Source organism: Hyalangium sp. (genome assembly GCF_045802625.1).
Taxonomy (GTDB): Bacteria; Myxococcota; Myxococcia; order Myxococcales; family Myxococcaceae; genus Hyalangium.
In genome coordinates this window covers 1-81,345 of sequence record NZ_JBJMQP010000103.1, presented here as the reverse complement: position 1 = coordinate 81,345, position 81,345 = coordinate 1, and the positions used below count along the sequence as shown (strand labels likewise).

Genomic DNA, 81,345 nt, shown 5'->3' with positions numbered 1-81,345 from the left:
TCATCAGCAACATCGCCGACTGTGAGGATGTGCTGAGCGTCTACGACTACTCGGACGTGCAGAACATCCAGAAGGTGCAGACGATCTCGGCGGGGAGCCTGGGGCTCGCGTGCTCGCTGAGCGCGCCGCTCCTGCCGCATGGCTGCGCTACCTCGAAGGTGTCGGGCCATGCCTACTGCAACCTCACGGGTTCGGGCTCCATCGTCTCGGTGGACTTGGACGCGACGCCGCCCACGGCGAAGGTGATTCCCACGGGAGGCCGGGGAGGAGGCTTCACGCAGGCATACTGGGATGGGCGCTACCTCTATTCGGTGCAGGCGTCCCCGCGCGAGGGCAGCGCCACGTCTCCGGGCGCCGCGTGCCAGGTGGGCCAGCTCGCGGTGGTGGACGCGAGCTCGGACTCGCTGGCCCGCGAGGTGCCGCTGCGCTACCGCGGGCCCGACTGTACCGCGACGCTGGCGGGGACGGACGAGGCCAAGGCCGAGGTCGCTCACCTGGTGACGGGGCCGGGCGGGAACACGCTGTACGTCACGCTGGGAGCCTTCAACGACGCGGACGCCCACGTGCGGCAGGAGCTGGTGGTGGATCTCACGCAGCCGGCGGCACCCGCGCAGCGCGCCTCCATCGCCTTGGGGCCGAGCAATGGCAGCCCCGCGGACGCGCTCTCACCGGATGGACGCTTCCTCTTCGTCTCGAACACCACGGAGAACGGCCTGAGCCAGATCGACACCACCACCAACACGGTGGTCCACACGTACAGCTTCTTCACGGCGCCCAAGACGATGAGCCTCTTCAGCACCGCCTCGGGCCCGAGCGAGCACGTGGGACCCATTCACTGAGCCTGAGCGGAGGCCGCTTCCTCGCGCTCGTGGGCAGCGTCAGTGCTGGATGGCGAGGATGCGCCAGGCTTTCACGTCGATGGCGTAGGTGGCCCCCATATCGAGTATGGGCCCGCCCGAATTACAGGTGTCATCTTTGACGGTAAAACGGACAAACAACACCCCCTCGGGTCCCGGCGCGGTTGTGATGTCATAGGAGCCCCGCTGATAGAGGCAGATCTCGTCAGCGGTGGCGCCCTTGTGAGGCTGCACATCCCAGGGCAGAAAGTCCTCCATCGCAAGCTGAACGGCCTTGAAGACGGTGCCCGGGATGATCAGCCGCTCCTCCTTGGGGAGATCGAGCGGGAATTGGACCTGCGAGGCCTCCGCTGGCGGCGCATGCAGGGGCCGGGGAGGACGCTGGAAGAGCGCGCATGCAGTGAGCAACATGCACGGCAACAAGAGAAGGTGGCGCTTCATGGGACCCTTGCAGGCACAGATCTGGAGAGGGCGCGTTCCCGCACGGTTCATTCCAATTTCCAGTCCTTGCCCTGCCGGACATTCACTGACGTTTCAGCGAGTGGGCTCGGCGGGAGGCGGTGCCGCCTGGGGTGCCGCGGGCGGCACCTCCGCGCCCGGGGGCTGAGCAGGAGCCGGTGGCTGTAGGCGGAACGTTGGATTGGGGCGCGTGCGCATCTCGCGCGAGAGGATGCGCATCGTCCGGATATCGATGGCGTAAGTGGTGAAGTCGAGGAGTGGGTCGTCCGGCTGACAGACACCGGTGTTCACGTCGAAGCGCACCAGCATGGCTCCCTCGGGGCCAGGCACAGCGGTCACATCGTAGGATTCACCGTGGGTCAAGCACGGAGATACCTGGACGGGAGACTGCGTGGGCTGTGCTTTCAAGGAGAGAAAATCCTCTATGGCGAGTTGGATTGCGGCAGCGGTGTTCCCTTCGAGTCGCACGCTCCCCTTCTCGGGAATGTCCCCAGGGGGAAACTCCACTCGGGCCGCTTCCTCAGGGGAGGCATGGGGGACGAGCCGCCGTGGAGCCGTGCAAGCGGAGGCTGCAACGCAAAGGAGGCAAAGAGCGAGGTGTCTCATATCGGCCGCCGGTCTCCGTCTCATCGTAGCGAGCGCACGGCCAGGATGCGCCATTGGGCTTTGTCGACGGCATACGTCGCGCCAAGGTCCATCAACGGGCCCGGTCCCCGGGTGCACGCGCCATCGCTTAGCGAGAAGTCGACCCAGATGATGTCCCCAGAACCGGGGGAGGCCTTCACGTCCCAGGATTGTCGCTGCTGAAGGCAGACGTCTTGGGGCGAGGCGTCGCGCTCAGGTTTCGTGTCGCGCGGCAGGAAGTCATCCATCGCGAGCTGAATCGCGACGGCCATGACACCGGGCACGGTTTGCTTTCCGGTATCCGGAAACTCGTCCGGGAACTTGAACCACGCTGCCTCCTCGGGCGGGACATAGGGGGTATAGGCGATGGACGAGTTCGCGTGCGTACAAGCCGCGAGGGCGAAGCCCATGATCATCGGCAGAGTGCTACGCATGGTTCCTCCAACTCGGGTTGCGTGGCATCACGGGTTGTTGATGGGGGTCATATGGCCAGAGAGTTTGTCCTCGGGTTTGACAAGGCCAATCAGCACCCAGGCTTTGCCACGGCGCTCGTAGACTTCACCCGGACGCGAACTGCCCAGATTGGGAATGAATTTCTGGATGGTGCATCGGCCGTCGAACTGGATGCGGATCGGCCAGATTTGGCGGATTTCTTGCCGGTCTTTTTCCGACATGCGTGAAGTCCGCCATGGGTGACCGTGATAATCGAGTTGAGGGACCGCATGCCCTCTCTGATCGATGACGGACCGGGGGGGAATGCAAGTCTTGTCTGAAGCGGGCTCCTTCCCGTCATCCTTGCGCAGCGGTGAGGGCTTGCTGGCGTAATAAGTCCCCTCGCCGAGAGTGTAGATGGCCCCACAGTACTCTTGGCCGTAGTCCCCGAATGTGGCGAGCGGAAGCTCCATGACTGCGGGACACAGCTGGTCGATGACTTCGTCCATGTCGCGGGAAGGCTGGATGGCGGTCCATGGCCCACGCACCCAGACGCGCCTGTTTTGATCGAAGCCATAATCCTGGGCATCGGCTGGGACTGAGGTGGCGTTGGTGAGCTGGGGGCCACTGGCGCAGCCCGCCAGCACCCAGCCCATCAGTAAAAGCCCCACGCAAAGCCGCATTCAGACTATCCTTGAATCCAGGTTTCATCCGTATTTCTACGATTTCCATGATTTCCGGTCAACGACCTTGCCTGCTGGGTGGCTGGGTTCCAACCTATTAGGTAGGGCACCACCAGCACAACGCATGAGTACAGGTCCGCAGCCTGGCCCTGCTCCAACCGGGCGGGCGGGCAGGGGAGCGCAAATGCACTGATCTCCCGGGCTCGACAGGGTGTTATCTTGTCCGACCGCCTCCTTGGACCGAGGCTCCCCCCGATGGCCCTCACGCTCGTTCGCTCGTTCAACGTTGATACCCTGCTGGGCCCCGGAGGCGCGCTCCAGGCCGCGCTGCCCGCGTACGAGCACCGTCCGGAGCAGCTCCAGATGGCGCGCGCCGTGGAGCGGGCCTTCACCGAGCGCAGCTACCTGCTGGCCGAGGCTGGCACCGGCACCGGCAAGACGCTCGCCTACCTGGTGCCCGCGCTGCTGTCCGGGCGCCGGGTGGTGGTCTCCACCGCGACGAAGACCCTGCAGGATCAGATCTTCTACAAGGACCTGCCGCTGCTGAAGGACCGGATGGGCCTGAAGTTCGAGGCCGCCTACCTCAAGGGCCGCGGCAACTACCTCTGCCTCCAGCGCTTCAATGCCTTCTCGAAGGATCCGACGTTCGGCTCGCGCGAGGAGGTGCGCTACTGGCCGCTCATCCAGTCGTGGTCGGGCCGCACGGAGACGGGCGACCGGGCCGAGCTGGAGATTCCGGAGAACTTCAGCGCCTGGTCCCGGCTGTCGGCCACGGCGGACACGTGTGTCGGCACGAAGTGCCCGCTGTATGAGCAGTGCTTCGTGACGCGGATGCGGCGCGAGGCGGAATCCGCGGACCTGCTCGTGGTGAACCACCACCTCTTCTTCGCGGACCTGGCGCTCAAGGGCGCGGGCCGGCGCACCGAGGGCGTGCTGCCGCTCTACGAGGCCGTCATCTTCGACGAGGCGCACGCGCTGGAGGACGCGGCCAGCGGGCAGTTCGGCACCAGCGTCTCCAACCACCGGCTCGAGGAGCTGTCGCGGGACGCGGTGGCGGCGCTGCCGGAGACGGACTCGCGCTTCACCACGCTGCGAGCGCTGGCGGCGCGGGTGCGCACGCACGCGGAGGTGCTCTTCACGCAGGCGCCGCGAGTGCTGGGGCTCGCGAGCGCCGAGGGCGGAGTGTCACTGAAGCCGGACCGGATGGCCATGCTGGCCGGGCCGCTGGAGCAGGTGCGCCAGGGGCTGGCGGCGCTGTCCTCCTTCACCTCGAGCGAGCGCGAGCCGGAGCTGCTGGCCCTGGCGCGCCGGGGCGCGGAGATGGCCGACGAGCTGGCCTTCCTGGAGAAGGCGGACTCCACGGACCACGTGTACTGGGCCGAGGCGCGCGGCCGAGGCGTATTCCTGCGCGCCAGCCCCATCGACGTGGCCAAGGAGCTGCGCGGCCGGCTCTACGGCGGAGTGGACACGGTGGTGTTCACCTCGGCGACGCTGGCGGCCGAGGGGCGCTTCGACTTCTTCGCCCGCCGCATGGGCCTCTATGACGACGAAGGCGTGCCGGTGGCGGAGGTGCGCACGCTCGCGGTGTCCAGCCCGTTCGACTTCGAGCAGCAGGCGGCGCTCTACCTGCCCACGCACCTGCCGGATCCGGCGGCCCCTGGCTTCATCGAGGCGGCGGCCGAGGAGATCCTCCGGCTGTGTGAGGTGTCGGGTGGGCGGGCCTTCGTGCTCTTCACCAGCCTGCGCAACCTGGAGCGGGCCTACGAGCTGACGAAGTCGCGCCTGCCCTACCAGGTGCTCAAGCAGGGCGAGCGGCCCAAGCAGCAGCTCCTGGAGGCGTTCCGGGAGCTGCCCAGCGTGCTCTTCGCCGCGCACAGCTTCTGGGAGGGCGTGGACGTGCCGGGCGACGCGCTGAGCCTGTTGATCATCGATCGGCTCCCGTTCGCCTCGCCGGGGGATCCGCTGGTGGCCGCGCGCATCCGGCAGCTCGAGGCCCGAGGCGAGGAGGCCTTCGAGCAGTACCAGCTCCCGCAGGCGACGCTGGCGCTGCGCCAGGGCTTCGGCCGGCTCATCCGCACGCAGAGCGATCGGGGCGCGGTGGCGCTGCTGGACCGGCGCATCGTGACGAAGCCGTACGGGCGGGCCTTCCTGGAGAGCCTCCCGCGAGCGGCGCGCGTGGAGGACCTGGACGCGCTGCACCGCTGGTTCCACGCGGACTCGAACTGACGCGGCGCTACGCGCGCACGTCCTCGGGCAGCTCGAAGTCCGGCTTGAGGCGCTGGAGCGCCTTGGCGAACCCCTCGCGGTCCTGCGCCTTCTCCAGCGCCTCCGAGGGAGTCACCGTGCCCGCCGTCACCAGCCGCTCCAGGTGCTGATCCAGCGTCTGCATGCCGTGGCCCTGCCCGGCCTGCATCGCGCCGGAGAGCTCGGACACGTGGCCCTCGCGGATCATCCGCGTGACGATGCTCCCGCCCACCAGCACCTCCAGCGCCAGCACGCGCGTCTTGCCATCCACCGAGCGCAGCAGTTGCTGGGAGAGGATGCCCGCCAGGCTGTCCGCCAGCAGCCCGCGGATCTGCGCCTGTTCCTCCTCGGGGAACATGTGGAGGATGCGCTCGATGGTGGCCTGCGCTCCCTGCGCGGACACCGTGCCCAGCACCAGCACGCCCGAGCCCGCAAGCTGCAGCGCCTGCTTCAGCGCGTCGGGGGTGATCAGCTCACCGGCGAGCACCACGTTGGCGTCCTCGCGCGCCGCCGAGCGCAGCGCCGTGGCGAAGCTGGGCGCGTGAGGCCCTATCTCCCGGTGCGTCACCTGGGAGCGCAGCGACTCGTGCACGAACTCCACCGGATCCTCGATGGTGAGGATGCTCGAGGGCCGCAGCTGGTTGATGTGGTGGAGCATCGCCGCCAGCGTGGTGGACTTGCCGCTGCCCGCAAGCCCCGTCACGAGCACCAACCCGCTGCGCCGCTCTGCCAGCCGCCGCACCACCTCCGGCGTGTTCAGCTCCTCGAGCGTCGGCACCTTGGTGGGGATGGAGCGGAACACCGCCGCCAGCCCCGTCATCTTGTAGAAGTAGTTGGCTCGGAACCGGGCCTTGGCTCCGTAGGTGTAGGAGAAGTCCAGGTCCAGCTCTTCGGTGATCTGCAGCTTCTGCTCGGGCGTGACGAGCTCGAAGAGCATCGCCTCCAGCTCGGGCGCGGTGAGCGGCGCCTCGCGCAGGGGGGTGAGCTTGCCGCGGATCCGGCCCAGCGGCGGGTAGCCGATGCTCAGGTGCAGATCGCTGCCCTTCTCGGCCAGGAGCGCGTCGAACAGGGAGGAGATGCGCGTGGCGGTCATCGTCGGCCTCTCAAGCGCTCTTGCGGCCCATCACCGAGCCGACCGGGTTCGCCGCCTTGCGTCCGCCCGAGCCCGGCTCCGGAGGCAGCTCCGGAGCGATGCCCTTCACCAGCGCCTCCAGCGCGTCGGGCTGCTCGGCGAAGCCCTTGGCCAGCTCCAGCGTCGTCTTCCCGGAGCGCACCAGGTCCGCCAGCGACTCGTCGAGGCGGACAGCGCTCAGGCCCTTGCCTCGCTGCTGGAGCGAGGAGAGGCGGGACAGGGCGTTCTCGCGGATGAGGTGGCCCAGCGCCACCGAGCCCGGGAGCACCTCCGCCGCCGCCACCAGCCCCAGGCCATTGGCCATCGGCACCAGCCGCTGGCTGACGATGAGCCGCAGGTGAGAGGCCAGCGTCAGGCGCACCTGCGCCTGCTCCGAGGGCGGGAACAGCTCCGTGAGCCGGGCGAGTGTCTTCGCCGCGGTGGGCGTGTTCATCGTGCCGAGGACCAGCCGGCCCGTCTCGGCCGCGTTCAGCGCCAGCCGCACCGTGTCCGGGTCGCGCAGGTCGCCCACGACGATGACATCCGCGTCCTCGCGCAGCGCACTCCTGAGCGCACTCGCGAAGGAGCGGGTGTGCGTGCCCACCTCGCGCTGGCTCACCAGCGCCCGCTTGCGCAGGTGCACGTGCTCCACCGGATCCTCCACCGTGAGGATGTGGCGCTTGGTCTCGCGGTTGAGGATGTCCACCAGCGCCGCCAGCGTGCTCGTCTTCCCGTGGCCGGCCGGGCCGGTGACGAGGATGAGGCCGTGGGGGTTGCGCGTCGCCAGGGCGATATCCAACGGCAGCCCCAGCGACTCCAGCGAGGGCAGCTCCCGTGCGATGGCTCGGAAGGAGCCCTTGAGCCCGGTGCGCTGGCGGCAGACGTTCACGCGGAAGCGGCCGTGCGCCTCGCTCTGCAGCGCGAAGTCGCAGCTCCCGTCACGATCGAACACGCCCCTCAGGCGGGCCGGCACCTGGGAGAGCACCATCTGCTCCACCTTCTTCGGGGGAAGGGGCTCGCCATCCGGCTTCAGCTCACCGGCGACACGGAAGAGCGCGGGGCGGCCCGACACGATGTGCAGATCGCTCGCGCCGATGCGCCGCGCCTCCTCCAGCAGCGAGGGCAGATCCCTCCAGAAGTCCGGCCGCGTGCGCGGCGGCAGCGAGGGGCGGTACGCCAGCGGAGGCGTGTGCTCCTCCTTCTTCTCCGGCTCCTCCTCCAGGATGCTGATGTCGATCGAGGAGATCTCCGACGGGGGCGGTGGCGGCGGCACCGAGTCCCTGAGGGAGGACGCGGGCACCGGCGGCGCGGCGGGGAGGGGCGGGGTGCTGGCAGGAGGAGCCGCCGAGCCGAACGGCACGCGAGGCGCAGGCGGCGCCGGAGCGTTGAGCGAGAGCGCGGGGAACTGCTGCGTGCGAAGCGGCGGCTCGTCGTCGACGGGCGGCGAGGAGTACGAAGGCGTGAGCGCCGGTGACTGAAGGCTCACCGGAGGCAAGGCGCGCGGAGGCGCGGGCGCCGGGGCCTGAGTGCCCACGGGAGGAGGCGTGGGGATTGGCGGCGCGGCAGCCGGAGCCAGGGTGCTGAAGTCCAGCTCGGCGTCCAGCGCCTCGGCAGGGGGAGGTGGGGCGCTGACCTGAGGCGCCGGAGCAGGGGGAGCGGCTTGAGGCTCGGAAGCCGAGGATGGGGGCGAGCCGGCCTTGATCACCCGCAGGCCCGTGACGGACGGGCGCCGCACGGGAGGAATCAGCGGCGCCACCATGGGCGGAACCATGTCGCTCGGGCTCACGGGAGCGCTGGCCTCGGGAGCCTCTTCCGGGCCCGGAGCCGAGGCCGCGCTGGCGCTCACTCCTGGCACTGGCGTCTCCGCGGGCTTCGGGGGCAGCGTGCCCGCGGCGTCGCCCGTACGCATCACGCGCATGCTGAGGCCCTCGCCCCGCCGCACGGCGACGACGGCGAGCGTGGCCACCCCTTCCGCGCGCACCGACCACTTCATCGGCTTGTCCGACACCGAGGCCGCCCGTGAGGGCCCCACCATCGTCAGCAGCGTCCGGTTCAGCTCCTCGTCGGTCAGCACGGCGCTGTCCACCGGCTCGTAGCCGTTGAGGCTCTTGATCATCGGGCTGCGCCCCGTCGTCAGGGCGATCTCGGTGATCGCCGGGTGCGAGAGGTAGCGCAGCAACTCCGCGATGGGCTTCATACGGGGATCAGCATCCGCTCGAAGTTCAAGGAAAACGAATAAATCGCAGGATATCCCATAGCCCCGCGAAACGAAGTCACGCTTGTGGCCCCGACTGTCGCCTGGCGAGGGTGCGTGCTTCTGCTACCTGCGCGGCGAGGGCCCGCGGCAGGTAGTGCCGGCTGGCCTCGATGCGGCTGGCCACGGAGGCGGCGCGAGCGCCATCGCCGCGGCTGATCAGCAACGAGAGCAGGCGCTCCTGGTTGAGCCAATTGGCGGGGAAGGGGCGGCGCAGCTGGCGGCCCTGCGCGAGCGCCTGGGCCCAGTAGGCCTCGAAGGCCTGCTCGTCGCGAGCGGCGTGGGCCTGCTCCAGCAGGAGCGTGGCGGCCCAGTCCACGTGCACGCTGTCCTGCCACAGCGCGGGCGCCCGCCAGTCGAGCGCGAGCGCCGCCTCCAGCAGCGGACGGGCCTCGGCGGCACGGCCGGCCCGGTGCAGCGCGATGCCCGCATCCGCGCGGTGGATGGGAGCGCGCTCGGGATCATCCCGGCGCGCGGCCAGCAGGAAGAGCTCGGCGGCGCGGGCCGGGTGGGTGGCGCGCAGGCGGCCGGCGGCCTCGAGCACCTCCTCGAGAGGCGCGGCCTCGGCGCGCTCGGGCGTCATGCGCTCGGCGCTCAGCTCGCGCACGGTCTCCTCGGCCAGCACGCGCTCCACCTCTTCGCGCAGCGGGGCCACGGCCTCCAGCGGCAGCCCGGCCTCGGCGGCGCGGTGCAGCAGCGCGAGCGCCTCCCGGCAGGCGGGCATCAGCTCCGTCACCATCACCTCGTTGGCGTCCTGGAAGCGCACGAAGGCCAGCAGCACCAGCAGCCGCGGAGGAGGCTCGGGGGGGAGGGCATCGCGCAGCAGGGCCAGCGCGGTGCCGTAGTCTTCTTGCTCCAGGGCGCGCGCCAGCTCCGCGTCGAGGTTCCCGGGCAGCCCCCAGGGGCCGGCCAGCAGGTGCTCGGCAGAGGTGGTCATGAGAGAGAATCTCGCTGGCGGCTCAGCGGGGCCGCCTGAAGCGGAAAGGCGGGAGCAGCCCGGACAGGCCCTCCCGCCAGCGCGCGAGCCGATTACAGCTCGCGGGACATCAACAGGCGCAGCTTGCCGGACTTCTTGGAAACCACCGTCGCCACGGTGGTGAAGCCCGCCTTGCGGTAGAAGCTCACCGCGGGGCCGTTGGCCGGGTCCACGCGCAGCGCGATCGTCTTGCGGTACATGTCCCGGGCCACCTGAATGGCGTGGTTGAGTAGCACCATGCCCAGGCCGCGCTTGCGCAAGTCAGGGCGGACCACGATGTTGCGCATGTACGCCGCGCCGGGCACCGGGCCGTCGCGCTCCACGGTGATGTAGCCAATCACCTGGTTCTGCAGCCTCGCCACATGAAGGAAGGGGCGGAGCTGGGTGAGCGCCTGGAGGCTCTCCTCCTGCGTCTCGCCGCGGCCCTTCCACGGGTCGGAGCTGGCGCGCAGGGCCGCCACCGTACCCATGTCTTCGTCGGTGGGGTTCGCGACCTTCACCGCCGAGTTCAGATCATTGGGTAGGCTGCTCGGATCCAGCACTGGCATCGTGCTGACCTCCGCGCCTGGGTCCACCTGCTTCATCGTCATCGCCTTGCTCCTCCGTACTCGCTGCGATCCTAACCGTTCGACCGGTAACCGTGCACGCAGTGTTTCCGCGCACATTTCCCCTCAGCTCTGTGAGGTGCCGGACCTTGGCAAACCGCGCACCGGACTGCCTCATTCCAAGCACGAGCGGGCCCGCCACTCGCTACCTCACCAGGCGGCTTTTCATTGGCGGACACCCTCACTATAAGAAACGAGCGTCCCAGGCGAGGAGAGTGACGGACCTTCTCTGCGCCCGCTCGAGCTCCCTCCTTGCAACTCAACCACGCCCAGCGCGAGCTCACGCTCAAGATCGTCTACTACGGCCCTGGGCTCAGTGGGAAGACGACCAACTTGCGGCACCTGTACGCCCGTGCGCGCCCCGAGGTACGAGGCCGCCTGCTGTCCGTGGAGACCCGTGACGACCGGACACTCTTCTTCGACGTTCTGCCCGTCTTCTTCTCCTCGGAGAAGGGTTACAACGTGAAGGTGAAGATCCTCACGGTGCCAGGGCAGGTGATCCACGTCGCGACGCGGCGCATCGTGCTGCGCGCCGCGGACGCGGTGGCCTTCATCGCCGACAGCCGCCGCAGCGCCACCTCGGAGAACAACCGGCACTGGCACAGCCTGCGCGAGGACATGCGCGAGAACGGGTTGGAGCCGGAGCGGGTGCCGGTGGTGATCCAGTTCAACAAGCGGGACTTGCCCGACACCCGGACGGAGGAGGAGCTGGAGGTGGTGCGTCAACGGGGCCGGGAGCCGGTGGTGGGGGCGGTGGCCCTGCGGGGCGAGGGGGTCTGTGAGACCTTCCACGAGCTGATGAGGGCGGCCTGGCAGCGGCTTGACGCCGAGGCCCACCTGACGCGCAACATCGGGTTGAGCGAGGAGGAGTTCCTTGGTCGGATCTTCCGCCACTTGGACCTGGGCGGGACTACGCTGCAGGGCAGGTACGAGGCCGAGCGGGTCTCCGGAGGAGGTGCTGCATGAAGGGGGATCAGCAGTACACGCCGTGGGGGGACGCTGCTCCGTCTCGGCCGGACTCCCTGCTGCTGCGTGAGCCGCCGCTCGCCGAGCTGCTGGATCGCCCCTCCTTCGAGGAGGTGGTGAAGGGCTTCGTGGGGCTGCACGGGATGGGCGCCCAGGTGCTGGATGTGCGGGGCGTCCGGATCACCGGCGCCGAGGGGCGCGGCGGAGCCTTCTGTTCCCACGTCACCTCCGCCGAGGGCGCGGAGCAATGCGCGGTCCGGTTGTCGCTCGGGGCGGGAGCGGCCATGTCCGTGCTCCCCTGCCCGCAGGGCGCTCGCTACCTGGTGCTCCCGGTGCGCTGGGAGGGCTCCGAGCTGGGGCGCGTGCTCTTTGGTCCCCTCTCGGAGGCAGAGCAGGCGGCGCTGCCTCGGGAGCGCATGGAGCTGGAGAAGGCGCGCACCCTGGAGTCTCCGCTGGCGCGCGCCGCGGCGTTCTTCTCCCGGATGCTGGAGGGGTTGATGGTGGCCGGACACCGCTCATGGCTGGCCAGCCGAATCCAGCAGGAGTCCGCGGGAGAGATCGGCCGGGAGCTGCAGGTGCGGGATGAGCGGATGGCGGCGCTCGACAAGCGCCTGCGCGAGGTGGACAGGCTCCAGTCCAGCTTCCTGGGCACGGTGAGCCACGAGCTGCGCACGCCCCTGGCGTCGATCATCGCCTACTCGGAGCTGCTGTCCGAGGGCCTCACCGGTCCGCTCAACCCCGAGCAGCTCCAGTGCGTGCGCTCCATCACGGAGATGGGCCGCACGCTGTTGGATCTGATCACCTCCATTCTGGACATCAGCCAGCTGGAGGCGGGCAAGCTGCGGCTGGCCTTCGCACCCGTGGACGCGGCGGAGGTGGTGGTGGGCGCGGTGTCGAGCGTGGAGCCGCAGGCCAAGCGCAAGGGCTTGAGTCTGGAGCCGAGGTTTCCGGAGTTCCGGCAACCGCGAGTGCTGGCGGACAAGGGACGGCTACAGCAGGTGCTGGTGAACCTGCTGGCCAACGCGGTGAAGTTCACCTCGCGGGGCGGGGTGCGCATCCGGCTGTCCGAGGTGGGGCCGCAGCCGGAGCTGGCCGATGCGATGGGCTACCGCATCGCCGTCGAGGACACCGGCGTGGGCATCCCCCAGGATCATTTCGAGCGCATCTTCCAGAGCTTCTACCAGGTGGATGGCAGCTCCACGCGCGAGTTCGGAGGCGTGGGGCTGGGGCTGTCCATCGTCAAGCGCTTCACCGAGGGCCACGGCGGCAAGGTGACGGTGCAGAGCGTTCCGAATGAGGGTTCGATCTTCACGGTGATCCTGCCCGCGCGTCCGCCCCAGACGGGCGAGGGCGCGGTGCTCGTCGTGCCGCCGCTCCCCGAGCCCGATCGGTTCTGAGCGCGCGGCCTCCTCGAGCACCCGTGCGCGGCGAGTTCTCCTTCATCGAGCGGTTCCTGGCAGCCTTCCCTCGGGCCCGCGTGCCCGTGGGGCCGGGAGATGACTGCGCGGTGCTCGCGCCCTCCCGCGGCGCGCTGTGCGTCACCACGGATGCGGTGGTGGAGGACGTGCACTTCACCCGCGCGCTCTTCTCTCCCGAGGACATTGGCCACAAGGCGCTCGCGGTGAACCTGTCGGATCTGGCCGCCATGGGCGCCACGCCGCGCTGGTTCCTCTGCGCGCTCGCCCTGCCCAAGGCCTTCCCCGAGCGCGAGCTGTGGCGGATGGCCCAGGGCATGAGCGCGCTGGCCCGCGAGCATCGGATCTCCCTCGTGGGCGGCAACTTCACCTCCGCTCGCGAGCTGTCCGTCACCATCACCGCCGCGGGAGAGCTTCAGCGCCCCGCCCTCACGCGCAAGGGCGGCCGGCCCGGAGACCTCCTTTATGTATCGGGGACCCTGGGCGACGCGCGGCTGGGGCTGAGCCACCTCCAGGCCGGAAAGAGGCGCAGCCCCGCCATCCTTCGTCAGCGGCGCCCCGTGCCTCGGGTGGCGCTGGGGCGCCTGGCCTCCCGCTTCGCCTCGGCGGGGATGGACCTCTCGGATGGGCTGGCGCAGGACCTCGGCCATTTGTGCGATGCGTCGCGTGTAGGTGCAGAGGTGGAGCTTGCCTACCTGCCCATGTCACTCGCAGTGCGGGTGGAGCTGGGACTCGAGGGGGCTCTGGCGGGGGGCGAGGACTATGAGTTGCTCCTGGCCGTGCCTCTGGCGAGGGCGCCGGCCTTCGAGCGGGCGTGCGCTCGCGTGGGAGAGCGCGTCACACGGATTGGCCGGCTGATCCGAGGCCACCGCCGGTTGCTGAGGGGGGCGGGCGGGCGGCTGATCCCTCCACCTCCTGGCTTTGATCACTTCCAAGCAGCCGGCCGGTAGATTGACCCTGTCGGACGGCAAGGCTAAACCCGTAGCACGCCTTCGCCGTCACCCCGGATCCGCCTACCCGTGCGCCGCCCCATTCGCGACGAACTCTCCCCAGGTCTCTCCCCCCGCCGTGAGCCCCTGCAGCGGCTGCTCCGCTCCGTGGAGGCCGCCGACGGGAGCGAGCGGATCGTCTCGCTGCACCGGAAGATCCTCACCGGCTACGTGCTGCTCGGCGCCGCGCTGGTCTGCGCCATGGCGGTGCTCCAGCGCTTCGAGCTGGGCCTGCGGTGGCAGGTGCCCATCGGCTTCTTCCTCACCGTGGTGGCCGCGCTCACCCTGCCGCGCCTGCTGGCGCGAGTCACGCGCATCCGCGTGCTGTCGCGCTCCGCGTTCGAGATCTCCCAGGGCGACTTGTCCAAGCCCGTCGAGGCCGACCCCTCCAACCCTCGCGATGAGATCGACGAGCTGACCAGCGCCATCGACAAGATGCAGGAGAACCTGCGCGAGCTGGTGGGCAAGATTCAGGACACCGCCAAGAGCGTGGCGGACACGGCCATCGAGGTGCAGCGCTCGGCCGAGAACGTGAACGGCTCCACCGAGGAGGTGGGCTCGTCCATGGAGAAGATCGCCGCGGGCGCCGAGGCCCAGTCCCTGCTGGTGAGCAAGGCCTCCACCGTCATCACCTCCATGGCCGGCTCCATCCAGCGCACCGCGGCCAGCGCCGACGACGCGGCCCGCACCGCCCTGCAGACCACGCAGGCCGCCGAGGACGGCAGCAAGGCGGCGCGCGAGGCCGGCGACAAGGTGAAGAAGGTGTTCAGCCGCATCGAGGCGGCCAGCCAGCAGGTGTTCGCCTTCGGAGAGAAGACGCAGGAGATCTCCAAGATCGTCGACGCCATCACCCAGGTGGCGCAGCAGACGAACCTCTTGGCCCTCAACGCCACCATCGAGGCGGCGCGCGCCGGCGAGTACGGCCGCGGCTTCGCGGTGGTCGCCGACGAGGTGCGCAAGCTGGCCGAGAGCGCCGGCCGCTCCGCCGAGCAGATCTCCAAGCTGGCCCGGGACATCTCCGGCCAGTCCACCTCCGTGGTGTCCGCCATGAAGGAGGGCATCGAGGAGCTGTCCGAGGGCCGCGAGGACCTGACCAACATCGTCCGCTCCATGGGCGCCATCACCGACACCGTGCGCAAGGGCGCCGAGAAGGTGCACCTCATCTCCGAGAGCGCCCGCGAGCAGTTCGAGGGCAGCAAGGAGATGGTGAAGGCCATCGAGGAGATCTCACTGGTGGCGCGCAACAACTCCAGCTCCACCGAGGCCATTCAGACCGTCATCCAGGAGCAGACCAGCGCCGTGTCACGCATGACGTCGCTGGCCAATGAGCTGACCAACACCTCCGTCGAGCTGCAGAGCGTGGTCCGCAGCTTCCGGCTCGACCGGTGAGCCTCTCTCCCCGAGGAACCCTTGCGGCACGTCATCTTCCGGGTGGAGAAGGAACGCTACGGGCTGCCGCTCTCGGCGGTGCGCGAGGTGGTGGTGCCGCCCGGGCGCTTCACCCGGGTGCCGCGCGCCCCCACCGCCATCTCCGGGGTGATGAACCTGCGCGGCCGGGTCGTCACAGTGGTGGAGATGCGACAGTTGCTGGGGCTGCCCGAGGGGCAGTCTCCCTCTTCGCGGGTGCTCCTGTTGGACCGGGGACGCCGGGATTTGGGGTTTCTGGTCACGGATGTGGATGGAATCGAGGCCCTGGAACGGGTGAGCGCGGCGGCCCCGGGAAAAGCCGTACTCGCCGTACGAGGCGTGGCCCGGCTGAAGGGGTTGGGGGTCACCGTGCTGGATCCCGAAGGTTTGGATGCCGCGGTTGTGGCCTTGTTTGGTCCGCCGAAGTAGAACGATGTGGCCGTTCCGAATGCGCGGGTGGTAGTGTCCGCGCTCCTCTCGAGGCCTTACGCGGAGGCGAAGCTTCACATGGCTGCTGCTAAGCGGGTCCTGGTCGTCGACGACGCCATCTTCATGCGCAACATGATCAAGGACATCTTCGCGTCCGGCGGCTTCGAGGTCGTCGGCGAGGCTGCCAACGGTCTGGAAGCGGTGGAGAAGTACAAGGAGCTCAAGCCGGACCTCACGACGATGGACATCGTCATGCCGTTCAAGAGCGGCATCGAGGCCACGCGCGAGATCCTCAAGCACGACAGCAACGCGGTCGTCATCATGTGCTCGGCGCTGGGGCAGGAGAGCCTGGTGATGGAGGCCATCGAGGCGGGCGCCTCGGACTTCATCGTCAAGCCGTTCCGCGCCGAGGACGTGCTGGCCGTGGTGAAGAAGGTGCTGGGCGACGGCTAGCGCCAGGCGCGCTGGCTCGCCCGGCTTGTCCCTGAGAGGCCCGGCATGGCGATGGACATGTCCCGGTACCTCGGGCTCTTTGTCACCGAGGCCAGCGAGCACCTCGAGGCGCTCGGCAGGGACCTGGTCCAGCTCGAGAAGGAGGGCGGCGCCAGCGCGGTGGACTCCATGTTCCGCCACGCCCACTCCGTCAAGGGCATGGCCTCCTCCATGGGCTTCGAGCCCATCGCCACGCTCGCCCACCGCGTGGAGGACCTGGTGGACGCCGTCCGCCAGGACTCGAGCCGGCTGAACCGCGAGCTGGTGGACCTGCTGCTGTCCGCCACGGACACGCTGCTGGCGCAGGTGCGCTCGGTGGCCGAGAACAAGCCTCCGGACGAGGCGGGCCCCCTGCTGGCCCAGCTCGCCTCGCGCGTGTCCGCCATCACCGGCCAGGCTCCGGCGCCCACCCGGGTGATGAAGGCCACGGCCCTGCGCGCCACTCCAGCGCCGGTGTCTCGCTCTCCCGAGGCCGGGGCCCCTCCGCCCGCTCCGAGCGGCACTCCCGCCGCGCCGCCTCCCGCTCCCAGTGCCGCAGCCGCTCCTGCTCCGAGCTCGGTGGCTCCGTTCGCTCCCAAGGCTCCTGCCGGGGAGGTTCGCGTGGACGCGGGCCCCCAGGCGCGCTGGGCCGTGAAGGTGCGCATCGTCCCGGCGTGCCAGGTGCCGGGCGTGCGGGCGTTCCTGGTGCACAAGCGGCTGTCCGGGCTGGGGGCCATCACCGAGCTGCGGCCCGCGCTGGATGACATGAAGGCCGGGCGCATCCCGGACGGGCTCATCCAGTGCGAGGTGGAGACCGCGGCGGGCGAGCAGGGCATCCAGGGCGCGCTGCGCAACGTGTCCGAGGTGGAGCTGGTCTCCATCAAGCCCGTCATCCAGGCGCCGCCGCCGCCGGTGCAGGCGCCCGCCTCCGTCTCCGCCGAGGCTCCCCGCGCCACGGGCGAGGCCGCGCCGCGCACGGTGCGCGTGCGCACGGAGCTCTTGGACTACTTCCTGGACACGGTGGGGGAGCTGATGCTCGCCACCGCCCGGCTGCGCGAGGTGGGCAAGGAGCTGCCCGAGAACGTGCGCCCCGGCCTGGAGGAGGGCGTCTACCGGCTGCACGCGCTGGTGAAGGATCTGCACGACAAGGTCATGTCCGCGCGCATGACGCCGCTGTCGCTGATCACCGATCGGCTGCCGCGGGCGGCGCGGGACATCGCTCGCAAGCGCGGGCGGGACGTGGACCTGGTCATCACCGGCGCCGAGATTGAGCTGGACCGGGCCATCCTGGATGAGCTGTCGGATCCGATGATGCACATCCTGCGCAACTGCATCGACCACGGGCTGGAGTCACCCGAGGAGCGCGCGGCCGCGGGCAAGAACCCCCAGGGCAAGGTGCAGGTGTCGGTGCGCCGCGCCAGAGATCGCGTCGTCATCGAGGTGGAGGACGACGGCCGGGGCATGAGCGCGGAGAAGCTCAAGGCGGCGGCGCTGGCCCGAGGCTCCATCACCGCCGAGGCCGCCGCCCGCCTGTCCGACCGCGAGGCCTTCATGCTCGCCTGCCTGCCGGGCGTGTCCACGGCGAAGGACGTGTCGGAGATCTCCGGCCGCGGCGTGGGCATGGACGCGGTGAAGCGTGTGGTGGAGAACGTTGGCGGCACGCTGGAGATCGACAGTGAGAAGGGCAAGGGCACGCGCTTCACGCTGCGGCTGCCGCTGACGGTGGCGGTGGTGCACCTGCTGCTGGTGGAGGCGGGGGACGAGGTGTTTGGCCTGCCCATCGCCAAGGTGGTGGGGGCCACGGAGGCCGACAGCGAGGCGCTCAGCCGCAGCCGGGACACGGCGCTACTGCCTCACGGGAATACGCTGCTGCCAGTGCACGAATTGGATGCGCTCGTCGGGCTGCCTGCTCCCACACGGCGGGGAGTGCGGCCTTTTGTGGTGATGGAGGGAGATTCGGGGAAGGTGGCTTTGGCGGTGGATCGCCTGCTAGGGCAGGAAGAAGTAGTCCTCAAGCCACTATCTCGTCCCTTGGACTTGCTACCGGGCCTTTCTGGGGTGACCATTCTGGGCAGTGGCCGCCCGGTCTTCATCCTGGACGTGCCGAGGTTACTGTCCGCGTGAACGCTCCCGTCCCCAGCGAGATTCAGCTCGATGTGCTGCGAGAGGTGGCCAACATTGGCTGCGGGCACGCGGTCAACGCGCTCGCGCGCCTGGTGGGCGGCAAGCGGGTGGACCTGTCCGTGCCGCAGGTCATCGTCACCACGGCGGCGGAGGCGGCCGAGCAGCTCGGCGGGGACGAGGTCGTCACCAGCGTGAAGCTGGGCATCGTCGGGGAGCTGCGAGGGCTGATGCTCTTCGTGATGCCCTCGCGGGACAGCGCGGCGCTGGGCAAGGTGCTGCTGGGCCAGGTGGTGGGCGGGGTGGAGCTGGAGAGCGCGCTGGCGGAGGCGGCCAACATCGTCGCCAGCGCCTGCCTGTCCGCCATTGGCAAGCTGACGCGGTGGAAGCTGTTGCCCACGGTGCCGGAGCTGCGAGGCGGCTCGGCCCGGGAGGTGGTGGGCGGCGCGCTGCGCGACACCGAGGGCCAGGACACGAGCAAGGTGGTGGTGCTGGAGACGCGGTTCTCGGCGTCCAGCGCGCCGCCGGTGTCCGGGCGCATGCTGCTGGTGCTGGAGCGGGACAGCTCCACCGCGCTGCTGCAGCGCCTGGGCGTGTAGCGCTGCGAGTTCTTCGCGTTCTCCTCCCGGCGGCTTTGAGGTAGAGCGGCGCGCATGGACGAGAAGGCGCTCACGCAACTGCTCAATCAAGTCAAAGGTGGCAAGGTCTCCGTGGACGACGCGGTGGGCCAGCTCAAGGACTTGCCGTTCGCCGAGCTGGGCTATGCCACGCTGGACACGCACCGCTCGCTGCGCTTCGGCTTCCCGGAGGTGGTGCTGGGCGAGCCGAAGACGGTGGAGCAGCTGCTGGGCATCGTCGGCGCGCTGCTCGAGCGCAAGCAGACGGTGCTGGTGACGCGGCTGCAGCCGGACAAGGCGGAGGCGCTGCTGTCGCGCTTCCCCAAGGGCGAGTACCACCCGGTGGCGCGCATCTTCCACGTCAAGCAGGGCAAGCGCAGGGCCGGCAAGGTGGCGGTCGTCACCGCGGGCACCAGCGACATCCCCGTGGCGGAGGAGGCGGCGCTGACGGCGGAGGCAATGGGCGCCACGGTGCGGCGCGTGTACGACGTGGGCGTGGCGGGGATCCACCGGCTGCTGCGGCGGCGCGAGGAGATCCAGGAGTGCCACGCGGCGGTGGTGATCGCCGGCATGGAGGGCGCCCTGGCGAGCGCGCTCGGCGGCCTGGTGGGCATCCCCGTGGTGGCGGTGCCGACGTCGGTGGGCTACGGAGCGAACTTCGGCGGAGTGTCGGCGCTGCTGGCGATGGTGAACTCGTGCGCCTCGAACGTCGCCGTGGTGAACATCGACAACGGCTTCGGCGGCGGCTTCTACGCGACGTTGATCTCGCGGACCCGCGGCCGGCGGTAGACGCTGGGTGTGACAAGGGTGATCAATCAATTCCCGGTTACGTGGGTTGACGGGATTGGGTGATTGTTGAGTGTTTGAAACATCGTGACGGGCCATGGTACGGGTGAGGCTCTGGCAGAGCCGAACGCCTCCGTTTCCGAGGATCCGCGCCGCTGATCAGCGAGCCCGGCTCGGCCAGAGCGCAGAACCACTTGTTTGTCGGGGCCACCACGATGATGAAATCCGTAACTCGGCCGCCCATGCGGGGCGTTCTGGCCAGGAGCGCGCATGTGCTCGGGGCCGTATGGCTGGTAGCGACGATGGCCTGCGAGGGCTCGGGGAGCGCGCCCGTGGCGCAGCGTCCCGAGGGCTACCGGGCAGGGCTCGCGACACACAAGGTGCAGCTGAGCGCTGAGCAGGCGGAGCAGCTCGAGCAGCGTGGCGTCCAGGCGCAGGTGATCGCCGACTACGGCGCCTTCAAGGTGGTGCAGGTGGATGAGGCGGCGTTGGCCTCGCTGCCCGAGGGCGCCGAGCCTCGCGATGACTCCAACGACATCCTGCTCAACGCGGGGGTGATCGACACCGCGTCCGCGCACGGGCAGTCCCTGCGTGGGATGAAGCGGCAGGCCTCCGGCAAGGGCTTCCACCTGGTGCAGTTCGCCGGCCCCATCAAGCCCGAGTGGATCAAGGACCTGGAGGCCACCGGCGTCCGGCTGGTCACGTACATCCCGAACAACGCCTATCTGGTGTACGGCGACGTGTCCGCGCTGAGCAGCATGCAGCGCCGTGTCACCCTGAATCGATCCATTCAGTGGGACGGCGCCTACCTGGACGACTACAAGCTCAACCCGGCCCTCAACACCGTGCAGACGGAGACCTACGCCATCCAGCTGATCAAGGATGAGGAGGTCAACGGCCCGACGCTGGAGCTCATCCGCTCCAAGCAGTCGCGCGACGGGACGATCCAGGAGGCCCTGGGCTACGTGAACGTGACGGCCTACCTGACGGTGAAGGATCTCTACGAGATCGCCGCTCGGCCGGACGTGCTGTCCATCATGCCGCGCCCCACGCCGAAGAAGCTCGACGAGCGGCAGGACATGATCCTCGCCGGGCAGCTCACCGGCAGCGGCCCCACGGGCCCCGGCTACCTGGCGTGGCTGGCGTCCAAGGGGTTCACCCAGCAGCAGTTCACCGCGTCCGGCTTTGGCGTGGACGTGAGCGACAGCGGCATGGACAACGGCACGCAGGTGCCCAACCACTTCGGCCTGTATCTGAGCGGCGACGTCACCAGCCCCAGCCGCGTGGTCTACAACCGCCTGGAGGGCACGGCCAACGCCGGCAGCACCATGCAGGGCTGCGACGGCCACGGCAACTTGAACACGCACATCATCGCGGGGTACTCCAGCGTGACGGGCACGCCGTTCACGGACGGCGCGGGCTTCTCCTATGGCCTGGGCGTGGCGCCCTTCGTGAAGGTGGGCTCCTCGGTGGTGTTCGATCCGGGCAACTTCACCAGCCCCAACTACGAGAACCTGCAGTCGCGGGCGTACCGAGACGGCATGCGCATCAGCAGCAACAGCTGGGGCGCCAACACCAACGTCTATGACGCGGACGCGCAGCGCTACGACGCGCTGGTGCGTGACGCGCAGCCGGCCACCGCGGCCGTGCCCGCGGCGGGCAACCAGGAGATGGTCATCGTCTTCGCGGCGGGTAACAGCGGTCCGGCCGCGAATACGGTGGGCTCGCCCGGTACGGCGAAGAACATCATCACCGTGGGCGCCTCCGAGAACGTGCAGGCCTTTGGCGGCTCGGATCAGTGCGCCGTCCCCGACGCGGAGGCGGACAAGCTCAGTGACATGGAGGCCTTCTCCAGCCGCGGCCCCACCTCGGACGGCCGCAAGAAGCCGGACATCGTGGCGCCCGGCACGCATATCTCCGGTGGCGTGGCCCAGGTGGACACCCAGCGCTCCCCCTCGCCGGCCAATCCCACGGGCCAGGCGCTCTCGTGCTTCGATGGCTCCGGCGTGTGCGGTGGCGTTGGCAGCAACTTCTACCCGGCGGGCCAGCAGTGGTACACGGCCTCCTCCGGCACCAGCCATGCGACGCCGGCCGTCTCGGGTGGCGCGGCGCTGGTGCGCCAGTACTTCCTCAACCAGGGCTTCACCCCGCCCAGCGCGGCGATGACCAAGGCGTACCTGATGAACTCGGCCCGCTACATGACGGGCGTGGGCGCCAACGACAACCTCTGGTCCAACGGCCAGGGCATGGGCCTGATGGATCTGGGCCGGGCCTTCGATGGCACCTCGCGCCTGCTGGATGACGAGAACCCGGCCAGCCTCTTCACGGCCACCGGCCAGACGCGCACCTTCACGGGCGTGGTGTCGGACACCACCAAGCCGTTCCGCGTCACCCTGGGATGGACGGACGCTCCGGGCTCGACCACCGGCAATGCCTGGAAGAACAACCTGGACCTGACCGTCACGGTGGGCGGCAACACCTACAAGGGCAATGTCTTCACCGGTGGCGTCTCCGCCCCAGGTGGCGTGGCGGACGGCTCCAACAACGTGGAGAGCGTGTTCCTGCTCGCGGGCGTCGAGGGCGCGTACACCGTCACGGTGACGGCGGCCAACATCAACTCGGACGGCGTGCCGGGCAACGGCTCCACGCTGGATCAGGACTTCGCGCTCGTCGCGTACAACAGCTGCACCACCGCGACCGCGGTGCCCACCGGCGTGAGCGCCACGGCCAGCGGCAACAACCGCGTTGACGTGTCGTGGGCGGCCAACGGCGCCACCTCGTACAACATCTATCGCTCCACCACCGCGGGTGGCCCGTACACCCGCGTGGGTACCGCGGTGAGCTCGCCGTTCACGGACAGCACCGTCTCAGGAGGCGCCACCTACTACTACGTGGTCCGCGCGGTGAATTGCGCCGAGTCCGCGAAGTCCACCGAGGTCTCCGTCACCGCCAGTGGCGTGTGCACGCTGCCGCCGACTTTCGCGGGCCTCACCTCCGCGGCCAACAGCGCGGCCTCCACCTGCGCCAACACGCTGACCTGGCCGGCGGCTACTCCTATTTGCGGCGGCACCTTGAGCTACTCGGTCTACCGCAGCACCACGGCGGGCTTCACCCCGTCGGCGGCCAACCGGGTCGCCACCGGTGTCACCGGCACCAGCTTCAACGATGACCTGAACCTGACCAGCGCTACGACCTACTACTACGTGGTGCGTGCCACCGAGACGAGCACCGGCGTCAACGAGGACTCCAACACCGTCCAGAAGTCCGCCGTGCCGACCGGCACGGTGACTCCGGGCGTGCGCTACTTCGATGATCTCGACGCCAACCGCCCGGTGAACGCTGCCTCGTACTGGATCGCCACGACCCAGAGCGGCACCGCGGGCACGATGAACATCACCACGAGCTGCCATTACCAGTCGGCGACCAAGTCGTACCGCTTTGGCGCGGCCAGCACCGCGTGCGGCGGCGCGTACCCCGTCAGCACTCAGGCCACCCTGTCGCTGGGCGGCAACGGCACCACCGCGGGCATCAACGGCTTCGCCGTCCCGGCCAGCACGATCAACCCGCAGATGACGTTCAACATCTGGTACGCCTTCGAGGATCAGTGGGACGGTGCCTGGCTCGTTTACAGCACCACGGGTGCAACGGGCCCGTGGACTCCGGTGAGCGACACGGCCTCCACGACGGTGCCGTATGTCTCGGCTGGCGGCTATGACAACGTGCTGAAGAGCAGCACGACCACCCGGATCTGGACCAACCTGAACCAGGGCGCTAACGGCTCGCTCAAGGCGGTCACTGTCAACCTCAGCGCGCTGGCGGGCCAGACGGTGTGGTTCGGCTTCAAGTTCTACAGCGACGTCTCCACCACGGCCGAGGGCTTCTACCTGGATGACGTCCGCGTCACCGCGGATGCGTACTCGACCTGCTCCACCCGGACGCCTCCTCCGGGCCCGGCCGTCGCCTACAAGGTGACGGGCCTGCCCGCGTCGATCGCGGCGGGCACGGCGGCCACGGTCACCGTCACGGCGGTGGACTCGGCGGGAGTCAAGGCCACCAGCTACAGCGGCACGGCGGCCGTCACCAGCTCGGATCCGCAGGCCGTGCTGCCGGCCAACCTGACGTTCAGCGCGGGCGTGGCGGCCGGCTCAGTCACCTTCGGCAAGGTGGGCGCGCAGACCCTCACGGCCACGGACACGTCGAACGCGGCGCTGACGAGCAGCGCGAGCACCACCGTCACCGTGGGCCCCGCGTCCCAGCTGCTCATCACCACGCAGCCCTCCAACACCGTGGCGGCGGCCTCCATCAGCCCGGCCGTGAAGGTGGGGCTGGCGGATGCGTTCGGCAATCCGGTCACCACGGGCACCAACAGCGTCACCCTCGTCCTGGGCGCCAACCCGGGCGGCGGCACGCTGTCCGGTACCACCACGGCGACGATGGCCGCGGGGGTGGCGACCTTCAGCAACCTGTCCATCAACAAGGCGGGGGCGGGGTACACGCTGGTGGCCAGCTCCACGGGGCTGACCAGCGCGGCCAGCTCGGCCTTCAACATCACCCCGGGCGCGGCGTCGAAGCTGGCCTTCCTCACCCAGCCCTCCAACACCGGCGCGGGCGCGGCCATCACCCCGGCGGTGCAGGTGGCCATCGTGGACGCGCAAGGCAACGCCACGGCGTCCACGGCCAACGTCACCCTGGCGCTGGGCACCAACCCGAGCAGCGGCACGCTGGGCGGCACCACCACCGTGGCGGCCGTCGGCGGCGTGGCCACCTTCAGCAACCTGACCCTCAACAGGCCCGGCACGGGCTACACGCTGTCCGCCACCTCCACGGGGCTGACCAGCGCGGCCAGCGCGGCCTTCACCATCGTTCCGGGCGCGCCGTACCGGGCGGCCATCACCCGCCAGCCGACCAACACCGTCGCTGGCGCCACCATCACCCCGTCCGTCCAGGTCACGCTGCTTGACTCGGCCGGCAACGTGTCGACGCAGGCCACCAACGCCGTCTCGGTGTCCATCGGCAACAACCCGGCGGGCGGCACGCTGAGCGGCACCACCACCGTCAACGCGGTGAATGGCGTGGCGACCTTCGCCAACCTGTCCGTGGACCGCGTGGGCTTCAACTACACGCTGGTGGCCGGCGGCAGTGGCCTCTACGCGGACTCCAGCGTGGGCTTCGATGTGGCGGTGGGTGCCGCGGCGCAGCTGTCCTTCACGGCGTCGCCTTCGGCGAACGTGGTCTCGGACGCGCCCTTCACGGTGAAGGTCGCGGTGCGGGATGCGGGCGGCAACCTGGTCACCGGCGCGTCGGCTCCCGTGACGCTGGCGCTCTCCAACGCGCCGGGCGCCACCCTGAACGGCACGAAGGTGGCGGCTCCTGTCAACGGTGTGGCCACCTTCATGGGCCTCTCCGTGGACAAGGCGGGCTCGGGCTACCAGCTCCAGGCGACGGCCACGGGCCTGACCTCCGCGGCGTCTCCAGCCTTCGGAGTGGATCCGGGTGCCGCGGCGCAGGTGGCCTTCCTCACCCAGCCGAGCGGCGTCACCTCCGGTGCCGCCATCACTCCGGCGGTTCGCGTGGAGGTGCGGGATGCGGCGGGCAACCGCGTGTCGGGCTCCGGTGACGGCATCACCGTGCAGTTGGGCAGCAACCCGGCGGGGGGCACGCTGAGCGGCACGAAGACGGCGTTCTCCATCAACGGCGTGGCCACCTTCACGGACCTCAGTCTGGACAAGGCCGGCACGGGCTACACCCTGCAGGCTGCCTTCGGCTCGGTCCATGTCGACAGCACCAGCTTCGACGTGGCGCCGGGTTCGGCGGCCCGGCTCGTGTTCCGCACGCCTCCGGCCAACGCGGCGGCGGGGGCGGTGCTCGGCGCCGTCGCGGTGGAGGTCCAGGACTCTCGCGGCAACCTCGTCACCAACTCGACGGCGCAGGTGACGCTCACCCTGGGCGGGGCTTCGGGCGGCACACTCGGTGGCACCACCACGGTGGCGGCCATCAACGGCGTGGCCACCTTCGCGGATCTCTTCATCCAGAAGGCTGCCACCGGCTACACGGTGACGGCCGGCTCCACGGGCCTGCAGGGCAGCACCAGCGGTGCCTTCGATATCGTCCCGGGTATGGCGGCAGCGCTGGCATTCAACGCGCAGCCGAGCAAGGCGGTGGCGGGCGCCTCCATCGCTCCGGCGGTGAAGGTCTCCATCCTGGATGCGTACGGGAACTTCATCCCGAGCGCGACGGACAGCATCACCCTGGCGTTGGAGGCCAATGCTTCGGGCGGCACGCTGGGCGGCATCACCACGGTGGCGGCCGTCAACGGTGTGGCCACCTTCGACAGCCTGACCATCAACCGCGCTGGCATCGGCTACAAGTTGGACGCGATGTCAGGTGCGCTCATGGGCGCCACCAGCACGACGTTTGATGTGCAGGCGGGCAGTCCGGCCCAGCTGGTGTTCGTGCTGGCTCCTACGAGTACGAAGGCGGGCGCCAATCTGGGCACTGCCTCCGTGGAGATCCGTGATGCCCATGGCAACCTGACCACCAGCACCACCAGTGTCACGCTGGCGCTGCAGGGTCCTCAGGGCGTCACGCTGGGCGGCACCACCACCGTGGCGGCCGTCGGAGGCGTGGCGACCTTCAACGACCTGTCTGTCGCCCGCGTGGGCACGGGCTACCAACTGGTGGCCCATGCCAACGGGCTGACGGATGCCACCAGCACGGCGTTCGACATTACTCACGGTCCGGCAGCGGCGCTGGTGTTCACGGTGCAGCCGGGCCCGGCTCAGGCGGGGACAGCGATCAACCCAGCGGTTCAGGTGACCCTCCAGGATGCGTTCGGTAACGTGGCCACCAGCGTGACGGACGCGGTCACGGTGGCCATCGGCAACAACCCGCGCAACGGCACGCTGTCAGGCACGAAGACGGTGAACGCTATCAACGGCGTGGCCACCTTCGCGGATCTCTCCATCCAGAAGGCGACCACGGGCTACACGCTGGTCGCCAGCGCCACGGGCCTGCAGGACGGCACCAGCGGTGGCTTCGACATCACTCCTGCGGCGGCTGCGACGCTGGCCTTCAGCACGCGGCCGGGCAACGCGGTGGCGGGCGCCTCCATCGCTCCGGCGGTGAAAGTCTCCATCCTGGATGCCTATGGGAACTTCATCCCGAGCGCGACCGACAGCGTCACCCTTGCGCTGGAGGCCAATGCTTCGGGCGGCACGCTGGGCGGCATCACCACGGCGGCGGCCATCAACGGTGTGGCCACCTTCGACAGCCTGACCATCAACCGCGCTGGCATCGGCTACAAGTTGGACGCGATGTCAGGTGCGCTCATGGGCGCCACCAGCACGACGTTTGATGTGCAGGCGGGCAGTCCGGCCCAGTTGGTGTTCGTGCTGGCTCCTACGAGCACGAAGGCGGGCGCCAACCTGGGCACCGTGTCTGTGGAGATCCGTGATGCCCATGGCAACCTGACCAACAGCACCACCAGTGTCACGCTGGCGCTGCAAGGGCCTCAGGGCGGCACGCTGGGCGGCACCACCACCGTGGCGGCCGTCGGAGGCGTGGCGACCTTCAACGACCTGTCTGTCGCCCGCGTGGGCACGGGTTACCAACTGGTGGCCCGTGCCAACGGGCTGACGGATGCCACCAGCACGGCGTTCGACATTACTCACGGTCCGGCAGCGGCGTTGGTGTTCACGGTGCAGCCGGGCTCCGCTCAGGCGGGTACGGTGATCAGCCCGGCCATCCAGGTGACCCTCCAGGACGCCTTCGGCAACGTGGCTACCAGCGTGACGGACGCGGTCACGGTGGCCATCGGCAACAACCCGCGCAATGGCACGCTATCGGGCACGAAGACGGTGAACGCCATCAACGGCGTGGCCACCTTCGCGGACCTGTCGATCAACCGCAACGGCAAGGGCTACACGCTCCAGGCCAGCTCGGGTTCGCTCACCGCGGCGACGAGCGCGGTGTTCGACATCACTCCGGGCAAGGCTCCGAAGCTGGTCTTCCGCACCACGGTGGAGCAGGTGACGGCAGGCGACGCGCTGCCCTCGATCGAGGTGGAGCTGCGCGACGAGCTGGACAATGTGATCACCGAGTCCGTGACCACCGTGACGCTGGGCCTGGGCGCGAACTCGGCGGCCGGCCAGTTGCTGGGCGTCATCACCGCTCCGGTGGTCAACGGCGTGGCGAGGTTCGACGGCCTGTCCCTGCGCAAGGCCGGCAATGGCTACACCCTGGTGGCCAGCGCCCCGGGCTTCGCGGGTGTGACGAGCACGGCGTTCACCGTCCAGCCGGGCGCGGCGGCCAGCTACACGCTGGCGCTCGTCTCGAGCGTGACGGCGGGCCAGGAGGCCACGCTCTCCGCCACGGCCTACGACGCCTACGGCAACCTGGCCGCCAGCTATGGTGGCTCGGTGAAGGTGACCAGCTCCGATGCGACGGCCACCTACTCGGCCAACGCGCAGTTCGTCGAGGGCGTGCTCCAGGGCTTCAAGGTGACGTTCAAGTCGCCGGGCCTGCGCAGCCTCACCGTGACGGACTCGGAGGAGGCCACGCTGACGAGCACGGCCCTGCTCAACGTCACTCCGTTCGCTCAGCCGACGGCGGCGGTCACGGATCCGGCGGGTGGGACGACGGTCTCCGGCAAGGTCAACATCTCCGCCACGGGCGCGGTGGCTCCGGGCACCACGCTGGCCAGGCTCTCCATCCTCGTGGATGGCGTGGAGATCGCCAGCGGCTCGGACGCGACGGTGACCGGCAGCTGGGACAGCTCCAAGGCCCAGGCTGGCTCGCACATCATCACCGCCCTGGTGACCGATGGCGCGGGCAACATGGCGGCCTCCGCTCCGGTGGTGGTCTCCGTCGAGGCTGGCTGCGGCTGCGGTGCCACCTCCAACACCGAGGCCGGCGTCTACCTGGGGCTGCTGGTCCTGGCGTGGTACGTGCTGGGTCGGCGCCGGGCAAAGGCGGCCTGAGCCATGACGTAAGGCCCCGGGCACCTGAAGCGGGCGGCCCGGGGCTGAGTGGGAGGTGTTGACGGAACGCGCTGGCGTGGAGCCTTCCCGCCGGCGCGTTTCCTTTCGTGGAGATGCCGCGGCGCCGAGGGGCTCGCTACTTGCCGAGCTCCTGCAGCTCTCCGGACAGAGCCACGCGCACGCCGCGCGTCGTCTCGCGCGCCAGGGCCACCATCGCCCGTGCGACGGTGCGGGCCTCGATGGGACGTCCGATGAAGGGGTGCAGCAGCGGGCCGAGCACCTTCGTCACCGCGACGGCCGCGCGCTCGCCGGGGCGGCTCTCGGTGCGATCCCCGAGCAGCAGCGAGGGTCGGAGGAGGACGAGGGACTCGAAGCCCACGCTCTGGAGGTTGTCCTCGATCTCGCCCTTCACGCGGTTGTAGAAGATGCGCGAGCGCGCGTCGGCCCCGAGCGACGAGACGAGCAGGAAGCGCCGCGCCCCTGCCTTGTGTGCGGCCTTGGCAAAGGCCAGCACGGCGTCATGATCCACCGCGCGGAACGCCTCTTGGCTGCCGGCCTTCTTGATGGTGGTGCCCAGGCAGCAGAAGGCATCGTCCGAGGAGGGGAGCGCCTCGGGCTCAAGCCGGGCGAAGTCCACCGTACGCTGGGTGAGCTTCGGATGCTGCCGAGGCAGAGCGCGCCGTCCGAGTGAGCACACCTCCCGGTACAGGGGGCTCTCCAAGAGACTCTCGAGAAGGAAGCCACCGACGAGTCCGCTCGCTCCGGCCACCAGTGCGCTGCGTGTCTCCATGGATGGATACTCTCATGAACGCCGAGCCCAGGGGCCAGGCTTCCAACCGCGCGTCAGGCCTCATGGGTGAGCATGCGAACGGGCAGGCACCTGGCCGGGCGGCACCCTGGCTCCCGAAGCAACGGCCTTGAGCTTGAGGACAATGTCTATCCCTGGCCCCGGCTTCATCTTGCCTGCTGCATTCACTCACACAGGAGCATGCGATGAAGAACTTCAGAGGGGCACTGCTGATTGGGGCAATGGCATCTGTCATGACGTTCGGGTGGGGCTGCAGCACTACGCGGTCGGCTGGCACCCAAGGGACAGGAGGAGCGGGGACCACGTCGAGCCAGACCGGAGGGACGAGCAGCTCGGGATCCGGAATGAGCGGCGATACGGGTGCAGCCGGGACGAGTAGCTCCTCGGGAAGCGCAGGGAGCGGCAATATCGGTGGATCGGGCTCGACCACGAGTACGCCGAGCAGCTCTGGCGCGGGGGGCTCCACGGGCGGAGTGGGCGGAGCCGGTTCCGGTACCACGGGCCGGAGTGGTACTGACATCAGCGGCGGCAGCATCGGCTCGGACACTGGCGGCGGCTCCGGCAGCGGCAGCAGCGTGGGCTCCGGTACCGGTGGCAGCTCGAGCTCTGGCAGCCTCGGCACCAGCGGCAGCGATAGCTCGAACTCTGGCAGCAGCCTTGGCACCAGCGGCAGCGATAGCTCGAACTCTGGCAGCAGCCTCGGCACTGGCGGCAGTGGTGGCTCGAACTCTGGCAGCAGTCTCGGCACCAGCGGCAGCGATAGCTCGAACTCTGGCAGCAGCCTCGGCACCGGCGGCAGCGGTGGCTCGGATTTGGGCAGCGGGAACAACGTGGGCTCCAGCACCAGCGGCAGCGTGGGCTCCGGCAGCGGCAGCAGCCTCGGTACCGGCACCAGCGGGAGTTCGGGCAGTGATAGCAGCGTGGGCTCCGGCAGTGGTAGCAGCGTGGGCTCCGGCAGCGGCAGCAGCGTGGGCTCCGGCAGCGGCAGCAGCATCGGCTCGGGCACTGGCGGCAGCTCGGGCTCTGGGACCGGGAGCAGCGTGGGCTCCGGAACCAGTGGCAGCTCTGGCTCCAGCAGTAGCGGGAGCAGCATGGGGTCCGGCAGCAGCGGCAGCTCGGGCGGCGGTGACACGGGCAGCACCCTGAGCGGCACTGGCTCCAGCAGTGATACGACGGGCACGGGGATCAGCGGCACCACCTCGCGCCACGGCAAGCACGGGAAGAGCAAGCACGGAACCCATGGCTCCACCTCGCAGTCGGGCTCCGAGCAGAATGGCACCGGCGGCACCGGGACGGATACGAACCGGTAGGCCACCCCGGTAGCTTCCCCTGGGAGGGTGTCTGGCAGATTGGGATGGGGCTCTTTCCAGCGGCCCATCCTGATCTGCCAGTCTCATCTGCACCTGCGTTACCTCGAAGAGGACGAGATCCTATCCGCGGTCGGCGCTGGTTGGGCACCATGCGAGCTCGGTTGGCGCACCGTTGAACATGGGATGAACACATGCTGAGCAGAGGTTGAACAGGTAGCTCTCAGCGTCGAGCAGGCTTGGACGGAGAGTCACTCGGGCCCTGCTTGATGCGCTGTACAGGCTGATATTGGAGGGCCCGCGCGAACGTCCGCCCCACTGGGGAGCTGAGACTTCGCCATGCGCCCTCATCGATGAAGTCATGGGGGACGGTGTTATTGGGGCCTTTGCCCTGCCCGGGAATCAGCCAGCGCGTGATGAGCACGCCGGTCGTGCAGGGCCCCAGCCACTGGCCAGGCCAGCCCGGTGTCATGTCGTCATCGATCTTCACATCCTCTGCTTCTCTTGCTCGCGCGACGCTCCTCAAGATGGGAGCACGCATCGCGATCGTCATCTCGCTGACCACCTTCTTCAGCTACCTCCACATGCTCCAGACGCTGCGCGAGGAAGCCCTCCAGGAGATGGAGCGCCATGTCACCGAGCGCAGCCAGCGCGAGCAGGCGGTCTTCCTGCTGGCCGAGAACAACCACGCGATCCTCAAGAAGGCCCTGGAGCAGCGCATCCAGGCCTGGAGCCAGCAGGATCCGAACCCACGCTTCGACAGCCTGTTCACGAAGCTGCCCGATGGCACCTTCCGCTCCCGCACCGAGTCCTTCGATGGGACCCGGATGGTGGGCGTCTTCGTTCCACCCGGGGTGACCCTCGATATCGGGCTGCGCCGCCGCATCCTGGCCGCGTACGACGCGGCCGCTCAGTACGGCCCGGCCTTCAATGCCAGCTTCATCGACACGTACATCACCCTGGCGGAAGGACCGCTCATCTGCTGGTGGCCCTCGCGCCCCAACTGGGCCCTGGAGGCCGCGCCGGACTACCCGACGATCACGTCCGAGTACTACACCAACAGCCTGCCCAAGAATGATCCCGAGCGGCGCACGGTCTGGAGCGGCATCTTCCTGGAGCTCGCCTCCCGGAAGTGGATGGTCACCGCCTCCACTCCGCTGGACCTGGACGGCCGCCATGTCGCGACGATCCACCACGACATCCTGCTCGATGAGCTGATGGCTCGCTCCATCGAGGACCACCTGCCCAACTCCTACAACCTGCTCGTCCGCGACGATGGGCAGCTCATCGCCCATCCCGACCTGGATGTGTCGGGGGCCACCGTCGGCTACAACATCCAGGGCACCGACAAGCCGGAGCCGGGGGAGATCCCCGCGAAGCTCTCTTCCCAGAAGCAGCAGGCATCCCTGCGCTCCCTCTTCGAGAAGGTGAAGAACCGCCAGCCCGGGGAGAAGATCCTGGAGCTGCCCGAGTCCAGTGAGTACGTCGCGGTGTCCCGGCTGAAGGGCCCGGAGTGGAACTTCGTCACCGTGCTGCCCCAGAGCGTGGTGTCCGAGGCTGCCTTCGGTGCGGCGCGCTACGTGCTGTTCTTCGGCGTGGCCTCGCTGCTGCTGGAGCTGGCCATCATGTACTGGGTGCTCCGGCAGGAGATCTCCCGCCCGCTGCTGGACTTCACCGGGGCCACCCACCGTGTGGCCAGCGGGGACTTCCGCGTCCAGCTGAACACCTCGCGCGGGGACGAGCTGGGGCGGTTGGCCAGCGCCTTCCAGGCGATGTCCGACAAGGTCCAGCAGCGCGAAGAGGAGCTGCGCAAGGCCAACGAGGGCCTGGAGCACCGCGTCGAGGAGCGCACCCGCGAGCTGAAGCAGGTTCACCAGCAGCTGCTGCAGTCGGCCCGGCAGGCGGGCATGGCGGAGATCGCCACCAACGTGCTGCACAACGTGGGCAACGTGCTCAACAGCGTCTACACCTCGGCCCAGGTCGCCAAGGAGCGGCTGGGGCGGATGCGGCTGGAGCACGTGGGCCACGTGAGCACCATGCTCCAGGAGCGGCGGGCCGAGCTCGGGCCCTTCTTCACCCAGGACGAGCGCGGGCGGAAGCTGGTGCCCTTCATCGACAAGCTGGGGCAGAACCTGCTCGACGAGCGCCGGGAGCTCATGGGCCTGCTCGATGACGTGGGGCGGTACACCGAGCACATCGGCGACATCGTCAAGGTGCAGCAGACGCATGCCCGCCCGCCCAAGCTCAACGAGCCCGTGCTCCTGGCGGGGCTGGTGGAGGACGCGCTGCGCATCAACTCGGCGGCGCTGCTCCGGCACCAGGTGAAGGTGGAGCGGCGGTTGTCCGAGCTCCCGCCAGTGCTCACCGACAAGCACAAGGTGTTGATGATCCTGGTCAACCTGATCAGCAACGCCAAGTACGCCATGGATGACCTGCCCGTGGATCAGCGGCGCCTGTGGGTGAGCACCGAGCGGCTGGGCGCCGACCGTGTCCAGATCGAGGTCCGCGACAACGGCACGGGCATTGTGCCCGAGATGCTCACGCGCATCTTCCAGTACGGCTTCACCACCCGGAGGGAGGGCCACGGCTTTGGCCTGCACTCCAGCGCGCTCGCGGCGCAGGAGCTCAACGGCTCGCTGACGGCCCAGAGCGAGGGCCTGGGGAAGGGCGCCTCGTTCACGCTGGAGCTCCCCTATCAACCCATCAATGAGGCGCAGAGCGCATGACTCCCAGCAAGAAGCGGATCCTGATCGTGGATGACTCGGAGGCCATCCACCGGGACTTCCTCCGGATCCTCTGCCCGGAGCCGGAGGCGGGCGACAGTGAGCTGGATCAGCTGGCGGATGAGCTCTTCGGAGCGCCAGCCTCCAGCCCGCGGGACGAGGGGGTGTTCGAGGTGGACTCGGCGCTCCAGGGCCGGGAGGGGCTGGCCAAGGTGGAGCAGGCCCAGGCCGAGGGCCGCCCGTACGCGCTGGTCTTCCTGGACTACCGGATGCCCCCGGGCTGGAGCGGCGTCGAGACGCTGCGGCACCTGCGCAAGGTGGCTCCCACGCTGCCGGTGGTGCTCTGCTCGGCGTACTCCGATTACTCCTGGGAGGAGATCGCCCGCGAGTTCGGCCACGCTCAACCGCCGCTGGAGCTGCGCAAGCCCTTCAACAGCCAGGAGCTGCGCCAGCTGGCGCTCCGCCTCACCGAGGACGCCTGAGCGGGAGCCTCCCTCTCGGCCGGGACTGAAAAGGTCTGGACTCGGTCCCTGCCTCTCTGGGAGAGGGCAGGGGGCCGCGGGTGGCCGAGGCCCTGGAAGGAACCTGAGCGTGCGAAAGATCCTCTACCTGGAGCCCGTGGGCGGCATCGCGGGAGACATGTTCCTGGCGGCGGGCGTCGATCTGGGCGTGTCCCCGGAGGCGCTCTCGCAGGCGCTCAGCGGGCTGAAGGTGCCGGGCTGGAAGCTGGCGGTGAGCCGCGCGGTGCGCCACGCCATCAGCGGCACGCACCTGGACGTCGTGCTGGACGAGCGCGAGGCCCACCCGCACCGGGCCTACTCGGACATCCGGCGGCTCATCGAGGCGGCACAGACGCTCTCGGAGAAGACGAAGGCTCGCGCCCTGGAGGTGTTCCGGGCCATCGGCGAGGCGGAGGCGAAGGTGCACGGGGTGTCCATGGACGAGATCCACTTCCACGAGGTGGGAGCGGTGGACTCGATCGTGGACATCTGCGGAGCCGCGGTGGTGCTGGAGCTGCTGGGAGACCCGGAGGTGTACGCGGCGCCGCCGCCGCTGGGCAGTGGCACCATCCGGGTGGCGCACGGGAACATGCCCATCCCGGTGCCGGCGACGCTGGAGCTGCTCAAGGACGTGCCGGTGCGCTTCGAGGGGGTGGGGGAGCTGACGACGCCCACGGGCGCGGCGCTGCTGAAGGTGCTGACGCGGATTGGCCACCCCCCGGACTTCATCGTGGAGCGAGTGGGCTACGGCGTCGGAACGAAGGACTTCCGGGACAGGCCGAACGTGCTGCGCGCCTCGCTGGGCCGCGCGGAGGACAAGGCCGAGGGCCTCTGGGTGCTGGAGGCGAACCTGGACGACAGCACGCCCCAGCTCCTGGGCTATCTGGTCGAGCGGCTGCTGGCGGTGGGAGCGCTGGACGCGTGGGTGACGCCCGTGGTGATGAAGAAGGGGCGGCCCGGGCACCTGCTCAGCGCGATGGTGGAGGGCAGCAGGCGCGAGGCGGTGATGGACACGCTGGTGCGCGAGTCCACGACGCTCGGGGTGCGCTTCCACCGGGTGGAGCGGCAGGCGCTGGAGCGGGACTGGGTGGAGGTGGAGACGCCGTGGGGCCGGGTGCGGGTGAAGCGCGGCCTGCGCGGCGGTGAGGTGCTCAACGAGCACCCGGAGTTCGAGGACTGCCGCCGGGTGGCCGAGGCCGCGGGCGTTCCAGTCAAGCAGGTGATGGCGGCGGCGATGGCGGCGCTGGCGAAAGCGTGACGCGGTGGATCTACGTCTGCGTCTTCCTGCACGTGCTGGTGCTGACGTACGGCGGCTTCTGCACGTACGCGCTCGCTGCCTGTCCTCGCTGGGGACAGGCAGTGGCCGGCACAGCGTGCGAGTCTCTCAGAAGCTCGTGCCGTCCGCGTGCTTGCCCGGAGAGGCGCTGAGTCCCGAGGGCAGCGAATCGTGGCGGACCCACGCCCCCGTGTTGTTCGCGTCCGGGCTCCGGTTGTACGAGACGCCCTGGTACGTGTCCTTGTAGTAGTAGCTGTCCGCCACGGTGTCGTCGGGCCTCACCAGGTACAGCGTGTCGCCGCTGCTCCCCACGTTGACGCCCCGGTTGAAGCGCAGCCCGTCATTCCCGTTGGCGTAGTCCACGTTGGTGGCCCCCGAGGGCACCGCCGTCGCGCCCGAGTACACGACATACGCCTTGCCGGGCGCGAGCGTCGTCCCCGCGGGGAAGATGTGCCGCGCGGGCTTGGCTCCGGAATAGGACTCGGCGTCGTGGAGCTTCCAGCCGCTCAGGTCCGCGGTGCTGCTCCCCGTGTTGACGAGCTCCACGAACTGCTGATCGTAGTCCGGCTGGCCCGTGTTCGGGTTGTTGTTGGGGTAGGGCAAAAACTCGTTGATGAACACCGGTGAGGGCGGGGCCGGCGGCTGCACCACCTGGCCGAAGTCGAAGCGGCTCACCACGGGGTAGTGATCCGAGGTCGTCGTGGCGTAGTTGGTGATGTTGGGGTGCAGGATCGTGGCGGAGTTGGCCACGTAGCTGGTGGCCAGCTCGTTGCTCACCAGCTGGTGATCGATCACGTTCTTGAAGCTCGTGGTGCTGCCCTGGTTCGCCAGCGACAGCGGCCGGGTGAGGAACGTGTAGTTCGTGCTGTCGTCGATGAAGTTCTGGTAGGGCGAGGGCAGGTAGGTGTTGGTCGTGGTGTCCTTGACGATCGACACGTCCATGTCGTCGTTCCAGTCTCCCAGCACGATGAAGCGCGAGGACGGCAGGTTCGCGTCCAGGTACTGCTTGAGCTCCGTGCCCGCCGCCTTGCGCCGGTCGTAGTCGGCCGTCCCCGAGCTCGTCTCGGCCTTCATGTGCAGCACGATGGCCACCAGGTCCAGGTTCGTCCCATTGTTCGTGATGCGCAGGTCCAGCCGCAGCGGCGGCCTGCTGGCGAAGTCGTAGTCGTCTTCCCCCAGGATCACCTGGGCGTTCAGCACGTTCACCACGCTCGACTTGTAGAGCACGGCCAACTTCTGCTCTCCGGACGTGTAGTAGGAGGAGCCGCCCGCCACCCGCGCGTCATTCGCCACGAAGCCGTCGTAGCCGGGCAGCCCCGCCTTGAGCGTGTTGAACTGGTTGACGTCGACGACCTCCTCCAGCGCGACGAAGTCCGCGCCGATGCTGCTGAGCACCGTGCGCACGTTGTCGAGCTGGAGCTGCTCGTCGGTGGGGCCGTTGCTGGTGCTCCCGAACCACTCGAGGTTCCAGTTGCTCACCTCCAGCGGGAAGGGAACGCCCGCGTCCGGCGTCCCGCCATCCGACGTGCCACCGTCCGACGGGCCGCCATCCGTGGTGGAGTTGCGCAGCTGGAGGCTCAGCGTCCGCATCGCCGTCGCCCCGTTGGCGTCCTGCACGCGCACGGTGAGCGGGTAGGTGCCCAACCCGCGAGGAGTGCCCGAGAGATCTCCCTCCGGCGTGAGGTTCAGCCCCGGGGGCAGCGTGCCATCCGCCAGAGACCAGCGCAGCGGAGGCTGGCCGCCGGTGGCGCTGATCAGAAACTCGTACGCCTCTCCCGAGGTGGCCACGGCCAGGGCGGTGGTGGTGATGGCCGGGGCCGCGTACACGTGCAGCGCGTACGTGCGCGAGTCCTTCCTCCCCGCGGCATCCGTCACCCCCACGCTGATCGAGTAGTCGCCCGCGGCCGTCGCCGGCCCGGTGAGCAGCGCCGTGCCCGAGTAGAACGAGAAGCCGGGCGGCACCTCTGCCACCGTGTAGTGCAGGGGCGGCACTCCGCCGCTCGCCGTGAGGTGGGCCTCATAGGCCAGCCCCACCGTGGTGGATGCCAGCTCGGTGTTCGGCAGAAGCGGCCCGCTGGAATCCTCCCGGCCGCTGCAAGCACACAGCGCGGTCAAGACGAGCACCCTCGTCACCTGGGCGAAAGACATGTCCGTGCTCTCCAAAGGGGGCCCATGGCTCCGGGGGACCCAAACCGGGCGCACTGTAGCAGGAAAGCTTTGCGCTCCCGGCGAGCGTGAAGTGAGATGCGCCCGGTGCTCACCGAGCCGGCCGCTTCCCTGCCCCGGCTCGCGAGCGCTCAGGGATTCCCAGCACCCTCGAGAGGAGGCGTTGACACATGGCCGAGCAGAAGTGGGAGAAGCAGCTCATGCAGTTCATCAAGCGCACGGGCGACGAGATCAAGCGCACCGGCGAGGAGATCAAGGTCGAGGCCCAGCGTCTCCTGGATGAGGTGAGGGATCCCGCTCGCCAGACCAAGGTCAAGGAGAGCCTCAAGGAGCTGCGCGGCAAGGCCTCCGCCATGACCAAGGATGCCGCCGAGAAGATCGAGACGGTGGTCCGCAACATCGAGGACGCCGTCGGCAACGCGCTCGACAAGAACCAGGAGGAGGCCAGCGCCAAGGCCCCGCCCGCCGCTGCCCCGGCCTCCGAGGCGCCCGCCCCCGCGCCCAAGTCCGCTCGCAAGGCCGGCAAGACGATCGGCAAGAAGGCAGGCGCGAAGAAGGCCGCGGGCCCCAAGTCGGCCGCCAAGAAGGCTCCCAAGTCGATCGGCCGCAAGAAGCCCTCCGCGTGAGATCCGTTCTGCCCTGGGCGCAGATCTGCAGTGTCAGCCCATGGGCAGGACGCTCGGCTGAGGTTCTTCCAAGCAGTTCGCGGGGTTGGAACGGCTCTGGACCCATGACATAGTGCGAGCGTGGCTGGCACCGACAAGAAGGGGAACTTCAGCGCGGACATCGCGCAGGAAGTGATCGACGCGGCGCTCAAGAGCGTCGAGCGCCGCAACACGTCCTCCGACTCCGAGGAGGGGCTGACGCTCGAGGTGGAGTCCGCCGAGCCCCCCACCGAGATGAATGAGGTTCCGGCCGCGGAGGCGGAGCTGGCCGGTGCTTCCGAGCCGGCCGGTGCTTCCGAGCCGGCCTCCTCCGCCCAGGTGGCCGAGCTGTCCGCGGCGCTCGAGGCCGCGCGCAAGGAAGTGGAGAGCCTGCGCGCGCAGCTCGAGTTCAGCCAGGGCGAGAGCCGCAAGCTGATGGAGCGCCTCAAGGACGACCACGAGCGCTCCCTGCGCGCCGCGGCCGATCTGGAGAACTACAAGAAGCGCGCCCAGAAGGAGAAGGAGGAGGTCCAGAAGTTCGGCTCCGAGAAGCTGCTCAAGGATCTCCTGCCGGTGATGGACAACCTGGATCGCGCCATGGACGCCGCCACGAAGTCCCCCGACTTCGTCAGCTTCCAGAAGGGCGTGGCCATGACGCGCAAGTCCTTCGAGGACACCCTGAGCCGCCACGGCGTGAAGTCCTTCAGCGCCAAGGGCCAGGTGTTTGATCCGCGCCTGCACGAGGCCATGCAGCAGGTGGAGACCGCCGAGGTCCCCGCCGGCCATGTCGCCTTCGAGGTGCTGCGCGGCTACTACCTCAACGAGCGCCTGGCGCGGCCGGCCCTGGTGGCTGTCGCGCGCGCTCCGTCGCAGCCTTCTGCTGAACCGTCTGGTGCCAGTGCCGCGCCGGAGGCGGGTGCTTCGCCCGCCGTATCCTCTGAGACTGAGAAACCCGCTGGGAGCCAGTAAGACGCCATGGGCAAGGTGATTGGAATCGACCTGGGGACGACGAACTCCTGTGTCGCCGTGATGGAAGGCGGCGAGCCGGTAGTCATCCCCAACAGCGAAGGCAGCCGGACGACGCCGTCCATGGTGGGCTTCACGGATTCGGGTGAGCGGCTGGTGGGGCAGATCGCCAAGCGCCAGGCCATCACCAACCCGGAGAACACCGTCTACGCGGTGAAGCGGCTGATCGGCCGCAAGTTCGAATCGCCCGAGGCCAAGAAGGCCATCGGCGTGAGCTCCTTCAAGGTGGTCAACAGCCCCAACGGCGACGCCTGGGTGGAGATCCGCGGCAAGGGCTACAGCCCCCCGGAGATCAGCGCCATCGTGCTGATGAAGATGAAGCAGACGGCGGAGGACTACCTCGGCGAGCCCGTCACCGAGGCCGTCATCACCGTCCCGGCCTACTTCAACGACGGCCAGCGCCAGGCCACCAAGGACGCCGGCCGCATCGCCGGCCTCAACGTCCTGCGCATCATCAACGAGCCCACGGCCGCCGCGCTCGCCTACGGCCTGGACAAGGTCAAGGACGTCAAGACCGAGCGCATCGCCGTGTACGACTTGGGCGGCGGCACGTTCGATATCTCCATCCTGGAGCTGAACGCCGGCGTGTTCGAGGTGAAGAGCACCAACGGCGACACGTTCCTGGGCGGCGAGGACTTCGACCAGCGGCTGGTGGACTACCTGGCCAAGAAGTTCGCCGAGCAGAACAACGGCATCGACTTGCGCAAGGACCGCATGGCGCTGCAGCGGCTCAAGGAGGCCGCCGAGCGCGCCAAGCACGAGCTGTCCAGCGCCAACGAGACGGAGGTCAACCTCCCGTTCATCACCGCGGACGCCACCGGCCCCAAGCACCTCACCGAGACGGTGGAGCGCGGCGTCTTCGAGGAGCTGGTGGCGGACTTGATCGATCGCTCGATCGAGCCGTGCAAGATCGCCCTCAAGGACGCGGGCGTCACCGCGCAGCAGATCAACCAGGTGCTGCTCGTCGGTGGCATGACGCGCATGCCGAAGGTGCAGCAGAAGGTGAAGGAGTTCTTCGGCAAGGAGCCGCACAAGGGCATCAACCCGGACGAGGTGGTCGCCGTGGGCGCCGCCATCCAGGGCGGCGTGCTCAAGGGCGAGGTCAAGGACGTCCTCCTGCTGGACGTCACCCCGCTGAGCCTGGGCGTGGAGACGGCCGGCGGCGTCTTCACGAAGATCATCGACAAGAACACCACCATCCCCTGCAAGAAGGCGCAGGTGTTCTCCACCGCGGTGGACAACCAGCCGCTGGTGAGCGTGCACGTGCTCCAGGGCGAGCGCGAGATGGCGTCCGACAACAAGACGCTGGCCCGCTTCGAGCTGGTGGGCATTCCCCCGGCTCCCCGAGGCGTGCCGCAGATTGAAGTCTCCTTCGACATCGACGCCAATGGCATCGTCCACGTGGGCGCCAAGGACTTGGGCACCGGCAAGGTGCAGCAGGTGCGCGTGGTGAGCAACTCCGGCCTCTCCGAGGCGGAGATCCAGGCGATGATTACCGACGCCCAGGCGCACGCGGTGGACGACAAGAAGAAGAAGGAGCTGGCCGAGCTGCGCAACAACGCCGAGGGGCTCATCTACACCACGGGCAAGAGCCTCGAGGAGTACGGCAACCTGCTGCAGGAGAAGGACCGCGAGGAGATCAAGGCGGACCTGGAGCGGCTGCAGGGCATCCTGAACTCCGGCGACGTGGCGACGCTGAAGGAGGCGTTCCAGCGGCTGGAGGGCAGCGCCTACCGCATCGCCGACGCCATCTACGCCGGCGAGACGGCGAAGTCCTCCGGCTCCTGAAGCCCTGACGCGGCTGCGCACGTCCCGTGCCCCGCTTCTAAACGTTTAGAAGCGGTCGGTCCGCTCCTGACGGGTCGGTACCACCTGGTATTCCGAGCGACGCTCCTGGTTTGAAGCGGAGCCGCCGGTAGGCTCACGGGAGAGCAGTGGAACGGCAGGCACCGCCCACGTGGGTGAGGGCCCAGAGGACCCGCTGCGTCATCGTTCCCGCCCGGGCGCTTTCGTAGCCTGAGCCCCTGCTCATGCGGGGGTGTGCCATGCGGCTGCGGCAGGTGGGCGCGGTGGTGTTGATGTACCTGACGGCCTGCGCGGGCACTCCCCGCGCGCTGTACCCGGAGACCGACCCGGCCGAGGCAGAGCTGGCGGCGGCGCGCTACGAGCTGCACGTGCTCACCGCGGACAGTGGGCGCTCCGAGCCGGTGGAGGTGAACACGGAGGACTTCCAGCGCGCCATGAGGGTGTTGTCGCGGGAGTTCCGCCCGTCCGCGCAGCCCGCGGAGACGGCGCACTGGTTGCTGGAGGGCTCGCGCCAAGCGGACCTGCTGGCGGAACTGGAGCACGGGCGCGTGGTGCGGCTGATGCCGCTGGAGGATGACAGTCCCCTGGAGGCAGGCTCGGCGGCGGAGCTGAGGCGCAAGTACCTGGGCCTGTGCCAGCAGGAGTACGGCGGCGGAGACTGCCTGGGACTGCTGGCGGATGGCCCCACCCTCACCCGGGAGGACGTGCGCACCCTGGCCCTGGCGCTGGCGTTGAAGGACGTGCTCCGGGAGACGCGCGTGGCGCTCAAAGGCATGGTGTCCCCGCAGGCGCTGGTGCAAATGCTGGTGTGGTCGTGCTGCGTGTACCTCACGCTCTGGCTGCTACCCGAGCCCATCTCCAAGTTGGTGGCGGCCGGGTTGACGCTGGCACTGCTGGCGTGGCTGCCGGTGCGCACGCTCTGGGGGTTAATGGACGACTGGGGCCGGCTGGTGCACGAGGTGGACCGGGCCACCTCCTTCGAGCAGGTGCAGGAGGCCAGCGCGAAGTTCAGCCATGCGCTGGGGGAGAACACGGCGCACGTGCTGGTCATGGTGGTGACGGCCGTGCTGACGGGGGGCACGGCGAGGCTCAGCGCTCAGTTGCCCAAGCTGCCGGGCTTCGCATCAGCGGCGGCCTGGGCCGAGGCGCAAGGCCTGAGTCTCGCGGGGGCCGGAGAGGTGGAGGCCATGGCCGCCGCCGAGAACGAGACCTTCACCCTCATGGTGCGTCAGCCCGGGGGCCGTGCGGCTGCGACGGCGGAGGACGCCGCGGCGGAGCGAGAGGGAGTCACCGTCATCATCCGCCACCAGGGAGGCAACCGGCAGGTCGTCTTCAACGGCCAGCGCTGGCACGTGTCCGCCAACAGGTCCATCCGGGATATTCCAGCGAAAGACCCTGTCGGGGATGCTCTGGCGGCAGCGGCTCAGCGCCTCAGGCAGGCCTGGAGTCGCGACGAGCTAACGCCGGATCAGCTCAGCGCCCTCAAGAATGCACGCGATGCGGGCGAATACCTACGAGCACACTTGATGGAGCGCATGTTCCGGGGGCAATGGATGGAAAAAATGCTGCGGGGCCAATTCAGGCACCTCCGGTGGAACGGGACAGGTGTAGATGCGGTTGACCCAGTGACGGGGCTTCAGTACGAGATCCTCACTGGGACGGACTGGAACATGCAACTGCATGGCCGAAGGATGGCGGAAGAGTTCTTCCGGATGATTACCTTCTGAGGGCTCCCTGAATGTGGTTGACCAACGTCATCTATGAAAACCGAGTCATCGAGAACGAACGGCTGGAGTTGAGCGATCGAGACTCGCTCTATTTTCTCGGGCACAACCTGACCCTTCGGCGTTGCACTCTCGTCCTGGGCGTTCCCGCCAAAAGACTGCACGTCAACGAGACACGAATGATTGACTGCACCATTGAGGTCAGCAGGCTCCTGAAGAACTTCCGATGGGACTCAGTCCACCTGGCAGGCTGCCAGTTCAAGGGGCGCTTCCTCGGCAACGTCTTCGGGAATTGGCGGGATGCAACCCAAGCGACCCTTGTGGATTGTGACTTCAGCTCCGCGCACGTGGATCAGTCTCGGTTCCTCCACTGCGACGTTCGTACGCTGCGTCTTCCTCCCTGGCCATGCTTCACCATCTTCGACCCGGTGCGCAGGGCTCGCCAACTGCGAGCCCTACCTTGGCCTGAAGCGGTCGGGCGCATTGAAATAGAGCTTTTCGCGGAGGAACCGACTGCGACGGTAGCATTGACGTTCTCGGCCACAGATCTCGCGAAGCGGCGCGGCACCACTCCGGAGGCCATCAAGGCTGTTTTAGAAAAGCTGGACGGCGTGTATTACTGAGCCAGCCCGCTTTCGAACACATGCAACATCTAGTTGCACTCTTGCCTTGTGAAGTGGACCCACAAAATCGGGGCAGGCTCACCTCGGGCAGCGGCTCGTCAGGATTGCCCGCGAGCGTGAGGCTCCGCCCACGCAAGGCTTGGGGCTGAGCCCCGGCGGCGGTCACCCCCTGCAGCACCAGTAACCGTGCCCACTTCATGGATTGGAGCAAGGACGCGCTACCTCCTGCGTCCCTTCCTACTTGCCCCAACTGCCGCCACCTACGCCGGCGGCGCTGAACCTCCTCGCTGCTCGGCGCTTCCTGCCGCTCACCTGGCCGCCGAGGAGCCTCAGAGGGTCTTCCCGCCATGGGGGCTCCCGGTGTTCAATGCGGCCCGTGGAGTTTTCTTCTCTCGAGGCCGAGGTCGCGTTTCTACGGGGCCTGACATCCGTCCAGCGGATGGCGGACGACATCCTGGAGGATTGCTTCGAGCGAGGGCTGGACCTCGACACCGGGCTGGATGTGTTCCTCACGCAGTGTGCGCGGATGGTGCACGCGGTGGCGGGCTTCGTGTGCCTGAAGGGCACGCAAGGGCCGGTGCTGACGCGGGTGCTGGGCGATATCGGCGTGGACGTCTTCGAAGCGGCGCGGTGGCAGGGCCCTCACCGGGTGAACGGCGGGCGGATGCTCTTCTGCACCCAGCTGACGCTCGGCAGGCTGGATCTGGGCACGCTCGGGCTCGCGGTGGAGGGGCGCTTCGAGGATGGCGGGCCCCTGGTGATGAAGCTGGTGGAGGCCATTGGCGAGCAGCTCGACTCGGCGGTGCTGGGCTTCCTGGCGCTCACGGACGGGCGCACCGCCCTGGAGCGGCTGGACGAGCTGGCGGTGGAGGAGGACTCCACCCCGGTGATGCGCGGCCGGATTGGCCGCTACGAGGTGGTGACGCCGCTGGGCACCGGCGGCATGGCGCAGGTGCTGGTGGCGCGCGCCCGCGGGCCCGAGGGGCTGGGGCGGCTGGTGGCGCTCAAGCGCATCCTCCCGCACCTGTCCACGGATCCCTCCATCGTGCAGCAGTTCCTGGACGAGGCGCGCATCGGCCTGCGCCTGTCCCACCCCAACCTCGTCACCGTTTATGACATCGGCGAGGCGCAGGGGGCGTACTACATCGCCATGGAGCTGGTGCGGGGCGTGGACCTGGACCGGCTGCTGAAGACCCTCAAGGCTCCGCTGCCGCCGGCCCTGGCGGTGGCGGTCGTGGCGCAGGGGCTGCTCGGGTTGTACGCGGCGCACACGCTGCGCGGCGAGGACGGGGCGCCGCTCCACCTGGTGCACCGGGACATGTCCCCGCACAACCTGATGGTGGGCTTCGACGGGCGGGTGAAGGTGCTGGACTTCGGCGTGGCCAAGGCGCGCATGCAGCGCACGGTGACGCTGCCGGGCATCGTCAAGGGCAAGCCCCTCTACATGTCTCCGGAGCAGGCCCGCGGCGAGCGGCTGGACGCGCGCAGCGATCTGTTCGCCATGGGCCTCATCCTCTACGAGGCGCTCACCGGCAAGCGCGCCTTCGACAAGGGGGACGAGCTGGCCAGCATGTACGCCATCTGCGACGAGGAGCTGCGCCGGCCCGAGCGCATCCCCAAGCCGCTGTGGGACGTGATGGCGGTGGCGCTCTCCAAGAGCGCCGTCGAGCGCTTCCGCAACGCCCAGGAGATGGCGGAGCGGCTCGTGGAGGTGGTGCCCGCCGCCAGGGACGCGGAGCTGTCCCGGCTGGTCTCCGCGAACTTCCCGGACCGGCTGCGCGAGCTGGCCCGGCTGGATCGCACCTCGGATGAGCAGTCCCAGGCGGGCAAGACCAAGACCCGCGCCGCGGTGAAGGGCTCGGGCTGAGGCTTCGTGGGCCTCACCCGAGGCCAGGGCCGGTGCCTCCACCGGCACCCGGTGCCTCGCGGCGCTCAGGAGCGGCGCAGGGTGGGATCCTCCGGCGTCAGGTTCAGCTTGCGCGCGTCCTCCACCTCTCCGTCACTGCGGATGTCCACCGTCTCGCGGCGCACCGTCTCCGCCACGCGCTGCTCCTCCTCGATGGCGTCCTTGCGGATGACGACCTCCTCGTCCACCACCGCGCGCTTCTGCACCTCCACCTCCTCGGCGCGCAGCGGCACCACCACCGTCTCCTCCTGGAAGGAGGCGCGCATCGCCGGCCGGTCCTGCACGTCCCGGCGCTCCACCCGGACGCGCTCGCGCCGCACCGGGACCGAGAGCTCCTTCTCCTCCTCGACGACGTCCTTGCGCACGCGGACCTCTCCGGCCTGCCGCTCGCGCTTGACGACGTCCAGCTCCTCCTTGTGCACGGGCACCGTCACCTCGGACTGGCCCACCATGGGCCGCTCGACGCCCGCCGCCGAGGCGCTCGCCGTCAGCCCCGCGGTGTCCGCGCCCAGCCCCAGGCCCGTGCTCCGCTCGGCGGGCACTCCCAGCGCACCGGGGCCCACGCCCGCTCCCCCGCCCGTCCCCGCCAGGGCGCCGCGGTCCTCTCCCAACGAGAAGCGGTGCAGCCCCTCCTTGCCGTGGAAGAGGATGATCTCTCCGTCTCGGATGTCGCTGATCTCCGAATAGCGGCAGACATAGTCCTTCGGGAAGAAGAGGCCCTTCTCGATCAGGAACTCCCCGTCCTGGATGGCGAAGATGCGGCCGAGCTTCTCGCCATCGATGCTGCGAACCGTCATGCCCTCTTTGATGTCGCTGCGCTGATACATGGCTTCCCCCGTTGTCTGTGGCGGCCGGCCGATGCCCGCGCACCGGCCCGGTAGCGCTGTTTCCGACCCCCTGGAAGCTGGGGGTTCCCTGGGTGGGTGCCACCCCCAAGGGGATCGCCCTCCAGCGGCCCGGTGGCGCCCTTGCTCCCCGAGGGTTCCGCACGCTCCGTCGCCTACTGGTTGAGACGGGGAGCGCGAGCCCCGAGCCTGGGCTTTCCCCAGCGGCCTCCCATCCCAAACGTTCGGCGCGAATGCAGGCGGTGCAGGGAGAGGCTTCCATGAAGAGCAAGCACGCGGGACGCCCCCGCCATCGCTGGAATGAGGCGCTCCTGGGAGGATTGGCCGGGCTCGGCGTGCCCGTGCTGCTGCGGGGCGGGGCTCACGGACGGAAGCGAAGCAACCCGGCGGCCGTGGGGGTGGTCGCGGGCCTGCTGGGAGCGCTGGTGGGAGGCGGGCTCGCACGGAGGCGCCGAGGCCCGCCCGCTCCGGCAGAGCCCGAGCAGCGCTCTCAGGAGCTAGAGCAGGAGCAGGCGCGGGAGCCCGAGCCTCACCGGAGAGAGGCGCCCGAGCCGCGCAGGGGACCGAGCGGGCGCGAGCGGCTCTGGTTGCTCCCGGAAGCCCCGGCCCACACCTCTTGAGGAGGCTCCTCAGGCGCGCACGCCCAGAAGGGGGGGACACATGGGCTGGGATGTACGCGAAGGCATGGTGGTCCACACGGCGGACGGCGAGCGGCTGGGAGTGGTGGTCCGCCGGGGCGATGACACCTTCGTCATCGAGAAGGGGCTGCTGCTGCCCCGGGACTTCATCGCCCGCTATGAGGACATCGCCGAGGTGCTGGGTGACGAGGTGCGCCTGAGGCGGACCCGGGACGAGATGATCCCCGGCCCGTGGCTCAAGGCACGGGAGCGCGAGGCGGTGGTGCCGCTGGGCAGGTTCGGGGCGCCGCAGGAGCTCGTCGTGGAGCTGGCGCACGAGGAGGCCCACCCCCACACCGTCATCCGCGAGGTGGGGCAGCTGCGCATCCACAAGGTCGTTCGTACGGAGATGAAGCACTTCAGCATCCCCGTGCGGCGCGAGGAGCTGGTGGTGGAGCGGCTCCCCGTGACGGACGAGGCGCACGCCCAAGCCCTGGAAGGCGCCCCGGTGCCGGGGGCAGTGGCCCCCTTCGAGGAGGTCTCCTTCGTCATCCCGCTGCGCGAGGAGCGGGTGGGGTTCACCAAGAGCACCCACGTCTGGCAGGAGGTGCGGGTGTCCAAGGTGGCCCAGGAGGAGCTGCGCGCCGTGCGCACCACGGTCCGCCGGGAGACGGCGGAGGTGGAGGAGCGGGGCGAGGTGCTCCACGAGGGGCCCGTGGACGGGCTGCACTCCTGAGGGCGTCCTGGCGGTAAAAAGCGGCTGGGCGCCCCGGCTGCGCGCTTGACCCACATGGCGGGCTCTCCTAGAAGACCGGAGCTTCTGACACTGACGGGAGGCTCCGCATGAGACGTTTTGTCCCGATGCTGCTGGCCACGTTCGCCTTGATGGGGACCGGCTGCGAGAAGAAGACTCAGCCCGCGCCCTCGTCATCCCCCACGGATACGAGCCAGCAGACCGCCCAGGGCCAGGGAGGCCCTGCCACCGCGACGCCCCCCGCGGCGATGCCCACTCCGCCCGCCAGCAGCGACACCCTGCTGCTGGGCGTGGCCACCAGCCTCACCGGTGGGCAGGCCACGTTCGGCGTCTCCACGCGCAATGGCATCGAGATGGCGCTCAACGAGGCCAACAAGGCCGGGGGCGTGAAGGGCAAGAAGCTGACGGTCCGCGTGTATGACGACCAGGGCAAGCCCGAGGAGGCCGCCCAGGCCGTCACCCGCCTCATCACCCAGGACCATGTGCTGCTCATCCTGGGAGACGTGGCCTCCTCCAACTCGCTGGCCATGGCGGAGAAGGCCCAGGCGGCCGGGGTGCCGATGATCACCCCCTCGTCCACCAACCCGTCCGTCACGGCCAAGGGCGACTACATCTTCCGCGTCTGCTTCATCGATCCGTTCCAGGGCTACGTGATGGCGAAGTTCGCGCGGGACAACCTCAAGGTCTCCAAGGCGGCGGTGCTCCAGGACAACAAGAGCGCCTACTCCATTGGCCTCACGGACGTGTTCACCCACAAGTTCACGGAGATGGGCGGGAAGATCACCGGCGTGGAGAGCTACAGCCAGGGCGACACCGACTACCGGGCGCAGCTGACCGCCATCAAGAAGGCCGCGCCGGAGGCCATCTACGTGCCGGGCTACTACAGCGAGGTGGGCGTCATCGCCCGCCAGGCGCGCGAGCTGGGGCTGAAGGTGCCCATGCTGGGCGGGGACGGGTGGGACTCGGAGAAGCTGTTCGAGCTGGGCGGCAGCGCCATCCAGGGCAACTACTTCTCCAACCACTACTCGCCGGAGAACCCGGATCCGCGCATCCAGAAGTTCGTGTCGGACTACAAGGCCGCCTATGGCGCGGTGCCGGACGCCCTGGCGGCGCTCGCGTACGACGCGGCCAACGTGGCCATCGCCGCGCTGAAGAAGGCGCCGGACACCTCGGGCAAGGCCCTGCGCGAGGTCATCGCCCAGACCAAGGACTTCCCGGGCATCGCCGGCAACATCACGCTGGATGAGAACCGCAACGCGGTGAAGCCCGCCGTCGTCCTCAAGGTGGGGGATGGCAAGACGGAGTACGTCACCACCATCAACCCGTAAATGGCGCAACTCCTCCAGCACCTGATCAACGGCCTGGCCGCCGGCACCATCTACGCGCTCGTCGCGCTCGGCTACACGATGGTGTACGGCGTCCTGAAGCTCATCAACTTCGCCCACGGCGACGTGATGATGGTGGGCGTGTACATGGGCTACGCCACCGCCTTCGCGCTCGGCAAGCAGGCCCAGAAGTCGTTCCTGGGCGTGGTGCTCATCTTCCTGGTGGCCATGGCGGGCTGCGCCCTGCTGGGCTTCCTCATCGAGCGCTTCGCCTACCGGCCGCTGCGCGAGAAGCCTCGGCTGACGGCGCTCATCACCGCCATCGGCATCTCGTTCGCGCTCTCGTACGGCTTCCAGCTGGACATCGGCTTCCTGCCGGGCGCCTCGCCGCGAGCCTTCCCGGAGGTCATCACCCCCACCGAGTGGCTCATCATCGGGGACCGCGACGTGGTGGTGTGGAACTGGCAGGTGATGTCGCTGCTCATCGCGGTGGGGCTGATGGTGGGGCTGCAGTACCTGGTGTTCCGCACGCGCTTCGGGATGGCGATGCGCGCGGTGTCCTTCGATCACCGGGTGGCGGCGCTGATGGGCATCCCCACGGACCGGATCATCGCGGGGACGTTCATGATTGGCAGCTCGCTGGCCGCGGGCGCGGGGCTCTTGTACGCCATCAAGGACACCTCGGTGAGCCCACTGATGGGGCTGTACGTGGGGCTCAAGGCCTTCGTGGCGGCGGTGATTGGCGGCATCGGCCACGTGCCGGGCGCGGTGGTGGGCGCGCTGCTGCTGGGGCTGGTGGAGGAGTTCGTGGTGGGCTACGCGGCGAGCACGTGGCGTGACGCGGTGGCCTTCGGCATCCTCATCATCGTGCTGCTCGTGAAGCCGGGCGGCCTGTTCGGCCGGGTCGCGGCGGAGAAGGTATAGGCCGCGCATGGAATCCTCCGCCCCTCCGAGTCCGGCTCCGGGCATCCCTGCGGGGCTCCGAGGCATCCTGCCGGTGCTGGTGGCGCTGCCGGTGCTGGCGCTGTTCGCGTGGGCGCTGTCGGCCTCGCCCTTCGCCACGTACCTGCTGTCCATCATGGGCGTGAACATCGTCCTCGCGGTGAGCCTCAACATCGTGAATGGGATGACGGGGCAGTTCTCCATCGGCCACGCGGGCTTCATGGCGGTGGGGGCCTATGTGGCCGGGGTGCTGGGGCTGTCGCTCAAGGAGGTGGCCATCTCGGGCCTGCCCGTGGTGGTGAGCGATCAGATCTTCCTGCTGGTGGCCCTGCTGGTGGGCGGCGTGATGGCCGCGCTGTGCGGCTTCCTGGTGGGCCTGCCCAGCCTGCGGCTGCGCGGGGACTACCTGGCCATCGTGACGCTGGGTTTTGGAGAGATCATCCGCGTCATCGTGCAGAACACGGACGCGTTCGGGCGCTCGCTGGGCCTGTCGGGCATTCCGCAGACGGCGGGCCTGGGCATGGTGGGCTTCTGGGTGTTCGTGGTGGTGCTGGTGGCGCGGCGCATCGCCGGCTCCAGCCATGGCCGCAGCCTGTGGGCCATCCGCGAGGACGAGGTGGCCGCCGAGGCCATGGGTGTGGACACCACCGGCTACAAGGTGCGGGCCTTCGTCGTCTCGGCCTTCTTCGCCGGAGTGGCCGGAGGGCTGTTCGCCCACTTCGTGCCCATCATCAACCCGAACTCCTTCACCTTCATCCGGTCCATGGAGATCGTCGTGATGGTGGTGCTGGGCGGGCTGGGCTCCACCACCGGCGCCATCGTGGCGGCCATGTTCCTCACGCTGCTGCCGGAGGCGCTGCGCTCGGCCTTCACGTCCATGGGCGCCCAGGGCAGCCTGGCGCAGAAGGTGGATCAGATCCGCATGCCGGTGTACGGCCTGCTGCTGGTGGCGCTGATGCTGCTGCGGCCGCAGGGCCTCTTCGGGACGAGGGAGTTCTGGGAGGTGCTGCCGCGCTGGATCCCCCGGCGGAAGAAGGGGGGCCCGTGAGCTCCGAGACCCAGGCCACCGCGGGGCAGGCCAGCGCTCCGCTGCTCGAGACGGAGGGGGTGAGCATCCAGTTCGGGGGCCTGCGGGCCCTGACGGACTTCCGGCTCTCCATCCGCAAGGGAGACTTGCAGGGGCTCATCGGCCCCAACGGCGCGGGGAAGACCACGGCGTTCAACGTCCTCACGGGCGTGTACAAGCCCACGCAGGGCGAGGTGCGCGTGGTGGGCCAGACGGTGAATGGCTGGCTGCCGCACCAGATCAACCACCTGGGGCTGGCGCGCACCTTCCAGAACATCCGCCTGTTCCGGGCGCTCACCGCGCTGGACAACGTGAAGGTGGCGTGCCGGGCGCAGGGTGCGCTGCACGTGGGGGGCGTGGGCCTGGGCGCGAAGGTGAAGGGCGCCGCGCGCAACTACCGCGACTGGTGGCGCGCGTTCCTGCTCACCCCGGGCTTCATGGCGGAGGAGCGCGAGCTGACGCGGCAGGCCGAGCACCTGCTGGAGGTGATGGGCCTGTCGCACCGCCGCGACGAGGAGGCGCGCAACCTGCCCTACGGCGAGCAGCGGCGGCTGGAGATCGCCCGCGCGCTGGGGACTCGGCCCAAGGTGCTGCTGCTGGACGAGCCCGCCGCGGGCATGAACACCCGCGAGAAGGCGGACCTGATGGTGCTCATCCGCAAGCTGAGGGATGACTTCTCGCTGGGCATCCTGGTCATCGAGCACGACATGAAGCTGGTGATGGGCATCTGCGAGCAGATCACCGTGCTGGACCACGGGGAAACCATTGCGCGCGGCGCGCCCGAGCAGGTGCGCAGCGACCGGAAGGTCATCGAGGCGTACCTGGGAGACAACTACCTGGAGACGCATGGAGGGGCGGCGTGAGTCAGGCGGTGAAGACGCTGGGAGAGCGCGAGCCGCGTCCGCCGCTGCTGACGGTGGAGGACCTGAAGGTCCACTACGGGGCCATCCAGGCGCTGCGGGGCGTGGCGCTCTCGGTGGGCAAGGGCGAGGTGGTGGCGCTCATCGGCGCCAACGGCGCGGGCAAGACGAGCACGCTGCGAGCGGTGAGCGGCATGCTCAAGCCCAGCGGCGGCCGCGTCACGTTCAACGGCCAGGACATCACCGGGGTGAAGGCGCACCAGCTGGTGTCGCGCGGCATGGCGCACGCGCCGGAGGGGCGAGGCATCTTCCCCAACCTCACGGTGCAGGAGAACCTGGACCTGGGGGCGTACCTGCGGCGGGACGCGGCCGGGATTGCCGCGGACCAGGAGAAGAGCTTCGGGCTGTTCCCGGTGCTGAAGGAGCGGCGCAAGCAGCCGGCGGGGACGCTCTCGGGCGGCGAGCAGCAGATGCTGGCGATTGCCCGCGCGCTGCTGAGCCGGCCCCAACTGCTGCTGCTGGACGAGCCCTCGCTGGGGCTGGCGCCACAGGTGACGGAGAAGATCTTCCGCACGCTGCGCGAGGTGAACGCCACGGGGACCAGCATCCTGCTGGTGGAGCAGAACGCGCACCTGGCGCTGAGCATGGCCCACTACGGCTACGTGCTGGAGACGGGCGAGGTGGTGATGGCGGGCAAGGGCAAGGCGCTGCTCGAGAGCCCCGAGGTGCGCAAGGCGTACCTCGGCGAGTAGGCCAGCCCCCGCGCGGGGCTCACCTCACGGGAGCCACACCAGCACGCCCACCTGGCCCGGGCCCGCGAGGATCCGGGTGGTCCCCACCTTGGGATGGGACGAAGCGCTCTCGGAAGAGGAGGAGCCGTCCGTGAGCCAGAGGACGAGCCCCCCCACGGCGAGCGCCGCGCCCGCGCCCGCGCTGATGGCGGCCAGGCTCTGTTGGGATTTGGCGTCGTCCCGCAGCTTGGCCAGCCGAGCCGTTTCGGCGCTGGGCGGCAGGCCATCCTTGAAGGCATCGTTGAACTCCTTGGCCTTCGAGTTGGCGCTGGTGACGAGGACGCCCGAGGCGATGAGCCCGACACCTCCCAGGGCCATGCCGGTGATGCCGGCCGGGGTCTTCCACGTGCGGTGATGGGCCTCCTGCCTCACGGAGGCCACGGGAGCCGAGGGCGGCGCCGTGACGGTGGGCGAGGGCGCCGGAGTCGCCGTGGGATTGGGCTGCGTCGCGAGCAGCGGGAGATCGGGCTGGCCGCCGGGCACGGGGACGAGCTCCAGGGGAGTGGGCTTCGTCGTGTCGAGCCGGTCGAGGATCTGGGAGACCGCGATGCGGATGACATCCCCCGCGGGCTGGTTGGGGAGGCGGGGCAGATCGAGCGGCTTCTCTTCGATCTTGTTGCCGCTCTCATCCACCACGAGGCCGGTGATGTGGGTGACCTTGGGGTTGAAGGGATCGAGGGTGAGGTAGAGGGTGCGGGAGGCCTTGGTGGCGGCGGCGAGCTTGCCGAGGCACATGTTGCGGTTCTGGGCCTTGGCGCACGAGCCGTGGGCTTCCTTGTCGAGGAAGGCGCGCACATCCGTGGACGGCACCAGGTTCATGGTGTCGCGGATGGCAGCGGTGGCGCAGACGGCCTCGAGCTCGGCGATGTCGGGCTTCTTGGTGGCGGCGCCCTTCTTGCCGCCCGCGCTCTTCTTCGCGACGGCGTTGCTCTTGTCACCGCCGGTGATGACGCAGGGGTGGAGCGCCAGGCGCTCTCGCGGAGGCGCCTGCTGAGCGCGGGCCGTGGGGGCCAGGAGGGCCACGGAGAGCGCCAGCAGCAGGCCGTAGCGTGAGGGATGGTTCACCATGAGAAACCCTCGTCGGGAGGAGGCGCCGGCGGGCGCGTCGAGCGGCTAGCAGTCGAGCATGCAACAGCGGCGAGAGGCGCGTACCGCAACCTTCCGCGAGCAGGAGGCCCATGCTATCCACGTGCCTAGGGCCGTCAAAAGGTTTGGGAGGCATCTGATGCTGCGCAAACTCCTGGGAGCGGGGTTGCTGCTGACCACGCTGGCCGGATGCACGAAGCTGGCCGGGCGGACATGTACCTCGGACTCGGACTGTGGCGAGCAAGGCACCTGTGACGTGAGCGCAGGGCTCTGCTACGCGGCGGACACGGAGCCGGAGCTCGACGGCGGAGCATGCACTCCAGCGTGTGCGGCCTACGAGGCGTGCACGTCGAACGGATGCAGGCCACGGTTCACCGCGCTGACCATCGTGTCTCCGGCCAGCAACGCGCTGCTGGGAGGCGGCACGGTGCAGGTCTCGGCGCAGCTGGTGGTGAACCCCACGTATGCGAGCACGACGCAGTTGCCGGACACGCTGATCTTCAGCGCGGCGCGCTCGAGTGGGGGAGACGTTGGCTCTTTTGGTCCTGTGACGCGAACCGGAGACACGTACACGGTTCCGTGGACGCTCCCGAGCGCGCAGACGCAGATCACCCTGACGGCGTCTCACCCAACGCCCGCGGCCGTCCAGAGCGCTGCGGTGAATGTGCAGGTGGACTCGGTGCCACCTACGTTCACCCTTGCTTTCTCCAACCCGCCGACACGCTCCTCAGGCAGTGCCACCCACGCGGACGAGCGGGATCCGGTAACCGGGTACGACGTGGCTTTCCGCAGGGATGAATCGGTCACCGTGAGCATTTCGGCCGACGAACCCGTGAACAACGTGAAGTTGACGGTGGTGGGGATCGGGCCGGGAGGAAGCGCCGGTCAGGCGCAGGCGCCCGTGACGGTGCAGCCAGGAGGGACGTGTGACGGCAGCCCGGCGTTCTGTGGAAACGTCACCGTTGATCTCTCCACGCTGGACATGAGGGACATCCATGGGACCGCGGATTTCCAGGTGGCGGGCGTGGATGCCGTAGGCAACCCTGGCTCCAAGAGTGCTGGATTGAAGGTGACGCGTTGGAAGTGGGCCTTTGATGCCGCGGGACCCATCTCTGGCTCTCCCGCGGTGGGGGCTCGCGGATTTGTCTACCTGGGCACGAACCTCTTCACCAACGCCGGGAGGATGCTGGCGATTGGGCCCGACGGTGCCAGGAAATGGGAGGTCACCACAATGGGTGACGCTTTGGGCAGCCCGGCCGTCGGTGCCTTCAACTCGAATGAGGAGTACGTATACGCCGCAGCCAAGACTGGCGCTGGCACCGTGCTTTATGCGCTGCGTGGGAGTGATGGCACGGAGAAAGCCAGGTGCCCGGTCTCCAATGTCACCGATCTTCCGGGCTCCCTGGCTGTAGGCACCACTTCTCTGACGGTGGGAACGGGGGAAACCGGGACGGGTATTTTCAGCGGCAGTCAGGTTCACCTCGTCGGGATCCGGCCGGATGCCTTGTTGAGCGGTGACAAGTGTGTCGATATCTCAGGCTCCGGTATGGGCGCGCTTCCAGCCAGCGTCACCGGTGGGGCCTTCGTGATGAAGGATCAGAATGTCTTTTATGGGACTCCCGCCTTCAAGCTCGCGAGCTATGACATTTCAGCCGGCACCAGCTCGCCTCGAAGTGGCTTTCCTCTGAACACCACCTCCTTGACCCGTGGCCTCGCCATCTTGAGTGACCGGGTCTATGGCGGGGCCGCCAATACGGATGATCCTTCCCAGGGAAGCCTCTTCTCGGTGCTGATGGCGAGCCCTCCCGCCATCTCGTTTGTCTATCCGCAAGCGAATACCTCGCGCGTGTTCAACCTGGCGATTGGCAGTGGGGACACGGCTTTCTTCGGAGCGGAGACGGTCTCGAGCGCCGAACTGTTGTCCCTGGCGCTGGGAACCACTGGTGCTACTCCAACCAAGGTGGCGGATGTTGGAACCCTGAAGGGCTCTCCTGTCATCGGAAAGAACGATCGCCTCTACACCCTCAACACGGTGGGCAAGCTCTCGGCCTGGATCGCCAGCTCGCTGGCTCCCGTCTGGAGTGCGGACCTGGTTCTGGATCTCGCGAAGGATACGTCGCCGACGCTGGACTGCCGTCGCGATGCCTCCGGCAACGCCGTCGCGGGCTCTTCCATGGGAAGTCTATACTTCGCGGGTGGCAACAAGCTGTACGCGATCATCGTCGACAGCCCGGGGATGGACCCCAACGCGCCCTGGCCCAGGTTCCAGCACGACGCTCGCAACACGGGCAACCCCGCAACGCCCGTCACCAATTGTCCGTAAGAGACGCGGAGCTCGGCGCTCTGCTCGGGAACTTGCAGTACCCTCAATCATCCGTAGTCAGGCGCCGCGGACTCGTCTAGGGTCGGCGGCCCTGTTCCACCCGTTTCAGAGGGAGAGCACATGGCTCTGAAGTCCCGTCTTCTCACCGCCTTCTCCGTCCTCTCGCTGGCTGCTGGCTGCGCGACCACGCAGCAGACTCAGCCCACCCAGCCTGGAGGCAATTCGACCGTCGAGGAGCTGCCCAACGAGGAGCACCAGGGCGGCGGTCAGCAGCACGCCCCCGCCGAGGCCGCTACCCCGGCCCCCGCTCCCACCGCCACCGCTTCCCCCAACGCGCAGCTCAACGCCTTCGGTGGCCCCGAGGAGGGCTTCACCGCGAAGATGCCGGGCGGCCCCCCGCAGGTGGCTCGCAACAAGGTCACCACCAAGGCCGGTGACATCACCACCGGCGCGTGGAACGGCAACGTCGAGGGCGTCATCTACTCCCTCAGCATCGCCGACTACCCCGCCAAGGTCGTCGCCGCCCGCCCGCCCGAGGCCTTCCTCAATGAGGGCCGCGATGGGCTCGTCACCCAGCTCAAGGGCAAGGTGGTGAGCGAGGAGAACATCACCATCAACGACGCGTACCCCGGCAAGGCGTTCACCATCTCCTCCGACAACGGTCAGGTGAAGGCGCGCAACTACCTGGTCGGCCCGCGCCTCTACACGATGCTGGTCCTCTTCAACCCCAGCATCGGCGCTCCCATGGCGGATGACTTCCTCCGCTCCCTCAGCCTGATCAACCCGCCCCCGCGCATCGAGCGGAAGGGCGCGGGCGCGGCTCCGGGTGGCACGGCGGCTCCGGGTGGCACGGCGGCTCCGGGTGGCACGGCGGCTCCGGGTGGCACGGCCGCTCCGGGCGGCACCGCGGCCCCGGGCGGCACGGCGGCTCCCGCTGACTCCGGGAAGAAGTAGTCCTGATCGGGTGCACGCTCCGGCCTCCGCGAGCGTGCACTACCGGACGGAGGCTCCGCGTTGAACTCTGCCCCGCGGGGCACTTCCTCCGTCTCCCCCTGGTTTCCTCCCACGCCCCCCGGTCTTAGCTTCTCTCCAGTCATGGGGGAGGGGGATGGAGATGATCGGGGCTTCGACGGCGTTGCTCGCGGCTGTGCTCGCGAGCGCGACTCCGCTGATGCCAGTCGGGGGAGGCAATGCGCTCACCCTGCCGGCTCAGCGTCACATCGTACAAATCAACATGGGAGGAGGCAGAGCGCCCGTCTGGCTGCTCGCCCCCCAGCAGACTGGCTCGGATGGACGGGGCCTCTCGCTGTACCGCTCGGATGATGGCGCGCGCAGCTTCCGCTTCCTCGCGCCCATCCAACCGGATGCAAGCCACAATGACCGGGCCGAGCTGCTCGTGGTCGGCCGGGACGTGGCGCTCGTCTATTCCTACGAGTCTTCCACGCTGGGGCCCTCGCACCGGCACGATGTCTGGTTTCAGTGGTGGCGCTACCAGCCCAGCCAGGACACCTGGAGGCCCGAACCGGCCGTCCGCGTCTTCGATGCGCCGGATGATCACGTCGCGTACTCCCGGGCGCTGCTGGCGAGGGACTCGGTGGGCCGGCTGTGGATCCAGGCCTTCCGGTTGGATCCGGATGGACGCTCCACCGCCGTGGTGTCCGTCTCCACGAACGGAGGGGCCAGCTTCCAGCGCCAGCCGGACCTGGACCGGGTGCGCCACCGCGGAGGCGGCCGGCTGCTGGCCGTCGGCACGAAGCTGATCTTCGTCTACGCCATGCACGATGGCTTCGAGCCCACGCGCATGCGCATCCGCCAGGACAGCGATCCGCTGAACACCTGGGGCTCGGTGCGCCAGGCCTTCCCCGACGGCATCTACCATGGCGCCGCGCTCAGCGCCGTCGAGGACGGCCATGGCGGCATGCACCTGGTCTACAAGGACGAGACCGAGCGCCTCTACTACCGCCACTTCGACGGGAGCGCCTTCGGGCCGCGCACGCTGCTGGAGGACGTGCATGACTGGGCCCTGCAGCCGGCCATCACGCGCATCGGCGGCACGCTCTATGTCTTCTACAACCGCATGCGCGAGCCCAACAGACGCTACGAGCTGCGCGCTCGGGTGCTGAAGAACGGCACGTTCAGCGCGCCCGTGGTGCTCGACTCGCGCTCCACCTTCAAGGGCTACCTCAACGCGGTGGACGTGCTGCCGGCCGGGACGCCGGAGATCCCCTGCTTCTTCGGGGAGTCGCCCGATGCCAACTCCCGGGGCACTCTGTCCCGGGTGATGCTGCCCACCGGCCAGGACGACGGAGGATCTGGAGGCGGCAGTGGCGGACCGCCCTCGGGGGACCCTCCTCCTCCGGGAGCGCGGGTGTTCACGGACGACTTCTCTCGCACCACCTCGCGTGGGATGGGCGATGCGTGGGCGGTGACGGGGCTCTGGTACGTGGATGGGACGCGTGCGGTGAGCGATCTGGATGGGACGGATCTCGCGCTCGCGACACGCTCGAGCTGTGGCAACTGCTCGGTGGAGGTGCGGCTCCAGCACTTCTCCCAGGCGGAGGCGGGGGTCTTCCTGCGAGCCCAGGGCAGCGCGCGCTACACGCTGGTGTCCCTGGCCAACAAGCGGATCCAGGTGCGGCGCGTGGTGGGCAACCGCGTCACCGTGCTGGGGGAGGCCAGCAGCGGCCTGTCTTCCAGCCTCGAGCCCATGACGCTCAGCCTGTCGGTTCATGGCTCAGGGCCGGTGGAGCTCGTCGCCTCGGTGGACGGACAGGCGCGCCTCACGGTGGTGGACTCCAGCAACTCCGCGCTCAGCCAGCCAGGGCTCGCGGGGGTGGAGACCCCCATCGCGGGTGTGTGGTTCGACGACTTCCAGGTCCGGCTGGAGCCGTCGCACCCCTGACTGCTTTGACTCCCAGGCTTCGTCCGGGTCCGGTGAGGGGAAGCCCCAGCGTGCTAGCATGGGGCCTCCACCCCCGGAACCCGAGGTCTCCGAAGTGAAGAAGCTCAGCCTCGTGACGCTGCTCGTCACGCTCTCTGCTTGCAAGAGTGACAAGCTCGAGGGCGAGGCGATCCACGCGAAAGTCGTGCTTGCCCCCGCGGTCTCGGCGTCCTGTGTGCTCTTCGAGGTCCGCGATCCGTCGGATCACAGCGTGCTGGACAAGAGCTGGCTGCCTCGCAGCGGCAAGAACGAGCTGCAGGTGGCCATCTTCCGGGGCTCGCTGCCGCAGGATGTGGAGCTCGCCGCGCGGCCCTACCAGGGCGGGGCGTGCACCAAGGAGCTGGGGGCCACGACGGCCAACGGCGTCTACGTGACGGGGAGCGCCACCTTCGTGACGGGGCAGGTCACCCAGGCCCACGAGCTGAGCCTGCAGCCTGGGACGGATGCCGACAGCGATACGTACGTTGATCTGACCTCGGGGGGCGGGGACTGCAACGACTCGAGCGTGGCGGTGAGCCCGGGTGCCTCGGAGATCTGCACGGATCAGGTCGACCTCAACTGCGACGGCAAGAAGGGGTGCGAGGCCTCGGGCTGCGCGGCCAACGCGTGCATCGGGCCTCCGACGGCGCTGATGCTGACGCTCCCGGTCAGCGCGGTGCCCGCGGGAACTTGCACGAGTGGGGCTGTGTTGGTGATGGACTCGAGTGGCAGGCCGACTCACGTGACCGAAGCCACCTCCGTCAGCCTGCAGGCAGCGCCGGCGGGGGGGATCGCCTTCTTCTCGGACTCCACCTGCACCACGCGCGTGACGAGCGTGTCCCTCTCCGCGAACGAGGGCAGCGCGGGCTTCTTCATCCAGGGCCAGTTGGCGGGGGCCGTGACGGTCACCGCGTCGTCCAGTGGGCTGACGCAGGGCTCGCAGAGCGTGCAGGTCACCCCGGGGACTGGCAACCGGCTGGTCTTCACGAGCTCCGCCCAGACCGTGACGGCCGGAGCGTGCTCGCAGGGGGTGCAGGTCCAGAGCAGGGATGCGCAGGGGAACGCGGCGCCCGTCTCGGCCCTCACGACGGTGGCGCTCGGGGCCTCGCCCAGCACGGGCTTCAAGTTCTATTCGGACGCGAGCTGCACCACCGAGGTGACGAGCACCAACATCGCCGCCGCGGCGAGCACCGCCGGGTTCTACTTCAAGGGGACCAAGGCCGGCAGTGTGATGGTCACCGCCACGGCTCCCAGCTTCACGGGGGACTCGCAGACCGAGACGATCAAGCCAGGTCCGCCGGCGGCCCTCAGCTTCTCGGGGCCGGTAGCGGCTCAGGCGGGAGACTGCTCGACCGCGGTCACTGTCTCGCTGCTGGACAACCAGGGCAATCCCACCACGGCGACGGCGGCCACGAACGTCACCCTGGCCGCGGCCGCGAGCGGCAAGCCGCTGACGTTCTCCACCAACGGGTGCTCGACCAACACGACGAGCGTGTCGATCGCCTCGGGCTCTGGCTCCACGACGTTCTCCTACAAGGGCACCCAGGCGGGCGCCGCCACCATCAACGGCACGTCCGGGACGCTGACGAGCGCGGCGCTGAATGTGACGATCAACGCCGCGCCTCCCACGGTGGCCGTGTTCACCACCACCGCCCAGGCGCTGCTGGCGGGGGCGTGCTCGGCGGTGACGACGGTGCAGCTGCAGGACAGCTTTGGCAATGCGGCCACGGTCTCGGCTGACACGACGATGGGGCTGACGGCTTCTCCCCCGGACGGGTTCCAGTTCTTCTCCAGCGCCGGGTGTGGAGGGGCGCCGGTCACGTCATTGCCCCTGCTGACGGGCTCGGGCAGCGCGAGCTTCTACTTCATGGGGACACGCTCGGGGACGGTGGCAGTGACCGCGTCCGTCGGCGCGATCTCCAAGAGCCAGAACGAGACCATCAACCCCGCCGCGCCCACCGTGCTGGCGCTCTCCACGGCGTCGCAGACGATCACGGCGGGAGCCTGTACGCAGATCACCGTGCGAGCCCAGGACGTCTACGGGAACGCCTCCAATGTCTCGGGCCCCCAGGCAGTGAACCTCTCGGCGAGCCCGTTGGCGGGCTTCGCGATCTACCCGACCAACACCTGTGGCACTGCGACAGCCACGGTCAGCATCAGCTCGGGCCAGTCGAGCGCGACCTTCTACGTGAAAGGGAATACGCCTGGAGGCGTGACGGTGACCGCCAGCAAGACGCCGCAGTTCTCTGACGGGACGCTGGCCCTGACGGTGAATCCGGGGCCTCCCACCAAGCTCGCCTTCAAGACCGGGGCGCAGACGGTCCAAGTGGGGAACTGCTCGGGCATCACCACCGTGGAGGTTCAGGACAGCCTCAGCAACTCCACCACGGTGACGACCACGACCACGGTCACCCTGTCGGCGACGGGCACGACGAGCTTCTACTCGGATGCCACCTGCGCGACCTCGCTGCCTTCCTTGTCGATTCCGGCAGGCCAGGGCAGCGCGAGCTTCTACTTCAAGGACACCGCCGTGGAGCCCGTGACGATCACCGCGGCCAGCGCTGGCCTGGGGAATGTCACCCAGACAGAGACCATCAACCCGGTGCCGGCGGACATGCTCGCCTATACGACCCCGGAGCGCTCCGCGACGGCAGGGTCCTGCTCCGGTGTGGTGACGGTGCAGACGCAGGCCAGCGGGAGCCCCACGACGGTCATCTCCGCTACCCCGGTCACCCCCAGCGCCACGGGCCTCACGTTCTACTCGAACAACACCTGCACCACACAGGTGACGAGCATCAACATCGCCGCGGGCCAGGGCAGCGTGAGCTTCTATTTCAAGGGCACCACGGCTGGGATGGTGGTCCTGACGTCCTCTTCTCCGGGCCTTGCCAGCGCCATCCAGAACGCCACCATCACCGCAGGCTCGCCGAGCAAGCTGGTCTTCACCACCCCTGCGCGCACGACCGTGGCGGGAGCGTGCTCGGCCGTCGTCACCGTCCAATCCTCGGATACCTTCGACAACGCCTCAAACGTGACCCTGCCCGTGACAGTCAATCTCAGCGCGAGTGGGACGCCCACGGACGGCAACTTCAAGTTCTATACGGATGCGAGCTGCTCCACGACTGCCGTCACGAGCGTCTCCATCCCGGCGGGGCAGTCGTCGGCGAGCTTCTATTACAAGCCCGAGAAGGCCCGGACCGCGACCCTGACGGCCTCGGCGACCTTGTTTACGAACGGCACCCAGGATCACACCATCCTCCCGGCCGGTTCGAGCGTCCTGTCGTTCTCCACTTCGACTCCCGCGCAGACCCAGCTCGCGGGCACCTGCGCGCTGCGGACCGTGGAGAGCCGGGATGCCTACGCAAACCTGACGACAGATCCCCTCACGCTGACTCTGAGCGCCTCAGCCACGGCGGAGTTCTTCTCGGATTCGAGCTGCACCACGCTGGTGACTACGGTTCCTATTACCGCGGGGAACAGCTCGGCCAGCTTCTACTTCAAGGGCTACACCGGCGGCATCAACGCCAATGGGACCGTGACGCTGACGGCCTCCGCCACGGGGCCCACCCCCGCGAACCAGACCGAGACCCTCATCCCCACCGTCAGGACCGGAACCTGCGCGCTGAGCGGTGCCGCGAAGAGCACCACTTGCACCATCACGCCTGGGCTCACCAATGGGAACAGAGCGTTCCTGGTCTTCCAGAGCACGACGCAGAACACGAACAGCAACAACGCCAATATCCGGTGCCGCCTGAACAGCCTCACCCAGGTGATCTGTGAGCGGGGCGGCGGCGGTGGCAGTGCCGCGAACATCCGGTGGGCTGTGGCGGAGTTCCCCAATGGCGTGGTGACCCAGAACTTGCCGCAAGACTGTGTGGCGGACACCACCAGCGTCACTCTTGCCACCAACGTCGTCACCGACCGCACCTTCCTGATGATCAGCGGCGAGCGGAATGTCTCTGGCCAGGACAGCAGCGTTCCACGGCTCGCGGAGCTGACCTCGGCGACCCAGGCACAGATCCGGAAGACGGCCTCCGCCGGCTGTGGTGGAACCGACGCCAGCAACCTTCAGGTGATCGACTACCCTGGAGCCTCGGTCCAGCGCGGGCTGACCAGCCTGGCGACCACGGTGGCGAGCACCCAGATCAACCTCTCTTCCAGCGTGGCGCTGGACAGGTCCATCCTCCTGTACTCGTACCTCTACGACAGCACGACGACGAAGATCTGCGATCGGCTGGTGCGCGGGGAGCTGACCAACAGTGGTGCCAATGTGACTTTCACTCGAGGGGATGGAGACACCTCGGCCAACTGCACGGCGCCGAATATCAGCTCCATCTCCTATGAAGTGGTCCAGTTCCCCGTGGGGACGCTCGTCCAGCAGGTCACCCAGCAGCTCGCGGCGGGGGCTCTTTCCGCGAACATCACGCTCCCGACAGCGGTCGATGTCAGCCGGACGATTGTGACTGCGGGCGGTCAGTGGTCCTCGGGGCAGGTTCACGGAGAGAGCCGGTATTCGGGGGGCGAGGTCGTTGCCGAGGGACGCGCTCAGGCCTCCCTGTCGGCGAACGGCACGACCCTCACCCTCACGCGAGAGGCCTCCACCGCCTCGGCCACGTTCACCGTCTACGTCGTCCAGTTCAAGCCGTGACGTGAGTAGAATCCCGGCGGGCTGCCAGCGGCCGCCCCGGGCCAGGAGCCGCAAGGAGGGGTATGTGGAATCCCGCGCAGTACGAGCGCTTCCGTGACGAGCGCAAGCGCCCCTTCTTCGAGCTGCTCGCCCGGGTGAATGCCGAGGCCCCCGCTCAGGTGGTGGATCTCGGCTGTGGCACCGGGGACCTGACGCTCGTGCTCGCCGAGCGCTGGCCTCAGGCCCGCGTCACCGGTGTGGATTCCTCCGAGGCCATGGTGGCGGAGGCCACCCGCCGCGCCGCACCGGAGCGGGTGCGCTTCGAGCTGGCGGATCTGGCTCGGTGGACGCCCTCCGCGCCGGTGGATGTGCTCGTCTCCAACGCGGCGCTCCACTGGCTGCCGGATCACCCCGCGCTCCTGTCCCGGCTGGTGTCCCTGCTGGCTCCCGGCGGCGTGCTGGCCTTCCAGGTGCCCGCCAACTTCGAGGCGCCCTCGCACCGCCGCATCGACGAGCTGCGGGCTCAACCTCGCTTCGCCGCGAAGCTCGCCCCCGTGCGCAGAGGGCATGCCGAGCCGCTCGAGCTCTATGAGGCGCACCTGTCCCGGCTGGGGCTCACGGTGGATGCCTGGGACACCACGTACCTCCACGTGCTGCCGGGAGAGGACGCCGTGCTGCAGTGGCTGCTGGGCACCACGTTGCGGCCGGTGCTCGCGGCGCTCGGGCCCGAGGAGAGCCAGGCCTTCTTGGATCTCCTCAAGCCGCTGTTGCGCATGGACTACCCGGCCGCCGAGCGAGGCACCCCGTTCCGCTTCACCCGGCGCTTCGTGGTGGCCGTGCGCCGTGAGGGTGGGCAGGCCTGAGCGGCGGGCCCGCCCCGCTCACCGCGCCGAGGCGAGGCGGAGGCGCACGAGCAGCTCATGGAGCCCGGCCCGGCCACTGGGCTCGCTGGGCAGCGTGCTCGTGTCCCGCGCGTGCTCCAGCTCCTGGCGCAGGCGGTGGAACTCCCGCTCGTGGAAGGCGAAGTCCGCCTCGGGCAGCGCGCCCTTCTCCGGTCCCGTCAGCTTGCGCTGGACGAGCTCGGGCACGTACGGCAGGCGGTAGTGCTCGTTGAGGGTGACAAGGTTCGACTCCACGCGGCCCGTGCGCATCAGGTGGAGGCCGGTGAGGAGGACCCGGTACACGTAGAGCAGCGGCTTCACCCGCCGCGGGTTCTCCTTCTCGAAGAGCCTCCACTGCGTGTCGGCGAAGCCCAGGTAGTGGTGCGCGTGGTGGCGGGTGATGCAGGCGTTGGCCAGGGACTTCAGCTCCTGGTGCTCCGGCGAGGTGCGCAGCACGAGCGGCGAGTAGATCTGCTCCAGCACGTAGCCGTTGCGGCGCAGCACCAGGTTGAAGAACTTGGCCACGTCGTGGGTCACCAGGTCCATCTCCAGGCCCTCGTACACGGTGGACTGCTCCACCGTCTCCGGACCCAGCTCCAGCCCCACCACCTCTCGCGCGGGCAGCACGTGGACTCCCCGCAGATCCCAATCCGAGTCCGGTGACGGGAAGCCGTAGATGTGCGAGCCGCTCACCGTCATGAAGAGGAGCGGGTAGGGGTGCTTCTGGATAAAGGGTTCCAGCCGGCTGTCGAGCGTCGTCATGTCGTCAGCTCCTTCCGCGCGGGGGCGTGATCAAGGGTAGCCCGGCAGCTTGACGCGAGCTTCCCCTACGGACTGTGAGCATGGGAAGGCGTGGCCCACCCAGCGAATCCTTCTCGGCTCTGAGGCCGCCCTCTAACACGAGACGGGCCCGGTGCGGGCCGTGGTGGAGGCGGCAGTCGCGCAGGGCAGTGCGCTGAGCGGCCCCTGGGCGCCGCGCACCTCGTACAGCGTGAGCCTGTGGGGCCTGGGGCAAGAAGGCCAGGGGCTCGGGGTGCGCTGGAGCTGGCTGCCACCGGCCCCCTCCACCGCAGCGGGGGAGCTGGCCACGGATGCGCTGGCGCGCTTCACCGGCGAGGGGCCGCTGTACTTCAAGGCTCTGGGTGGAGCGGCCTTCAACCCTCGCTCCTGGGTGTCTCCCCGGCTGCGCGCGGGCGGTGAAGTCGGAGTGCACGCCATCCGTGGGAGCATCGGGCTGGAGCTGGGCGTTGGGGGCGTGTACGCGTTCGCGCCCTCCCAGCTCGCGCACGGCGAAGGCAGAGTCTCCCTCGGGGTGGGCCTGCTCTTCGGCTTCGGCCCACCGCCCCGTGCGCCTGCCCTCGCCCCGCCTCAGCGCTCCTGGGCGCAGCAGGCCGCCACCCCTCCGGCAGGCGCCTTGCCACCGCAAGGCTTCTCGTCCTCCCCGGAGGCGAGCACGGCGGGGCTCTGGCCCGCTGCTGAGCAGGCGCACGCCCCCTCCGGCGAGCGGGATGTGATTCAGCAGATTCTGCTGCTCCGAAAACCTTGGGACGTCCAGGTCTGGTGGGACGCGGGCCCTGGGCAGGACGTCCCGCACTGGACCCACCCGCTGTCCGAGTGGGAGCTCAAGTACCTGCGGGCCATGAGCGCGGAGACAGTGCCCGAGCCCCTCCGCATGCCACCGCCGGTGACGCCCGAGCGCCTCACCCCACAGCAGCGGCAGGATGGGGAGCAGTTGCTGGGCCCAGGAGCTGCCGCCGCCCAGGGGTATGCCCACTGGGAGAACCGGCGACGCATCGTCACGCACTACGTGCTCACCCACCCGGTCACCGTTGGGTACCAGCTGCTGCTGTATGGGGCGGCCAGGGACATCAACCCGTTGCACTTCGCGCTGGAGCGGGGCTGGCAGATGGCCAGCGGCCAGGAGCTGTTCACCGCGCGGCCGGTGTCCCAACTGGGCGCGGCCCAGGAGTTCTTCACGGCCCTGGCGGCGGGAGTGGCTGCTGGCAAGTTGATGACCGCCACGCGGCCGGTGCCCGGGTGGGGTGTCCCGGAGCCCGTGGAGCCGGTGGGCTTGGGCAACGTGGAGACTCCGCCTGCTCCGCCGAAGGCCGCAGCGCCTGCTCCAGAACCCGCCCTGGCGCCTGCTCCAGAACCTGCTCCGGCGCCTGCACCGCCCGCTCCGGCGCCGGGCCCGCTCGTGCCCTCTCCAGAACTGGTCCAAGCCCTCACGGGCAAGAAACCTACGCCGCTGGTGCCCGCCGGCCCGCGCCTGCGTCAGGACGCCACCGTCAAGCCGGAGGTGCCAAGGCTCCTCAAGACGACCCGTCTCATTGGCCCCAGCCCCAGCCAAAACGCGCAACTCCAGCGGGATATCGAGTACCTGGAGAAGGAGCTAGGCGCCAGGAACATTCGGGTGAACCAGCAGCAACTGACGTTCAGGAACGACCAGCGCGTGGGAATCAATCGACCGGACCTGCAATTCGACTACAACGGCCGTCGCTATTATGTGGAGTACGACTCACCTGCTTCGGGGCGTGGCCCTGGCCACCAAGCGCGCCTCACCGCCAACGACCCGGACGCCGACGTCATCCTGATCATCATCCCTTGAGGGAGGAGGCGGGCCTGAATGATGCAAGAGATGAAGGGACTGCTGCTGGAGGACCGCTGGGCGCCTGTCACTTCAGAGATGGGCTTTCTGGAGTTGGGTGCGGAGCAGGCGGCACAAGCCTTCGCCACGTGGCAGGAAGGGCTGATGACGCCCCGTGGCATCTCCGTGGAGGTGCTCCCTATCTCGGGCAGCTTGGAGCAAGTCCTCTCCAGTCTGCTGCCCCTGACCAGTGGGGAGACACAACGGGAGTTGTTCATCCCCACGCGCAGCGTCTGGACCGCCTACGTCGAGAACGGGTGGACCGGGACGGATGCCGCCAGCCCCTTACGCGCCATGGCCCGGAGGCTGAGCATCCGGTGCTTGCGGGTGGTCGCCGTGCCCCACACGCTGCGCAAGGACCAAGGCGGCCGCTATGGTGGGGTGATGTTGGATGTGTTCGGCCCGGAGCAGCCGGGGAAGAGCCACAACTATGTGCGCGCCATCGAGGTGGCCAATGATGGAGGCCGCTGGGTCTTCGAGCAGGAGGGTGAACCCTTCCCCTTCGAGCAGGTGGAGCAGTACCAGGCGCGCCGGGTGAGGGACCGCTTCACCTTTGAGATGCTCAAGGACTACCTGCGCCACCTGGGGCTGGCTCCCTTCGACGAGGACTTCTACATGCCTCCGGGCACCCGCGCGTGGCTCGTCCAGAAGACAGGCCCCTTCACCACCGTCGGGCAGGAGTACACGCTGGAGCAGGCCCGCGCCGCCCACGTGTTGTGACGCAGAAATCGCGCCTCGGTTCAGCCCCCTGAAAAGACTTAGCCCCGATGACTTAGCGGTCGCGGAACTGGAGTTGGGGCCCCGCCAGCGGCAGCTCCAGGCGTGGCAGGTAGTGCCCGCCCTTGCTCTCGAAGAGGATGAGGTGCTCCACGTGCGCCTCTCCCCAGCGCTCGCCCTCGAGCACGCGGCGGCACTCGAGGAAGGCCGCGTCCCCTCGGGGATCCTTGGAGCGCGCGAGCGTGAGGTGCGCGGTGTACATGCGCTTCTCCCGAGGAAAGCCCAGCGGCTCCAGCACCGTGGCCACCTCCGCCTGGAGCGCCTCCAGCGCGGCGGTGTTCCCTCTCACGCCCGCCCAGAGCACGTGGGGATGGCGGGGCGCGCCAAAGCAGCCACCGCCCTCGATGGTGAGCGTGAAGGGCGCGTGGTGGTGAGACACCGGCGTGAGCGCATCGCCGATCGCCGGCAGCTGGGCCTCGGCCACCTCGCCGAGGAAGACGAGCGTGAGGTGGACACCCTCGGGCTTGACCCAGCGGGCCTTGGGGGCCACGGCGCGCAGGCGCTCGATGCCCGAGGTGGCCTGGGCCTCCATGGTGCTCCCGAGGGTGACAGCGGTGAACAGGCGCATGGCTCAGGGCTCCCGGGCCGCGCGCCGGCGTGGCCAGAGCGCGAAGGCCCAAAAGGGAAGGAAGGCGATGAACTCGACCGCCACCACGTACAGCCCACGGGAGGAGAACATCCGGGTGCCGATGGGCGCCACGGGCAGCGGGCGGAGGGGCGCGAAGAAGCGCTCGTCCGAGAAGGGCCAGAGCAGCGCCACTCCCAGCCCGCCGTCGGTGAGCGAGTCCAGCAGGCCATGGCTGGCCACGGCGAGCAGGGCGAGCAGGCCCGTGCGCCACGCAGAGAGGCGCAGCAGGGGTGCCAGCCCCGTGGCTCCCAGCGCCACCAGCGCCGCGAAGGCCAGCGAGTGCGTGGCCCCCCGGTGCCCCCAGGGCGCGGAGTAGGGGATGCCGAGCTTGAAGGCGATGACATCCGCGTCGGGCAGCAGGGCCAGCGCGGAGAAGAGGAGCATGCCCACGGCCAGGCGGCCGCGCGAGGAAGCTCCTGCCTCGTACCTTCCCACCGCCATGCCGACGGCGACATGTCCAATGCTTGCCATGATTGGCCTTCACGATAGTCCATCGCGCCCTGCATGGCGGACCCGCGGCTTCCTGGCGGGGGAGGGGCTCCTGGGCTACCGTCAGGGGTAACGTGTTGACGGCCCTACCCGAATCAGGCGTCGATGAGCTCCTCCAGCAGCGCTTGGACGAGCGGCGCGCGCAGGTCAGCGAGTGGCTCAATCGCTTCCGCGCGGGAGGGGTACTGGGCTGGCTGGTCTTCGCCGCGGTGTTCGACTGGCAGACGCCGCAATGGATGCTGAGGGTGTACCTGGTACTGGCGCTGGCGCTCTGGGCGGGAGCGCGGCGCTTCCAGGCGCTCGGCAGCAGGCCGGCGCTCGGGGTGGTGGGGATCGACATGCCCGCCATCTGCCTCATCCAGCTCTCGGCGCTGCTGTTCACCCCCAACAAGGTCGCCGTGGCGCTGATGCCGATTGGCATCTACGTCATCCTGGTGGTGCTGGTGGCCATGCTCGGGTTGTCCCGGGGGGGCGTGGCCGTGGCCACCGGGGTCGCCATCCTCTGTGATGCGCTGCTCTGCGAGCGCGCGGGCCTGCCTCGCGCCGTCTACCCTCAGGCCCTGGTGCTGGTGCTGGTGATGGCGGCGGTGACGGCCACGTTCGTGAGCCGCCAGGTGCTCGGGCTGGTGCATGACGTGACGCGCGAGCAGGCCCGGCGCGAGCGCCTGGGCCGCTACTTCTCGCCGCAGGTGGCCAGCCGCATCGCCGAGCTGGGGCCCGGCGTCGACACCGGCCAGCACCGCGAGGTGACGCTGCTGTTCTCGGACATCCGCGGCTTCACCACCATGGCGGACCGGATGGAGAGCCCGCAGGTGGTGGCGCTGCTCAACGAGTACCTCACCCGCATGGTGGAGGTGGTGTTCCGCAACGGGGGCACGCTCGACAAGTTCATCGGGGATGGGATCCTCGCGTACTTCGGCGCCCCGCTGGAGCTGATGGAGCACCCGCAGGCCACGGTGGAGTGCGGGCTGCAGATGCTGGAGGCGCTGGAGGCGCTCAACACCGAGCGGCGCGAGCGCGGCGAGGAGCCCTTGAGCATCGGCATCGGCATCCACACCGGGCGCGTGGTGGTGGGCGACGTGGGGCCCAACCAGCGCCGCGAGTACACGGTGATTGGAGACGCGGTGAACCTGGCCAGCCGCATCGAGGGGCTGACCAAGAAGGTCGGCGCGTCCATCCTGGTCTCCGAGGTGACGCGGGCGCGGTGCGCGGAGCGGTTCGAGTTCACCGCCGCCGCGCCGCTGCCCGTGCAGGGCAAGCCGGAGCCGGTGGCGACCTTCGTCCCCACGCGCGCGCTGGCCGCCCGCTCCTCCTCGAATCAGTAGGCCTTCGAGAACACGATACGGCCCGGGGAGGCCTCGCCGCACACCACGCACTTGCCCGGCTCCTGCTTCAGCTCGAAGGGCCGGCAGCGCGTGGTGGCCGCCAGGTCGTTCTTCACCTTGGCCTCGCACGTGGGCTTCTCGCACCAGTGCGCCAGCATGAAGCCGTCCTCGGCGCGCTTCTGCATCTCCTCGTAGGAGTTCACCTCGAAGGTGTTCGCGTCCCGGAACGACTTGGCCTTGGTGAACAGGTCCGACTGCATGGCCTCCAGCATCGCCTTGGCCTTCTCCACCGCCTGGCCCAGCGGGACGAACTCCTTCTGCTTCACGTCCCGGCGCACCATCACGCACGAGTCCTTGGCCAGATCCTTCGGCCCCAGCTCCACGCGCAGGCACGTGCCCACCAGCTCGTGCTCGAAGTACTTGAAGCCCGGGCCCTTGGTCTCGTCGTCGTCCACCACCACGCCCAGCCCCGCGCGGCGCAGGTCCGCCGCCAGCGCGTGGGACTTCTCCAGCACCTGCGCCTTCTCCGCGTCCGAGGCCTTGCCCAGGATGGGGATGACCACCGCGTGCGTGACGGCCAGCCGCGGCGGCACCACCAGCCCCGCGTCATCCGAGTGCGTCATGATCAGCCCGCCGATGAGGCGCGTGGACACGCCCCAGGACGTCTGCCACACGTGGTGCTGCTTGCCGTCGCGGCCCTGGAACTTCGTCTCGAAGGCCTTGGCGAAGTTCTGCCCCAGGTTGTGGCTGGTGCCCGCCTGCAGCGCCTTCTTGTCCTGCATCATCGCCTCAATGGAGTAGGTGCGCAGCGCGCCGGCGAACTTCTCCGACTCGCTCTTGCGCCCCTTGAGCACCGGCATCGCCATGTAGTCCTCGGCGAACGCCCGGTACACCTCCAGCATCTGCAGCGTCTCCTTCTCCGCGTCCTCCTCCGTCTCGTGGCAGGTGTGGCCCTCCTGCCAGAGGAACTCGGTGGTGCGCAGGAACAGCCGCGTGCGCATCTCCCAGCGCATCACGTTCGCCCACTGGTTGATGAGCATGGGCAAGTCCCGGTAGCTCTGGATCCACTTGGCGAAGCTGCGGTTGATGATCGTCTCGCTCGTGGGCCGGATGATGAGGGGCTCCTCGAGCTTGGCGCCGCCCGCGTGCGTCACCACGGCGAGCTGGGGGTTGAAGCCCTCCACGTGCTCGGCCTCCTTCTTCAGATAGCTCTCGGGGATGAGCATCGGGAAGTAGGCGTTCTTGTGGCCCAGGTCCTTGAACATCTTGTCCAGGACGCGCTGCATGTTCTCCCACAGCCCGTAGCCGTTGGGCCTGATGACCATGCAGCCCTTCACGTCCGAGTAGTCGGCGAGCTTCGCCTTCAGGACGAGATCCACGTACCACTCGGAAAAGCCCTTCTCGCGGGGCAGGAGCTTCTCGGCCATGTGCTAGCAACCCTCGTGCTGGGGAAAGAGAAGGGTTGCCTATGCTGGGCGCCTGCGGAAATCAACGGGGACGAAGCCCCTGCTCGACTCGTGAACGCGAGGAGCAGGGGACTGTCCCCCAGGCCCTGCCCCTCCCCAGTGGGGGGAGAGGCAGGCCGTACAGCACCGCGGGCCGGGGGCTCAGCCCTCCGTGGGCGCGGCGCGCGGAGGCTCGGGAGGGATCAACCCCGGGGTGATCTGGTAGAGCGAGCCACCCCGGATGGTGAACTGGCGCTCGCCCAGGCGCTTGCGGCAGTGCTCGTCATCCTTGGGCTGGTAGATCTCCACGTACAGCGAGCCTGGGCCCGCGGGCTCGAAGACCCGCCGCACGGCGCAGTTGCCGAAGCGCTGCATCACCTCGTCACGCGACTGGCCAATCTTGAACTCCGGGGGAGGGCCCTTGTCCTCCTCCGGAGCCGCGGCGGGCTCCTCGGAGGGCGCGGCGGCCTGGGGCTCCTGCTCGGTGGCAGGAGCCGCGGGTGCCGCGGCCGCCTGAGGCTGGGCCTGCGGGGTGGGTGCCGGGGCCGGGGCCGGGGCCTTGGAGCAGGCCCCGAAGAGCAGCGCCCCGGCGAGCGCCGCCGCCCTCCATGGGGTCATCAGTCGCAAGCCGTCCCTCCGCTCGCGCCGTGGCGGCAGTCGTGGCCGCGGCGGTCGAGTTCGATCTGGTACAGCGACTTCACGCCCTCGTCGCTCGCGTTGGTCGTGACGCCCTGCGGGCCGGAGCCCGGAGTCAGCGTCACCGTCCCGCGCAGGATCTGCCCGTTCCCGATACCCACTTGCGGCGTGGGCTCGCCGGGGTCCGAGATGACGGTGGAGGGGATGTAGCGCGACCACTGGTGCGTGGAGCCGTTGAAGAAGCCCACCGAGCAGTCGGCCCGGCCCGTGGCGTAGTTGGACTGGTAGAGGCGAGCCACGTTGGTGCCCGTCGTCGCGCACACCGCGCCGGTGGCGCCGCTGGGCTCGAACGAGTTCCACAACACGCAGCCGTTCAGCAGCGTCCCCGTGCTGCCCGTGCGCTCATTGGTGGCGCCGTACTGGATGAACCACCCCTTGCCCGCCGGCGCGGCCGACTGCTGGCTGGCGTCGACGACCAGGCCATTGGTGTCGAACTGGCTGACATTCACCAGGTCCGTGTCGGTGTACAGGTTGTTATCGTAGGTCTGCGCCTCGGCGTCGGTGTTGAACTTGCGCTTGGGGTCCGAGCCTCCGTACGCGTAGATGCCGTAGTAGCGCTGCGGGGAGAGCGCGGCGGACATGTAGTTGAGCACCGCCCAGTCGTTCTGCGTCTCGCGGCAGTTCCACTTGGTGGGGTCTGCTCCATCGCACGTGTAGATGATGGAGCCGTCAAGGCCGTTGCCGCAGCCGTTGGCGGCGGTGTTGTCCCAGGTGAGGTTGACCTGGGCGCTGGCGCAGGAGTTGGTGGTGGCCGACGGCGCCGACACTCCGCCCGAGCCGTAGTGGTAGCTCGTGAGGGTGGCGTTGCTGGTCATCACCGTGGAGCCGCCGCGCTTGATGGTGAGGGTGTTGTTGACGCCGCACCCTTGCGCGGCGCAGGCGCGCGGGTTGGACAGGCGGCAGATGCTGCCCTGGTCCATCTTGTTCTCCCGGTCGCCGGTGCCCACGTAGACGCGCCAGAAGCCTGTCTCCGGCTGGCGGGCGCCGAGCACCATGTAGCTGAAGGCCGGGCGTATGGCCTCCGGGTCCGTGGTCTTGCCCGCCAGGTTGGCGGTGCGGAAGGAGCGCGCGGCGTACCAGTTGTTCACCTGCTTCTTGGCGCTGTCCCACGTTCCCGGCTGCCAGAAGCGCAGGGTCCACAGCTGCCCGCCGTAGTCTCCCACCGCGGCGGTGTCGAACAGGAAGTCGCCGTCGTTGGCCGGGCTGTCCGCCCGGCCAATGTCCGTCGGGCTGATGCCGGCGCCAATCGGGTAGAGCAGGTGCGAGGAGAGGCTCTTGCCGTCACCGTTGAAGAAGCTCCAGATTGTATGGCCGCTGCGGATGTCCACGATGGCCATGCCGCGGCCTCGCGTCATGCTCTGATCATACCCGCCGTTGAGGAACACGACATACCGCTCGCGCGCGGCGGTGTTGTTGATCAGGTAGGGGGACTCGGGGCTGCCCCCAACCGGGCCATACATGGAGCGCAGGGCATCATCGGCCTGCGGAGTGAGCGCCACCGGGCCAATGGGCGCCGGGCGAGGGGCGAAGTTGGAGAAGCTCTCGCCCACCTGGAGCGCCAGCGGATCGCACGGCTGCGGCCACATCCACAGGAAGTCTCCGGCCTGGTCCGGCACCACGCTCTGCGACGCGTTGGCGCTGCGGCCCAGCAAGCGCGTCAGGTCCAGCGCGAAGCGGTGCACGCCGCCACGGCCCGTGCCCACCACGGCCACCGTGCGGTACTCCTGCCACTGCTTCTTGCCGTCCGGGGCCTGGCCCTCCGCGCCGTCGATCCACACGTCGCGCACCATGGCCGAGCTGTCCACGGAGTAGGCGTGCTTGCCGATGTTGTTGCGCAGCTTGGGCAGCATGTCCGGCGGAATGAAGGCCCACACCTCCTGGCCCGTGCCCTCGTCGTGCTTGATCTGGCCGGTGAAGGAGTCCTTGGTGCCGGTGCTGACGCCGGTGAGGAAGGCATGCAGCATGCCGTCATTGCTGCCCACCAGGGTGAGCTCGTCGCGCTGGCCGGCCGCATCCACGTACTTCTCATAGGCGCTCACGCCCGTGGTCGTGGCGATCGTGTAGTCGTTCTGCTGGCTGGTGGCGCCCGAGAACAGCGACTGGATGCACTGGGTGCTGAAGGCGCAGAAGTTGCGCCCCATGGGCGGGCTGACGCTGATGGGCGAGGAGTGGAAGATGTCGCCCAGCAGGAAGTCCCTGTCGTAGCCGCTGGGGCCGCGCTTGGACGGGTCGGGGTTGAGCTCATCCGCGCCGCGGTACCAGCGGATCACCACCTTGGCGCACTCGTCCGGCGTCAGGCTGGCCACACCCTGCATGGCGGCGATGTCCGCGCACGTGCTGGGGTTCTGGCTGATGCCCAGGTACTCGCGCAGCTGGCTGGAGTGGGCCTCGTCGAACGGGATCGGCGTGTCCCGGAAGTCCAGCAGGCCGTCATTGTTGCTGTCGACGATGGTGTAGATCTTGCGGGTCTTCCACACCTGCGAAGGGGACGAGGAGGGCTTGAGCACGTTGCCCGCCTCCCAGAAGGGCACGGCCGGCACCAGCGGCTGCAGCAGCTTCACGAAGCCGCCATCGTCGTTCTCGATCACGGCATCCCCCGCCTTGTCGATCAGCAACGTGTCCAGGCAGTCGCCGTCATTGTTCTTGTCTCCCACGCCCTTCGGGGTGCAGGGCTCCACGTTCTCGTTCCACAGGTTGAAGCGGTACAGGAGGCCCTGCCACGGCATCGCCTTGGAGCGGGCCGGCTTGAAGCGGGGAATGATCGCGGCGCTGGCGCCGTGCACCTGCAGCGTGGCGGCCGCGGCGCTCGAGAAGGAGGTGGCGCGCGTCTGCACGTTGTTGATGATGTCCAGCAGCGCCTGCTTCAGGGAGGCCGCGTCATCCGCCGTGTAGAACAGGCCGCCGCCCACATCCGCCGCGCTCTTCAGCAGGTTGCTGCTGGTTCCGAACCCCACCGCATAGGTGATGACGCTCTGCTTGCCCGCGGTGTTGAAGTCGCCCACGACGGGCGGCGTGTTCGCCTGCAGGTCCTGCGTGTAGAGCATCTTGGCCACGTCATCCAGGTAGAACAGGGGGTTGTCATCCGAGGGGTCGGTGTCAAGCCGGCCCTTGTCGCGGGTGTTGTTGGTGGTGCCTGAGTTGCACGGCCGGGAGTCCGGGCAGTACACCGGGCCGCCGTTCACCGCGCGCAGCTTCGCCGCCATGGTGCTGGTGAAGTTGTCACCGCTGGGCTCACCGTCCGTGATGATGATGACCGAGCTGGTCTGGCAGCCCCAGCACACGCTGCGGCCTTCCTGGGTGAGCGGGCCGTTGGCGAACTCGTTCGGGTAGCTGTAGTTCGAGCCGAAGCCGAACGTGGTCTTGTACACGCTGTCATCCGAGGTGAAGTAGTAGCCCACGTTGAGCAGCGACTTACCCAGCGGCGTGCCCGTCGTGAACGTCCAGCCGTTCACGCCGTTGATGAAGCTGGCGCGGTTGCTGTCGAACGAGCTCGCGTCGTTGGCGATCTGCTTGCACGAGGGGTTCTGCCCCTGGACCAGCGAGGTGAGCGTCGAGTTGGTGGTGAAGACGCTGATGCCGGCGCGCACCCGGCGCAGATCCTTGATCACCTGCTTGAGCACCGCCCGGGCGGTGACGTACTTGGGCGGGTTGAAGTTGAGGAAGCGGCCCCAGAAGATGAAATCGCGGTTCTGGAACGGCGCGGTGTCACGCTGGGTGGCCGTCGGCAGCTTCCAGTAGCCCTTGGTGGCCAGGCAGTTGACGCAGGTGGCGTAGTCCGAGGCCCCCGTGGTGTCCCAGTTGGGCACCTGCTGCTGGCAGGCCTGCTCCTTGTTGTCCCACTGGTAGGCCGGGCTGCTGCTGTCGTTCCAGAACATGTACCCGTAGAACTTGTCGTCCTTGAACAGGTCCGGGAACCCGTTGTCCGAGCCCAGCCCGGTGCCCGGATCCGGAATGGGGTACTGCGTGGCCGGGTTCCAGCCGCGGCTGACCTCGAACGCGTCCAGGCGCGGGTTGTTGCAGCCGTTGACGGTGATGTCGAAGAAGTCCTTGTGGCCGCTGTCGATGAGCTGCGGCAGCTCGCGCATGGAGCTCGAGAGGTCCACCAGGAAGTGGATGTTGGGCGGGGCGCCGTCGGAGCTGAAGAACTTCTCGTCGCCCGAGGAGTCCTTGCCGCGGATGACGTCGTTCACCATGGAGGTGGTGAGCTGGCAGCAGGCGGCGGTGTTGCCGGCGGGGTCGCCAAGCTCGGCATAGGCGACGCCAGCCGCGCCCAGGGCCGTCAGGCCCAGGCAGAGACGAAAGAGGGTGCGAGTCCAGGAGTGCATAGGGGGATTCTCCTTTGGAATTCGATTCTAGAAGCCGACTCGGACCATGAATTCGATCTCGCGCTCGGCGCTTGCGGGGTCCGCTGTGTCCTCTCGGCACACAGCGGTGACGATGTAGAAGGCCGGGACGTGGGATTCGCCCGTGACCATGGTGTTGTCGTTGACCTGGGCCATGGGGTCATCCAGCGTGGTCACCTTCTTGGCGCTCCAGCTCTGCAGCTCCCCGAGGTGGCCGGTCCTCAAGCTGGGGCTCACCTGTGCGCCGTTCAGCTTCTCCGAGAAGCCGTTCAGATCCTGCGAGAAGGAGATGGGCAGCACCTTGGCCGAGGTGGCGGCGGACGGATCGACGACGGGCAGCATGGTCATCTGCACCTTGGAGAGGAACAGGTTACGCGCGGCCTGGATGCAGGAGGACATCACGTCCTGCTGGGACTGGACCTCCGAGGCGGAGCGCTCGGTGCCCGTGAAGGAGATGGCGCCCGCCACCAGCAGGGTGATGAGGACGACGACGATCATGGCCATGACGAGCGCCATGCCTCGGGGATTGGGAGTGGTGCGACGCACGAGGGCTAACCTCCACCGGGGGTGACGGGGACGAACTGCCGGTTCATCAGCATGTTCTTGGGGGCGACAGACTGCCGCACGATGGTGCGGTAATAGTGGCCGCCCGAGGGTGTGAAGGCGGCGGCGATGGTCCCCTGGGTCAGGTTCTCCAACTGGCGCCAGGCTTTGGTGCCGTCCGCCAGCGTGGGGCCCGTCGGGTAGGGGGAGCCATCGAACCGCGTCAGCAGGTTGTCGCCGGGGATTTGCGGGTCCGGCACGGTGCTGCGCGCCACCAGCGTCACGCGCACCTGGCGGATGTTGGCGAGGTGATCCCTCAGGTGGGCCTGGGGCAGCGTCAGAAAAGGAGCCACCTGCATGGGGAACAGCCGGGTGGGGTAGGTCGTGAAGGGGTTGAAGGCCCAGCCGGTGGGCAGCAGCGGATCCTTCTGCTCCCAGTTCTCTCCGTAGTGCGTGGCGTCCATGACCGTGTCGACCCCGAGCACCATGGGCGTCTTGTTCGCGGAGGCATCGTTCGTGTCGAGGATGTAGGCCGCCTGCAGCTGCTCGATGCCCTCGGCCACGGGCACCGCGTCGTTGGCGTCGATGGTGCCGTCGCCATCGAGCTTGGTGGCGGTGGGCATGTCCACGCCCGGGTGCATCATCAGGTAGGGGGTGCGCTCGGGGGTGGCCGGGTTGCCATCATTGTCGAACATGGCCACGTAGAAGGCCGCGCGGTGGACCAGCACCACCATGGGCGGGTAGGTGGCATTGTGGAAGCAGTCACCGGCGCCGCCCAGCGTCGCCTGCTCATGGAAGAGCCGGCCCGGGCCGCGCGTGGGCGAGTTGGGGGCGGAGGACGGGGCCGTGGTGTCCAGGTTGATGGTGGCGGTGCCCGCGTTGATGTACTTGCCTACCGTGATGAAGGCATGCGGCGGGGTGCTGTTGATGGCCAGGTCGGCGAAGGAGGTGGGGCTGGGGTTGGGAGAGCAGATGACCAGGAGGATCTGCCCCAGGCGCATGGGCTGTTTCAGCGGCTGGTCCAGGGTGAGGACGGCGGGGGTGGCCGCGACGACCCTCCGGGCGAAGAGCGGATCCCGCCAGTGCACCACGAAGGCGTCCGGGTACCCCACATCCTGCAGATCCGTGGCGGCGTTGTAGGAGTCGTAGGCGAGGATGGCCCGGTCCGGGTCGACGCCATAGCCGGCCACGCGCAGGTGGCGCTCCAGGAAGCCCAGGGACTGGCGGGCGTTGGCCTGGATGGCGCGGCGGCTGGCGTGGGACTGATATTGCTGGGCCTGCGAGATGAAGGTGAGGCTGATGCCCACCAGCACCACCGCTCCAACGGCGGCGCCGACCAGCAGCTCCAGCAGGGTGAATCCACGAGCGCGAGGGGACGTGGGCATGGGTTAGAACTCCAGAGAGGTCTGAGGGTCGGCGACGACGACCTTGGGGTCCGTCTTGATGGCCCAGGTGTTCACCTGGCGCATGCCGCCCCCCGGCGTGGGGAAGCGCACCATGATGAGGACGCGGATCTGATCCACCTGGTTGCCGCGGTCCGGGTCGGGGATCTGCCGCGCGCGCCAGGCCACCTGGTAGAAGTTGCTCTGGCCCTCGGAGGAGAAGATGGCGTCCGCGGCGCCCAGGATGGGGCGCACGCCGGCCACGGGGATGATCGCATCCTGCAGCTTCACCAGGCCGTCGGTGTTGGTCATGTCGCCGAAGGCGGGATCCGTGTCGAGCAGGCCGGTGGGCTTGTTGAGCATGGGGTGGTTGAAGGGCAGACGCTCGAAGGAGTCGGCCACATCGCGGGCGATCCGGCTGGCGGCCGTCTGCGCGCGGGCCAGGTTGTTCTGCTGGCTGGCCAGCACATTCATCTGCATGACGCCGAGGATGCCGACGGAGAAGACGACAAGGGCGGCCATGGCCTCGATGAGGCTGGTACCGCGCGGGGACAGGCGAGCGGGTCGCAGGGGCATGGCGGACTCCTAGAAGACGACGGTGGCGCCCGCGGGCGCGGAGACGGTGAGCAGCTTCGGCTGGAAGCCCTGCTCGGAGGTGGTGTTGGGCGCGAAGGCGATCACGGCCCCGGAGGCGGCGTTGCCGGTGAGCACCTGCATGGTGCCGTCCGAGTTGAAGCGCAGCAGCCCATAGGGGTGGCCCGCGCTGGTGACGCAGAAGTTGCAGCCCGCCAGCAGGCTCGGCGTGGGCTTGTCCTTGTCCGTGGGGGTGAACGTGGGGGTGGTCATCGGGATGGCGCTGAAGGGCGCGGGCAGCGGCTTGGGGACGCGGGTCGAGTCCAGATCCAGGAAGGCCAGCCCGCTGGCGCTCACGCCGGCTCCGTCTCCCAGCACCATCTCATCGCGCAGGGGGGCGTTGAGGATCTCCGTGGTGCCGTCCGTCTTGTAGTGCGTATAGGACAGGGCCTCCTGGGGGCTCTTCAAGTTCAGGTCCAGGGCGTTCCAGTCCGCCGGGGCCGGACCGCTGTCCGGGCGCTCCAGCACCTGGAGGCGCACCCGGTTGTTCAAGGCGGGCAGCTGGTGGATGAGGACGTAGTGGGGAACGCCGTGGCTGAGGGCGCGCAGCTGGGCGCCGTTGATCATCGCCGTCGCGTCGAACACGGCGTTGTTCATCCGGGCCTTGCCCATGCCGTAGACCATGTAGGAGACGGCCAGGGCAGCCAGGATGATGATGATGACCACGGCCGTCATGACTTCGATCAGCGTGAAGCCTCGGCGGTGGCGGGAGTAGGCGGGCAAGGGGGACCTCCTGGGGACCCCCAGTTGTTGCAAAGTCCGGCCCTGAACGGAAGCCCATGTAAGATCTTGGAAGCACAGGGCCGAGCCCCCCCGCACCTCCTGTTTTGCAGGCGCTTGCAGGTCGCAAACTTTTCACTCCGCAAACTTTGCAAGGTTTGCGTCAGAGATGTAGGACATGTGGGAGGGGGCCCTGATGCTGATCAAGCTGACGGAGGCGCTTCACGTGCTGGAGGTGCCGTTGCGCACCGGGGGGCTGGAGCTGGGAGGGCGGATGACGGTGATCCGCTTGCCAGACGGAGGCCTGTGGATCCACTCGCCGGTGCGCTTCGAGCCGGCGGCCCGCGCGGCGGTGGAGGCGCTCGGGCCGGTGCGCTTCCTGGTGGCGCCCAACCTGATGCACCACCTCCATCTGAAGGACTGGGCGGTGGCGTACCCGGAGGCCCGGGTGGTGGCGCTGGCGGAGCTGCGCCGCAAGCAGCCGGAGCTGCGCATCGACGTGGAGCTGACGGACACGCCGGACGCGGGCTACGCGGAGGTGATCAGCCAGCAGCGCCTGCGCGGCATTCCCAAGGTGGAGGAGTTCGCCTTCCTGCACCGGCCCTCGAAGACGCTGCTGCTGACGGACGTGGCCTTCCACATCCGCGAGTCTCCCTCTTGGCTCACGCGCGCGTACCTGCGGCTGAGCGGAACGTACGGCAAGCTCGCGCCGACGCTGTTGCTCAAGTCGCTCGTGAAGGATCGCGCCGCGCTGCGCACGTCCCTGGAGTCGGTGCTGAGCTGGGACTTCGAGCGTGTGGTGGTGTGCCACGGAGTGGTGCTCGAGCACGGAGGACGCGAGGCGCTACGCGAAGGTTTCGCGTGGCTCTGGAAATAGGCCGTATGGCGAGATGAGGCGGCGTGGCGAATGCGGAGCTTCGTGCGCGCCGATGGAGCTCCGCGCTAAGTAAGGCCTCCCCATCTCTCGGAGGTCGAATGCATTCGCAGCGCTTCTCTCTTGGCGTCGCTGGCGTGCTGGCGGCAAGCCTCTTCTCTCTCACGGCCCACGCCAACAGCGCGGGTATCACGGGTCGCTCTGGCAAGCAGGGCATGACCTGCATGGACTCGACCTGCCATGGCGGCAACCCCAGCGCCGCCATCCCGGTGGTGCAGCTCACCGGGCCCACGAGCCTCGCCGCAGGCGAGACTGGCACCTACTCGCTCGTCATCACGGGCGGCCCGGCCGTGAAGGCCGGCATGAACGTGGCGGTGAGCAACAACGGCGGAACGCTCAACAAGCTGGGGACGGATCTGCAGGTCGCCGCTGGGGAGCTGACCCACACGGCGCCCAAGCCGTTCGCCAACGGCGAGGCCCGCTTCGACTTCTCGCTGGTGGCGCCCAGCTCCAGCCGCACCGTCACGCTGTATGCCAGCGGCAACTCGGTCAACGGCGATGCCAACAACACCCTGGACCACTCCGCGTCCACGACCCTGGACATCCAGGTGACCGGCAGCTCCACGCCGGATGCGGGCACGCCGGATGCGGGCACGGACAACCCCCCTCCGCCGGACAACAATGACAAGGGGGGCTGCGCCGCCGCGGGTGGCGCGCCCATGGCCCTGCTGCTCGCGGTTGTCGCCGAGCGCCTGCGCCGCCGCCGCACCGCTTAAGCGCGCCGCTGGGGCAGGGCCTTCGCCGTGCTCCAGGACGTTGCTCGGGTCCGTCCGCTTGCTCTGCGGACGGGCCTGAGGCGGGGGGACGACAGGG

The 81,345-nt window shown here is 68.8% G+C and carries 62 protein-coding genes; 39 read left to right on the top strand and 23 right to left on the bottom strand.

Annotated elements, in window-relative coordinates; translation table 11 throughout:
* Positions 1–839: YncE family protein (locus ACJ8AT_RS18895; protein WP_407739157.1), on the top strand; the 839-nt coding region annotated here is incomplete at its 5' end.
* Between the two features lie 39 nt (positions 840–878).
* On the opposite strand, the gene ACJ8AT_RS18890 is transcribed toward ACJ8AT_RS18895, so the two are convergent.
* From ACJ8AT_RS18890 to ACJ8AT_RS18875, 4 genes are all read right to left on the bottom strand, one after another.
* Complete coding sequence (locus ACJ8AT_RS18890) at positions 879–1,268, bottom strand: hypothetical protein (protein WP_407739156.1); 390 nt, start codon at positions 1,266–1,268, stop codon at positions 879–881.
* 123 nt (positions 1,269–1,391) lie between these two features.
* Positions 1,392–1,646: a hypothetical protein gene (locus ACJ8AT_RS18885; RefSeq protein ID WP_407739155.1), complete on the bottom strand. Its 255-nt coding sequence runs from the start codon at positions 1,644–1,646 to the stop codon at positions 1,392–1,394.
* Positions 1,647–1,942: 296 nt separating this feature from the next.
* Complete coding sequence (locus ACJ8AT_RS18880; protein ID WP_407739154.1) at positions 1,943–2,374, bottom strand: hypothetical protein; 432 nt, start codon at positions 2,372–2,374, stop codon at positions 1,943–1,945.
* A gap of 27 nt (positions 2,375–2,401) precedes the next feature.
* On the bottom strand, positions 2,402–3,055 hold the full coding sequence (locus tag ACJ8AT_RS18875; protein ID WP_407739153.1) for a hypothetical protein: 654 nt from the start codon (positions 3,053–3,055) through the stop codon (positions 2,402–2,404).
* A 255-nt stretch (positions 3,056–3,310) separates the two neighbouring features.
* Between ACJ8AT_RS18875 and ACJ8AT_RS18870 the strand changes: the two genes are divergently transcribed.
* Positions 3,311–5,281: an ATP-dependent DNA helicase gene (locus ACJ8AT_RS18870; protein WP_407739152.1), complete on the top strand. Its 1,971-nt coding sequence runs from the start codon at positions 3,311–3,313 to the stop codon at positions 5,279–5,281.
* Between the two features lie 7 nt (positions 5,282–5,288).
* On the opposite strand, the gene ACJ8AT_RS18865 is transcribed toward ACJ8AT_RS18870, so the two are convergent.
* The 4 genes from ACJ8AT_RS18865 to ACJ8AT_RS18850 form a co-directional block, all read right to left on the bottom strand.
* Positions 5,289–6,392, bottom strand: a complete 1,104-nt coding sequence (locus ACJ8AT_RS18865; protein WP_407739151.1) for a type IV pilus twitching motility protein PilT — start codon at positions 6,390–6,392, stop codon at positions 5,289–5,291.
* Positions 6,393–6,402: 10 nt separating this feature from the next.
* Positions 6,403–8,607 (bottom strand): PilT/PilU family type 4a pilus ATPase, encoded by a 2,205-nt coding sequence (locus ACJ8AT_RS18860; protein ID WP_407739150.1) that lies wholly within the window; start codon positions 8,605–8,607, stop codon positions 6,403–6,405.
* A gap of 76 nt (positions 8,608–8,683) precedes the next feature.
* A complete protein-coding gene (locus ACJ8AT_RS18855) occupies positions 8,684–9,601 on the bottom strand; it encodes a hypothetical protein (RefSeq protein WP_407739149.1) in 918 nt (305 codons plus the stop codon).
* 92 nt (positions 9,602–9,693) lie between these two features.
* Positions 9,694–10,230 (bottom strand): GNAT family N-acetyltransferase, encoded by a 537-nt coding sequence (locus ACJ8AT_RS18850; protein ID WP_407739148.1) that lies wholly within the window; start codon positions 10,228–10,230, stop codon positions 9,694–9,696.
* Between the two features lie 267 nt (positions 10,231–10,497).
* On the opposite strand from ACJ8AT_RS18850, the gene ACJ8AT_RS18845 reads away from it, so the two are divergent.
* From ACJ8AT_RS18845 to ACJ8AT_RS18800, 10 genes are all read left to right on the top strand, one after another.
* Complete coding sequence (locus tag ACJ8AT_RS18845; RefSeq protein ID WP_407739147.1) at positions 10,498–11,211, top strand: GTP-binding protein; 714 nt, start codon at positions 10,498–10,500, stop codon at positions 11,209–11,211.
* Positions 11,208–12,608 carry a sensor histidine kinase gene (locus ACJ8AT_RS18840; protein ID WP_407739146.1) on the top strand — a complete coding sequence of 467 codons (1,401 nt, stop codon included), beginning with the start codon at positions 11,208–11,210 and terminating at the stop codon, positions 12,606–12,608. The genes ACJ8AT_RS18845 and ACJ8AT_RS18840 overlap by 4 nt, the downstream gene beginning before the upstream one ends.
* A gap of 23 nt (positions 12,609–12,631) precedes the next feature.
* On the top strand, positions 12,632–13,576 hold the full coding sequence (thiL, locus tag ACJ8AT_RS18835) for a thiamine-phosphate kinase (RefSeq protein WP_407739145.1): 945 nt from the start codon (positions 12,632–12,634) through the stop codon (positions 13,574–13,576).
* A 69-nt stretch (positions 13,577–13,645) separates the two neighbouring features.
* Positions 13,646–15,004: a methyl-accepting chemotaxis protein gene (locus tag ACJ8AT_RS18830; RefSeq protein WP_407739144.1), complete on the top strand. Its 1,359-nt coding sequence runs from the start codon at positions 13,646–13,648 to the stop codon at positions 15,002–15,004.
* 21 nt (positions 15,005–15,025) lie between these two features.
* Positions 15,026–15,451, top strand: coding sequence for a chemotaxis protein CheW (locus ACJ8AT_RS18825; RefSeq protein WP_407739143.1), 426 nt, complete (start codon positions 15,026–15,028; stop codon positions 15,449–15,451).
* Positions 15,452–15,529: 78 nt separating this feature from the next.
* Positions 15,530–15,904, top strand: coding sequence for a response regulator (locus ACJ8AT_RS18820; protein ID WP_407739142.1), 375 nt, complete (start codon positions 15,530–15,532; stop codon positions 15,902–15,904).
* Between the two features lie 45 nt (positions 15,905–15,949).
* Positions 15,950–18,046 (top strand): chemotaxis protein CheW, encoded by a 2,097-nt coding sequence (locus tag ACJ8AT_RS18815; RefSeq protein ID WP_407739141.1) that lies wholly within the window; start codon positions 15,950–15,952, stop codon positions 18,044–18,046.
* Positions 18,043–18,642, top strand: a complete 600-nt coding sequence (locus tag ACJ8AT_RS18810) for a chemotaxis protein CheC (RefSeq protein ID WP_407739140.1) — start codon at positions 18,043–18,045, stop codon at positions 18,640–18,642. The genes ACJ8AT_RS18815 and ACJ8AT_RS18810 overlap by 4 nt, the downstream gene beginning before the upstream one ends.
* Before the next feature lie 54 nt (positions 18,643–18,696).
* The gene (larB, locus tag ACJ8AT_RS18805) at positions 18,697–19,449 is read left to right on the top strand and encodes a nickel pincer cofactor biosynthesis protein LarB (protein ID WP_407739139.1); all 753 of its coding nucleotides are present in this window, start codon (positions 18,697–18,699) and stop codon (positions 19,447–19,449) included.
* A gap of 269 nt (positions 19,450–19,718) precedes the next feature.
* Entirely contained in the window at positions 19,719–28,424 is an 8,706-nt protein-coding gene (locus ACJ8AT_RS18800; protein ID WP_407739138.1) for a S8 family serine peptidase, read from the top strand.
* 136 nt (positions 28,425–28,560) lie between these two features.
* On the opposite strand, the gene ACJ8AT_RS18795 is transcribed toward ACJ8AT_RS18800, so the two are convergent.
* Complete coding sequence (locus ACJ8AT_RS18795) at positions 28,561–29,214, bottom strand: NAD(P)H-binding protein (RefSeq protein WP_407739137.1); 654 nt, start codon at positions 29,212–29,214, stop codon at positions 28,561–28,563.
* A 491-nt stretch (positions 29,215–29,705) separates the two neighbouring features.
* On the opposite strand from ACJ8AT_RS18795, the gene ACJ8AT_RS18790 reads away from it, so the two are divergent.
* The 4 genes from ACJ8AT_RS18790 (at position 29,706) to larC (ending at position 35,020) form a co-directional block, all read left to right on the top strand.
* On the top strand, positions 29,706–30,542 hold the full coding sequence (locus ACJ8AT_RS18790) for a hypothetical protein (RefSeq protein WP_407739136.1): 837 nt from the start codon (positions 29,706–29,708) through the stop codon (positions 30,540–30,542).
* Between the two features lie 524 nt (positions 30,543–31,066).
* Positions 31,067–33,265 (top strand): ATP-binding protein, encoded by a 2,199-nt coding sequence (locus tag ACJ8AT_RS18785; RefSeq protein WP_407739159.1) that lies wholly within the window; start codon positions 31,067–31,069, stop codon positions 33,263–33,265.
* Entirely contained in the window at positions 33,262–33,744 is a 483-nt protein-coding gene (locus ACJ8AT_RS18780; RefSeq protein WP_407739135.1) for a response regulator, read from the top strand. The genes ACJ8AT_RS18785 and ACJ8AT_RS18780 overlap by 4 nt, the downstream gene beginning before the upstream one ends.
* 109 nt (positions 33,745–33,853) lie before the next feature.
* A complete protein-coding gene (gene larC / locus ACJ8AT_RS18775) occupies positions 33,854–35,020 on the top strand; it encodes a nickel pincer cofactor biosynthesis protein LarC (RefSeq protein ID WP_407739134.1) in 1,167 nt (388 codons plus the stop codon).
* A gap of 126 nt (positions 35,021–35,146) precedes the next feature.
* Here the strand turns inward: larC and ACJ8AT_RS18770 are convergent, their stop codons facing one another.
* Positions 35,147–37,186, bottom strand: a complete 2,040-nt coding sequence (locus tag ACJ8AT_RS18770) for a lamin tail domain-containing protein (RefSeq protein ID WP_407739133.1) — start codon at positions 37,184–37,186, stop codon at positions 35,147–35,149.
* Positions 37,187–37,374: 188 nt separating this feature from the next.
* On the opposite strand from ACJ8AT_RS18770, the gene ACJ8AT_RS18765 reads away from it, so the two are divergent.
* From ACJ8AT_RS18765 to ACJ8AT_RS18740, 6 genes are all read left to right on the top strand, one after another.
* Positions 37,375–37,830, top strand: a complete 456-nt coding sequence (locus tag ACJ8AT_RS18765; RefSeq protein ID WP_407739132.1) for an ATPase — start codon at positions 37,375–37,377, stop codon at positions 37,828–37,830.
* Between the two features lie 120 nt (positions 37,831–37,950).
* Positions 37,951–38,817, top strand: a complete 867-nt coding sequence (grpE, locus tag ACJ8AT_RS18760; protein WP_407739131.1) for a nucleotide exchange factor GrpE — start codon at positions 37,951–37,953, stop codon at positions 38,815–38,817.
* 6 nt (positions 38,818–38,823) lie between these two features.
* A complete protein-coding gene (gene dnaK / locus ACJ8AT_RS18755) occupies positions 38,824–40,662 on the top strand; it encodes a molecular chaperone DnaK (protein WP_407739130.1) in 1,839 nt (612 codons plus the stop codon).
* A gap of 242 nt (positions 40,663–40,904) precedes the next feature.
* Positions 40,905–42,407 carry a hypothetical protein gene (locus tag ACJ8AT_RS18750; RefSeq protein ID WP_407739129.1) on the top strand — a complete coding sequence of 501 codons (1,503 nt, stop codon included), beginning with the start codon at positions 40,905–40,907 and terminating at the stop codon, positions 42,405–42,407.
* 11 nt (positions 42,408–42,418) lie between these two features.
* The gene (locus tag ACJ8AT_RS18745) at positions 42,419–43,027 is read left to right on the top strand and encodes a hypothetical protein (RefSeq protein WP_407739128.1); all 609 of its coding nucleotides are present in this window, start codon (positions 42,419–42,421) and stop codon (positions 43,025–43,027) included.
* Positions 43,028–43,394: 367 nt separating this feature from the next.
* Positions 43,395–44,894 (top strand): serine/threonine-protein kinase, encoded by a 1,500-nt coding sequence (locus ACJ8AT_RS18740; RefSeq protein ID WP_407739127.1) that lies wholly within the window; start codon positions 43,395–43,397, stop codon positions 44,892–44,894.
* 65 nt (positions 44,895–44,959) lie between these two features.
* On the opposite strand, the gene ACJ8AT_RS18735 is transcribed toward ACJ8AT_RS18740, so the two are convergent.
* Complete coding sequence (locus tag ACJ8AT_RS18735) at positions 44,960–45,760, bottom strand: YsnF/AvaK domain-containing protein (RefSeq protein WP_407739126.1); 801 nt, start codon at positions 45,758–45,760, stop codon at positions 44,960–44,962.
* A 278-nt stretch (positions 45,761–46,038) separates the two neighbouring features.
* On the opposite strand from ACJ8AT_RS18735, the gene ACJ8AT_RS18730 reads away from it, so the two are divergent.
* From ACJ8AT_RS18730 to ACJ8AT_RS18700, 7 genes are all read left to right on the top strand, one after another.
* Positions 46,039–46,398, top strand: coding sequence for a hypothetical protein (locus ACJ8AT_RS18730; protein WP_407739125.1), 360 nt, complete (start codon positions 46,039–46,041; stop codon positions 46,396–46,398).
* Positions 46,399–46,438: 40 nt separating this feature from the next.
* Positions 46,439–47,131, top strand: coding sequence for a YsnF/AvaK domain-containing protein (locus tag ACJ8AT_RS18725; protein WP_407739124.1), 693 nt, complete (start codon positions 46,439–46,441; stop codon positions 47,129–47,131).
* A 107-nt stretch (positions 47,132–47,238) separates the two neighbouring features.
* The gene (locus ACJ8AT_RS18720) at positions 47,239–48,477 is read left to right on the top strand and encodes an ABC transporter substrate-binding protein (RefSeq protein WP_407739123.1); all 1,239 of its coding nucleotides are present in this window, start codon (positions 47,239–47,241) and stop codon (positions 48,475–48,477) included.
* Complete coding sequence (locus ACJ8AT_RS18715) at positions 48,478–49,398, top strand: branched-chain amino acid ABC transporter permease (RefSeq protein WP_407739122.1); 921 nt, start codon at positions 48,478–48,480, stop codon at positions 49,396–49,398.
* Between the two features lie 7 nt (positions 49,399–49,405).
* Entirely contained in the window at positions 49,406–50,464 is a 1,059-nt protein-coding gene (locus tag ACJ8AT_RS18710) for a branched-chain amino acid ABC transporter permease (RefSeq protein ID WP_407739121.1), read from the top strand.
* Positions 50,461–51,345, top strand: a complete 885-nt coding sequence (locus ACJ8AT_RS18705) for an ABC transporter ATP-binding protein (protein WP_407739120.1) — start codon at positions 50,461–50,463, stop codon at positions 51,343–51,345. The genes ACJ8AT_RS18710 and ACJ8AT_RS18705 overlap by 4 nt, the downstream gene beginning before the upstream one ends.
* Positions 51,342–52,094, top strand: a complete 753-nt coding sequence (locus ACJ8AT_RS18700; protein ID WP_407739119.1) for an ABC transporter ATP-binding protein — start codon at positions 51,342–51,344, stop codon at positions 52,092–52,094. Before ACJ8AT_RS18705 ends, ACJ8AT_RS18700 begins: the two co-directional genes overlap by 4 nt.
* Positions 52,095–52,118: 24 nt before the next feature.
* Here the strand turns inward: ACJ8AT_RS18700 and ACJ8AT_RS18695 are convergent, their stop codons facing one another.
* Both ACJ8AT_RS18695 and ACJ8AT_RS18690 read right to left on the bottom strand, forming a co-directional pair.
* Positions 52,119–53,201, bottom strand: a complete 1,083-nt coding sequence (locus tag ACJ8AT_RS18695) for a hypothetical protein (protein WP_407739118.1) — start codon at positions 53,199–53,201, stop codon at positions 52,119–52,121.
* Between the two features lie 351 nt (positions 53,202–53,552).
* Entirely contained in the window at positions 53,553–53,711 is a 159-nt protein-coding gene (locus tag ACJ8AT_RS18690; protein WP_407739117.1) for a hypothetical protein, read from the bottom strand.
* 166 nt (positions 53,712–53,877) lie between these two features.
* Between ACJ8AT_RS18690 and ACJ8AT_RS18685 the strand changes: the two genes are divergently transcribed.
* The 5 genes from ACJ8AT_RS18685 to ACJ8AT_RS18665 all read left to right on the top strand — a co-directional run bounded on the left by ACJ8AT_RS18685 (position 53,878) and on the right by ACJ8AT_RS18665 (position 63,952).
* Positions 53,878–55,542 carry a hypothetical protein gene (locus tag ACJ8AT_RS18685; RefSeq protein ID WP_407739116.1) on the top strand — a complete coding sequence of 555 codons (1,665 nt, stop codon included), beginning with the start codon at positions 53,878–53,880 and terminating at the stop codon, positions 55,540–55,542.
* Positions 55,543–55,662: 120 nt separating this feature from the next.
* The gene (locus ACJ8AT_RS18680; RefSeq protein WP_407739115.1) at positions 55,663–56,496 is read left to right on the top strand and encodes a hypothetical protein; all 834 of its coding nucleotides are present in this window, start codon (positions 55,663–55,665) and stop codon (positions 56,494–56,496) included.
* A gap of 160 nt (positions 56,497–56,656) precedes the next feature.
* Positions 56,657–58,444 (top strand): hypothetical protein, encoded by a 1,788-nt coding sequence (locus ACJ8AT_RS18675; protein WP_407739114.1) that lies wholly within the window; start codon positions 56,657–56,659, stop codon positions 58,442–58,444.
* A gap of 58 nt (positions 58,445–58,502) precedes the next feature.
* Positions 58,503–63,110 carry a MopE-related protein gene (locus ACJ8AT_RS18670; RefSeq protein WP_407739113.1) on the top strand — a complete coding sequence of 1,536 codons (4,608 nt, stop codon included), beginning with the start codon at positions 58,503–58,505 and terminating at the stop codon, positions 63,108–63,110.
* A gap of 62 nt (positions 63,111–63,172) precedes the next feature.
* Positions 63,173–63,952, top strand: coding sequence for a methyltransferase domain-containing protein (locus tag ACJ8AT_RS18665; protein WP_407739112.1), 780 nt, complete (start codon positions 63,173–63,175; stop codon positions 63,950–63,952).
* 18 nt (positions 63,953–63,970) lie between these two features.
* Here the strand turns inward: ACJ8AT_RS18665 and ACJ8AT_RS18660 are convergent, their stop codons facing one another.
* On the bottom strand, positions 63,971–64,732 hold the full coding sequence (locus ACJ8AT_RS18660) for a DNA polymerase beta superfamily protein (RefSeq protein ID WP_407739111.1): 762 nt from the start codon (positions 64,730–64,732) through the stop codon (positions 63,971–63,973).
* 151 nt (positions 64,733–64,883) lie between these two features.
* On the opposite strand from ACJ8AT_RS18660, the gene ACJ8AT_RS18655 reads away from it, so the two are divergent.
* A complete protein-coding gene (locus ACJ8AT_RS18655; RefSeq protein WP_407739110.1) occupies positions 64,884–66,578 on the top strand; it encodes a hypothetical protein in 1,695 nt (564 codons plus the stop codon).
* Positions 66,579–66,596: 18 nt separating this feature from the next.
* A complete protein-coding gene (locus tag ACJ8AT_RS18650) occupies positions 66,597–67,337 on the top strand; it encodes a hypothetical protein (protein WP_407739109.1) in 741 nt (246 codons plus the stop codon).
* Between the two features lie 52 nt (positions 67,338–67,389).
* On the opposite strand, the gene thpR is transcribed toward ACJ8AT_RS18650, so the two are convergent.
* Both thpR and ACJ8AT_RS18640 read right to left on the bottom strand, forming a co-directional pair.
* Entirely contained in the window at positions 67,390–67,962 is a 573-nt protein-coding gene (gene thpR / locus ACJ8AT_RS18645; protein ID WP_407739108.1) for an RNA 2',3'-cyclic phosphodiesterase, read from the bottom strand.
* A gap of 3 nt (positions 67,963–67,965) precedes the next feature.
* Entirely contained in the window at positions 67,966–68,493 is a 528-nt protein-coding gene (locus tag ACJ8AT_RS18640; protein ID WP_407739107.1) for a metal-dependent hydrolase, read from the bottom strand.
* 95 nt (positions 68,494–68,588) lie between these two features.
* Here ACJ8AT_RS18640 and ACJ8AT_RS18635 point away from each other — a divergent pair, with 95 nt between their 5' ends.
* Positions 68,589–69,836, top strand: a complete 1,248-nt coding sequence (locus ACJ8AT_RS18635) for an adenylate/guanylate cyclase domain-containing protein (protein WP_407739106.1) — start codon at positions 68,589–68,591, stop codon at positions 69,834–69,836.
* On the opposite strand, the gene proS is transcribed toward ACJ8AT_RS18635, so the two are convergent.
* The 7 genes from proS to ACJ8AT_RS18600 form a co-directional block, all read right to left on the bottom strand.
* Complete coding sequence (gene proS / locus ACJ8AT_RS18630; RefSeq protein ID WP_407739105.1) at positions 69,830–71,263, bottom strand: proline--tRNA ligase; 1,434 nt, start codon at positions 71,261–71,263, stop codon at positions 69,830–69,832. The genes ACJ8AT_RS18635 and proS overlap by 7 nt on opposite strands.
* Positions 71,264–71,443: 180 nt before the next feature.
* Positions 71,444–71,899, bottom strand: coding sequence for a hypothetical protein (locus tag ACJ8AT_RS18625; RefSeq protein ID WP_407739158.1), 456 nt, complete (start codon positions 71,897–71,899; stop codon positions 71,444–71,446).
* Positions 71,899–76,302 (bottom strand): pilus assembly protein PilY, encoded by a 4,404-nt coding sequence (locus tag ACJ8AT_RS18620; RefSeq protein ID WP_407739104.1) that lies wholly within the window; start codon positions 76,300–76,302, stop codon positions 71,899–71,901. Before ACJ8AT_RS18620 ends, ACJ8AT_RS18625 begins: the two co-directional genes overlap by 1 nt.
* Positions 76,303–76,329: 27 nt before the next feature.
* Complete coding sequence (locus ACJ8AT_RS18615; protein ID WP_407739103.1) at positions 76,330–76,866, bottom strand: hypothetical protein; 537 nt, start codon at positions 76,864–76,866, stop codon at positions 76,330–76,332.
* A 5-nt stretch (positions 76,867–76,871) separates the two neighbouring features.
* Positions 76,872–78,248 carry a PilW family protein gene (locus ACJ8AT_RS18610; RefSeq protein WP_407739102.1) on the bottom strand — a complete coding sequence of 459 codons (1,377 nt, stop codon included), beginning with the start codon at positions 78,246–78,248 and terminating at the stop codon, positions 76,872–76,874.
* 3 nt (positions 78,249–78,251) lie between these two features.
* Positions 78,252–78,821, bottom strand: coding sequence for a hypothetical protein (locus ACJ8AT_RS18605; RefSeq protein ID WP_407739101.1), 570 nt, complete (start codon positions 78,819–78,821; stop codon positions 78,252–78,254).
* A 9-nt stretch (positions 78,822–78,830) separates the two neighbouring features.
* The gene (locus ACJ8AT_RS18600; RefSeq protein ID WP_407739100.1) at positions 78,831–79,601 is read right to left on the bottom strand and encodes a Tfp pilus assembly protein FimT/FimU; all 771 of its coding nucleotides are present in this window, start codon (positions 79,599–79,601) and stop codon (positions 78,831–78,833) included.
* 193 nt (positions 79,602–79,794) lie between these two features.
* Here ACJ8AT_RS18600 and ACJ8AT_RS18595 point away from each other — a divergent pair, with 193 nt between their 5' ends.
* Together ACJ8AT_RS18595 and ACJ8AT_RS18590 are read left to right on the top strand one after the other, a co-directional pair.
* Positions 79,795–80,475 carry a hypothetical protein gene (locus ACJ8AT_RS18595; protein WP_407739099.1) on the top strand — a complete coding sequence of 227 codons (681 nt, stop codon included), beginning with the start codon at positions 79,795–79,797 and terminating at the stop codon, positions 80,473–80,475.
* A gap of 98 nt (positions 80,476–80,573) precedes the next feature.
* Complete coding sequence (locus tag ACJ8AT_RS18590) at positions 80,574–81,248, top strand: MXAN_6652 family MXYO-CTERM-anchored protein (RefSeq protein WP_407739098.1); 675 nt, start codon at positions 80,574–80,576, stop codon at positions 81,246–81,248.
* Positions 81,249–81,345: the final 97 nt, after the last annotated feature.

What these genes read in the sequence shown, in the direction of transcription:
- ACJ8AT_RS18680 (WP_407739115.1), top strand. Translation starts at nt 55,663, where the DNA reads ATGGCTCTGAAGTCCCGTCTTCTCACCGCCTTCTCCGTCCTCTCGCTG.
- ACJ8AT_RS18880 (WP_407739154.1), bottom strand. Translation starts at nt 2,374, where the DNA reads ATGCGTAGCACTCTGCCGATGATCATGGGCTTCGCCCTCGCGGCTTGT.
- ACJ8AT_RS18735 (WP_407739126.1), bottom strand. Translation starts at nt 45,760, where the DNA reads ATGTATCAGCGCAGCGACATCAAAGAGGGCATGACGGTTCGCAGCATC.
- ACJ8AT_RS18780 (WP_407739135.1), top strand. Translation starts at nt 33,262, where the DNA reads ATGACTCCCAGCAAGAAGCGGATCCTGATCGTGGATGACTCGGAGGCC.
- larB (WP_407739139.1), top strand. Translation starts at nt 18,697, where the DNA reads ATGGACGAGAAGGCGCTCACGCAACTGCTCAATCAAGTCAAAGGTGGC.
- ACJ8AT_RS18820 (WP_407739142.1), top strand. Translation starts at nt 15,530, where the DNA reads ATGGCTGCTGCTAAGCGGGTCCTGGTCGTCGACGACGCCATCTTCATG.
- ACJ8AT_RS18695 (WP_407739118.1), bottom strand. Translation starts at nt 53,201, where the DNA reads ATGGTGAACCATCCCTCACGCTACGGCCTGCTGCTGGCGCTCTCCGTG.
- ACJ8AT_RS18590 (WP_407739098.1), top strand. Translation starts at nt 80,574, where the DNA reads ATGCATTCGCAGCGCTTCTCTCTTGGCGTCGCTGGCGTGCTGGCGGCA.
- ACJ8AT_RS18665 (WP_407739112.1), top strand. Translation starts at nt 63,173, where the DNA reads ATGTGGAATCCCGCGCAGTACGAGCGCTTCCGTGACGAGCGCAAGCGC.
- ACJ8AT_RS18730 (WP_407739125.1), top strand. Translation starts at nt 46,039, where the DNA reads ATGAAGAGCAAGCACGCGGGACGCCCCCGCCATCGCTGGAATGAGGCG.
- ACJ8AT_RS18770 (WP_407739133.1), bottom strand. Translation starts at nt 37,186, where the DNA reads ATGTCTTTCGCCCAGGTGACGAGGGTGCTCGTCTTGACCGCGCTGTGT.
- ACJ8AT_RS18625 (WP_407739158.1), bottom strand. Translation starts at nt 71,899, where the DNA reads ATGACCCCATGGAGGGCGGCGGCGCTCGCCGGGGCGCTGCTCTTCGGG.
- ACJ8AT_RS18650 (WP_407739109.1), top strand. Translation starts at nt 66,597, where the DNA reads ATGATGCAAGAGATGAAGGGACTGCTGCTGGAGGACCGCTGGGCGCCT.
- ACJ8AT_RS18815 (WP_407739141.1), top strand. Translation starts at nt 15,950, where the DNA reads ATGGCGATGGACATGTCCCGGTACCTCGGGCTCTTTGTCACCGAGGCC.
- ACJ8AT_RS18745 (WP_407739128.1), top strand. Translation starts at nt 42,419, where the DNA reads ATGTGGTTGACCAACGTCATCTATGAAAACCGAGTCATCGAGAACGAA.
- ACJ8AT_RS18710 (WP_407739121.1), top strand. Translation starts at nt 49,406, where the DNA reads ATGGAATCCTCCGCCCCTCCGAGTCCGGCTCCGGGCATCCCTGCGGGG.
- dnaK (WP_407739130.1), top strand. Translation starts at nt 38,824, where the DNA reads ATGGGCAAGGTGATTGGAATCGACCTGGGGACGACGAACTCCTGTGTC.
- ACJ8AT_RS18720 (WP_407739123.1), top strand. Translation starts at nt 47,239, where the DNA reads ATGAGACGTTTTGTCCCGATGCTGCTGGCCACGTTCGCCTTGATGGGG.
- ACJ8AT_RS18725 (WP_407739124.1), top strand. Translation starts at nt 46,439, where the DNA reads ATGGGCTGGGATGTACGCGAAGGCATGGTGGTCCACACGGCGGACGGC.
- ACJ8AT_RS18640 (WP_407739107.1), bottom strand. Translation starts at nt 68,493, where the DNA reads ATGGCAAGCATTGGACATGTCGCCGTCGGCATGGCGGTGGGAAGGTAC.
- ACJ8AT_RS18750 (WP_407739129.1), top strand. Translation starts at nt 40,905, where the DNA reads ATGCGGGGGTGTGCCATGCGGCTGCGGCAGGTGGGCGCGGTGGTGTTG.
- ACJ8AT_RS18610 (WP_407739102.1), bottom strand. Translation starts at nt 78,248, where the DNA reads ATGCCCACGTCCCCTCGCGCTCGTGGATTCACCCTGCTGGAGCTGCTG.
- ACJ8AT_RS18850 (WP_407739148.1), bottom strand. Translation starts at nt 10,230, where the DNA reads ATGACGATGAAGCAGGTGGACCCAGGCGCGGAGGTCAGCACGATGCCA.
- ACJ8AT_RS18855 (WP_407739149.1), bottom strand. Translation starts at nt 9,601, where the DNA reads ATGACCACCTCTGCCGAGCACCTGCTGGCCGGCCCCTGGGGGCTGCCC.
- ACJ8AT_RS18595 (WP_407739099.1), top strand. Translation starts at nt 79,795, where the DNA reads ATGCTGATCAAGCTGACGGAGGCGCTTCACGTGCTGGAGGTGCCGTTG.
- ACJ8AT_RS18675 (WP_407739114.1), top strand. Translation starts at nt 56,657, where the DNA reads ATGATCGGGGCTTCGACGGCGTTGCTCGCGGCTGTGCTCGCGAGCGCG.
- ACJ8AT_RS18765 (WP_407739132.1), top strand. Translation starts at nt 37,375, where the DNA reads ATGGCCGAGCAGAAGTGGGAGAAGCAGCTCATGCAGTTCATCAAGCGC.
- ACJ8AT_RS18715 (WP_407739122.1), top strand. Translation starts at nt 48,478, where the DNA reads ATGGCGCAACTCCTCCAGCACCTGATCAACGGCCTGGCCGCCGGCACC.
- ACJ8AT_RS18870 (WP_407739152.1), top strand. Translation starts at nt 3,311, where the DNA reads ATGGCCCTCACGCTCGTTCGCTCGTTCAACGTTGATACCCTGCTGGGC.
- ACJ8AT_RS18605 (WP_407739101.1), bottom strand. Translation starts at nt 78,821, where the DNA reads ATGCCCCTGCGACCCGCTCGCCTGTCCCCGCGCGGTACCAGCCTCATC.
- ACJ8AT_RS18840 (WP_407739146.1), top strand. Translation starts at nt 11,208, where the DNA reads ATGAAGGGGGATCAGCAGTACACGCCGTGGGGGGACGCTGCTCCGTCT.
- ACJ8AT_RS18740 (WP_407739127.1), top strand. Translation starts at nt 43,395, where the DNA reads ATGCGGCCCGTGGAGTTTTCTTCTCTCGAGGCCGAGGTCGCGTTTCTA.
- ACJ8AT_RS18620 (WP_407739104.1), bottom strand. Translation starts at nt 76,302, where the DNA reads ATGCACTCCTGGACTCGCACCCTCTTTCGTCTCTGCCTGGGCCTGACG.
- thpR (WP_407739108.1), bottom strand. Translation starts at nt 67,962, where the DNA reads ATGCGCCTGTTCACCGCTGTCACCCTCGGGAGCACCATGGAGGCCCAG.
- ACJ8AT_RS18785 (WP_407739159.1), top strand. Translation starts at nt 31,067, where the DNA reads ATGGGAGCACGCATCGCGATCGTCATCTCGCTGACCACCTTCTTCAGC.
- ACJ8AT_RS18670 (WP_407739113.1), top strand. Translation starts at nt 58,503, where the DNA reads ATGGGGCCTCCACCCCCGGAACCCGAGGTCTCCGAAGTGAAGAAGCTC.
- proS (WP_407739105.1), bottom strand. Translation starts at nt 71,263, where the DNA reads ATGGCCGAGAAGCTCCTGCCCCGCGAGAAGGGCTTTTCCGAGTGGTAC.
- ACJ8AT_RS18875 (WP_407739153.1), bottom strand. Translation starts at nt 3,055, where the DNA reads ATGCGGCTTTGCGTGGGGCTTTTACTGATGGGCTGGGTGCTGGCGGGC.
- ACJ8AT_RS18660 (WP_407739111.1), bottom strand. Translation starts at nt 64,732, where the DNA reads ATGACGACGCTCGACAGCCGGCTGGAACCCTTTATCCAGAAGCACCCC.
- ACJ8AT_RS18860 (WP_407739150.1), bottom strand. Translation starts at nt 8,607, where the DNA reads ATGAAGCCCATCGCGGAGTTGCTGCGCTACCTCTCGCACCCGGCGATC.
- ACJ8AT_RS18795 (WP_407739137.1), bottom strand. Translation starts at nt 29,214, where the DNA reads ATGGAGACACGCAGCGCACTGGTGGCCGGAGCGAGCGGACTCGTCGGT.
- ACJ8AT_RS18865 (WP_407739151.1), bottom strand. Translation starts at nt 6,392, where the DNA reads ATGACCGCCACGCGCATCTCCTCCCTGTTCGACGCGCTCCTGGCCGAG.
- ACJ8AT_RS18890 (WP_407739156.1), bottom strand. Translation starts at nt 1,268, where the DNA reads ATGTTGCTCACTGCATGCGCGCTCTTCCAGCGTCCTCCCCGGCCCCTG.